This is a genomic window from Bacillus sp. SN32, from assembly GCF_002837495.1.
In the GTDB taxonomy this organism is placed as follows: Bacteria; Bacillota; Bacilli; order Bacillales; family Bacillaceae; genus Bacillus; species Bacillus subtilis.
In genome coordinates, this window is sequence record NZ_PJCT01000002.1 from 1 (window position 1) to 115,343 (window position 115,343).

Genomic DNA, 115,343 nt, shown 5'->3' on the forward strand with positions numbered 1-115,343 from the left:
TACCCACGTGTTACTCACCCGTCCGCCGCTAACATCAGGGAGCAAGCTCCCATCTGTCCGCTCGACTTGCATGTATTAGGCACGCCGCCAGCGTTCGTCCTGAGCCAGGATCAAACTCTCCGATAAATGGATCACAGGTTAAGTTCACCGCATCCTGCGGCGACACCTGTGTGACCTGCGTCATGCAGGCCCTAGTTTGACTGACTACGCACATCGCTGTGCGATTTATAAAAATGAATTAACAGGTACGTTTTGTCTTGTTTAGTTTTCAAAGATCATTTCGTTACTTCTCAATGAAGCAGCTTTACTAATATAACATTCAGCTTCTTTTTTGTCAATAACTTTTTCAAGTTGTTTTGAAGCATCTAGTTTGTGTCCGCTGTGCATCAGCGACGTTTAATAATATAACACCTGTATTTATTTATTGCAATAGTTTTTTTAAAAAAATCTATAAAACAAATAAACTATAATCCTCGCCATGATTTCTAAAGCGTGTGTATCATATAACTTTCTTAAAAGAACATATACATCAGTCATGTGATCTTGTTGTTTTTTTCGTTTTCTTGTATAGTAGAAACGAACTAAATACTGATGACCACAAGGGGAGCATTAAAGCTGAGAGTGAGCGGTTTCGTTCTGACCCTTTGAACCTGTTAGTTAACGCTGGCGTAGGGATGTGGCAAAGTCAAATGAATTGCAGATCGTAAAGCAGTGCGTGGAACTTTTCTCATCCTTCCGCGTGCTGCTTTTTTGTTGTCCTTTTGGTTGTCTGTCAATGGAAGGAGATAGATATGAATCAATCTAAGCAACTGGTTCGCCTTATTGAAATTGCCATTATGACAGCGGCAGCCGTTATTTTAGACATTGTCTCAGGAATGTTTCTTAGCATGCCTCAAGGAGGCTCGGTCTCCATCATGATGATTCCGATCTTTTTAATTTCGTTTCGCTGGGGGATCAAAGCAGGTCTTACTACAGGTTTGTTGACAGGTCTAGTACAAATAGCAATCGGAAACTTGTTTGCTCAACATCCTGTACAGCTATTGTTAGATTACATTGTCGCTTTCGCAGCAATCGGCATAAGCGGCTGTTTCGCTTCTTCAGTCCGTAAAGCCGCTGTATCAAAAACAAAAGGGAAATTGATTGTTTCAGTGGTAAGCGCAGTTTTTATCGGCAGTTTGCTGCGCTATGCCGCGCATGTCATTTCAGGAGCTGTGTTTTTCGGCAGCTTTGCTCCAAAAGGAACGCCGGTATGGATTTATTCTTTAACTTATAATGCGACTTACATGGTTCCTTCATTCATTATTTGTGCAATTGTCCTATGTTTATTATTTATGACAGCACCCCGTTTGCTTAAAAGTGACAAAGCGTAAAAATAACAATCCCCCAGCGAATTCCGCTGGGGGATTTTTCGTTATCTGTTAAGAAGTGTTTTTAAAGCTGAAAGATCCGGCCAGCCAAGACCTACTTCTTTCAGCCTTACTCCGGCAATTTCAAAGTTGTCCTCCGCTACTCTTTCAGGTGAATAGGCCTGATAAAATATAATCGAGGGATTCTGCTCAATAACCCAAACAAACATACTTGAAAAACCATGTTGAAGCAAAAACTCCGCTCCTTTTGCTAAGAGCGCCCTGCCTGCACCTTGCCGCTGGCGCTCTTCCAGAAGATAAATAGCGTATAACTCGCCGTCATAGCCTTCTTGTTCAGAGCGAATAGGTCCAAATGAAGCAAAGCCGAATACTGAACCCATTTCGTCCTGAGCAACAAATACTCCCTTTAACGAGCGACTTTTCCATTTGTCTTCAAATTCCTTATAGTTCAGGCTGTTTAAATAATCAATCGGGATAGTTTCGTGGTATGTTGTCCTCCAGCTGTCTACATGCACTTTTGCAATGCCCTTTATATCCTCTAACTTCGCTTCACGTACAGTTACCATACGGTTCTGTCCTTTCCTTACTCTGACTTTTGGACCGTTTTGGCTTCTTTGATTTCATTTGTTAATTCATTGATGCTTTGTTTTACGTTTCCTTTTCCTGAAAAGTTCTCAAGCATTTCTTTTACATCGATTCCCGAGGATGCTTTTAAACTTTCTTGCAGACTTGACATTAAGTTCGTCGCATAGCTGGTTACTTTGTTTGCTCCGCTTGATTCACCGCTTCCTCCTGTATCGACAACGGTGATTTTATCAATATTTGAAAGAGGTGCCGCTGCTTGTTTCGCGTATTCCGGAAGCATTTTGACAATCATATCGAAAATCGCCGCCTGCCCGTACTGTTCAAAGGCAGCCGCAATTTTCTCTTTTGCTTCCGCTTCTGCAAGACCTTTCAGGCGGATAACCTCTGCCTCTGTCTCTCCTTTCGCTTTGTCTGCTTCTGCTTTTGCTAGCCCGTCAATTCTTACTTTTTCCGCCTCAGCCTTTGCCATTGCTTCAATACTGTACTTCTTGGCATCGGCTTCCGCGAGCTGTTTGGCTTTCTCAGCTGCTGCGGACTGCTCAACAGAATAACGGTCTGCATCGGCTTTTTTCTTTACCTCTGAGTCGTATTGACGTTCACGGCGAAGAATTTCTTTTTCTTCTAGCTCTATTTGTTTTTGGCGTTCGATAATTTTAACCTGCATTTCCTGCTCTGTGACTTGCTGGCGCGCTCTGGCAGTCTCTAAATCATATGCTTGGTCGGCATTCGCTTTTGCCGTATCTTGTTCTCTGCGGAATTCAGCCATTTTGAGCTGATTGAGTTTTTCAGCTTCAGCGATTTCCGTCGCCCGTTCAAGTTCTGATTTTTTTGCGTCTTTATCGGCTTCTGCCCGCTTAATTCGGGTTTCTTTATCAGCCTCTGCTGTTGCGATATCAGCATCGCGTTTTACTTGGGCAATTCTCGGTTTCCCTAATGATTCAAGATAACCGTTTTTATCACGAACATCTTTAATGGTAAACGAGACGATTACAAGCCCCATTTTCGCGAGATCCTGTGAAGCGACACGCTGCACCTCTTGAGAGAATTTTTCTCTGTTTTTATAGATTTCTTCTACTGTCATTGAGCCGAGAATGGAACGAAGGTGGCCTTCTAAAACCTCCCGCGCTTCCTGCTCACGGTCGTCTTTTGATTTCCCTAAAAATTGTTCGGCCGCTGTAGCGATTTCTCCTATAGAACCGCCGATTTTAATAATCGCAGTTCCATCGGCCATTACCGGCACTCCTTGTTCTGTATAGACTTCAGGTGTCGAAACATCGAGTTTGCTTGATAATAAGCTTAGCGGCTCTGCCTGCTGGAAGACGGGAAGGACAAAGGTTCCTCCGCCGCGGACGATTTTAATACGGTTGCCGCCTTCATCGACATGAACATTTTTATTGCCCAGATAGCTCCCTGTTACAATTAACGCTTCATCAGGCCCTGCTGTACGATACTTCGTAATAAACACAGCTATTAGTGCAATTAATAAAAAGAATACAACTCCGATGATTATTATAATCGGCATTGTCATATCAAATTCCTCCTTTTATGTTAAATGGGTTCATGCGGAGTAACCGAAAGAACTCCGTTGTTAATATCTACGACTAACACCATTGTCCCGTAACTGATCTGCTGATTATCAAAACTGACCGCTGACTTTGAAATGGTGCCGCCTATCCCTTCTATGACCACTTCACCAAACCCGTCAACCGGAACAGCTGTAATCACTTTACCGAGTCTTCCTCTGAGATCATCTTCTCTATATGCCAATGATTCTTCTGCAGATGATAATGGTACCAGTACAAAGATGTGAAGCAATACCACCAGCATGATTGAAAGGATGCAAGATAAAAGCGCAATCAGCAAGCTCGACAGAGGCAATACGAGTTCACCTATATATCCGCCCGCTGAAAAACATGTGAAAAATGAGAGCACTAATGTCGGATTAAGAAACGGAATGCCTTCTGGCAGCCCTGCAAATACATCTCCGAAAAACAGGAATAACAGCGTAAGGCTGCCCGCAATAATAAGCGTATAAAGATACATTGTTTGTATAGGTACTCCAAATAACTCCAACTTCCTCATCCTTTCTTCATCAATGCATTGATGAACGGCTGCCGTTATCATTTATACGAGACACCACAGGAAAAGTTTCAAAATTTTAAGACAAATAACCCATTTGAAGTGCTTTATAAATGATAATTGCTTATATATATGGTAATGTCATTTTAGGAGGAGATATGATGAGTATCTTTAATGAAGCCAGATTAGAAACGTGGAACGAATTGAAAGGACTTTCTGACGAAAAGCTGAACCAAAAGCCTTCTGCTGAAGAATGGAGCATACGGGAAGTTCTTGACCATTTGAAAAAAATCGATATGACCGCACAAAAAATGTTGAAGGAACGTGTAAAGGACGCTCCGATTAAAGAAATTGAAGAAAAACCGCTTGAGGTAGCACAGGACAGAAATAATAAACGGAAAGCCCCGAGTCATCTTGAGCCTGCGCATGATTTTATTTCAGGCAGCCAAATGAAACGTGAGCTTGATGTGGTAAGAGAGCAGCTGACTGCTGCGATTGCCTCTCTGAAAGAAGAAGATTTTGAAAGAGTGCTTCCGCATCCTGTGTTTCAAGAGCTGACTGTCAGACAGTGGATCGATTTTATCGGCCATCATGAAAAACGGCACCTCAGCCAAATGAAAGAAATTAAAGAAAAGATAGAAAGGGCCTGATTTGATCAGACCCTTTCTGCTTTTCGTTTAACTTTTCGCTGATAGGAATGAACTTCTATTTCATCACCTGTGTAAACAGCACCAGGTCTCTCCACAATACAGACAATCCCTCTAATGCCCAGTGCGTGGCGGACGAAAGCCGGCGCCAGCTTCGGTTGGTCCGGATAATAAGACTGAATGACTTCTCCCGGCTGGATACACGGATCATTTTCGCCCTCACACAGCAGAGCCGCTCCGCTCGGAAAAATAATCCGGCTTCCTTCTTTTAATGAAGTAAGATCTGGCATACCGCTGACTGCCACATTCGCCCCGAGCCATTCCGGCAAAATCCTTGGCACTCCCATTTTTAAAGCGATTTCGTTGCATTCCTCTATTGAAACAATTGAAATTTGTCTGCGGTTGAAAATTTCAGTCCCTCTTGAAAACATTGGTTCTCTGGCTCCCGCTTTTTTGGTCAGGCCAAAATGCAAGTCGCCGGGGATGCCGCCATAATCAAAATCAAGCTTGTCCATTTGCTTTGTTACGAAGCTATCTGTATCTGCGATATATAAGCCTTCCGCTTTTGCAGTCATACGCTTCCACATCAGCTGGCACCTTCCTTCTTATCTAAAATTTCCACCTATGCTTCATTATCCCAAAAAATCCCGCTCTGTAAAGGAGCGGGATTTTGATTATACCGTTTTAGGCGTAAGGTTAAAGCAGCGCTTGTAGATCCAGTTGTATGCTTTTTCATTTAAATCTCTAGGGTTTCCGAAGGTTTGCGGATCTTTCATTGCTTCTTTAGACAAGCGTTCGATCATATCAGGTGATACTCCCTGCTCTTCTAAAGTCGGCACTTCTAAATCTTCGACCAGATCATACATCCAATTGACAGATGCTTTCGCAGCTTCTTCTGTTGTCATCTTGCTTGTATCAATACCGAACGCTTTCGCAATACGCGCAAACTTCTCAGGATAGCCCTTCCAGTTGTATTCCATGACAGGTCCCATCATCGCCGCAACACATTGGCCGTGAGCGACTGGGATAATACCGCCAAGCGTTTGGCTCATCGCATGAGCAGCGCCCGCTGATTCACTTCCGTAAGAAAGACCGGCAAGCATCGCAGCCTGCGCCATTCCGTACCTTGCTTCCAGATCCTCTCCATCAGCAAATGCCCTCTTGATGTAATGAGCGGCATACTCAATCGCCATTAAGGCAACCGCATCCGTGATTGGCTGTGCAAATTTCATTGTATAGCACTCAATGGCATGGGCGAGCGCATCAATTCCCGTCATAGCTGTTACATGCGGAGGCATTGAAACATGAAGCTCAGGATCAATGATGGTCAAGTGCGCTGCAATCAGCGGACCGCCCGTGTTGAATTTGAATTCTCTTTCTTCATCTGTGATAACCGCCCATTGGGTTACTTCTGATCCTGTTCCAGCTGTAGTGGGAATTGTCGTCAGCGGAGGAATGCGGTTTTCCAGCGGTTTTTTCCCATCTGCCGCTTCATAATCAAGCACGCTTCCTTCGTGAGTCGCTTCTACTCCGATTGCTTTTGCCGTATCCATGGAGCTTCCGCCTCCGACTGCCACCAAACCATTACAGTTCTCTTTTTTGTAAAGCTCAGATCCTTCATTCACCAGACGGACAGGCGGGTTTGGCTCAACTTTATTAAAGAGCACCACTTCAATGCCTGCTTCTTTAAGTGATTCGATTACGGGATCAGCAACACCGGCTTTATAAATCCCAGGGTCTGTGACAAGGAGCGCTTTTGAAACGCCCAGTGCAGCTACTTCCTCACCCGTATGCTTGATGGCTCCGATTCCATGCTTAATCACAGTCGGAATTTCAAATGTGTGGAATTTCTGCATGCTTTCTACCTTCATGTTTAATGTCATCATCAATCTCCCCCTCTTATGAATTGAACCAGTTAACCGCTGCCGGTTTTGTATTACGGTATACATGTTTGACTTCTGTGTATTCTTCAAGGCCTATTTTTCCAAGCTCGCGTCCGAACCCGGATTGCTTATATCCGCCCCATGGCGCTTGTGCAAAGTACGGATGAAAATCGTTGATCCAAACGGTTCCCATTCTCAAGCGGGCTGCTACCCGTTCGCACTTTTCAATATCTTTTGACCATACCGCTCCAGCCAAGCCATAGATGGTATCATTCGCAAGCTCGATTACCTCTTCTTCAGAGCTGAAGGTTTCGACTGTCAATACAGGACCGAAAACCTCTTCCTGAACGATTCTCATGTCAGAATTACAGTTTGAGAAAATAGTAGGCTCATAGAAAAAGCCGTTTTGAAGCGCAGGATCTTCCGGGCGTTTGCCTCCTGTCTCCAGCTTCGCGCCTTCCTCTATTCCGATCTCTACATATTTTTCTACCTTTGCCCTGTGCTCCGCCGAAATAAGCGGACCGCTTTCTGTCTCAGCATGAAAACCGTTTCCGAGTTTTATGCGTTTTGCCCGTTTGACCAGCTCCGCCAAAAATTGATCATGAATGGCGTCCTCAACAAGCAAGCGGGAACCTGCAGAGCATACTTGGCCGGCGTGGAAAAATACAGCGTTTAAGGCCTGATCAACCGCAACTTCTAAATCCGCATCCTTGAAAACAATATTTGGGTTTTTCCCGCCAAGTTCAAGGGCGATTTTTTTGACGTTTCCGCTTGCCGCCCGCATGATTTTTTTGCCTGTTTCAATTCCGCCCGTAAATGAAATCAAATCGACGTCTCTGTTTACTGCAAGCTCGTCGCCCACTGTGGCTCCCGGTCCAAGAACAAGATTTGCGACACCTTTTGGAACACCGGCTTCTTCCATCAGCTTAAAGACTTTGATTGTCGTCAGCGGCGTAATCTCACTCGGCTTCATGACGATTGTGTTTCCTGCAGCCAGTGCAGGGGCGATTTTCCAGCTCGCTTGAAGGAGCGGATAATTCCATGGAGTGATCTGGCCGCAAACCCCGATTGGCTCTCTAATAATTTTGCTTTCTGAATCAGGAATCGGAGATGAAATGATCTCTCCGCCATCTTTGTCTGCCAAGCCGGCGTAATATTGAAAAACATTGGCGATATCGTCCATATCAGCCTTGCTTTCTTCGAGTGTTTTTCCTGTATCAAGAGATTCAAGCTCAGCCAGCTCCTCAAGATCGCGTCTGATTAATTCCGCAATTTTCAGAACAATTTTTCCGCGTTCAAGCCCGGATAGCGAAGACCATTCTCCTTTGTCAAATGCTCTGCGCGCGGCTGCGATTGCTTTGATGGCATCCTCTCGCCCTCCCTCGCTTACAGTTGCAATTTCTTCTTGATTAAATGGATTGATAATACTGCGGATCTGTTCTTTTTCGGCACTGATCCATTCTCCGTCAATGAATAATGTTTGACTCATATAAGCCTCCTTGACGTAAATAAAGTTTGTTAAATAAAAATTTAATGTTTTTAACAACCTTAATCTAACATATGGTTTTTAAACTGTCAAAGTCCCATTTTGATTTTTCTTTTTGACTTTTTCTCATGTTTCGTTAAGATAAAGAACATAAAGAAATAACTTAACGAATTTAATTTTCTAAAGGAAAAGAGGGTCAGTATGGATGAAAATCCAGAATTTGCAGCTATAGAACAGGCTCGGGATCTTGTTATTGACTCCATTGCTGAAACGATGGATCTTTACGGAATTACCCGCAGTGTCGGGATTTTATATGGGACGATGTATATGAGGGATGAGATGACGCTTGACGAAATGCGTGAGGAGTTGCAAATGAGCAAACCAAGCATGAGCACAGGCGTCAAAAAGCTTCAAGACTTAAATGTAGTGAAAAAAACATTTCACCGGGGCATCCGTAAGCATACATTTGTGGCTGAGAAGGATTTCTTTAAATTTTTCACAAATTTCTTTCCACCTAAATGGGAGCGGGAGGTTCAAGTGAATGTAGCAGCGATCGAGGAAGCTCAAGCTGATTTACAAAAGGTTTTATGCAAGGAAGATCTCGATGAGGATATCAAAAATGAAGCACTGCAGTTATATGATCAGCTGGAAAGCTCTAAAGCTTACTATGACTGGCTGAAACGGCTTGCTGAATCGGTGCAGACCGGAGAAATTTTTAAATTTATACCGATCGAAACAAAGTAAAGCAGAAAACGCCTGGGAAAGCAGGCGTTTTTTTGATGTAACTACTACAAATTTGAAAAATACGGGAAAAACACCCCATTTACTTCCAAAATATTTGATGGTAATTTTATGTAGGTAAAATTTGTATTTGGCCTTTCAGAGGAGGTGAAAAGCGGGCAGGCCTGTTTAATTTATCATTTTTTAGGGGGAATTTTGTTATGAAACGCAAATTATTATCTTCTTTGGCAATTAGTGCATTAAGTCTCGGATTACTCGTTTCTGCACCTACAGCTTCTTTCGCGGCTGAATCTACATCACCTAAAGCTCATACTGAATCTACTATGAGAACACAGTCTACAGCTTCATTGTTCGCAACAATCACTGGCGCCAGCAAAACGGAATGGTCTTTCTCAGATATCGAATTGACTTACCGTCCAAACACGCTTCTCAGCCTTGGCGTTATGGAGTTTACATTGCCAAGCGGATTTACTGCAAACACGAAAGACACATTGAACGGAAATGCCTTGCGTACAACACAGATCCTCAATAACGGGAAAACAGTAAGAGTTCCTTTGGCACTTGATTTGTTAGGAGCTGGCGAATTCAAATTAAAACTGAATAACAAAACACTTCCTGCCGCTGGTACATATACTTTCCGTGCAGAGAATAAATCATTAAGCATCGGAAATAAATTTTACGCAGAAGCCAGCATTGACGTGGCTAAGCGCAGCACTCCTCCGACTCAGCCTTGCGGTTGCAACTAATGTAAAAGACCGGTTAACGCCGGTCTTTTTTGCGTTTTACCCTCCCCTTTTTCTCTAATCCCCGTTATCTTTTTTCTGGTTTAAAATTTAAATTGACAAACACTAGAAACAGGAGTAAATTCTTGAGTGTTCAATTTCATACAGTCTCTTTTACCGCTTAATCAAACACGAACGGGGGAACCAACGATTGGCTGTTTTATTAACAGCCTTGGGGTGAATCTTACTAAGTAAGAGGGGGTACTCTGAATCCCTAATCCGACAGCTAACCTCGTAGGCGTATACAGAGAGGAGGTCTATTATTTGGCCATTCTTTGCAATGGTCTTTTTTGCTTCAGAAACGTTAATTCACTAAGGGAGATATGAACATTGGGAAGAATTAAAAATAAGCAATTTGCCGTGATCGGTCTGGGCCGGTTTGGCGGCAGCATTTGTAAAGAACTTCATAGAATGGGGCATGAGGTCCTTGCGGTTGATATCAACGAAGAAAAGGTCAATGCATATGCTTCTTACGCCACTCATGCGGTAATTGCCAACGCCACCGAAGAAAACGAATTGCTTTCATTAGGAATACGCAATTTTGAATATGTGATTGTTGCCATCGGAGCAAATATTCAAGCGAGTACGCTGACCACCCTATTATTAAAGGAGCTTGATATTCCAAATATTTGGGTGAAGGCTCAAAACTATTATCATCACAAGGTGCTTGAAAAAATCGGCGCTGACCGGATTATTCATCCTGAAAAAGATATGGGAGTTAAAATCGCACAAAGCCTTTCAGACGAAAATGTTTTGAATTACATTGATCTATCTGATGAATACAGTATTGTCGAGCTGTTGGCTACGCGCAAGCTTGATTCAAAATCGATTATTGACCTGAATGTAAGAGCAAAGTACGGCTGCACGATCCTGGCCATCAAACATCATGGAGATATCTGTCTTTCCCCCGCGCCTGAAGACATCATTCACGAGCAAGATTGCCTGGTGATCATGGGCCACAAAAAGGATATTAAACGTTTTGAAAACGAAGGGATGTAGACAAAGGTGACACTTCAAAAGGATAAAGTGATCAAATGGGTTCGGTTTACACCGCCTCAAGTGCTTGCCATTGGTTTTTTCCTTACCATTATCATCGGGGCTGTCCTATTAATGCTTCCGATTTCCACTACGAAGCCATTGTCATGGATAGATGCCCTTTTTACTGCGGCTTCCGCTACAACTGTTACAGGGCTTGCTGTTGTCGATATCGGTACTCAATTTACGGTATTCGGGCAAACAGTTATTATGGGGCTGATTCAGATTGGCGGGCTTGGATTTATGACGTTTGCGGTCTTGATCGTCATGATATTAGGAAAAAAAATCGGATTAAAAGAACGAATGCTCGTCCAGGAAGCCTTAAACCAGCCGACAATCGGCGGTGTCATTGGCCTTGTCAAAGTCCTGTTTCTGTTTTCGATCAGTATTGAATTGATAGCAGCACTCATTTTATCCATCCGGCTTGTACCTCAATACGGCTGGTCATCCGGCTTGTTTGCAAGTTTGTTTCACGCAATATCTGCTTTTAACAATGCCGGGTTTTCGTTGTGGCCTGATAATTTGATGAGCTACGTTGGCGATCCTACAGTAAACCTCGTGATTACTTTCTTATTTATTACAGGAGGGATCGGATTTACGGTTCTGTTTGATGTGATGAAAAATCGGCGTTTTAAAGCTTTTTCTTTACATACAAAGCTCATGCTTACAGGAACGCTGATGTTGAATGCGATTGCTATGCTTACGGTCTTTATTTTAGAATACAGCAACCCTGGGACGCTCGGCCACCTGCATATAGTGGATAAACTGTGGGCGTCCTATTTTCAGGCAGTGACGCCGAGAACCGCAGGCTTCAATTCTCTAGATTTTGGAAGCATGAGAGAAGGAACAATTGTATTTACTTTATTATTGATGTTTATCGGAGCAGGAAGCGCATCAACGGCGAGCGGCATTAAGCTGACTACGTTCATCGTGATTTTAACATCTGTTATTGCTTACTTGAGAGGTAAAAAAGAAACGGTTATTTTCCGCCGTTCCATCAAATATCCGATTATCATTAAAGCTTTAGCTGTGAGCGTCACCAGTTTGTTCATCGTGTTTTTAGGGATTTTCGCCCTGACGATCACAGAACAAGCGCCATTTCTTCAAATTGTGTTTGAAACCTTTTCCGCATTCGGAACTGTCGGCCTTACGATGGGGCTTACTCCTGAACTGACAACAGCTGGCAAGTGTATCATTATTGTCATCATGTTTATCGGAAGAATTGGTCCTTTAACGTTCGTGTTTTCATTCGCAAAAACAGAGCAATCAAATATCCGTTACCCTGATGGCGAAGTGTTTACAGGGTGATATCAAAAAAATCCGGCGTGCAGTCGCCGGATTTTTTTATGATTCGATATGAGATTGATTTTGTCTTTTTTCCTGTTCCGCGATGATTTCATTATCCTCCGCGTTATCACGGGTTACTTTTTGTGTAAGAATCGCACCAACTGCTACAAGTATCATAACAGCGATGTAATAACCTTTTTCATTGAGTTCCAGGTTATCAGCATTATAGAGTCCGATACTAAACAAAAATACTCCCGCAAAAAAAGTAAAATAAGCTAATACTGTAAAGGCAACCGTGTTTCTGCGTCTATATTTCTGCACCTTTGTTCCCTCCCGAAAGCATAGTTAAAAAGTGATAACTTCCGTGGAATATTATACCTCAAATTCCCCGTAATGGAACAAAGAATTAAAAATACCAGTAAAAAGGGCTTAGGTTGCCTCCTTTATTTCAACAGCTGAATCATCAATCCAGCCGATAAGTTTATCATTGATTTGGAATTGGTACCATACAGACTGGCCTTTCTGTTTTCTAGACACAACCTTTATGTCTTTGCCGACATAAGATTGGGCAGAGGTAAGCCTTATGGACCGATCATCAGTAGAGGGCTTGGACCATACGTCTTGAACGGCACTGTCTTTAATAGAGGCGTTTAAATCCACAGATTTGAGGGATGGATTTACCTCATCGTACTCATCTAAATCGTATTTTTCCACAATAGCGCTGATTTTGTCAGCATAGTCAGGATCTGTAGCATATCCTGATGTTTGCAGGGCGGTTGCCGCTTCCTTATAATTCCCTGCCTCAAGCACCGGTTTATACTTCTTTTTATTCCACGATGTGCCACGGACGAACAATTGGGCGTGATCATCCATAGATTCAAAAAATGTGCTGTATTTTCGAAACTTCGCGCGAATGGTTTTTCTTTTCCCTTTTTCAACTTCGTCCGTTTCCATCGTGACATGATGGCCTTTATAATTCCCTTTTACGCCAAAAAGGTTGTTGGCCTTAGCAGCCAGTTCACTGTTCCCCCAGTCCGATTCGAGAATGGCCTGAGCAATTGTGATGCTGGGGAGAACATGGTATTTTTCATACAAAATTTGGGCATGTCCGGACAGACTGTCTATAAATACTTGCTGTTCATCGATTTCTTCAGTTTCTTTGGATGTTTCAATCGGTTTTGATAAAGTTGTCGCTAAAACAAACAGAGCTAGCGGAATCGATACAAGGAAAAATAGTGAAATCAAGAGTTTACGTTTTTTAAGTTTTTTACGGGCCATGAAAACCTTCCTTCGAATTAAAAGATTACGAATGTAAAAGAATCTACCTTTTAGAATTTTACTTGCACTTCTAATATTTTTCAATTCTTTAGGGATAAAGTTGGGAAAAGATTGCAAAATAAAAACCTTTTCGCTCAATGAAAAGGTTTTTACCATGTTTCTATTTTTGTAAATTTCTGAGTGCATTCCGATATTCCGTATCATTTATTACTTTATATGATTTGACAGTTGCCTTCGACAAACCTTCTGCTGAAACGGCCGGTTTTTCCGGAGCTGTTTTCGCTTTATCATGTGGTTTATGTGCCAGCTTGTGCCCCATTCCAGTGGCATTCATACAAAATGACAGGCAGACGAGCAGCACGCTAAGGATAAAAGAAATGAAGAAGAGATCATGATAAGCAGTCATCATAGAAGCCTGTACCGAACCGCTTTGTCTGGCAGCATCTTTTTTCGTGAAAAAGCCGATGAGAATAGGAACTCCCATATAGACAAACAATCTTAAAAACTGAACAGCTGTCATTCTCTTGACCAAATCAGGCAGCGGGCCTCCCATGGCAGCTCCCATCAGCCCTGCGGCGACTGTCAGGCCTGTTCCCGCTGCAAGCATGATAAACAGTGCCGCGAACATATAAAGAGATGATCGATCCTGCATATGCAGCCATTGAAAATTCACAAAGACGAGAATGAGTCCGCCGATAATACCGAGCATCCCTGGTCCGACTTTATCATAAAACAGAGCGCTCAAAATGGCCGCGATCGCCACTCCGATTAAAAGAGTCAAGTTTAAAAGAATGAGATGCTCCTGAGAAATATCATACATTTGACGGAGCAAGCCTTGAAAAGCAGACAGGCTGACAGCTACCGTTATCGTCCCTGCAGCTATGATCAATAAGCCAAGCACCGGTTTTGGCAGCAGCATCAGTTTAATAGATATGAATGGGTTTTTCACTTTATATTCCACAATCAATAGACCAATGAGCAAACATAACGTCACCCCGAAACCAATCCATACATAACCCGATGACAGCCCCCATTTTTGCAGAAAAATGAATGAAACCGCTGAGGCTGCGGCAAGGAAAACAGATAAAAGAATTCCCGCACGATCAAGCGGCTGTTCTTGATCTGCCGCTCCGTGATGTTCGTCATGGAGAAAGAAATAGCTCACCGCGACACCGATCAGGGACAAGGTGCCAAAGATGAAAAACAGCCATCTCCAATGCCCGCAGCTTGTTGCAATGGTTCCCAGGATTGTGCCGATGATAACAGAACCATAGAATCCCCCGATCAGCACAAGCAGTGCATAATTCCTACGTTCAATCGGGAATGACAGTACAAGCATTGGAATCATAATCATCAGCATGACACCTGTTGCCGCTCCCTGTAAAAAGCGTCCTGCCGCCATCCATGCAACATCGCTTGAACATGCGATGAGCAGTGAACCTAGTATAAAGACAGGTAATGAAGCCAGATAGACGGGACGAGCACCGAATTTTTTCCTCAGCAGCGGTCCTGCCGGAACTAATAAGGCAAAGGCCATATTGCCGATCAATATTGGATTTACTGATGTGAAGCCACTTGTTCCAACCGCTTTCTGAACAAGGCCTTGAACTGACGACAATGCCGTGTTAGACATCAATCCCGGCCCGACCGCTAAGACGGCGAGCAAAGAAATCACCCAATAGTGTTTTGTCTTCATGTTGTCATTCCTTCCTATATGAATACATGCGAAACACATCATTTTTTGAAAACAAAAGAAGCTAATAGATTTTGCATACCATTAGCTTTCAGTCTAATATTCTCCCTTTCAGGGGAAATGATATTATTTTATTATAATTATGTGAATGAATGAGCATATAATCAAATATTATTTCAAATCGATTGTGTTTTGTCAATGGAGTAAATTTCAAGCACAACATAAAAAGTCTGAAAGCTTTTCCCCGATATTGTGTCTAGAACTGCACTTATGAATCCCTGCTCGTTCCCTCAAGCGAATTAAATCAGGCCGTTTTAATCCTTTCAATCCACTATTCCAACTAATAAACTCGAATAAGTTGGTGATAAGACAACATTTTGGCCGCACATTTTTTTGTGTTCACTGGGCGTTTGCCGCCTCTAAATTGTATATGGGTAAATACCATGAATTAACCTATGAAATACCAATGTAAGGAAATTCTAAATATTCCGGGAGGCAAAAACGAATGGAACTGTATGAGTGTATCCAAGACATTTTTAGCGGCTTGAAAAATCCATCGGTTAAAGATTTAGCAACGTCTTTAAAACAAATTCCAAACGCAGCAAAATTGAGTCAACCGTATATTAAGGAACCAGACCAGTACGCTTACGGCCGAAATGCCATCTATCGAAATAATGAATTAGAAATTATCGTGATTAACATTCCGCCAAACAAGGAGACAACAGTACACGATCATGGTCAATCCATTGGTTGTGCAATGGTGTTAGAAGGAAAGCTTCTTAATTCTATTTATCGTTCAACCGGCGAACACGCAGAACTCTCCAATTCATACTTTGTCCACGAAGGAGAATGCCTTATTTCAACCAAAGGTTTAATTCACAAAATGTCCAATCCAACATCCGAACGAATGGTGTCTCTTCATGTCTACTCCCCTCCTTTGGAAGACATGACGGTCTTTGAGGAACAAAAGGAGGTATTGGAAAATTCATGATTGACAGATAAACTGCTCACATTGACTTCGCTCAACTGGAGGATTCAGAGAATGAACCTTTTCCTCAAAACAAAAAAACCCTTATAGAATAAGGGTTTAAAGGTATGGAGCCAAGGGGGCTCGAACCCCTGACCTCTACGCTGCCAGCGTAGCGCTCTCCCAGCTGAGCTATGGCCCCGTATGTAACGTCATGTTTATTATAGATGATTTTATTTTGAAAAACAAGCTGTTTCCTCTTGAATTGACAGAAAAAATAAGGCTCGTAAAAGAGCCTTATTTTTCGACTTACATCATGATCAAAAGTAAAATCACACCGAGAATAATTCGATAGATTGCAAATGGGACAAGTTTGATTTTGTTAATCAGCCTTAAGAAGAAACGGACGACAAACAGTGCGACCATAAAGGCACAGATAAAGCCGACGATGAAAAATGGCATCAGATCCGAGCTTAAGCTGTCCCAATGCTTCACGAGGCTTAGAAAGCTGGCTCCCATCATGATCGGCATCGCCATAATAAACGTAAAGTCGGCTGCAGCTCGGTGGTTTAATCCGAGAATAACACCGCCGGAAATGGTTGAACCAGAACGTGAGAAACCCGGCCAAAGGGCAAGACATTGGAATAAGCCGACTGCTATCGCCTGTTTATAGGAAATGCGGTCGAGTGTGTCTGTCGCTGTTTTCCGCTTATTGACCCAGTCAGCAAAAAGCATCAGGATTGCCCCGGCAATTAAACCGATGGCCACAGTTTTGACGGAAAATAAATATTCATCAATGTAATCTTCAAACAAAAAGCCGAGAACAGCTGCAGGCACGAGTCCGACGGCGATTTGGGCAATGCTTAATTTATGTCCCTGCTCCTGGTCGCTTGTAATATTTTTTTTCAAGCCGAGTAAATTTAAAATTCGGTCTTTAAACACGATAGCTACTGCTAAAATGGAGCCTAGCTGAATAACCACCTTGAATGAGTTAGCAGCTTCTTCTGACATCAGATTACTTGATTTAAGCCAGATGTCGTCTACTATGATCATATGTCCTGTCGAAGAAACCGGCGCGTACTCTGTTAATCCTTCTACGATTCCTAAAATGGCGGCTACAAACAATTCCCATAGAGTCATGATTTTGATTCTCCCCATTAGACATTTATTTTTTTACATAACGGGAGCTTTCCATAAATGGAAAGCCCGTCTTATATAACTATAAACGAAAATCACACTTTATGCCCCGGCGTATTTTCATTTTTTTCTTCATCGTATAAATGTGACCGCATTTTAAACCAGTCAAATAAATGTGTCGTAATGACTTTGGCAACAGCATAGCCCGGAATGGCAAGAATGATTCCAACAACGCCAAACAGCTTGCCAGCTGTTAATAGCAGAAAAATAATCGTGATCGGGTGGATGTGAAGGTTTTTTCCCATAATTTGCGGAGAGATCAGCTTCCCTTCAATCAGCTGAACAATGGTCCAAACGATCACCAATTTAAGCAGCATAAGCGGCGATGTCACTATGGCAATGATAATCGCAGGCGTAATGGCAATCGTTGGCCCTAAATATGGAACGATGCTAGTACAAGCCGCAATGACGGCTAGCAATGAAGCATAATCCAGCCCGATAATCAAATAACCGATAAACAGCAAAAACCCGATACAGAAGCTGACAATGATCTGGCCTCTGATATAAGAGCTTAACCGATGATTCATTTCGCTTAAGACTGTGTATGTCTGTTCTTTCAATTGCGTCGGAACAAACTTCAGTATGTAGACCGGCAATTTTTTTCCGTCCTTTAACAAATAGAAAAGGATAAACGGAACCGTAACGATTGAAATGATAATCTCAGTCAGGGCGCCGATAAAATTCCCAACGCCGGTAAAGGTACTGTTCACAATTGTCGCTGCCTGATCTGAAACCTTTGTTGCGAGATCAGATATATTGATGTTCGTCGTTTGCTGGGCCTGATTGACGAAGTTGCTGCCGATCAGCTGTTTCGTCTGATTTTCAACGATATCCACATATCTTGGGATGTTGTCGATTAAACTCATAATTTGTTCTTTTAAGAAGGGAATGATCGACACGATTGTGATCGTGATCAGCCCGATAATCAATAGATACAACAGTAAAATAGAATAGATTCTTCTTATTCTTCTTCTCTCAAGGAAATCGACGACCGGGTTTAACAGATAAAAAACAATGCCTGTCAAAATAATCGGAAGTGATATCGTTTTGAGCAAAACAATAATCGGGGTGAAAATAAATGATGTTTTTGTAAATACTAGAATATTTAAACCAATCAGCAGCAGCACAAGCAAAAATAAAACAAACTTATTGTCCAAGAAGAATCGCTTGAATCTGCCGCTCCATGTTTGCAACGTCTCCACTATCGTTCCTCCGTCATACATAGTTTAATTAAATTGTACACTATCGTCCCTATAATGAAAAATAAAAACCGTTAATTGCTGGAAAAGCTTTCACGGTTTTAACATTCTATTTATATCTATCATGTGATTTTGTTCTTTTTAAGCTATAATTTAGCTATATCATACAAAAGGAGCGATACGAGTGATACGTTTTGCAATAATAGGAACCAACTGGATTACAGACCGCTTTCTTGAGTCAGCAGCGGATATCGAAGATTTTCAGCTGACTGCTGTTTATTCAAGATCGGCTGAACGCGCTGGCGAGTTTGCTGCTAAACACAACGCTGCGCATGCCTTCTCAGACCTTCAGGAAATGGCGGCGAGCGATTGCTTTGATGCCGTATACATAGCGAGCCCGAACGCTCTTCACAAGGAACAAGCCGTTCTCTTTATGAACCATGGCAAGCATGTGCTTTGTGAGAAGCCGTTTGCTTCGAATACAAAAGAAACAGAAGAGATGATCTCAGCGGCTAAGGCAAACGGCGTTGTTCTCATGGAAGCAATGAAGACCACTTTCCTGCCGAATTTCAAAGAGCTGAAAAAACACCTGCATAAAATCGGCACTGTCCGCAGATTTACCGCAAGCTACTGCCAGTATTCCTCACGGTATGACGCGTTCAGAAGCGGAACTGTTTTGAATGCGTTTCAGCCTGAGCTTTCCAATGGGTCATTAATGGATATTGGCGTCTATTGTATTTATCCGGCTGTTGTGTTGTTTGGCGCGCCGAAGGATGTAAAAGCAAACGGATATGCTTTATCCTCCGGAGTGGATGGAGAAGGAACTGTCATTCTGTCTTACGACGGGTTCGAAGCTGTTCTGATGCATTCCAAAATCTCTACTTCCTATGCCCCGGCGGAAATCCAGGGTGAAGACGGGACGATTGTAATCGATACGATTCATCGGCCTGAACGTGTTGAAATCCGCTACCGGGACGGCCGCCTTGAAAACATTGCGATTCCTGATCCTAAACCGGCGATGTTCTATGAAGCAGAAGAATTTGTCACGCTCATAAAAGAGAATAAGCTGGAATCTGAAGAAAATACATTTGAACGGTCTTTGACCACCGCAAAAATTATGGAAGAAGCAAGAAAGCAAATGGGAATTATATACCCTGCTGATCAAGCTTAAAAAAATCCGCCCGCGTGCAAATGCCGCGGCGGATTTTTTATTAGGCAATCGGAGAAGATGCCCTCCTTTTTAAAAGCACCTGTTGTTCATATTCTTTGATGTCATGAAGCCATGCCTCTTTTACCGGAACGCCCATTTGCTCACAGTAGGAATCCCAGATGGCTCCGAAAGGATATGTTTTGAATTCCTCCATCAGGGCCAGCCTTTCTGTATAGCGGCCCTCTTCCTGCAATTGTTTTAAATATCCGTTCGGGAGAAGCAAGGCATACAATAAAGCTTTGATCATATTTCTCGTTCCAATGGTCCAGGCGGCTACACGGTTAATGCTGGCATCGAAAAAATCTAGACCGATGGCGACCTTCTCAAGAGCCTGATTTCGTACAATTTCAAGAGCGATTTCTCTCAATTCATCATCCAAAACCACTACATGGTCGCTATCCCAACGAACAGGCCGAGATACGTGCAAGGCAAGCTTGTCTGTGTACAGCAGCATGGACGAGATCTTGTTTGATACCGTCTCAGTCGGATGGAAATGGCCTGTATCAAGTAAACAAAGCTTATGATTCGTCAAAGCATAAGCTAAATAAAATTCATGAGATCCGACAACATATGATTCGGAGCCAAGCCCGAACAGCTTGCTCTCGATTGAATCAAGATTGTGTTGTTCACTGATCTCCTCTGCGAAGATCCGATCCAGTGATTCTTTTAGTCTTTTACGCGGTGTCAGCCTATCACTCGGGATATCCTTATAGCCGTCGGGAATCCAAATATTCGTCAAGCAAGGTGTTCCTAATTCTTTCCCGAAGTATTCCCCGATACGGCGGCAAGCGATGCAATGCCTGATCCAAAATTCTCTGATGTCCGGATCAGGGTGTGAAAGGGTGAGTCCGTCAGCCGCTTTCTCATGCGAAAACAAGGTTGGATTAAAGTCTAAACCGAGACCAAGGTTTTTTGCCCATTTCACCCAGTTTTCAAAATGCTGCGGCTTCAATTCGTCACGTTCTACCGCTTCCTTGTTTGTTTCTGCGTATATCGCATGCAGGTTTACGCGGTGCTTTCCAGGAATGAGAGAAAGAGCCTTCTCCAAATCTTTTCTTAATTCTTCAGGAGTTTGCGCTTTTCCGGGATAATTGCCGGTCACGTCAATTCCGCCTGAAAGCTCGCCCTGATTTACTTCAAAGCCTCCAATGTCGTCACCCTGCCAGCAGTGGATCGAAATGGGCACTTGCTCTAATTGCCGAAGCGCCTCTTCAACATCAATTCCCCATTTTTCATATGCCTGTTTTGCACTGTCATAATTGGCTTTTATGGTCATACGGCTCTCTCCCTTTATCAGTTTTTTAATCCAAATAAAAAACTTCCTTTAGATCTATCGAAACAGGACTGAAATCCGAATTTGTTTTCATTAATGGCGCCATCGATTTCCACCATCTTCGGCAAACTTCCGTGTCCGCCATCTTTCTCCATTTCTCTTCATCCTCTATTTCTAAATATGCAAAAAGCCTGCCTGTTTCCTCGTCTAGAAAAATGGAATAATGGTGTGCTCCATGAGCTTTGAGTGCTTCTGCCATCTCAGGCCAAATGTCATCATGCCGCTGTTTGTATTCTTCGTACTTGTCTTGATGGACAAACATGATACTGGCTTTTCTTTTCAAACCTTTTCACCTCTTCATCATTTAGATAGCGCTTTCAAAACAGTTTGCTGAAATGACTGAATGATCGTGCTTCTGTCAATGTCTTTAGGTGTAAACACTTTGATCGAAAAGGAATTTCTGACGACTTGCCGGGCTTCTTTTATGTCTTTGACTTCTTTGGCAGCAATCATTTGCATCAAAAGATTTCCGGTGGCAGTTGCCTCTATCGGCCCTGCATATACCGCTTTTCCACTCATGTCTGCCGTTAATTGATTTAAGAAATCATTCCGGGCTCCGCCGCCGATGATATGAAATTGCTCGATCGGTTTTTCTGTGATTGTTTCGAGCTCTTTGATGGCTATCGCATAGATGATGGCTAAATTGCTGTAGATGCAGCAGGCAAGTTCGCCTGCAGTACGGGGAATCTTTTGGCGGGTTTGTCTGCAATAATGTTGTATTTCCTTTATCATGTTTTCTGGATTCAGGAATCGTTTATCATTTAAGTTTATAAATTGCTGGAATGGTTCTGTTTTTTCGGCTTCTTCTGCAAGCTGCTGGAAAGAGTAATCTGCTTGTAACTGTTGTCTGACTTCTTGTATCACCCACATGCCGGTAATGTTTTTGAGAAAGCGAATGGTGTTGTTTGCGCCGCGTTCATTTGTATAGTTGTTTTCTAAAGCAAGATCAGTTATTATCGGTGTTTTGTTTTCAACCCCGATTAACGACCATGTTCCGCTGCTGATATACGCCCAGCCATCATTTACTCCTGGCGCTGCAATGACGGCCGAGGCCGTATCATGTGTTGCGACTGTCATCACCTTGCACGCCGGGAGATCATAATCCGGGAACCACTCATTTCTTAGCTTCCCGAGTTCACACCCCGGTTCAGTCAGCGGGGCAAATTGCTGTTCCTGAACGGACACGGCTTCAAGCAATTCAGGATCAAGATTTCCCGTTGAGGCGTTTAAAAGCTGTGTTGTGGACGCATTTGTGATTTCCGTTACAGCTTTTCCGGTTAAACAATAGCCTAAATAATCAGGAATCATCATAATTTTGTCTGTCTTTATCAGCAGCTCACGGTCTTCCTCATACAATTGATAGATCGTGTTGAAAGGCTGAAATTGTATTCCTGTTTTTTGATAAATTGCGGCTTTTGAGAGGGTATGTTCCAGTTTGTCTATTGTGTGATCTGTTCTTCTATCACGGTAGGAGATTGCTTCCCGCAACCGATCGCCTTTTTCGTCCAGTAAGACATAATCAACTGCCCATGTATCAATGCCTACGGTGCAGTGTTCATACCCAAGCGTCTTTACTTTTTGCAGTCCTTGCAGGATTTGTTTTAGCAAATGATCAATATCCCAAAAGCAATGCCCGTCTCTTTGACTGAAACCGTTAGCGAACCTGTGAATCTCTTGTATGTCAAGCTTCCCTTCATTCAGTTCACCTACCATGATTCTCCCGCTTGATGCGCCTATATCAATGGCAGTATAAATCATCCTTTCACCCTCTCTTCGAAAGAGGAACAGCTGTCACCTTCACCTTTTTGTCCTCAAGAGCTTTTACCGATGCCGGATCAAGTCCAGAATCCGTAATAAGGCGGCTGACATCTTGCAGCGAGGCAATATGTGAAAACTCGCGGTTCCCCCATTTGCTTGAATCGGCCATCAAAATGGTCTGGTCCGACCTTTCGATCATCCGTTTTTTGAGCAGCGCCTGCCACTCATTTGAATCACTCATCCCGTTGTGTACGTCAAATCCCTTACATGACAGAAAGGTTTTATTGACATGATAGGTCTCAAGTGAACGCTCTGCTAACGGGCCGGCAAACGATAATGATTTTTCCAGCAAAATGCCGCCTGTTGAAATGACTGATATGTTTTCTTTATTGCTGAGTTCAATAGCTGCTTTCATTGAGTTTGTAATCACGGTGAGCTCAATGTCAGGGAGTATTTTCGCCATGTACCAGGCAGTTGTGCTTGCATCGAGAATAATTCGGTCTCCGCTTTTTACATATTTGGCCGCTTCGTGAGCGATGGCTTTTTTTTCGATGACATTCGTGATTTCCCGTTCAGAAAAATGAATTTCTGATTCCTTCTGCTGAATACTGACCGCTCCTCCGTGGCTCCGGCTCAGTTTATGTTCTTTTTCAAGCTTTTCAAGATCACGCCGAATGGTTTCCTCTGTGACTGAAAATATGTCACTTAATTCGGAAACGCGGATGCTTGAACGCATATTTACTATTTCCACTATTTTTTGCTGCCGTTCTGCTACTAGCATCGGTAACGCCCTTCCTCATATCGTAGTTCGTCTTATATTTTTTATCATAGCATATTTCTAACGCGTAAAAGCAGCAGGGACGCCGCCGTCTACCGTGATCATGCAGCCCGTTGTTTTTTCGGCTTTGGAAGAAGTTAAGAATGCAATGGCTTCGGCAATATCCTCCGGATAAATATTGACGAGCAATGCTGTCCGTTTCCGGTAATGTTCCTCCAGCTGATCTGGTTCAATCCCGTACGCCGCGGCTCGTTCCTCCCGCCAGCTTGAACCCCAGATTGCCGATCCTTGAAGAACTGCATCAGGCAAAACGGAGTTGACCCTAATGCCGAATTCTCCACCTTCTGCTGCGATGCATCTTGCTAAATGGGTTTCAAGCGCCTTAACAGAGCTGTAGGCAGAGGCGTTTTTGCCCGCATAAACCGAATTTTTCGATCCGACAAATACCATGCTTCCGCCTCTATTTTGGTGTTTCATCTGTTTAAACGCTTCACGGGCTACAAGGAAATAGCCTGTTCCTAAAACATTCATATTAAGATTCCATTCTTTTAGACTTGTTTCGTCAAATGGGCTTGATGTGGCCAGCCCGGCATTATTGACGACGATATCAATGCCGCCGTAAGCAAGCGCCGCTCGTTCAAAAGCTGATTGTACGTCTTCCTCCTTTGTCACATCCATTTTGACAGCCATTGCCCGTCCTTCTCCGTATGCATCGTTTATTTCCCCGGCAATTTTCTGTGCGCCTTCTATATTCAGATCAGCTACGATCACGTGCCCTCCCTCAGCTGCAAATCGGCGGCAAGCTGCACTGCCGATTCCGCCGGCTCCTCCAGTTATCAACGCTACTTTTCGGGAAAATTCTGCTTCCGGCGGGGCCAGCGTGAGTTTATATAGTTCGAGCGGCCAATATTCGACATGGTAGGATTCATTTTCATGTAAAGAAACAAATTGCCCCAGAGCGGTTGCTCCTTTCATCACGGCGATGGCCCTCCGATATAAAGCCCCGCTTACTTTAGACATGGCATAACTTTTTCCTGTATTCACCATTCCGATTCCAGGAATCAATATCACCCGCGGGGCGGATTCAAAGATTTGATCCCCATCCTGCTGATTGCGTGTAAAGTAAGCCTGATACTCTGATGTAAAGGTCTCGACTCCTGACTTGATCAGATCTGCAAGCTTGTGCACATCTTGAGTTTCCGGATTCCAATCAATGTACAGCGGAACCCGTTTTGTGTGAACAAGGTGATCCGGGCATGCCGCACCGATTTGCGAAAGTGCTGGCGCTTGGACACTGTTTACAAATTCCAAGACATCGTCATGATCATCATAGGAAAGGATCATTTTCTTTTCTTCACTTACTGCTCCTCTGATCACAGGCATGATGCCTGCCAAGATTTGTTTTCTTTTATCCTCCGGCAGCGGCTGATACCTTTTGCCTCCGAATACCTCATGCTGATTGATACGATCGTTAACATACTGCTCGGCTTCTTGAATGATGGATATCGTTTTTTGATAACATGTTTCAGACGTCTCTCCCCAAGTGACTAAGCCGTGTTTCTCCATTAATACAAGCTCGGCGTGGGGATTGTTTGCTACGCCTTCAGCGATCATTTTAGACAAAGTAAATCCAGGACGGACGTATGGCACCCATACAAACCGGTTTCCGTAAATGTCTTCAGCGATTTGTTTTCCATTATCTGCACAGCATATGCTGATAATCGCATCTGGATGGGTATGGTCAACATGTTTGTATGGCAGAAAAGCGTGTAATAGCGTTTCAATTGAAGGGCGGGGATGTTTACTGTCTATCATACAATGAGACAGGTAGTCTACCATTTCTTCATCTGGCATTTGGTCCCTTTTAATCAGCGGGCGGATATCATCTAATTTCAAACCGGTAAAGTTATGCGTTTTCATTGTTGCCAAATCCGAACCGCTTCCTTTTACCCACATGACTTCTATTTCACGGCCTCTAAAATCCTTTTCCGTTGTTTTCATAGATGTATTCCCCCCGCCCCAGTTGCAGACAGTGCGGTCTGACCCGATCAGATTGGACCTGTACACCAATTCCTCTACACCTTTAGGCAGCTTTGCAGCTCGGTCTGAATCCCATATATGCTTCACCATATTTGATATTCCTCCATCCCCTTTTATTTGTATCCGTTTTCATTATATATGATTTCTGTTTGTTTTTGAATTGTTTTTGTTTATTTTTGTTTTCGACAAAAAAGAAAGCAGCAGATATGCCGCTTTCTTTTTTTATTAAGATTCAATTTTAAATTTTTTCGTAATGTCCTGAAGTTCTTCCGCCATGTTTGCCAACGTTTCCGCTGAAGAGCTGATTTCTTCCATAGACGCAAGCTGTTCTTCCGCCGAAGCTGCGATATCCTGAATGCCTGCTGAGCTTTCTTTCGCCACTGCAGAAATATCTTCAACAGCACTTGACACTTCCTGTGATCCGGCTGACAGTTGTTCAACCGTCGCGTTCAAGTTTTGCAATTCGCCGGAAATTTGGGTTGTCATCTCATAGATTTGTTTAAAGCTTTCCGCTGTTTGATCCGTAATCTGCAAGCCTTCTTTCACTTCATGATTCACGGATTGGAACATCGAAAGTGAGGTGCTGATTTCCCTGACAATCTCTTGAATTAATCCTTCAATTTCCTTGGCGGAGTCTGCTGATTGTACAGCAAGTTTTCTAACCTCTTCCGCAACTACTGAGAAACCTCTTCCGTATTCTCCCGCTCTTGCCGCCTCAATCGCAGCATTTAATGCAAGCAGGTTGGTTTGATCAGCAATGCCATTAATCACATTCAAGATGCTTGTGATGTCTTGCGATTTTGTTTCAAGACCCTTCACAACCGCTTCCGCTTTTTGAACGGATTGGTCAATTGTTTTCATCTGGCCGACTGTATGCTCCACCAGCTTTTCTCCGCTGCCCGCTGCCTCAGAGGACTGAATCGATGATTTCGTAATGGTTGAAGAGGCCTGAGCCACTTTTGAAATCCCCTCGTTCATTTGAGAAAGATGATTTGAGCTTGTTTCCAGTTTCTCGCTTTGCGCCTCGTTGCCATCTGAGAACTGTTCGATGGCAAGTGTAATATGCTCAGTTGCCTTGCTCGTTTGGGCTGCGCTTGCCGTCAGCTCCTCAGAAGATGAAGCAACGTTTTCTACAGACGTTTGAATAACGCCGATTACAGAACGCAATGATGCAGACATTTCATTAAAGCTTTCGCCAAGCTGGCCAAACTCGTTTTTCGAGTGAATGTCAATGACTTCTGTGAGATCTCCGCTGCTGATTTTTGCAGACGTTGAGACAAGTTTTCTTAACGGCTTGGTGATGGCACGAATAATATAGAGTATGAGTATGCCGCCGATTACAATTGACACGCTTAGAATGATAACCGCAGTGTTCAGCACCGGACTTGAAGCATCTTGCAATTCACTGACAAAATATGTGCCCGCGATTTTCCAGCCAGTCAGTTTATTTGTCGTAAAGGCCATTTTCTTTTCTTTGCCTTCGAATGTATATTCAAATGAGCCTTCTTTTTTGGAATATACTTGGTTTGTCCAATCGCCGGATCCGGTTGTCCCCGGCTTAATTGTCGGATGGGCGATATATTTTTTGTTGCCTGTCGTAATAAATGCAAAGCCTTCTTTACCGATTTTGATTCTCTGTGATGCAGTAAGCACTTCATCCAAGTTTAAATCAAGCGCTATAACCCCTGAACCGTCTTTTAATTGTTTTGAAATTGTGACAACGATATCTCCTGTTGCTTCATCAGTATACGGTTCTGAGAAAACAGCTTGTCCTTTTTCCGCAACCGCCTGTTTGTACCAGTCACGTCCTGTCGGATCGAAACCTTTCGGAACACCGCTATCCGGATATTTATAAAGCTTCTTATCTTCTGAAGCAGCATAGATTGCGCCTACATCGTCGTTAAGTGTCGTGTACTGCTTAAATTTCTCTTTCAGTAATGTTTTGTTTTTGCCTAGCAATATGTCTTTATCGACTGTCTCACTATAATAATCTATTGCTTTTACTTTATCTTCTAATTTATTTTGCAGCGTACTGTTTAGTTCTTCAACATTTCCCTTCGCACTGTTTATGAGCTCTCTGTCTAACGCGTTCCAAGCTGATTGATAACTGAAATATGCTAAAACCCCAACCGGCAAAATAAGCACTGCCAGAAACGCAGCGATTAGCGGTTTGCTGATCGATGGCTGTTTGATCCAATGTATGAATTTTCCCATTCTTGTTGACTCCTCCTTTAAGATAAATCTAATATCGTCAAACTAGGATAAAAGGTTTAATAAAAAAACTAAAAAAAACACCCAAGCGCAACAAGCTTGGGTGTTAAGGCTTATTATTCGATTTTGAATCGTTTGGTCATATCGCGAAGCTCTTCCGCCATAGACGAAAGGGTCTCTGCAGACGAGCTGATTTCTTCCATGGAAGCAAGCTGCTCTTCGGCTGACGCCGCGATATCTTGTATATGCGCTGAGCTTTCTTTTGAAATCGATGCAATGTGCTCAGACGCTCCCGAAACTTCTTCGGAGCTGGCAGAAAGCTGCTGAACCGTCGCACTCATATTTTGCAGTTCGCCGGCGATTTGGTTTGTCATTTCAGAAATGCGTTTGAAGCTCATTTCTGTTTTATCTGTGATGTCAAGGCCTGTCTGCACCTCTTGATTGACAGATTGGAACATGCCGAGAGATGTATTGATTTCCTTCACAATTTCGATGATTAATCCTTCAATCTCTTTTGCTGAATCTGCTGACTGTACTGCCAGTTTTCTTACTTCTTCCGCTACAACGGAGAAGCCGCGGCCGTACTCGCCTGCGCGCGCTGCTTCAATTGCTGCGTTTAAGGCAAGCAGGTTCGTCTGGTCTGCGATGCCGTTGATCACACGCAAAATGTTTGTAATGTCTTTCGATTTCGTTTCCAATCCGCGTACGACTTGCTCCGCTTCTTTAACGGACTTGTCAATGACATTCATTTGGCCGACGGTTTGATGAACAAGCTTGCCGCCTTCACTTGCAATTTCTGTCGATTGAACAGATGAATCAGTGATCACTTCAGAAGCTTGAGCCATATTCGTCAACCCGTCATTCATTTGATAAATGTGCTCTGCTGCCGTTTCAATGTTTTCGTTTTGTTTTTCATTGCCGTTAGAAAATTGTTCAATCGCCAATGTAATGTGTTCTGTTGCCTTGCTCGTTTGCGCAGCTGATGCAGTGAGCTCCTCAGAGGAAGCGGCAACATTATCTACCGAATCCTGGATGGCGTGTATGAGAGAACGAAGTGACGACGCCATATTGTTAAAGCTTTTGCCGAGCTCGCCCAATTCATCTTTTGAACGGATATCAATGGTTTCCGTCAAATCTCCCTCACTGATCCGCTTAGAGGAACCGACAAGCTGTTTCAGCGGTGTTGTAATCGACCGAATGATCAAAGTCATGACGATAATCCCTATGATAATAGCTGCGGCCAAGACAATTAAAGCAAGGTGAAGGACAGGCTGGGCTGCCTCATGGATTTCATCCAAATACATGGTGCCGCCGATCTTCCATCCCGTCAACTTGTTTGTGTCAAAGGCCATTTTTTTCTTATCGCCGTCCATGGTGTATTGAAAATCGCCTTTATCAGCGTTCAGCATCTTATCGAGCCAGTCGCCTTTTAATTCAGTTCCTGATTTTTCATTAGGATGAGCGACAACTTTTTTGTCCTTCGTCATGATAAATGCGTAGCCTTGTGTGCCGATGTTGACTTTTTTGGTTGTTTTCAACAGATTTTCAATGGTCATGTTGATTGCGATAACGCCTGAACCATCTTTTGTCTGCTGGGCGATTGTCACAACCATCGTATTTGTAGACGCAGTTTTATAAGGATCTGTCACAACGACTTTTCCTTTATTCGCAACCGCTTTTTTGTACCAGTCGCGTTCAACCGGATTGTAGCCGCTCGGCATCGGGAGATCCGGGTAACGGGTAAATCGCCCGTTTTCATCACTTGTATAAATGGACTCTACATCTTTATTAATACTGATATATTGTGAGAATTTCTCTGCTATGCTTGCATTGCTTTTTGCATTGTATTTCTCTTTTGTCAGCCATTCGCTGAAATAATCAGCACTGTTTTCTTTTTCGCCGATGCTGGTGTTGATGATTTCGTTTAATTGCTGTACATTTTCCAATGCGCTCCCCATCATCTGTCTGTCGAGTGAGCTGCTAGCCGATTGATACGCAAAGATCGCCAATATGACAACCGGTATGATGAGGATCGACAGAAAGGAAACGAGAAGCTTCCGTGTAATTGATCTTTGTTTTATGAGTTGGAGTATTTTTTTCATCATTCATTTCTCCTTTTTTATGCTACCCTTCATATCGGCTGGAAATGGGTAAATATATACAGCAAAAAAGAAGAAATTTAACAAAAGTAACTAATTTCCCATAAATAAATAGTATTTTAGACCTATTATTTATCTACTTTAAATTGTTTTGTCAGATCACGGAGTTCTTCAGACATTCTTTCAAGCGTCAGTGCAGATGAACTAATCTCCTCCATGGATGCCAGCTGTTCCTCAGCTGAAGCGGCGATATCTTGGATGCCATCCGAGCTTTCCTTAGAAATGGCTGTGATATCATTTGAAGCTGCGGAAATTTCTTGAGCTCCCGCTGACAGCTCCTCAACCGTCGCATTCATGTTTTGCAGCTCGGAAGCAATTTGATTGGTCATTTGAGATATATGTTTGAAGCTCTGTTTAGTTTCATCCGTCATGACAAGCCCTGTTTCAACTTCTTTGTTTACGGACTGAAGCACGTTCAGTGATGTGTGAATTTCCTTTACGATTTCACTGATCAGCGATTCAATTTCTTTTGCCGAGTCAGCCGACTGTACCGCGAGCTTTCTCACTTCCTCAGCGACGACTGAAAAGCCCCGGCCGTATTCACCCGCTCTGGCCGCTTCAATGGCGGCATTTAAAGCCAAAAGATTGGTTTGATCCGCAATACCGTTGATGACACGCAAAATATTTGTGATATCCTTTGATTTGATCTCCAGCCCTTTCACCACTTGTTCCGCTGCTTTTACGGAATGGTCAATTGTGTTCATTTGGCCGGCTGTTTTCTGGACAAGTGTCTCCCCTTTACTTGACACTTCTGTTGAATCTGCGGATGTTTCTGTAATCACTGCTGCTGCCCGCGCCAGCTCTGCCAATCCGTCATTCATTTCATTAATTTGTTCGGTTGTCGTTTCTATTTTCTCGCTTTGGCTTTCACTGCCGTTTGAAAATTGCTCGATAGCCATCGTAATGTGCTCAGTGGCTCTGCTTGTCTGGTCTGCCGATGCAGTCAGCTCTTCGGACGATGAGGCAACGTGTTCTACTGAGTCTTTGATCCCGTGAATGAGCGAGCGAAGCGAGTGTGCCATATGATTGAAGCTCTCGCTCAGAACGCCGAGTTCATCTTTTGAATTGATTTCAATCGTTTCGGTTAGATCACCTTCACTAATTTTTTCAGCGGATGCGACAATGCGTCTCAATGGCTTTGTGATGGATCGAATCACAAAATAAATCGCCGTCATTCCAGCTCCGATAGCAATCGCCAGAACGATTGAAGCCATGATCAGAACCCTGCTTGCAGCATCGTGAATCTCGTTTGCATACATTGTGCCGCTGATTTTCCAGCCTGTTGTTTCGCTTGTTGCAAATGCCATTTTTTTCTTTTTGCCTTTGTACGTATATTCAAAGTCCCCGCTTTTATCCTTGTAGAGCTTATCAACCCAGTCCCCTTTTAGCTCTGTTCCCGCTTTTTCTCCGGAGTAGGCGATGACTTTCTTGTTTTGGCTCAAGATAAAAGCATAGCCTTCTTTTCCGATATTGATTCCTTTCGCGGTAGTGACTAAGTCATCAATTTTCATATCAATGGCGACAACGCCTGATCCATCCACCGTTTGACGGGCGATGGTGACGACCATTTTTCCTGATGAAATCGATTCATAAGGCTCAGTGACAATTGTTTTGCCTTTATTGGCCATTGCTTCTTTGTACCAATCTCGTTCCAAAGCATTAAAGTCACTTGGCATGTCAGCGTACGGATAACGTGTGAAGTCCCCGTCTTTGCCGCTTGAAAATACCGCAGCGACATTATCATTCATTTGGATAAATTGTTTAAATTCCTGTTTCAGCTCTGTTTTCTTTTTATCCTGAAATTTTTCTGCTGTAGCCCAATCGCTGAAATACGCGAGGCTTTTTTCAGTCGTACTGATTTTATCATCAATGATGTGATCTAATATCTGAACATTTTCCTTTGCGCTTTGCGTCATCTGTACATCAAGTGAGGCAACTGCTGATTGATAAGCGCTAACCGAAAGGGCGGTTATCGGAACAATTAAGATCAGCAGGAAAGAAATAATAAGTCTCCTTGCAATTGATGATCTGCGAATAGTGGTGAGTGTTTTTTTCATTTCCTTTTGAACCTTCTTTCAATAATTTACAAATTATATCGGCGGATCTTCCTTTAAATTACATTGAAAATGAAGGTAAAAATGAAAAATAGTTCTAAATTCACCGGTTAAACTAGGACTTTATTATTGTTTACCATATAAAAAAACAGCGCTTTGATAGCGCTGTTTTTCGGTTTTTACTCGATTTTAAATTGTTTCGTCAGATCACGAAGCTCTTCTGCCATCTGCGCAAGAGTGGTCGCTGAGGAACTGATTTCTTCCATGGAAGCAAGCTGTTCTTCAGCTGATGCGGCAATGTCCTGGATGCTAGCCGAGCTTTCTTTCGACACGTCTGCAATGCCGCTGACTGCTGCTGAAACATGCTGTGAACGGTCTGACAGCTGCTCGACGGTGGAATTCATCGTCTGCAGCTTGCCCGCGATTTCGTTTGTCATGCTGAAAATGCTCTGGAAGCTTTCTTTTGTATTGTCTGTGACAACAAGTCCGGACTGTACTTCCTGATTGACCTCTTTAAACATGTGAAGAGAGGTGTCGATTTCTGCGACGATTTCTTGGATCAGCTTTTCGATTTCTTTTGCTGAATCGGCTGATTGGACAGCCAGCTTGCGCACTTCCTCCGCTACGACAGAGAAGCCGCGTCCTGACTCTCCGGCACGCGCCGCTTCAATGGCTGCGTTTAGTGCAAGCAGATTTGTTTGGTCAGCGATTCCGTTGATAACTCTCAAAATGCTTGTGATGTCTTTTGATTTTCCTTCTAAGCCTTTGACAACAGCTTCAGCCTGCTGAACAGATTGATTAATCGAGTTCATTTGTCCGACTGTCTTCTGCACAAACTTCTCACCCGTTCCGGCGATTTCCGTTGATTGGATAGATGCCTTTGTAATATCTGACGATGTTTGTGAGACTTGCTGGAGTCCTTCATTCATTAAGTTCAGCTGATGAGAGCTGGATTCAACCTTTTCGCTTTGCTCCTCGTTTCCGTTTGAGAACTGCTCAATCGCCATCGTAATATGCTCGGTGGCTTTACTCGTCTGCCCGGCAGATGCCGTAAGCTGTTCGGAAGATGCGGCCACATTGTTCACCGAGTCCTGAATAGCGCTGATCAGAGAGCGGAGAGATTGTCCCATTTCATTGAAGCTTTCCCCAAGCTCCCCAAGCTCATCCTTTGAATGGATTTCGATCGTTTCGGTCAGATCCCCCCTGCTGATCGTTTTCGATGATTGAACAAGACGTTTTAACGGTTTTGTAATCGAACGAACGATAAACAGAATTAAAATTCCGCCTGCCACAATGGAAGCAATCAGCACGATCATTCCTGTTGTCAGCACAGACTTTGAGGCATCCTTAATTTCATCCATATACATTGTGCCGGCTATTTTCCAACCAGTCAGTTCGTTTGTAGTATAGGTCATCTTTTTATCTTCGTTATTAAGAGTATACTGGAGTTCACCGCTGTCATTCGCATACATTTTGGCTACCCAGTCGCCTGAAAGCTTTTCTCCAGCCTTATGGTTCTTGTGGGCGACATAGGTTTTGTTTTTTGTTGCAATGAAAGCATAACCTTCTTTTCCGACCTTGATTTGTTTCATTTGTTCTAACAATTTATCAATGGTAATATCCATGGCGACAACGCCAGATCCGTCCTTCAGCTCCTGTGCAATGGTAATGACCATGCTTCCGTCACTCGCAGCCACGTAAGGATCTGTCACGACAATTTCACCGCCGGCCTTCATCGCATCCTGGTACCAAGGGCGTTGTCTCGGGTCGTATCCTTCCGGCAATTTCTCTTTTGGCGCTTGTACGTAAGTGCCGTTATCTGCGCCCCCATAAATTCTGGCTACTCCTTGATTAATAGATACATATTGTGAAAATTTAGCTTTGATCTCTTCTTGATTTGATTTCCCTTTGAATGCGGATCTTTTAAGAGATTCACTGAAAAAGGTGACTGCTTTCGCTTTTTCTCCCAGATTATTTGTAACAGTTGTATTAAATGTATCGACACTGTTTTTCGCATTTCCCATAATTTCCTGATCCAGCTTTCCGCTGGCGCTTCGGTAAGAGCTAAATTCTAATATAAGAATAGGGATAATGAGAATCGCAATAAATGAGACGATTAATTTCTTTGAAATAGACGGTTTCTTCAGCCAATTGATAAAAGTCTTCATGTCACTTGCTCCTTCAGGTTTGATACAGTATATATCGGCTGCTTAAAAAAGTTTTAAAATAAAAAATGGAAGAAGTTCTTTTTGGCTGTCTTCTGTCTTTTTAACTTTCATTGCCCAAGCCCTTTGCATATCTTATAAAAAACAAGGGGGGCTAAACATGATTATTGTATCAGGACAATTGCTCCGTCCCCAGGATATTGAAAATTGGCAGATTGATCAAAATCTGAATCCGCTGTTAAAAGAGATGATTGAGACACCTGTTCAGTTTGATTATCATTCAATTGCTGAACTGATGTTTGAGCTTAAACTGCGGATGAATATTGTAGCAGCGGCAAAGACGCTGCACAAAAGCGGGGCGAAGTTTGCCACTTTTTTAAAAACATACGGGAATACAACGTATTGGAGGGTTTCACCGGAGGGCGCCTTGGAGCTGAAATACAGAATGCCGCCTTCAAAAGCGATTCGGGACATTGCTGAGAACGGCCCGTTTTATGCGTTTGAATGCGCAACCGCAATCGTTATCATTTATTACTTGGCCTTAATCGATACAATCGGTGAAGATAAATTCAATGCCAGCTTTGACAGAATTATTTTATATGACTGGCATTATGAGAAATTGCCGATATATACGGAAACAGGACACCACTTTTTCCTTGGAGATTGTTTGTATTTTAAGAATCCTGAATTTGATCCGCAAAAAGCACAATGGAGAGGCGAAAATGTGATTTTACTGGGGGAAGATAAATATTTTGCCCATGGTCTTGGAATCTTAAACGGAAAGCAAATTATTGATAAGCTGAATTCTTTTAGGAAAAAAGGAGCCTTACAGTCAGCCTACCTTCTGTCACAGGCGACCAGACTGGATGTTCCGTCTCTTTTCCGCATCGTCCGCTAAAAAGCCCCATCGCCTATTTTCGGGACGATGGGGTTTCAAATGTCTTTCGTTTTCGATAGAAGGGGGCTGTGCCGAAATATTGGTTCGCAGCCCACTCCATTTTTTCAAGGTCATTTCTTGTCACGATTGGATCCAGGCTGCTCCATTTGATAAAGCGGACAAAATAGTAGCCTTTGATAGGAGCCATTGTAACTTTTGAGTGAGGCCAGCCTTCAAATACAAACTCAATTTTCCCTCTTTTTTTATAAGAATATTGAAGAATGTTCATATCTGTCACCTCAGTTTATCAAGTTACGTTCGGCAAAGCTCGGTACGTTTACATCCATTGATTGACTATCCCTCATGCAGGCTTTCCTGAAAACAAAGGGTGAGGCGCGTGTCTCTTTCCCTCGCTTTTTATTTCGCATATGGACGAATGCCAAGCGCGCCTTCATTCGATAAAGCGACAGCGTGGGCGGGTGTGACAAGCCCTCCGGCTATCGGCGTTTGTTCAGCGATCATGCTTTTGTCAAAAAAACAGCCTATTATCCCATCATTTTGATATAGCATGTCCGGGTGCGAGGGCCGTCAAATTCACAGAAATAAATGCCCTGCCACGTTCCAAGAATGAGCCGGCCGTTTTCCACAATGACATGCTGTGAAGCTCCGACCGTACTCGACTTCATGTGTGCAGCTGTATTGCCCTCCATATGGCGGTCCAGCTCATGTTCCCACGGATATACCTCATCAAACCTTCTGAGCATATCTTTTTTGACGTCCGGATCGGCATTTTCATTAATTGTAATGCCCGCAGTCGTATGCGGACAGTAAATCAGCGCTGCGCCGCTCATTATACCTGTTTCTTGAAGAAACGCTTCCACCTCCCGGGTGATATCAATCATTTCATCTCGTTTGGTTGTTTGGATTTGCAGTGTTTTCAGCATTTGTTTCTCCTTCCGTTTGTCCGCTCTCATCGCTTAATTCGTTCTGTGTTCTTTTTTTCCTGTTAAACCGCTCTCTTAAACCCTATAAAACAAAAAAACTCCAGTCTAAGGCTGGAGTTTAGCGCCATAGATATATTCTTGCTTCATACGGCTTTAAGAGTGCTGATGTCATATGCTTGTGCGGCTCTGCTTCAATATTTGACAAGACGAGTGCATCTGATGACAATGGCAAGCCAGAGTGCTTGAACAACGCCGGTGTTCCTGTCAGATTGGCCACAATCAGTGCAGTATGGCTCTCGTTTTTCCGAAGATATGCAAAGATTTGCTGATCTTCCGATAAAATGAGCTCGTATGTCCCGTTAATAAAAACATCATATGTTTGGCGCAGCTTGATCAAGCTTTTGTAAAAATGGTAAACGGATGTTTTATCATTTTTTTGCGCCTCGGCATTCAGCCATTTGTAATTCTCATTGATTCCGATCCACGGTTTGGCCTCAGAAAATCCGGCGTATGGACCTGCATTCCATTGCATCGGCGTTCTTGAATTGTCTCTTCCCTTTTTCCAGACAATCTTCATCACATCCTCGTGTGATGTGCCTTTCGCCGTTTTTGTTTCATACAGGCGTTTCATTGCGACATCATCATAGTCATCAATAGATGGAAAAGCCACGTTCGTCATCCCGAGTTCCTGTCCCTGATAAATAAACGGTGTGCCTTTCATGAGAAAATAAACAGCGGAAAGCGCTTTTGCACTTTCTTTCAGGTACACTCCGTCGTCTCCCCACACAGAAACTGAACGGGGCTGGTCGTGATTCTCCATAAACAAAGCATTCCAGCCGATCCCTTCCAGACTGTCCTGCCAGTCAGTTAAAATTCGTTTAAATGCAGCGATATCAATACTTTCATTGATCTCTACATCCCACAGGCCGAGATGCTCAAATTGAAAAATCATGCTGAATATGCCGTTTTTTTCTCCAGCCCAATCAGCTGCTTCTTTTGCAGCGACGCCGTTCGCTTCACCAACTGTCATAATCGGATAGCGGGAAAACGTGTTTTCCTTCAGTTCTGTTAACAAATCCATAATGCCGTCAGCATTCATATGATAAGGAAAGGAAGGGACATAGTCCAGTCCCTTTGGATTCGGCATGTCAGGAAACCCTTCTTTTTTCTTAATATGCGTAATGGCATCCACCCGAAATCCGTCAATTCCTTTATCAAGCCACCAATTGATCATGTCATAAACGGCATTCCTCACCTTTTCATTTTCCCAATTCAAATCAGGCTGTTTTTTATCAAAAAGGTGCAGATAATACTGGCTTGTCTTTTGATCATACTCCCAAGCCGGCCCGCCGAAAATGCTTTCCCAATTGTTGGGCGTTTTTCCGTTTTTGCCGTCTTTCCAAATATACCAGTCGCGCTTTTCCGAGTGTATGGATGAACGGGATTCTATGAACCATGGATGTTCGTCGCTTGTGTGGTTCACAACGAGATCCATAATCAGCTTCATATCCAGATCATGAATGTCACCAAGCAGCTCATCAAAATCTTCCATCGTGCCAAACTCGCTTAATATGTTTTGATAATCCCTGATATCATAGCCATTATCGGCATTCGGTGAATCATACAGCGGGCAAATCCATATGACGTCAGCGCCCAGCTCTTTTATGTAAGAAAGCTTGGATCTGATTCCTTGAATATCCCCGATTCCGTCGCCATTTGAATCTTTAAAACTGCGGGGGTAAATTTGGTAAACTACGGCTTCCTTCCACCAAGCCTTTTTCATACAGCCACTCCTTCCCAGTGTACCGTTCTTATATATCCTATGTAGAAAAAGGTCTTTACAGCATTGCTTTTTAAGAAATGACTTGATGACACAAAAAACAGCCGTTTGTTCCCCGGCTGTTTTTTATCAAAAATCAGTTTTTTTTATTTCTACAAAACGGATGTGATGATCTTCGGCGTCGAGGATTTTAAATTCACAGCCCTCCGCGTGTATCACATCCCCTGCTTTCAGCTCCATTTTTTGCGTTAGAAGCCAGCCTGCAATCGTATCAATTTCTTCATTTTCAATCGCAATGTCGAGAAGGTCATTCACTTCGTCTATTAGCGCTTTTCCATCCATCACATAATGGTGCTCGCCCTTTTTCAGGATGTGCGGTGTTTCATCCTGATCATACTCATCGCGGATTTCCCCGACGATTTCCTCGATAATATCCTCTACAGTGACAAGCCCCGCCGTTCCCCCGTATTCATCGACGAGAATCGCCATGTGAATCCGCTCCTTCTGCATGCGGATTAAAAGCTGCTGAACAGGAATGCTTTCAATGACCCTGATAACGGGCCTCATGATTTGCTCCAGCTTTATCGGCTGGCCGAGAAAATAAGCTTTAAACATATCTTTGCTGTTGATGATCCCTAAAATATGATCCTTGTCATCTTTGATGACAGGGTAGCGTGTATACCGTTCATTAATGATGTGATGAATTGCCTCTTCAAGCGACTGCTCCAGAGAGATAACCGCAATTTCTGTCCGCGGAATCATAATCTCTCTCGCTACCCGGTTGTCAAATTCAAAAATCTTATTTACATAACGGAATTCAGACTGATTGATTTCTCCCTTTTCATAGCTTTCTGAAAGGATCAGTCTTAGTTCCTCCTCGCTGATGACAACCTGATGCTCCTTTACTGAATGAAAGCCAAACAATTTCACAAGAAAACTTGCAGAGCCGTTTAATGCTTTAATAAACGGGTACGTGATTTTATAAAACCAGATCAGCGGCTTTGCAATCCATAAGCTTACAGCTTCAGCTTTTTGAATAGAAACCGTTTTCGGAGCAAGCTCCCCCATCACCACATGCAAAAAAGTGACGATGATAAATGCAACTACAAATGTGACAATGTGGTTAAACGGTTCCGGCATGCCTGTCATTGTAAATAAGGGATGAAGAAAACGTTCAAATGTAGGTTCACCAAGCCATCCAAGGCCGAGGGCAGTAATCGTAATCCCGAGCTGGCAGGCTGATAAATACTCGTCAAGATTGGAGATGATTTTATGTGCGGCTAGCGCTCGGCTGTCACCGCTTTCGATGAGCTGATTGATTTTTGAACCTCTGATTTTGACGATCGCAAATTCCGCTGCAACGAAAACAGCCGTAATGCCAATCAAAACAAAAATGGCGATCAATTGTAAAATAAGCAAAAAAAGCCCTTACCATAAATGGTAAGGGGCCACCTCCTTAACGTTAATTCTCATCACGACCGTTTAAGAAAATCATCACAAAACGAAGTAGTTCAAACAGGGAAACCAGGGCGGCGGCCACATACGTTAAGGCAGCAGCGCTCAGCACTTTATTTACCCCATTTTCTTCATTGTTTCGGATGAATCCTTCTGACACAATAATCTGCTTGGCGCGTGAACTTGCATTGAATTCGACAGGCAATGTAATCAGCTGGAAAAAGACTGCCGCTGAAAACAGTATGATGCCAAGCCCGATCAAATTCAGGCTGCCGAGAAGCATGCCTCCTAAGAAAAGCAAAGGAGCTACACCGGATGCAAAATTCACGACTGGGAAGATTTTATGTCTCAGCACAAGCGCACCATATGACTCCTGATGCTGCAAGGCATGTCCGACTTCATGGGAAGCTACGGATATGGCGGAAATTGAGCGGCCGTAATAGACCGGCTCAGATAAACGCACCACCCGTCTTGTCGGGTCGTAATGGTCTGTTAAAGTGCCTCTTACCGGTTCGACCGGCACGTCGTAAAGACCGTTTATATCTAAAATCCGTCTTGCCGTTTCTGCCCCTGTACGTCCGCTTGAGGCTTCCACTTTTGAATATTTTTCAAAGTTGCTCTTTACTTTAAATTGTGCCCAAAACGACAATCCCAATGCGGCTATTGTTAAAAATATAAACAGCATTTTTTCATCATCCTTTTTCCATGATCATTTCTCTATTACGATTATTTTAATGAGTTTTCTTTCCCGTGTACAGAAATGCGCTTTTTCTTCCGGCTTGGAGCACACAATCCAATCAGCAAAAAGAACAGGCCTGCTGAAAACAAATAAAAGGCGAAACTGCCGGCCAGTTCTTTCAGAAAATGAAGCCAGGAGAAGCTTCCGGAAAAGTGATTATATGAATTCAAATCGAAAATAAACAAAATCACCGCGGATGCCGCCAGCTGCGTACCGATTAAAACCACGATCGTTCTTTGAAAGATCGTCATCTTTTTCATCCTTTTTGTTTTAGTTTATGGAGAAATCCGGTTTTATATGTTTTGTACATTTTTTGAAAAACATCACCGGAAGTGGGACATACTGTTAGAAAAAAGCACGGGTGTGATGGAAGCTATGAAAGTGACGAGTGAGGAAAAGGAACAGCTGAGCACAGCAATCGACCGAATGAATGAAGGACTGGACGCGTTTATCCAGCTTTATAATGAATCGGAAATTGATGAACCGCTTATTCAGCTTGATGATGATACAGCCGATTTAATGAAGCAGGCCCGAAATATGTACGGCCAGGAAAAGCTAAATGAAAAATTAAATACAATTATTAAACAGATTTTATCCATCTCAGTATCTAAAGAAGGAGAAAAAGAATGAAATCAAATCGGATATTTATTTCATGGCTCAGGTGGCCGTTATTTATCCGAATCGGGGTTATTATTTTATGTCTGATTCTTTTGTTCGGCCAAATCATTTATATACTTGAGCCTAAGCAGTTCACTTCGGTATTCGAAGGCATTTGGTGGGCTGTCGTTACGGTTTCGACAGTCGGTTATGGAGACTATGTGCCGCACACGCCGCTGGGACAGGCAGCCGGAATACTGCTGATTTTGAGCGGAGCAAGCTTTGTCACAGCATATTTCGCTACGTTATCAGCGGCCGCATTCAGCAGACAGCATCGCTACATCGAAGGAAAAGTTGCTTACAAAGGCCGGGACCACATCATTCTGATCGGGTGGAATGAAAAAACAAATCGGCTTCTGAAGGACCTTCAGCTTGCCGCCCCTTCCAAAACGGTCGTACTAATCGATGAATCCTTAACAGAAGGCCCGCTTATTGAAAACGTTCATTTCATACGCGGGCACGCTGCCGATGATGGGACACTGAAACGGGCCAATATTACTGAAGCGGAATCAGTGATGATTACTGCCGATCAGTATAAAAGTGAAACTGATGCTGATATGCTGTCAGTGCTGACTCTTTTATCTGTTAAAGGGCTTAATCCCCTTGCTTACTGCATCGTCGAGATTTTGACTGACCGTTTTGTCACCAATGCGGAGCGGGCAGGCGCAAACCAAATCATCGGAACTTCAGAATTTATCAGCCGGGCGATGCTGCAGCATTACCAAGTCAAGTTACGGCCGTCTAAACAGCAGAACGGAATCAAGCTGACACTTGATCAGCATGTGGAGCTTCTTGCTGTTCCTGACGAACTAAAGGGAGCGGCTTACAAAACCTGTGTTCTCTATTTTCTTGATCACAACACAACAATTATAGGCGTACAAAAAGAGGAGGGGCCGATGATTTCCCCTCCTCTTACATACAAGGTGCTCGAAACAGACCAATTCCTTGCCATCTAGTGTAACAGAACATCCTCCAATTCTTTCACGAGAGAGGCGCCGATATCCAAAAATGCCGGATCAATTTCCGCGTCCCGCCTTTCCGGTTCGGAAAATTGATTAAACAGTGATTGGAAAGGCCCTCCCTCGGCGTGATCGTCAACATCCGCCTGAAACACCTGTCTCAGCATGAATGGCGTTCCGATCCGGACGGCCGCCCCTCGTTCATCGAGACTGCCCTGTACCGCATTGACGGGAATTCTTAAAAATAAATAGCCGTCTCTATCATCAATTTTATAATCAAAGTAGCCATGATCGTATTCCCAGCCGCCGTTTATCACATAACCGAGCGGCTTCATCACTTGTTCCAGTTCTTGAAGCAGAAAAGACTGCCCATCTATCGCGGAAGGTATTGGTATCATCAGAATGCCCCTTTTTTCACTTATCCTGTCCCGCCGAACAAGACTTCATTCAGAGGCGCACTACATGGAAATCGTTGTTTCTTTCGCGCGGCCAACAGAAAAGAAAGCGCATTCAATTAAGAAGTAAACAGCCATTGCCGCTGCAAGCCATGCAGCTGAATCCCAAGACACATAAACAACCGTTGCATAGAGTCCTAATTTAGTGAAAAGAGTATGGGTTCGTTTTAAATGCAAAATCCGATGTACCGCATCGGTAAAAAGGGCAAGCGGCAAACCAATGAGAAGAAAGGCGTGGATGAAAAAATGTGACAGCGTGCCGCCAAAGCTTGAAGAAAACTCTGTATACACGGCATCAAAGGAGATAAGGAAACTTAAAATAGCTGCAGAAAAACCGGCAATGATGAGATGTTTAACCAATTGTTTCATGAACATCAGCACCTTTCTGATTTTATAAAAAGCCGACCGGCAAATGCCAGTCAGCTTTCTCACATTAATCTTCCAGACGTTTTTCAAGCTCTGCTTTTTTCTCTTCAAAGCCAGGTTTGCCGAGTAACGCAAACATATTGACTTTATACGCTTCTACACCAGGCTGGTCAAACGGATTGACGCCAAGGAGGTAACCGCTCATCGCGCAGGCTTTTTCGAAGAAATATACAAGGTATCCAAAAGTATATGCATTCAGCTCAGGAATGTTAACGATTAAGTTCGGAACATTTCCGTCTGTATGGGCAAGCATCGTGCCTTGGAATGCTTTTTTGTTAACGAAATCAACAGTTTTACCGGCTAAATAGTTCAAGCCGTCAAGATCGTTATCCGCTTCCTCAATTGTCAGTTCATGTTTAGGCTTCTCTACATTCAGGACCGTTTCGAATAAATCTCTGCGGCCTTCTTGTACATACTGGCCTAAAGAATGAAGGTCTGTTGAATAGTTCGCTGAAGAAGGATAAATGCCCTTCTCATCTTTCCCTTCGCTTTCTCCGAACAGCTGCTTCCACCATTCCGCAAAGTATTGAAGCGCCGGTTCGTAGTTGATGAGCATTTCAATTGTTTTGCCCTTATTATAAAGGACATTGCGAACAACCGCATATTGGTATGCTGGGTTATCTTCCAGTTCAGATGTTGCAAAATCTTTGCTCGCATCCAGGGCGCCTTTCATCATGTCATCAATGTTGACGCCGCTGACAGCAATCGGCAAGAGACCTACAGCTGTTAAAACTGAATAACGGCCGCCGACATCGTCAGGAATAACAAATGATTCGAAGCCTTCTTCGTTAGAAAGCGTTTTTAATGCGCCGCGCTCTTTATCAGTTGTTGCATAAATCCGCGCTTTCGCTTCTTCTTTACCGTATTTCTCTTCAAGAAGCTTGCGGAAAATACGGAAAGCGATTGCAGGTTCAGTTGTCGTACCTGATTTAGAAATCACATTAATAGAGAAGTCAACATCTTCAAGAAGATCCATGACGTCTCTCATATAAGATGAACTGATGTTGTTCCCGATAAAAATGACTTGCGGATTGCCTCGTTTTGCTTTTGGCAAAGTGTTATAAAACGCGTGATTCAGCGCTTCAATCGCTGCCCGCGCTCCAAGATAAGAACCGCCAATGCCGACAACAAGCAAGACATCAGAGTCAGATTTGATTTTTTCCGCGCTTTTTTTGATGCGCGCGAATTCTTCTTTATCATAGTGTTCAGGGAGGTCCACCCAGCCTAGAAAATCGCTGCCCGCGCCTGTTTTTTCATGGATATTATGGTGTGCTGTTTTTACAAAGTCCCGCAGATATGTAAGTTCATGTTCGTTGAAGAAAGTCAACGCTTTTGAGTAGTCAAAGCGTACATGCGTCATTGCTTGTCCCTCCATAACGGTATAATGTTTTCATCTTTCACTTTATATGAACTTATCTGTGAAATCAAGTCAAGAAGAAAGGGCGGAATGACTGGATTCCGCCCTTTGAGTTTATAGAGACGCGCGAAGGATGGCAAGCACGTCATCTTTGTTCAGTTTTTGGAAGTTGCCGAAGCCGCCGTGTTCCATTTCCTTGGCTGCGATATCAGCAATCAGCTCAAGTTTTTCTTCTCCAATATTGTAATCAGCAAGACGAGAAGGCGCACCGAGGCTTGTCCAGAACGCAGATAGTTTATCGATTCCTTCAAGCGCAATTTCTTTATCTGTTTTGCCTTCAGTATCAATGTCAAACATGTTGAGCATAAGGTTTTTAAAACGGCCTACATTTGTATCAAGCGTGTATCTCATCCAGTTCGGGAACAGTATCGCCAAACCGCCCGCGTGCGGAATGTCATATACAGCTGAAACGGCGTGTTCCATTGTATGAGAAGCCCAGTCACCAAAGTAGCCCATTTGGAGCGTGCCGTTTAAAGCGATTGTACCAGCATACAAAATCGTTTCACGAAGCTCGTAGTTTTCCAGATCTTCAAGAAGCTTAGGAGCTGTTTCGATGACCGTCTGCAAAACAGCAAAGCACATTCTATCCTGAAGCGGCGTGTTTTCAACATTGTGGAAGTATTGTTCGAATACGTGGCTCATCATGTCAACCATGCCGTATACTGTTTGATTTTCCGGAACCGTGAACGTATTTTCAGGGTCTAAAATAGAGAAACGCGGATGAGTGACATTGCTGCCCCATACAAATTTCTCGTTTGTTTCCCAGTTTGTAATCACGGAATCAGGGTTCATTTCAGACCCTGTCGCAGCAAGCGTTAAAACAGTTCCAAACGGCAGCGCATCCTCCGCTGTTACTTTTTTGCTGAAAATATCCCAAGCGTCGCCATCGTATTTGACGCCAGCTGCGATTGCCTTTGTACAGTCAATCACACTGCCTCCGCCGACAGCAAGCAGAAAATCAATGTTATGCTCTCTGCAAAGGTCTATGCCTTTTTCCACTGTCGCAAGACGCGGGTTCGGCTCTACACCTGACAGCTCATGAACAACAGCGCCCTCTTCTTTTAAAATGCCTGTGACTTGATCATAAAGGCCGTTGCGTTTAATGCTGCCGCCCCCGTAAACAAGCAGTACATTCTTGCCGTATCGTTTGAATTCTTTTCTTAATTGTTCAAGCTGACCTTTTCCAAAAATCAGCTTTGTCGGATTATAATAAGTGAAATTTTCCATAGTAAAACCTCCAAATGATGCTGGTGAAAAACAGATTTTCCATTGTAACATAAGTTGACAAAAAGAAAAAGGGAAGCAGCCAAACGGCTATTTCCCCTTTTTTTATAGAGATGCTTTTAAAATTGACAGCACATCTTCTTTGTTGAGTGATTTAAATTGGCCGAATGTACCGTTAGCCATTGCCTTGTCAGCGATTGTGTCAAGCTGCTCATCATTAATATCATAATCAGCAAGACGGTTCGGAGCGCCAAGGCTTGTCCAGAATGCGGACAGCTTATCGATACCTTCAAGGGCAATTTCTTCATCCGTTTTACCTGCTTCTTCAACATCAAACACGCGAACTGCAAGCTGTTTCATGCGGGCAGGGTTTTCAGACAATGTGTGTCTCATCCAGTTCGGGAACAGAATCGCCAGTCCGCCGGCATGCGGAATATCATAAACGGCTGATACTGCATGTTCAATATTATGAGTAGCCCAATCCCCTCTTGCCCCCATAGAAAGCATGCCGTTTAATGCGATTGTTCCTGTGTACAGGATCGTCTCACGCAATTCGTAATTTTCGAGATCATTGATCAGCTTAGGCGCTGTTTCAATGACTGTACGCAGAAGTGATTCACACATGCGGTCCTGATACGGCGTGTTTGATACATGATGGAAGTATTGTTCGAATACGTGGCTCATCATGTCAACCATCCCGTAGATCGTGTGGTTTTTAGGTACTGTGAATGTATTCACCGGATCAAGAATCGAAAATTTAGGGAATACGAGCGGGCTGCCCCAGCCGTATTTTTCTTTTGTTTCCCAGTTTGTAATAACAGATCCTGAGTTCATTTCTGAACCAGTCGCAGCGAGAGTCAATACCGTTCCGAATGGCAAAGCATCTTTTGGCTGATGCTTTTTCGTAACGATATCCCACGCATCACCATCATACTTTGCTCCTGCGGCAATCGCTTTTGTACAGTCGATTACGCTTCCGCCTCCGACAGCCAGCAAGAAATCAATGTTTTGTTCTTTACAGATGGCAACACCTTTATTAACAGTCGACACACGAGGATTCGGTTCCACACCTGCTAATTCATGCACGGTCGCTCCGGCTTTATTCAGCTGATCAATCACTTGATCATACAGGCCGTTGCGTTTAATGCTGCCGCCTCCGTACACAAGCAATACGTTTTTTCCGTAAGGTTTGAGTTCCTCCGGAAGTCTTTCCACTTCGCCGCGCCCGAAAATTAATTTGGTCGGATTCCAGTATGTAAAGTTTTGCATGACATCTCCTCCTTAGATTTTTTATTATGCAGAATGTCCTCACCACATGTAAAGCAATCAGCTCTCACCAATCAGCATACCAGATGGTTTTATTTTGCAAGATGCTGGGAAAGAAGCTGATATAAGCGAGGGCAGGCCAGCTTCCCTCATATGGAGAATGCATGTATAGATTCTCCAATATGTCACAATCTATAACTGTTTTAATAATTCATGGAGGAGGTTGCAAAACATGAGTACCATTCAAAGAATTTGTCTTGTATTAACCATCATTGGCGCCATTAACTGGGGACTGATCGGATTTTTCCAATTTGACTTAGTAGCGGCTATCTTCGGCGGCCAAGGGTCAGCTCTTTCCCGAATCATTTACGGACTTGTCGGAATCGCCGGCTTAATCAACCTCGGTCTGCTATTTAAGCCAAACGAGGAAAGATCACGTGAAGAAGCACCAAATCCTGAAATGCGATAGGATATCAATCACGCTGAAATAGGATTTTGTATTAAATCAAAAGCACCGAACATTCCTGTCCGGTGCTTTTTTTCATGCTTATTTTTTGATAAGGTCTTTGCGGTTGGACATTTCGATCCACTCTTCAAGCTTATCTTTTAATGTGTTGAAACCTTGTGGTGTAGAAGCTTCTTCGCTTACTTGAGCAGCTTTAGGTTTTCTTGGTTTGCTTTCTTTTTTCTCAGGCGCAGCTTGTGTCGCACGAATTGAAAGGCTGATTTTGCCTTTTTCTTCATCAACAGCAAGTACTTTTACTTGTACTTCGTCGCCAACTGAAAGGTGCTCGTTGATATCTTTTACGAAACCGTGAGTCACTTCAGAAATGTGTACTAAACCTTGAGTTTCTTCATCTAATGCAACAAACGCACCATACGCTTGTAATCCTGTAACTTTACCAGTGTAAACACTGCCCACTTCAAATTTTGCTGCCATTCATAACAACTCCTAAGTTAAATTAAATATCTGTTTATACGCAATTTAAAATTATATCACACATGTCTTATTTCCGCAAAGAAAACTTTTTATAAAAAATCAGGTTTATGCACAGCAAAAAGGGGGTAAACTGAAAATACCAAAGGCTTTCTAGTATTCCCCCCTTTTATTGGATGCGAACAAAAGGTTCGTATCTTTTTTTATGTTGTTTTGTGCAGGAAGCGTTTCATTCTGACTAACGCTTCTTGAAGCTGTTCAATCGAGGTTGCGTATGAACAACGGATATATCCCTCACCGCTCGGACCAAACACACTTCCAGGAACAACTGCCACTTTTTCCTGCGTCAGAAGCTCCTCGGCAAACTGTTCTGAACTCATTCCCGTGCTTTTAATAGATGGAAAAGCATAGAAAGCGCCGCCCGGATGATGACAGCTGAGGCCGATTTCATTGAGCGATTCTACAAACAGATTCCGTCTTCTTCGATAGCTTTTTTTCATTTTTTCTACGTCTTCCATGCCGTTCTTCAGGCCTTCAAGGGCGGCAAACTGCGCCATTGCGGGCGCGCACATCATCGCATACTGATGAATTTTAAGCATGGCATCCCGAAGCAAGGATGGTGCCGCGGCAAAACCGAGCCTCCAGCCCGTCATTGCAAATGCTTTTGAAAAGCCTGAGATGACTACCGTCCGTTCCTTCATTCCCGGTAATGCCGCTATACTTGTAAATTCCTCATCATATGTCAGCTCCGCGTAGATCTCGTCGGCTAAAACGATGACATCATGTTTTTTGGCAAACTCAGCAATCTCATTCAGCTCTTCCTTCGAATAAACCGAACCTGTCGGATTCGATGGTGAGCAGATGAGAATGGCCTTTGTTTTTTCAGTGACTGCCGCTTCAAAATCAGCAGCCGTTGCTTTAAATCCTTTGTCTGCCGTTGTATGAACGTGAACCGGGATACCGCCTGCCAAAGAAACAAGCGCATCGTACGCCACAAAACACGGCTCAGGAATGATGACTTCCTCACCTGGATTCACAATGGCGCGGATCGCGATATCCAAAGCCTGACTTGCCCCCACTGTCACAATCAGCTCATTATCTGGCGAGTAGCTAAGGTCAAACCTGTTGCTCAAATAACGGCTGATTTCCTCCCGCAATGAGTATAAACCCGCATTTGCCGTGTATGACGTATATCCTTGTTCAAGAGAGAGAATGCTTGCTTCGCGGACATTCCACGCGGTGACAAAATCAGGCTCGCCGACGCCTAAAGAAATGACGCCTTCCATCGTTGCCGCCAAATCAAAGAATTTGCGGATGCCGGATGGTTTTATTTGTTGTACATAGTCTGATAAATACGAAGTCATTTACGGTGACACCACGATTCTTTTGTCGTCGTCTCCTGTTTCAAACACTTTGCCGTCATGCTTGTATTTTTTCAGGATAAAATGGGTTGTCGTAGATACAACTGAATCAAGCGTTGACAGTTTATCCGAAACAAAACGCGCTACGTCAGACATCGAATTGCCGCGAATCACGACAGACAAATCGTACACGCCTGACATCAGGTAAACTGATTCAACCTCTTGGAATCGGTAAATCCGTTCCGCCACTTCATCAAAACCGACGCCCCGTTTCGGCGTTACTTTGACGTCGATCATGGCCGTAACGCCCTCATGTCCGTCTACTTTTCGCCAATCAATCATAGCGGAATAATCGATAATAACCTTTTCTTTCTCCAGTTTGTCAATAATTGTTTTTACTTCATTTACAGGGATGCCCGCCATCTTTGCGATTGTTTCTAAATCGGCGCGGCTGTTTTCGTCTAAAATTTCTAATATTTCTGTTTCTTTTTCTGTCAATTTCATTTGATTCACACCTTTGCAATGTCAAGAAATCTCATGACATTATATCACGTTTTTTGACGAATGCTAAGAAAAAAACGAGGAGAAACTTCCGCTAGAATTGACAATTTCAGGGCATAATACAACCATCAAAAAAAGGGAGTGACACAGAATGGAGGCGGTTTCACCAATAAGGCGGTTTACGGTCGATGGAGTCAATGTATACTACGAACATTATCAAAATCCCGGCAGGCAAACGCTGGTTTGCGTACACGGTTTTTTATCATCTGCATTCAGCTTCAGAAAAGTAATCCCTCTCCTTCGGGACAAGTACGACATCATCGCGCTTGATTTGCCTCCTTTCGGCCAATCTGAAAAATCAAGAACGTTTATCTATACCTATCAAAACCTTGCTAAGCTTGTCATTGGGATTTTGGAGCACTTGCAAGTGAAACAGGCTGTGCTTGTCGGGCATTCTATGGGCGGACAGATATCGCTGTCTGCTGCTCTCCAAAAACCTGAGCTTTTTTCAAAGGTTGTGCTGCTTTGCAGTTCAGGGTATTTAAAACGTTCACACCCGTCGATCATTTTCGGGACCCATATCCCTTATTTTCATCTTTACATCAAACGCTGGCTCTCGAAAGAAGGCGTGATGAAAAATTTATTAAATGTGGTGCATGACAAATCGCTGATTGATGAGGAGATGATTGACGGCTATGGCAGACCGTTTCAGGACGAGCAGATTTTCAAAGCCATGACAAGGTTTATCCGCCACAGAGAAGGAGATTTAGAACCCGAGCAATTGAAGAAAATGAACAAGCCTGCTTTGTTGATTTGGGGCGAGGAGGATCGAATTGTCCCAATGGAGATCGGTAAACGGCTGCACGCAGATTTGCCTAATTCCGTGCTGTACTCACTTGGCCAGACCGGACATCTGGTGCCTGAAGAACGGCCTGAACTTGTTTCTGAACACATTGCTGATTTTATCAATTAAAAAAAAACCGGTGCTGAACCGGTTTTTTTAAGGCGTGCAGGAGCTGCTGTTTTTAATGAATAAAAGCTGGCCAGCCACTTCCCGGCAGCTGTCGATCGGCAGCGTTTGTTCAAAAGAAGTTTCAAATATATGCTGAATGCTTTTCGCCAGCACGTCGGGATCGTTTTCATCATAGACTGCCTGCACGACATCAACAGCCTCCGTTTCGTAAAACTCTTCTCCATATTTAAACGGGTCCCATTTGGCAATGATCTTAATCATTTCCCTGACCGCTTGACTTTCTTCCATATTCATCACCGCTTATAATAAAATTTGCAGTTCTATCTTATCATAGTGAAGCTTAGAAGAATAAACATACATGAGGGGGTAACAGAATGAACTTTGATAAACGAGAAGAACGCCTTGGCACCCAATCTGTCAAATGGGACAAAACAGGCGAATTATTTGGCGTGACAGACGCACTCCCGATGTGGGTGGCGGATATGGATTTTCGCGCGCCAGAAGCGATAACTGAAGCGTTAAAAGAGCGTCTTGACCACGGTATTTTTGGTTATACAACTCCAGATCAAAAAACGAGGGATGCTGTGTGCGGATGGATGCAAAACAGGCACGGCTGGAAGGTGAATCCGGAAAGCATCACATTCAGCCCCGGCGTTGTAACGGCTTTGAGCATGGCGGTACAAGCTTTTACGGAGCCGGGCGATCAAGTAGTTGTTCAGCCTCCAGTTTATACGCCTTTTTACCATATGGTGGAGAAAAACGGCCGGCACATTTTACATAATCCGCTGCTAGAAAAAGACGGCGCATATGCAATGGATTTTGAAGATTTGGAGACGAAGCTTAGTGACCCAAGCGTTACATTGTTTATTTTATGCAATCCTCATAACCCTTCTGGGCGTTCATGGGGCCGGGAAGATTTACTGAAGCTAGGCGAATTGTGCCTTGAGCATGGCGTCACAGTTGTATCGGATGAAATCCATTCCGATTTAATGCTGTACGGACATAAACACACGCCGTTCGCTTCGCTCTCTGACGATTTCGCTGATATTTCCGTGACATGTGCTGCTCCAAGCAAAACATTTAATATCGCCGGATTGCAGGCTTCAGCAATCATCATTCCGGATCGCCTGAAGCGCGCCAAGTTTTCCGCAAGCCTTCAGCGCAATGGTTTAGGCGGACTGAACGCGTTTGCTGTCACTGCAATCGAAGCCGCGTATTCAAAAGGCGGACCGTGGCTTGATGAATTGATCTCTTACATTGAGAAAAACATGAACGAAGCGGAAGCTTTTTTGAGCACCGAGCTGCCAAAGGTCAAAATGATGAAGCCGGATGCATCATACTTGATTTGGCTCGACTTCAGCGCTTACGGTTTGTCCGATGCAGAGCTTCAGCAAAGAATGCTAAAAAAAGGAAAAGTTATTTTAGAGCCCGGGACGAAATACGGGCCTGGCGGAGAAGGATTTATGCGCCTGAACGCGGGATGCTCTCTTGCAACCCTGCAGGACGGCCTGCGCCGCATCAAAGCCGCATTATCGTAAATATAGCTGTTAAACGCCTTTACGTCTTCATTTGTAAAGGCGTTCTTAATAAAGGAATTTTATATTTTACTTCTAATATTTAGTGTTATAATAGATTCATATTTTATACGAAAGGATTTCACACGAATGGAAATTCTAAAAGACTATCTTCTGCACATCTGCTTTATTTTGTTTCCTATTCTTCTTTACCAAGTGTTTTGGCTTGGAAAACCTGCGATTCTTGTGCCAAAAATAAACAGCGGTTTGGTCACGCTCTTCGCCTGCGGTGCCTCCGTTTTATGCATTATTTTCCCGATTCATGAAATGGACTACATACAATACGGCCTTCAGATGATTCCCGTTATCATTTGTTTATTTTACATTAGTACCGCTTCCGGACTTACAGTCGCCGCATCTGTCCTATGTTTTGAACTGCTTTTTTACGAACCTTCCGCAATGTTTGTTTTCACTTTGCTGCCTTTTCTTATCATTATCCCAATCTTATTTCAGAAAAAATGGCCATTCATGTCCAAAGCGAAAAAACTGCTGCTGTCTTTATTGATCAGCTGCGTGGAGATTTTCCTATTTTTCGCCTCAAGCTGGATTCTTTCCGCCTTGAATATTTTAAATTTTCAAAAATCAGGAATCTTCGTTTACGAGGCGGCAGTGTCAGGGCTTTTCCGCTCCAGTGTTCTTCTATTAAGCATCTATATTATCGAAAGCATCGCCGAAAATATCGCCCTGCGTTCACAGCTTATCCATTCTGAAAAAATGACGATTGTGAGTGAACTGGCAGCGAGCGTCGCTCATGAGGTCAGGAATCCGCTGACAGTTGTCCGCGGGTTTGTCCAGCTGCTTTTTAATGACGAAACCTTACAAAACAAGTCGAGTGCGGATTACAAAAAGCTTGTACTGTCAGAGCTTGACCGGGCGCAAGGCATTATTACAAACTATCTCGATATGGCCAAACAGCAATTATACGAAAAAGAGGTTTTTGACCTATCTGCCCTTATCAAAGAGACAAGCTCCCTTATGGTGTCGTACGCCAATTACAAGTCAGTAACCGTCGAGGCTGAAACAGAACCGGACCTTTTGATATACGGAGACGCAACAAAGCTGAAGCAGGCTGTCATCAACCTGATGAAAAACAGCATTGAAGCGGTTCCTCACGGTAAGGGGATGATCCACATATCAGCCAAAAGAAACGGCCATACGATCATGATCAACATCACAGACAATGGGGTCGGGATGACAGACCATCAAATGCAAAAACTCGGCGAACCTTATTATTCCTTAAAAACGAACGGAACGGGACTCGGCCTCACCGTAACCTTTTCCATTATTGAACATCATCACGGGACCATTTCATTTAACAGCAGCTTCCAAAAAGGCACTACGGTGACCATTAAGCTTCCCGCTGATCTTCCTCACTAGCAAATCGATTGGAACTTTAATAGAATAAATGCGAGGTGATGACAGATGAGCACGTTTGAGACAGGCTCTATTGTTAAAGGATTTTACAAAACAGGTGTATACATAGGAGCAATCACGGCTTGCAGGCCGCAGCACTATTTAGTGAAAGTGAAAGCGGTTCTTACCCATCCCGCTCAGGGAGACCTTCATCATCCAAAACAGGCGGATGTGCCATTTTTTCATGAGAGAAAAGCGCTTGCATATGGTGAACAGACCAATATCCCCCACCATATGGTGAAGCCTTATGATGGTGAAGTGCCGGATTATACAAAATCTCTGCGGGAGGCGACAGCACAGCTGAGAGCCAAATTGAATGAGGATGGTTCGGAGTGGGCAAAGCGCTCCCTTCATAATCTGGACATTTTAGAAAAAGAATATTTTAACCGGCCATAACCCAGTCTGACAAAAGATTGGGTTTTTTACGTCGCGCGCTTCAACAGTTCGGTTAAATCGATTCTCTCGCCGATTGTGGGCGGTTTTGGCTTTTCGAGATACTGCTTATCCTGCTCAACAAGCTTAAAAAGTTTATATGCTGTAAGAGCATCATCAAGCGCTTTATGATGGGTGCCGGTTCCGGAATCTCCATACTCTTCGGCAGCTTTCCATAAACCCGTCAATGTCCGGTCTCCAAAAAAGTTTTTGTATTCAAGCGATAAATCTCTCATTTCTCCCTTAAACGGGAAAGGGATATGGTTAAACATACAGTTTTGCTTCAGCACTTTCATATCCATGTTTCCCCACGTAATAATTGTGCTGTTTTTCTCAGGATCCAGCTCGTTTAGTTTACGGATGAAATCCTCGAATCTCATTCCTTCGTCTACCTGTTTTTGGGTTATTTTTAAAAATGATTTGCAGCGTTTCGTAAGCTTCGGGAACTTTTTCGGTCTAACATAGCTAGAAAACGTCTCAACCACTTCATCATCAATCGACTTTACAATTCCGGCTTCAATGATTTCCGGGAAGAAGTTTTGAGGACTGTACTTTCCATCAGGCATTGTAAATTCGAAATCAATAATGAGTAAGCTGTTTGTCGTCACCTTTTTACACCTGCCTTTCCTCCGATCAGAAAATGCTATCTTTATAGTATATCAATTCCCCTTCTCGACATTTCTTCATTTTCTAAAAATAATGAATTTTCCCAGCCGCTTCGTTTCTTTTAAATTGTGAATCGTTTCTTTATAATTAGTAAGGAACCCGAAATAATAAGAAGGTGATGTTATTTCTATCCGTAAGAAAAACTTTGTCATTGTGTGGCTGGCGAACTTTTTTGTCTCCGCTAGCACAACGATGATCGTTCCTTTTCTCTCCTTATACATTGAGACGCTCAGCTCTTTTTCAAACGGCTTTGTGCAAAGGTGGAGCGGCTATGTGTTCGGCATTACATTTCTCATGGCGTTTTTGGTATCCCCGTTTTGGGGACGGTTCGGAGACAAACGCGGATATAAGAAAATCCTTATGGCAACCGGAACAGGCATTGCCCTTAGCATTTTCTTCATGGGCTTTGTTACATCGGTGTACCAATTGTTTTTTCTGCGTATGGCAATGGGTCTTGTAACCGGATTCATCCCGACATCTCTTGCGATGATTTCGGCACAGACTCCGAAGAGCTCAGCCGGCAAAACACTTGGCACGCTGCAAATGGGGCAAGTGTCCGGAAGCTTGTTCGGCCCGCTTTTGGGAGGCATGCTTGCTGATCATTTCGGCTTTACGTATACCTTTTTTATCACATCCTTTGTGATTTTCTCGTCTGTTCTTCTCGTGTTATTTGGTGTCAAAGAAAAGCCTCTTGCAGAGAAAACAGCCAAACGTACGTCTTACTCGAGAAAAGAAGTGCTCTCCTATATTTTTCACCATCCGGCGCTGTGGGTCATGATGCTGTTAACCATGCTGATTCAAACAGGCAATTTCAGTATCCAGCCCCTGCTCGCTTTATATGTAAATGAGCTGCACGGACCTGTCAATCTTGCCTTTTTCTCCGGCATGGCATTTTCAGCAACGGGGCTCGGAAGTTTGCTGCTGGCTAGAAAATGGGGTGATCTGGGCGACCGCTACGGCCACCGCCGCATTTTAATCGGACTTTTGCTCGCCGCCTCTTTCTTTTTTATTCCGCAGGCGCTCGCGTCCTCACTCAGCGTGCTCCTTGTTTTCAGATTTTTATTCGGAATGGCGATGGGCGGTTTGCTGCCATGCATTACGGCAGCGATCCGCGTTCAGGCTCCCGGCAGTATTCAAGGTGAAGTTCTCGGCTACAATGTCAGCTTTCGCTTTTTAGGAAACGTGCTCGGGCCTCTGCTCGGCGGAATCATATCGAGCCATTTTACCATTTCGGCCACCTTTTACGTCACGGCGTTTCTCTTTTTCGCTGGCGCCTGCATGCTTTGGATCATGCAGAAACTTCGGAAAGATTCTTATGCCAAAGCAAGCTGATTCCGAGAAAAAACTGAGGAATCTTCTAAATTTAACCTTCTCGTAATCTCAAAAGAATGGTACGATATGGCTAGAATTTAGGAGAAAAGAGAGTGACCATGTTACGAAAAATAATCGGATGGATTTTGCTCCTTTGCATAATCCCATTGTTTGCATTTACAGTTATCGCTTCCGGAAAAGAAGTAAAACAAATGAAGTCCCTGGATCAGGTGCTTGATAAAAATATTAATCTGAAAGATATCAGCCTTGTTCAGAACAGCTACATGTATGACAGGGACGGCTCCCTTGTCTCGGAAATCGTCAGCGACCACGAAAACCGTGTGCTCGTTCCATTTAACAAGATTCCCGAGGAAGTCAAACAGATTTTCTTAACATCTGAGGACCGCCATTTTTACGAGCATAAAGGCTTTGACTTTATGGGAATGGTGCGGGCTACTGCTTCTAACGTAAAAGACAAGAAAATTGACCAGGGTGCCAGCACCATCACACAGCAGCTTTCAAGAAACTTGTATTTGAGCCACGAACGCTCCTTCAGCCGCAAGCTGACAGAGCTCGCGTATTCCTATCAGCTGGAGAAAAAATATACGAAAAATGAAATTCTTGAAGCTTACTTAAATACCATTTATTTTAACAATGGCGTTTATGGCGTCGGTTCAGCGGCTGAATTCTATTTCAGCAAACCGCTGAAATCTCTCACAGTGGGAGAAATGGCTTTTATCTGTGCTATACCTAATAACCCTACATTATATGATCCTCTCAAGCATTTTGACTACACGAAAAGCCGTCAAGAACGTTTGCTTAAAGGACTAAAAGATGCCGGGGTCATTACGGACAAAGAGCTGAAAAAAGCCGTAAAACAAAAAATCAAACTGGATGTTGAAAAAAGAGAAGACAAATATCCTGACTACGTTTCCTACGTCAATGATGAATTCACTCAGCTGGTGTCTGAATCAGAAGGCTTTGATAAACGCCTTCAAAAAGCATCAGGAAAACAAAAAGAAAAGATCGAGAACGAGCTGTCCGCAAGAGTCAGCACGCTGATGAAAGACGGCGTGAAAATTTATACTGCACTTGATCCGTACATGCAAAATCAAGTTGTAGCACAAATGAATTCCAAGCTCCCGTATGCGGACGTACAGGGCGGAGCGGCTGTGATTAATCACCAGACGCATCAAATCATCGCTCTATCCGGCGGGAAAAACTATCAAAAATATGACTTTAACCGCGCCTACCAGGCGTACAGGCAGCCGGGTTCATCCATTAAGCCGCTTCTTGATTACGGCCCTTATATTGAACAGACCGGCGCGACAGGAAGCAGCACCATTGATGCCAGCAAGTTTTGCAGCAAAGACTACTGTCCGCAAAACTACAATAACCGCACTTACGGCACAGTGACGCTTGATACGGCGTTTAAAAATTCATATAATACACCGGCTATTAGAATGCTCGACCGCGTCGGCATCCAAAAGGCATTCAGTTATATTGAGCCGTATCATTTTGCCAAACTTGTCGACAGTGACTATCTTCTTCCGGCGGCGCTTGGCGGATTTACAAACGGCATGACGCCTCTTGAGATGACAAAGGCTTATACGACATTCGGCAACAGCGGAAGCTATACGCCGAGCCATGCGATTACAAAGGTGACAGACCTTAAAGGAAAAACACTTTATAAATGGAATGATAAAGCGACTCAAATATTCAGCGTCCGCACGAACATGCAGCTGAAAAAACTGATGTCTTCCGTTGTGAAAAGCGGAACAGGGAAAAAAGCATATTTCAATGCGCCTTACATCGGCGGTAAAACCGGAACATCAAATGATTATCACGATATGTGGTTTGTCGGCCTGACTGATACGTATACAATGGGTGTCTGGGTCGGAAAGGACACACCGACCAGCGTTGAATATCTTCACAGCATCAGCCCTCAGCTTTCCATCTGGAAAGGAACGCTGCAAGCTGCTTATTAAAGGATCGGAGGGGATATGGGGTGACTTCAGAACAAATTCCAAATCGCGTTTTGCTGTTTGACGGTGTCTGCAATTTATGCAATGGCGCCGTGCAATTTATCATTAAACGTGATCCGGACGGATTGATTTCTTTCACATCGCTGCAGTCGGAAACAGGACAGAGCCTGCTGAAAAAAAGCGGGCTTCCGACTGATCGGTTTGACAGCTTTGTCTTTATTGAAGACCGCCAAGTGTACACAAAGTCAACTGCAGCCATTAAGGTTTTCAGGCATCTGCGAGGCCCATGGCGGCTCTTCGTCCTGTTTTTCGCAGTACCGAAGCCTGTCAGAGATATGGTCTATTCTTTCATTGCCAAAAACCGCTATAAGTGGTTTGGCAAAAAAAATGAATGTATGCTCCCCTCCCCTTCTATTAAAAAAAGATTTTTACCGTAAATAAAAAATGGCTAGGAAGCTAGCCATCACAGATTGTTGACAAAATCCTAAAACGGCTTCGTTTTAGGATTTTGTCATCTATTCAGCGTGATTGAAAACTTTTGAAGTTGTGAAACGGCGGAAACCTGAGAATCTAGCCACCGTTTTATTGCGTATAGAGCACGAAGCGCAAATCTGACCACCAAACGCTGAAATGGCTAGCTTACACAGGTAAGCTAGCCATTATGCTATTATAAAGCTTGATAAATATGAACAGAATACCGATAACAAAGGTAAACCAAAACAGCAGTTCCAATAGAATGAATCCAACTAATGACATGAGAGAAAGCGTCGAATAAATCCGGTATACGGTAAACACAAAGTAAGCGAGCGTGACGACCGCAAACCAGATCACAATCCAAATGACATTTTGCAAGAGCACAAAGGATAAAATCCCGCCGCCCAAATAAATCATGGAACCCATTCTGAGTTTTTTCAGGTTGTTCCCTTCCGGATCATTAGCAAAAAACAGCAATGACAGCTCGGTCACGGTATTTGCAATTAATTTCAGAGCGGACAGAACCATAAAATATAAAAGTGCAAAGGCAGCAAATAACGCAAGCCTGATTCCTTTCTCTGAAAAATAATCGAGCATTCCATCATACATTCCAAATGAAGACAGCATCTTCAACGCATAAAGTGAAGTTGAGATGGATAAGGACGAACTAAAAAGCAGGATCGCAATCAGCGGAAAATATCCTGTCAAATAAGTATTTTTCATATAAAAAAGTCCCTTTCTATAATCTACCTCATTTATTATGGAGGACTTAAAACACATTGACAAGATAAATTATTCCATTTTTTCTCCTTTTTACGAATTACAGTCCCAAATCTTCACAAAGCAGCATTTTGAGAGTAAAGTAGTACGCAGGAATCATAAAACGTAAGGAAGTTTTATATGAAAAAAACATTAAAACTGCAAACCAGACTCACCATATTTGTTTGTATCGTTGTATTAATCGCATTGCTCATTACGTTTTTTACAGTCGGTGCCCAAACCACCAAACGGATTAGAGATCAGGAAAAGGCCACTGCGCTGCAGACTGCTGAAATGGTAGCTGAGGCGCCGATGACAGCCGCTGCTTTAGAAAACGGGAAAAAACAAAAGGAACTGCAGAGCTACACAAAGCGGGTTCAGAAAATCACCGGCACGGAATTTGTTGTCGTCATGGATATGAGCGGTATCCGCAAAACCCATCCTGACCCGAGCAAAATCGGAAAAAAATTCAGAGGCGGTGATGAGTCCGAGGTATTAAAAGGGCATGTCCATATCAGCACAGCCTCTGGCACGCTCGGGAAATCGCAGAGAGCGTTCGTCCCTGTCTACGCGGAGAATGGAAAACAAGTCGGTGCAGTCGCGGTCGGCATCACCGTAAATGAAATTGATGAAGTGATCAGCCATAGCTTACGGCCGCTTTACTTTATTATTTGCGTCAGCATCTTCGTCGGTGTGATCGGAGCCGTTATCGTCGCCCGTACAGTGAAAAATATCATGTACGGACTTGAACCTTATGAAATTGCGACTCTGCTTGAAGAACGGAGCGCGATGCTGGAATCGACGAAGGAAGGAATACTCGCTGTCGATGAACATGGCAAAATTAAACTTGCCAACGCGGAAGCAAAACGCCTATTCGTCAAAATGGGCATCAACACAAATCCCATTGATCAGGATGTAGATGACATCTTGCCGAAAAGCCGCTTGAAAAAGGTCATTGAGACAAAAAAACCCCTTCAAGACAGAGACGTCCGCATTAACGGGCTGGAGCTTGTGTTTAATGAAGTTCCTATCCAGCTGAAAGGACAAACTGTCGGAGCGATTGCGACATTCCGAGACAAGACCGAGGTAAAACATTTAGCTGAACAGCTTTCCGGTGTTAAAATGTATGCAAACGCACTGAGAGCGCAGTCTCATGAATTTATGAACAAACTGCATGTGATATTAGGTCTCGTCCAGCTGAAAGAGTATGATGATCTTGGAGATTATATTAAAGATATAGCCATACAGCAAAAATCAGAAACAAGTGAAATTATAAATGATGTCAAAAGCTCCGTACTGGCCGGTTTTCTGCTCGGAAAGCAAAGCTTCATACGTGAGCAGGGCGCAAATCTTGATATTGAATGCAACGGCGTCATCCCGAACGCGGCAGACCCTTCTGTCATCCATGAACTTATTACAATCATCGGAAATCTCATCAACAATGGCTTAGACGCCGTTGCCGATATGCCGAAAAAACAAATCACCATGTCCATGCGCTTCCATAACAGCATACTTGATATTGAAATTACCGATACTGGAGCAGGCATGTCTGAAGAAGACCAAGCCAAAGTATTTGAACAAGGCTATTCAACAAAGGGCAAAAACCGGGGATTCGGCCTTTATTTCACACAGCAAAGCATCGAAAATTTAAAAGGCCAAATGATCCTCACAAGCGAAAAGAATGAAGGAACGACATTCAGTATTCGCATCCCGTACGAACCGAAGGAGGAAAATCATGATTAATGTACTAATAGTTGAAGATGACCCCATGGTGGGTGAATTAAATAAACGATACTTAAGCCAAATAGATGGCTTTCAGCTGAAAGGCATCGCTTCTTCCTTTCAAAGCGCTCTGCATATTTTAGGCGAGCACCATATCGACCTCATTTTGCTTGATATTTATATGCCGGGAAAAAACGGGCTGGAACTGCTGACGGAATTGAGAGCCCAAAATGAAGCGGTTGACGTGATTGTCATCTCAGCGGCCAGCGAGCTTGACGTGATCAAGAAAACACTTCGGTACGGAGCTGTTGATTATTTAATCAAACCGTTTGAATTTGAACGTTTCCAAACGGCTCTGTCTGATTACAGACGAAAACAAAAGGTGTATTCAACCCATCGCAACATGAGCCAAAAAGAACTGGACGCCGAGCTTTTTCAAAAGAAAGAAGCAACAGAAAAAGTGCAGCTTCCTAAAGGCCTGACAAAAAGCACGCTGAAGCTGATCTGGTCCAGTATCCAGTCATTTGAAAATGAATCTTTTACGACAGAAGACTTGGCAAAGCACACAGAAATCTCTCAAGTATCCATACGAAAATACTTAAAGTTTCTTGAAGATATACAGGTTCTGAATGTAGAAATGGCGTACGGAACGATCGGAAGACCTGTGTTTCAGTACAACGTCAACAACAGTAACCTTAACGGAATAAAGCAATATCTATAAGAAAACGCACTGCTTGCTTTGAGCAGTGCGTTTTTCTGTCATATCTCTTGCCAAGATGCTTGATTCTATTGTTGATAAGTTATACAAGAATAACAAAGGGCCTTTCACATTTTTAAGCAAATAATTCTAAAAATAGATACTTTTTAAAAAATTATGCGAAATTCTATTTATTTCTTATTAGTTAAATGATAAATTATGATTGGTTAGTTGATCCCGAAAAACTAAGTCATAAGTCTTACTTCAGAAAACGATGTCACGGTTTTCCGCCCGGAACGCCTTCCGCATCCTTCTCTTCCCCGCCTTTCGAAGGAAATACTCACACCACGCTTATTCAGGGAAGAATAGAACTGTCTCAGCGCATTCCATTTGTTATTATCAGAAAATTTTATCGTTTCTAAGAAATTGTTCAGGACAGCCCATCACATGACTGGCCGGATCAGCTTTGAACCAAATTTTTCTGGGGGGTTATATCTTGAATAAACGAAAAATCGGATTGGCGATGTCACTTGTGATCGCAGCAGGCACCATATTAGGAGCATGCGGAAACAGCGAAAAAAGCAGCGGCTCAGGCGAAGGCAAAAACAAATTCAGTGTGGCGATGGTTACTGACGTAGGCGGAGTGGATGACAAATCCTTCAACCAATCAGCCTGGGAAGGCATCCAAGCCTTTGGGAAAGAGAATGGGCTGAAAAAAGGCAAAAACGGTTACGACTATCTTCAATCCAAATCAGATGCAGACTATACAACGAACTTAAATAAATTGGCGCGTGAGAATTTTGACTTAATTTACGGCGTCGGCTACTTAATGGAGGATTCAATCAGCGAAATTGCTGACCAGCGCAAAAATACAAACTTTGCGATTATAGATGCTGTTGTCGATAAAGACAACGTCGCAAGTATTACGTTTAAAGAGCAGGAAGGCTCATTTCTCGTCGGAGTGGCCGCAGCCCTATCAAGCAAATCAGGAAAAATCGGCTTTGTAGGCGGCATGGAATCAGAGTTAATCAAAAAATTCGAGGTCGGCTTCCGTGCCGGCGTGCAAGCAGTTAACCCTAAAGCCGTTGTAGAAGTGAAATACGCAGGGGGTTTCGATAAAGCCGATGTCGGCAAAGCAACCGCCGAAAGCATGTATAAATCAGGCGTAGATGTTATTTATCACTCTGCGGGCGCCACTGGCACAGGCGTCTTTACTGAAGCGAAAAACCTGAAGAAAGAAGATCCAAAACGCGATGTCTGGGTCATCGGTGTCGATAAAGACCAATACGCAGAAGGCCAGGTAGAAGGAACAGATGATAACGTCACCCTCACTTCCATGGTGAAAAAAGTAGATACAGTCGTTGAAGATGTAACGAAAAAAGCGAGTGACGGAAAGTTCCCGGGCGGCGAAACACTTACCTACGGGCTTGATCAAGACGGAGTCGGCATTTCTCCATCTAAACAAAATCTATCGGATGATGTGATCAAAGCGGTCGATAAATGGAAGAAAAAAATCATCGACGGATTGGAAGTCCCGGCAACTGAGAAAGAGCTCAAAACCTTCAAAGCTGAATAAGAATCGCAGGGATAAGGAGGTCGAGCCCTTATCCCTTGTTTTTCTTTTATTTTGAAATAAAGGAGCGGTCAATCAATGGAATATGTCATTGAAATGCTCAATATCCGCAAGGAGTTTCCAGGTATCGTCGCCAATGACAATATCAATCTTCAAGTCAAAAAAGGCGAAATACACGCGTTGCTCGGTGAAAACGGAGCGGGGAAATCAACATTGATGAATGTCCTTTTCGGGCTGTATCAGCCGGAGCGGGGTGAAATTCGGGTGCGCGGCGAGAAGGTGCACATCAACAGCCCGAACAAAGCGAATGAACTTGGAATTGGAATGGTGCACCAGCACTTTATGCTTGTTGACACCTTTACAGTTGCTGAAAATATTATTCTCGGGAAGGAGCCAAGGAAGTTAGGCAGAATTGACCGGAAGCGTGCTGGCCAAGAGGTGCAGGACATTTCCGATCGATACGGCCTGCAGATCCATCCTGAAGCAAAAGCAGCTGACATATCAGTCGGTATGCAGCAGCGCGCAGAAATATTAAAAACCCTCTACCGCGGTGCCGACATTCTGATTTTTGATGAACCGACGGCTGTTTTGACGCCTCATGAAATTAAGGAACTGATGCAAATTATGAAGAACCTGGTCAAAGAAGGGAAGTCCATCATCTTAATCACCCATAAGCTGAAAGAGATTATGGAGATTTGTGACCGCGTTACGGTTATCCGTAAAGGAAAAGGCATCAAAACCCTTGATGTCCGTGATACAAACCAAGACGAACTCGCCAGTCTAATGGTCGGCCGCGAGGTATCGTTCAAAACCGAAAAGAGAGCTGCTCAGCCGGGAGCGGAAGTGCTTGCGATTGACGGCATAACTGTAAAGGATACCCGCGGAATAGAGACAGTCAGAGATTTGTCTCTTTCTGTCAAAGCGGGAGAAATAGTCGGCATAGCAGGCGTCGACGGAAACGGGCAATCAGAGCTGATCGAAGCGGTGACAGGACTCCGCAAAACAGATTCAGGAACAATCACCTTAAACGGAAAACAGATCCAAAACCTGCCGCCAAGAAAAATCACTGAATCCGGGATCGGGCATATTCCTCAGGATCGCCATAAACACGGTCTCGTCCTTGATTTTCCAATCGGAGAGAATATCCTGCTGCAAAGCTATTACAAAAAGCCGTATTCAGCATTGGGCGTTTTACATAAAGGCGAAATGTACAAAAAAGCACGCAGCCTGATCACTGAGTACGATGTCAGAACGCCGGATGAATATACACACGCTCGGGCATTGTCAGGCGGAAACCAGCAAAAAGCGATTATCGGGCGGGAAGTAGACAGAAATCCTGATTTATTAATTGCCGCCCAGCCGACTCGCGGCCTTGATGTCGGAGCGATTGAATTTGTCCATAAAAAGCTCATTGAGCAGCGTGATGCCGGGAAAGCCGTTCTTCTCCTCTCGTTTGAGCTTGAAGAAATTATGAATCTCAGTGACAGAATCGCCGTTATTTTTGAAGGACGCATTATCGCCAGCGTTAATCCGCAGGAAACCACTGAACAGGAGCTTGGTCTCTTGATGGCAGGAAGCACGCAAAAGGAAGCGGGGAAAGCAAATGGTTAAACGACTCTCTCATTTACTCGTGCCGCTCATCGCAATCATACTTGGTCTTGCGGCCGGCGCGTTGATTATGCTTGTGAGCGGCTACAGTGTGGCCAGCGGATATTCGGCTTTGTGGAATGGGATATTCGGAGAAATCTATTATGTCGGAGAAACAATCCGGCAAATTACGCCTTATATTTTATCCGGATTGGCTGTCGCCTTTGCATTCCGAACCGGACTCTTTAATATCGGCGTCGAGGGCCAGCTGCTCGTCGGCTGGACAGCAGCGGTTTGGGTCGGTACGGCGTTTGACGGACCGGCATATATTCACTTGCCGCTCGCATTGATTACAGCGGCAGCTGCAGGAGGATTATGGGGGTTTATTCCCGGCATTTTGAAAGCGCGATTTTACGTTCATGAAGTCATTGTCACCATTATGATGAATTATATCGCGCTGCACATGACCAATTACATCATTTCAAACGTCTTGACAGATCATCAGGACAAGACGGGGAAAATTCACGAATCCGCCTCCCTCCGCTCTCCTTTTCTTGAACAGATCACCGATTACTCACGGCTGCATTTGGGAATCATCGTTGCCCTTCTCGCAGCAGTTATCATGTGGTTTATCATCAACAAAACTACAAAAGGATTTGAGCTCCGGGCGGTCGGGTTTAACCAGCACGCTTCCCAGTATGCCGGCATGAGCGTGCGGAAGAATATCATGACCTCCATGCTTATCTCCGGCGCTTTTGCAGGCCTTGCCGGAGCCATGGAGGGGCTAGGAACATTCGAATACGCAGCAGTGAAAGGCGCATTTACCGGCGTAGGCTTTGACGGTATCGCTGTCGCTCTTCTCGGGGGAAACACAGCCATCGGGGTTATACTGGCAGCATGCCTGCTTGGCGGGCTGAAAATCGGCGCATTAAATATGCCGATTGAATCAGGCGTTCCATCAGAGGTCGTTGATATTGTGATTGCTATTATTATTCTGTTTGTGGCTTCAAGCTATGCGATTCGTTTCGTCATGGGCAAATTGAAGAAAAAGGGGGCGAACTAAGTGGACATTGTGCAGATTTTATCTATCATTGTCCCTGCAACACTCGTCTATGCGGCCCCGCTTATTTTAACTGCTCTCGGCGGCGTGTTTTCCGAGAGATCAGGTGTGGTGAATATCGGCCTAGAAGGCCTCATGATTATCGGGGCGTTCACCAGCGTGTTATTTAATTTATTTTTTGGTCCGGAATTAGGTGCCGCCGCACCTTGGCTTTCGCTCCTTGCCGCCATGGCAGCAGGCGCCCTGTTTTCACTGATTCACGCGGCAGCAGCGATTTCGTTTCGCGCCGACCAGACAGTCAGCGGTGTCGCCATTAACATGCTGGCGCTTGGGGCAACTTTATTTATCGTCAAACTGATCTACGGCAAAGCGCAGACAGACAAAATTCCAGAGCCTTTTTATAAGACGAAAATCCCCGGTTTGGGGGATATTCCCGTCTTGGGAAAGATCTTCTTTTCGGATGTCTATTATACGTCTATTCTTGCAATAGCACTTGCCTTTATTTCCTGGTTTATCTTGTTCAAAACGCCGTTCGGCCTTCGTATCCGTTCTGTCGGAGAGCATCCGATGGCGGCCGATACGATGGGAATCAACGTATATAAAATGCGCTACATCGGTGTGATGATCAGCGGATTGTTCGGCGGTCTCGGCGGCGGCGTATATGCCTCCACAATTGCGCTTGATTTCACGCACTCTACCATCTCCGGGCAAGGTTTTATCGCCCTGGCAGCGCTTGTATTCGGAAAATGGCATCCGATCGGAGCACTGGGGGCCGCCCTGTTTTTCGGATTCGCCCAAAGCTTAAGCATCATTGGATCGCTGCTCCCTCTTTTTAAAGACATACCAAATGTGTATATGCTGATGGCTCCTTATGTCTTAACGATTCTCGCTTTAACCGGCTTTATCGGGCGGGCAGATGCGCCAAAAGCCAATGGCGTGCCTTATATTAAAGGAAAAAGATAAACATTCTCCCCTGGGAAGACGATTCTCAGGGATTTTTTTCTAATCCAAAAGACCCCCTTAATTTAATTGTTTATTAGTTTTTTAACTTAAAAAAATATGAAGTGTTAACGCTTTCTTGTAGACTGTAACAAACAATACATGGGGGTGTATGACATGGGAGCAATTCCAAAAACGGGGACAATTTCACCTGAGCAAAAAGACTCACAGGGGAAAAACCTGTTTCAAAAAATCTGGTCTTGGGAAATCGGTGTGATTCCTCTGCCTTTATACACAGTATTAGCTGTTATTATTATTCTTGCAGCCTATTACAATGAGCTGCCGGCAAATATGCTTGGCGGGTTTGCCATCATTATGATTCTTGGTGTGTTTCTCGGAGACATAGGCCAACGCATACCGATATTGAAGGATATTGGCGGCCCTGCTATTTTATCTTTGTTTGTTCCTTCATTTTTAGTCTTTTACAATGTACTGAATTCAACATCTTTAGACGCTGTAACCAACTTGATGAAAACGTCTAACTTCCTTTATTTCTATATCGCTTGCCTTGTTGTGGGAAGTATCCTCGGTATGAACAGAATTGTTTTAATACAGGGGTTTATCAGAATGTTCGTTCCACTGGTTGCAGGAACGATCGCGGCCGTTGCAGCCGGCATCCTTGTCGGATTTATTTTTGGCTATAGTGCCTATGATTCCTTTTTCTTTGTTGTTGTCCCGATTATTGCCGGGGGAATAGGCGAAGGAATTTTGCCGCTTTCAATCGCCTACTCACAAATACTGGGCTCATCTGCTGATGTATTTGTGTCTCAGCTGGTTCCAGCCGCAATTATAGGAAACGTTTTTGCTATCATATGTGCAGCCTTAATGAAAAAGCTTGGCGATAAGCGTCCAGATCTAAATGGGAACGGACGTCTCGTAAAATCTAAAAAAGCAAATGAGATTTTCAATCAAAAAGAAGCCGAAGCAAAAATTGATTTCAAATTAATGGGAGCAGGAGTTCTGCTCGCGTGTACATTCTTTATTTTTGGCGGGTTATTGGAGAAATTCATCTTCATCCCGGGCGCGATCTTAATGATTATTTCAGCTGCGGCTGTCAAGTATGCAAATATTCTTCCGAAAAAAATGGAAGAAGGCGCTTACCAGCTTTATAAGTTTATTTCTTCAAGCTTTACATGGCCGCTGATGGTCGGTCTCGGCATCCTCTTTATTCCGTTGGATGACGTAGCGTCTGTGATTTCTATTCCGTTTGTCATCATTTGTATTTCAGTTGTTATCGCGATGATTGGTTCTGGATATTTTGTAGGCAAGCTGATGAACATGTATCCGGTTGAATCCGCAATCGTTACTTGCTGCCACAGCGGCCTCGGCGGAACGGGTGATGTTGCCATTTTATCAGCATCAGGAAGAATGGGCCTTATGCCGTTTGCCCAAATTTCAACCCGTCTCGGCGGTGCAGGCACAGTTATTTGCGCGACAGTGTTGCTTCGTTTTTTCACTTCATAAACAGAAAGAGTTCCGTTTTATGCGGAACTCTTTTTTTATTTATTCACAATCCGAATATACTCTCGGGGACCAAACGGCAGATCCTTTGATTCCGTCTCACTCATTCTGGCTGACAGGTGGTGCTCCAGTAAATACAGCTCCCACTCATCACTAGCCGCCACACCGCTGCGCCCGTCATATTGATTCAACATGAATGCCCCTGCAAATACTGAGCAGAATAAACCTGAGCACATCACGACTTTTCTTTTCACATGACCAGCTCCTTACCTTCAGCTTGATCAGGATTGATTTTAAATATACAAATAACCTCTTTTTTGTTAGACTTATTTTGAGGTCAAAAGAACTCATAAAAACCCATTATAGCAGTTCGAAGCGTGGCAGCTTGCAGAAAAGTGCGATATAATTTGGACTAGGTCGTTTGACCGTATATTTCATACATAGCGCATTTTTCAATTGAGAACGAGAAAAGGAGGTCTTATCTTTGCAGCTCTTACATCTTGCTATTTTATCGCCTTTTTTATTTGCTTTTATCATTCCCTTCTTGGCAAAATACGCAAAAAGAGTGCATACGGGCTGGTTTGTGTTGATCCTGCCCGTCTTGCTGTTTATATACTTTCTCCCAATGATCAGGATGACACAATCTGGAGAAACACTTCGATCGGTATTAGAGTGGATTCCGTCACTCGGCATTAACTTTACCGTTTATATAGACGGCCTCGGGTTATTATTCGCTTTACTGATCACAGGCATTGGCTCTTTGGTCACTCTTTACAGCATTTTTTATTTATCGAAAGAAAAAGAACAGCTTGGGCCCTTTTATGTCTACTTATTGATGTTCATGGGCGCCATGCTCGGCGTCGTTCTAGTAGACAATGTCATGGTTCTCTACATGTTCTGGGAGCTTACAAGCCTTTCATCCTTTTTGCTGATCGGCTATTGGTATAAGCGGGAAAAGTCGCGCTATGGCGCAGCCAAATCACTTTTGATTACGGTCAGCGGCGGGCTGTGCATGCTCGGCGGATTTATTCTCCTTTATTTGATAACGGATTCCTTCAGTATTCGAGAGATGGTTCACCAGGTTCAATTAATTGCCGGCCACGAATTGTTTATCCCGGCTATGATTCTCATTTTATTAGGGGCTTTTACGAAATCAGCGCAATTTCCTTTTTACATCTGGCTCCCTGACGCGATGGAAGCTCCGACGCCTGTCAGCGCTTATCTCCATTCAGCTACTATGGTAAAAGCCGGCATTTATGTGATTGCGAGATTCAGTCCTATTTTCGCCTTTTCAGCTCAGTGGTTTTGGATCGTGTCCCTCGTTGGCCTCTTTACGATGGTTTGGGGTTCATTCCATGCCGTGAAACAAACTGATTTAAAATCGATTTTGGCGTTTTCAACCGTCAGCCAGCTCGGCATGATCATCTCCATGCTCGGAGTCAGTGCTGCGGCCCTTCATTACGGACATACAGAATATTATACAGTTGCCGCTATGGCTGCCATTTTCCATTTGATCAACCACGCAACCTTTAAAGGAAGCTTGTTTATGGCAGTCGGGATTATCGATCACGAAACAGGCACACGGGATATCCGGAAGCTAGGCGGCCTGATGGCGATTATGCCGATTACTTTTACCATTTCCTTAATCGGGACATTTTCAATGGCCGGCCTACCGCCGTTTAACGGATTTTTGAGTAAAGAAATGTTTTTCACAAGCATGCTTCGCGTGACACATTTCGACCTGTTCAACGTGCAGACATGGGGCGTTCTGTTCCCTCTTTTCGCCTGGATCGGAAGTGTATTTACGTTTATCTACAGCATGAAATTGCTGTTTAAAACATTCAGAGGAATTTACCAGCCTGAACAGCTTGAAAAACAGGCTCACGAAGCGCCTGTCGGCATGCTCGTACCACCGGTCATTCTTGTCGCTTTGGCTGTCAGTCTCTTCTTTTTCCCGAATATATTGTCGTACAGCTTGATAGAGCCTGCGATGAACTCAATCTATCCGACATTGCTTGCCGGCCATGAGAAATTCCACGTTCACATTTCACAGTGGCATGGGGTTACAACGGAATTGCTCATGACTGCGGGTATTGTTGTGATCGGAACAATTGGTTATTTGTCGCTGAATAAGTGGAAGGGAATCTATAAACTGTTTCCTTCGAAACTCACACTCAACCGGTTATATGATAAGCTTTTGACTCTGATGGAGAAAGGCTCTTACCGGGTCACAAAACAATATATGACCGGGTTTTTAAGAGATTATTTGCTGTATATCTTCGCTGGTTTCATCATTCTGATAGGCGGAGCTTTTGCCATTAAAGGCGGATTTTCATTTAAAACGGAAGGCATGGCTAAAATCGGTGTATACGAAATCATTTTGACGCTTGTCATGATCAGCGCCACAGTGGCGACTGTTTTTGCTAGGTCAAGACTGACGGCGATCATTGCACTCGGTGTTGTCGGTTATACGCTTGCATTGTTTTTTGTCATTTTCAGAGCGCCGGACTTGGCATTGACTCAGCTCGTCATTGAAACGATTTCTGTGGCACTGTTTCTGCTTTGCTTCTACCATTTGCCGAAACTGAGGCTGAAAACAAAAACGAGAACGTTCCGGATGACGAATTTTATCATTTCTTTAGGCGTCGGTGTTATCGTTACTCTGCTCGGCATCGCATCCTCAAGCCAGCGGACAAAAGACAGCATTGCGTCCTTCTTTGTCAAACACAGCCACGATCTCGGCGGAGGGGATAATGTCGTCAATGTCATTCTCGTTGATTTCAGGGGATTTGATACAATGTTTGAGATTACGGTATTAACGATAGCCGCTCTCGGCATTTACAGCATGATTAAAACAAAAGTAAAAGAGGAGGGGAAAAGCGGTGAATGAACAAAAAACAAATGACTTGATTCTTCAAACCGCGACAAAGCTTGTATCCTTTATCATTTTGCTTTTCTCTTTCTATTTATTTTTATCAGGGCATAACGCGCCCGGAGGAGGCTTTGTCGGCGGACTGATCACGTCCTCTTCCATCGTTCTCTTGCTCTTGGCATATGATTTAAAAACCGTGCGTTCCCTTTTGCCGGTCAATTTCATTTATGTCGCGGGAGCCGGCCTTCTGCTCGCTGTATTAACAGGCGTTGGCTCCTTTGTCTTCGGGGCTCCTTTTTTAACCCACACATTCGGATACTTTCAGCTGCCGATCCTTGGGAAAACGGAGCTCGCCACAGCGACGATATTTGATTTAGGCGTTTATCTTGTTGTCGTAGGCATAACGATGACCATTATTCAAACGATTGGAGAGGAAGAATAATGGAAATCTTAATGGCTGTATTAGCCGGTATTATTTTTATGGCTGCTACGTATTTGCTGCTGTCTAAAAGCCTGCTTCGCGTCATTATCGGAACAGCACTGTTAAGCCATGGCGTTCATTTAATGCTTTTGACTATGGGAGGATTAAAGAAAGGCGCCGCTCCGATTTTGAGCGAGCATGCCAAATCATTTGTCGATCCGCTTCCGCAAGCCCTGATTTTGACCGCAATTGTCATTTCTTTTGGCGTTACGTCATTCATCCTCGTCATGGCCTTTCGCGCTTATCAGGAATTGAAATCGGACGATATGGATCAAATGAGGGGAAATGATCAACATGAATAATTTTGTTATTTTGCCAATCCTGATCCCGCTTTTGTCGGCTATTCTTCTGATTTTCATGACGAAGAATCTTATGCTCATGAGAATCTTCAGCACGGCGGCATCGGCCATCGGGATTGTGATTAGCGGCATACTTGTACAGACTGTCTTCACAAAAGGTATCCAGACACTCAGCCTAGGCGGATGGAAAGCGCCGTACGGCATTGTGCTTGCCGCAGACCAATTCGCCAGCCTTCTCGTTCTCACAACAGCGATCATCGGTTTATTGGTTGGGCTTTATTCCTTCCGTTCTATCGGTGAAAAACGGGAGCGCTCCTTTTACTACTCCGGCATTCAGTTCTTGCTTGCCGGCGTCAGCGGAGCGTTTTTAACAGGCGATTTATTTAATATGTACGTATTTTTTGAGCTTCTGCTTATTGCTTCCTATATGCTGATTGTATTAGGCGGCACAAAAATTCAGCTGCGGGAATCCCTTAAATATATTGTGTTTAATATCGTATCGTCTGCCCTGTTTGTCATAGGGGTCGGCTTTTTATACGCTGTAACCGGTACGTTAAACATGGCGGATCTTAGCGTGAAAATCAGCGAATCAGGACAAACCGGGCTGATCACTGTGATTGGTGTCCTGCTGCTTTTGGTATTTGGCATGAAGGGCGGAATCTTCCCCCTCTACTTTTGGCTTCCAGGCTCTTATTACGCGCCACCGGCAGCAATCTCCGCGTTGTTCGGCGCTTTGCTGACAAAAGTCGGGTTATATGCGATTGCGAGGGTTTTCACATTGATTTTTATTCACGATACAGCCTTTACCCATCAGCTGATGATTTGGCTGGCGGCGCTGACTGTGATTTTTGGTGTCATCGGTTCACTCGCTTATTCGAATGTCATGAAAATTGTGATCTATAACATTATTACCGCTGTCGGCGTGATTTTGTTCGGTGTGGCAGTACACACCCCCGCATCCATTCAGGGCGCGATCTACTATCTGATTCACGATATGCTGATTAAGGGCGCTTTGTTTATGCTGGCGGGTACGCTGATCGCATTGACTGGAACTGCGAGTCTGCATAAAATGGGCGGGCTGATCAAACGCTATCCTGTTCTTGGATGGATGTTTTTCATTTCCGCTATTTCTCTTGCAGGCATTCCGCCACTGAGCGGATTTGTCGGCAAATTTAAAATTGCGGAGGGCGGCTTCGCAGAAGGTGAATTTACGATATCCATGCTGATTCTGCTTTCAAGTCTGCTCGTACTGTACTCTGTGCTGAGGATCTTTATACATGCGTTTTGGGGCGAAGAAAAAGAAACGCCAAAACCAAATCATCGAACAGCTAAAGGACTTCTTTATCCGGCAGCTATTTTTCTCTTGCTGTCTCTTCTCTTCGGGGTGGGTACAGAATGGGTGTCGCCTTACGTTGATCAAGCGGCCGAGACGCTGCTGAATCCGGAAAAATATATCGAAGCTGTTCTGAAGGAGTAGATCGCATGGCATTTCAAATTTTATTAAATGTGTTTCTCGCTTTTTGCTGGATGTTCTTAAGCAACAGTCCAAGCGCCGCAGGATTCATTACAGGCTATATTCTGGGAATGCTCTCTCTCTTTTTCTTCCGGCGCTTTTTCACTCGCCAGTTTTATCTATGGAAATTGATTTCTATCATCAAGCTCTGTTTCATTTTTATAAAGGAACTGTACCTTGCCAATGTCAGTGTGATGAAATCAGTCTTATCTCCAAAACTGAATATCAGACCGGGTATTTTTGCTTTTAAAACTGAACTGACGAAGGACTGGGAAATCACCCTGCTTTCTCTGCTCATTACATTAACGCCGGGAACCTTGGTGATGGATATTTCAGATGACAGAACAATACTTTATATTCATGCAATGGATATCGAGGATGCGGAAAAAGCGATTTTTGACATTCGGGAGTCATTTGAAAAAGCCATACAGGAGGTGAGCCGGTGATGTTTACGCTGATCCTGCAAATCGCGCTCGGCATTATGGCAGTGTCTACCTTTTTGTATGTCATTCGTGTCATTAAAGGGCCGACTGTGCCTGACCGGGTCGTGGCTCTGGATGCAATCGGCATCAATCTGATCGCAATCACGGCGCTTGTCTCCATTTTGCTGAAAACAAGTGCGTTTTTGGATATTATTTTGCTGCTGGGGATTTTATCGTTTATTGGAACGATCGCATTTTCCAAGTTCCTGGAGAAAGGAGAGATTATCGAAAATGATCGAAACCGCTAAGGTCGTTGTGGCTGTATTCATTTTGCTGGGTGCTCTAATATGCCTCATTGCTTCATTTGGCGTACTTCGCCTTCCCGATGTGTTTACACGCGCTCATGCTGCTTCTAAAGGCTCAACATTGGGTGTCAATATGATTCTGCTCGGTGTCTTCTTCTATTTGTGGTTTGTGACGGGGGAACTCTCCGCTAAAATCCTGCTTGGGATTCTCTTTATCTTTATTACGTCGCCTATCGGCGGGCACTTGATCTGCCGTGCTGCGTATAACTCCGGCGTCAAGCTTGATGAGAGAAGCGTACAGGATGACTATAACGGAATCAGAAACTTTGTGATTAAACGAAAAGAGGATTCTTATTTATAAAAATAAGCAGCCGGACAGGCAGAGTTCCGGCTGTTTTTTTATTTCTTGATGACAGCCAGCGTGCATCTGGATATACAGATCAGCCTCTCTTGCTCGTCATATATGTGAATGTGATAGACAATCGTCGTTCTGCCGATATGAACGGGCTCGGCTACCGCCTTTACCGTTCCTTCCTTTACAGATTTTAAATGGTTGGCGTTAATCTCCAAACCGACACAAGCCTGTGTTGAATGATCAATCAGGTTCTGTGCACCTGCGCTCGCCGCTGTTTCCGCCAGGGCCACTGAAGCGCCCCCATGCAAATATCCGAACGGCTGCACCGTCCGATGATCCACCGGCATGACCGCAACGCATCGTTCCGCTGTGTTTTCAACAATCTCTATACCAAGCGCTTCAAGCAATGTGTGTTTCGTATCCATCATCTACACCCCCAACATTTAAAGTACACCGTCTGATTTCGCAATCAAAACCGCTTCCGTCCGTGAACCGACATTCAGCTTATTGAAAATCGATGTCAAGCTGTATTCAATGGACCGCTTGCTTAAATGAAGGGCATCTGCGATTTCTTGGTTTGTAAATCCCTTTTCAACTTCTTGAAGAATCAGGCATTCTCTAGGTGTGAGCACATCTTGTTCTTTTTGAGAGGAAGGAGCCGGCTTTGTTTTTTGCTGAGTCATCAGCTGTTTAAAGTAAGCAAAATCGACTAAAATTTCTCCGTTGAGTACGTGGTATATGTATTGGGTGATCTTTTCTTTAGATTCCGTTTTGCTGATGGCACCGTGCAGACCCGCACGAATCGCTTCCTCGAAATAATCCTCGACCTCATAACCGGTATACACGATAATTTTACAATGAGGATTCTCTTGTAAAATCTGTTTAGAAAGCTCCATCCCATTGACCTCGCCGCCTAGATTCAGATCCATTAAAATGAGATCATATGACGAGAAATCATGCTGCTTGATAAACTGTTCGCTCGGTTCAGGACTGAGACAATCAACAGACAAATTCGAATCCGTTTCCAAAATTGTCTTGGTGCCTTCCATGACAGCCGGATGGTCATCAATCACTAGTATCTTTTTCATGTTTTCCTCCCTTTTACTCACTCTTTTCCATTTTATAAAAAAGACTTGGCCTGTGCCAAGTCGTTTCCGTTATAAATCCATTACAATTCGATTTCAATATCAGCCTTAAAGCCCTTTCCTTCACTTGTTTCAATCCGAAGGCGCCCATCTAAAGCCCTGACTCTCTCCTTAATGCCAGAAAGCCCCATGCTCATGGAATGCTCAGTATTCTTTTCCTGATCAAACCCAACGCCATCGTCCTCATAATGAAGAACGATTTTGTTTTGAATACTGATGAGCATAATCAGCACATCCGTCGCCTGAGAGTGCTTGACCGCATTAGACAGAAACTCTTGAATGATCCGGTACAAATTCAGCTGCGAATCCAGATCAAGGGAAGCCGTAAATCTCCCGGTATTTAAACGAATATGAAACGGAACCCGCTCCTGCTGCTGCGCCACCAACTTCGACAGCGCCTTGACCAGCCCAAGATCATACAGAAGCTGCGGTCGCAGCTCATGACACGTCTCCCTCGTCATCGAAATCACATCAGACATCTGCTCATTCATCTGTACAAGCTTGTCCTGCACCTCTTCACGGCACGGATTATCACCCTTCTTAAAATCACCCAAAAACAGCTCACACTGGCGTTTTAAGGAAATCAAATCCTGAAGAACCGAATCGTGGAGATCGCGGGCGAGATCCGAGCGTTGTTTTTCTTCGATCGTGTACATGAGTTTTTTGAGCCATACGGGGTTGGATTCTTGTTGTTTTAAATCCTCAAGATGCACCATCAATTCTTCGATTTTCATAACGTTTTCCAATGAGACATTTGTATAAAACGCTAATGTTTGAAGCCATGCAATTTCATCCCTTGTTAATTTAAAAGTATTATAACTTGAGAAACAGAGTACTAAAAATGATCTGTCTCCTCGTTCACCTATTTTAATAATAAAACCTTGTTTAAACTCTTTAATTTTACCGATATCACCAGAAAAATTTTTCACATATTGCTCATGATTTTTATAAGTCAAATCTTTAAAGTTGTTCTTACTAAGAAGGGTGATTTCCCCTTTAGAATTATCATACACGCAAGCATTATCTATGTTTAATACTTCTAGGATTGTATTTTTAAAGTGATTAAGTACTTGATCTACTGATGATGCTTGCTTAATCAACTGAGTAAATTTAAAAATCCCATCTTGATAATTAAATTTCTCTGTAAATCTTTTCAACTTGAAACGAAAATCAATGATTTCTTTAAAGTAAAAGACAGCAAACATAAGCAAATATATTACAACTGTTAGTTTAACGGAGTAAAAGTTATCTTCTGGTTTTTGAATGTAATTAAATATGGTGACCACAATAACAGTAGGTGTAATGGCTAAAAATCCATAGTATTTAAGCCGTCCTACAACAAAGTCAATATTATAAAGTCTATTTGTCATAAATTGATACACTAAAGAAAAAGGTATAACAAGTGTAAAAGCTGCCAAACTAAAGGGTGAAAGATACTTATCAAACAACACATAGGGAATAACAAAAAAGATAATAAAAGGACTAAAAGACAGGATATTTATATAAGCAAGGATTTTCAAAATTGACTTTTGCTCATTTTGTTTGATTTTTCTAATCCCTTGATGGATAAGAATAGATACAGTAAGGACTAGGACAAAAAAGGAAATCAAGTTCAAGTTTGACAAAAAAGCCGAAGAATTTAATCTATTACTCAAAACAGCTTCTAGTAACAGGTTTACGAGTGGAAGTATATACATAATGATTAAAATCTTCTTTTTGAATAACTTTGTACCCAATTCCGCAAAGTATTTATATATGAAATGTATATATAAAATTGGACAACTTACTAAAGTAAGGACAAGTAGATAAGTGCTAACCTCTTCACCTCTTCTTGCCCCGCAGGCACTTACATATGCTACTGATACAAATAACAAAAATAAGATTAAAACAAAAGCAGAAGGTGATTTTCTTACTTTATTTATTCTGTAAACAAAAAATATACAAAATAAACAGATTGAATAAGATATGAGCGGAATGAGATACATAAATAAATTTTCTTCACTTATTAGGCTTACATTTTGTAAATGAAATGATTTATTATCTCTTTCAACAGTTAAGCTTTCTACATTGACCAATCTTCCGCTCTCTAACTGGATTTCGCTTCCTTTTTGCCCATTCACTTCAAGAATGATGTCACCTTTTTTTACACCTGAATAATATTCATAATCCACAACTTTGGTAACCTCTAACTTACCCTGTTCATTAATCTTCACATCCGCACCTACAAAGATATTAAAAACAGAAATATAAGAGAGGTAGATCACATAAACAAAGCTTAAAATGATAAAAGCTAGAGACAAATATTTATAGACATTATTATTTATGTGCATCTCATCATCCCATAATTAAATTAAACTTTTTCTTTTATCATCCTCAAAAAAATTACTGATAGCTTCTATTGGGGGCCAATTGCTTGTTCTTGGTGCCTCTCCTTCTTCAAACGCATATAATATTGCTTTCTTTTCTTTTTCATTTATATTTAGCAAGGTTAAGTTCCCATTCTTAAATTGATCAAAAGCTTCCGGGTTGTTTGCTAGATGGCTTATAATTTTATCAATATGTTTCAATTTAAATTCCCCCTTAATAATTGAACAAATAGTTTATTCTTTCTTTGTTCATCTAATTTCAGTTTTTTGAATGATTCTTTAAAGTTTTCCAATGCTATATTTTTAATAACATTCAAATATTGTATTACACCTGATTCTCGTAGCTTCTTTTTCAATTCTTCCATATTATTTATCTGATTATTTTCTTGCGCATAAAAATTTAATAAGTCAATCGATGATTGGTTATATTTATTTTTTAGATAGTAGAAGGCAAGATTGTGTCTAGTTTTTATGTCATTATTGTCAGGATAATATAGCCCATGGTGATCATTCGCAATTTGCTCGACTATACCCAAATAAAGTGAATACTCCTCGACTGTTTCATTAATTTCTCCAGTTGCCAAATATACACCAAGAACACTAGGCAATGTTACAAGAGAACCTGACTTAAGTTTAATCATTTCAATATACTCTGATTCTGAAGAGATTTTTACATTTAAATCTGCATGTTGCCCTTGTAAAGATTGAAGTGAATATTGTAAAGTCAGACTTAGAAGTTGCGGATTGTTTGAAACTAAACTTATCACTTGCAAACTTAATGTAAAAAGTGTAGTAGCTGCGTTAATCACTATCGAAGGATCTATTTTCATCCAAGAAGCCTGAAGATTGTCCTTATCCTCAATATCGTCAAAAATGTCAGCAGATAAAATTAAAAGTTCTATACCAGAAGCCAACAACTCAATTGCTGTAACATCTTTTCCGTCAAATGCTATGTAATGGTGATAAGCTAATTCTGCAAATGAAAATTGTTTTTTTTCTTCAATAAAAGAAATAAGTTTTGTTTTTAAGTCTTCATTTGAAATATTTTCATCTACAATCTCCTTCATTTTCTCCTTGATCCGGCCAGAATCTAAACATATCTGCTCAATAACGACTTCCCCCCTCCCATTCCATTTTACTAAATGGGACATTTAAAGGACAGCAGGTTTTTCGTTTTTTAACAATCATATAATACTTTATCCATTTATTGTATCGGTAGAACGAAAAAAAAGACTTGTTTCCAAGTCTTTTTCACGAAATTTTCATTGCATAATTGTATTTATCGAGTTGATCAATGCTTTTGTTAATGTTTCGTAATGAATCTGTCGTTTCTTTAATATCAAGTTCGAGTCGGAATAACAATTGTTTTACTTCTTCAAGTTTCTTTTCCATCGTTTCCACACTCCTTTTTTTGAAAGATCAATGAATTGTGTATGGTGAACGAGTCCTAGGTATTTGATCTGTTACTAATAGTGTATCTGCTTTCGGCTCATTTTTCACCGAAAAGTATGCAAAAAAGTCCTGCGTGACACCGCAAATCTCAATAGGTCCTTATACTCAAAGGGATCACAACAAGAACGGGACTATCTTTCTATGCGAAAGAGCGTTTATATGTGCTCAAATTGAGAAAGATTCTTAATTCCCTTGATTTTAACGTGTTTCGCATTTTTACTAAGTAAGACTATAGTCCTTCATACCGTATTTTCAAAATTGAATATGCGATTCTTGGCGTTTCCTGACCGACAAACACCGAAAAAGACCGCAACGCTAAAGTTGTGGCCTTTTCGCTTTGTCATATTCGGCAATTAGGGATCTATACATATAGAAACATCCTTTTTTTTTGTGAGGTGCTCCCATGAGATATCGTTATCCCTGGTTTTACGTGTATCCGTATGAGGTACGCCGTCCGCCCGCTCCTGCCAACAATATTGATACCTTTATCCGTTCAGCGAAGCAGGCCGCAGGGATATTTGCGGATGCCCAGCTCGTTCTCGGCCGCATTGCGGGCTCGCGGGAGCTCTCGCGCCGCATTCTGACCGCAGCCGAACAGTCCGATAAACAAACCATCAAGCGCCTGATCAAACAATTGGGCGTCCGGCATGAAGTGGATACGGTCTTTAATCCCGACGGCATCTATATCAGCCTTATCGGAACGCAAAGCCGAATGATTCTTGCTTTGCGGTGGTCAGAGGACCGCAATCATTTTGCGTCCATAAGATTATGACACCATTCCAGAGCCTCAAGATAACATTCATACGCTTCTTCTTTGTCGAGTTGATTGCCTAATTCCGAGCAAGTGTCCCAGTTGTTGCTTTCAATTAATTTCACAAGCTCAAGCATTTGGTAGTAGTCGTTTTGATGGCCTAATAATGCTTGCCCGACTTCATCTTTTAAAGGCAATTCTTGAACAATTTCCTCTATTTCTCTATGCAGGAGGGTGTCTATGAGAGAAAACATTCCGATCAACATATAAGAAGCAGGCTGCGGACGGGATGTCTTTCTCGCCAGCAGTTCGCAAAGCTTTGCTCTTATCAAAGAAATCTTAATGATTTCGTGCTTGCTGGAATGCCCTTTCCTGCTTAAATCCTTAAAGGAAAGAATATATATCCACCGTTTGATTTCATTAAATCCCAGCAGCATAATGGCCTGTTGAATGCTTTCAATTTTCTGGCTCAAACGGCTGTGGGATGAGTTTAAAAATTTTAAAATCTGATAGGACAGTGATAAATCCCGCTCTATGTACTCTGTCACACGCTTTATGTTAGGCTGCTCTTTGCTCAGTTCGTTAAGCAGTTCATAGTAAGAATAGAAATGAGTCGATAGGTCATGCCCGCTGATGATGCGCGGCTCGCTGAAAAAGTAGCCTTGGAATAATTGAAAGCCGTCTTGGACCGCCTGTTTATATTCTTTTCGGGTCTCTACTTTTTCCGCTAAAAAAATCAGGCCGCGGCAGCCGTAGGTTTGCAAAATTTTTCTGCGTTCCATTCGTGTTGTTTTGAGAAAATCAATTTTCAATATGTCAATATAGCTCATGAGTTTTTCCAGTAAGTCCTCATCTTGCGGGTTTATTGCATAAAAATCATCAAGCGCCAGCATATACCCCATTTTTTTCAATTCTTTGCATCTAGAAATGAGGGCCGGCGTGATCGGTATATCTTCAAGGATTTCAATGACAAGCTGTTTCGGATTGAAGGAGGTGGGAAGATTCGAAAACATCAGGCTTTCCGTAAAATTAACAAAACAGCGTTTCCCTTCCGTCAGCTTCTCAATTCCGATGTTTAAAAAGCTGTTGATCACCAAATCAGTTGTTGCCTGATCGCCGTCTTTAGCGCTATACACGTTCTCTTCGCTTTCTCTATACAGCAGTTCATAAGCAACAACCTGTTCTTTTCTATTAAAAATAGGCTGTCTTGCAACAAACACCCTCATTGATTTATCCCCCTTACAATACGCGCGGCTTTCATCCCTAAGTATATCAAATAATTTGACGAAAATTGTCTAAACATGAAAAATAATATATACATAAAGAAAACTGGCCCTTCGCGAACGAAAGGCCAGTTTTTCTTTATTCTTCCTCAAGCTCTTCTTCAATTCTGCTTTTCACTTCGTGGATCCGCTGCATTTTATTGCTCCAGCAGTCCTCGCTTAAATCAACCGGGTATTCCTCCGGCTTGCTGATTCTCTTATATTCCTCCCAAAGCAGGCTGAGGTTATCCTGCACATACTGCTGTATGTCTGAAATCTCAGGGTTTTGGTAGCAAAGAATACCCTTCTCAAAAATCAGCTCATGAAGATCCTTCGCATAAAAATTCGTGACAAATTTGCTGATGAATGTATGAACCGGGTGGAACATTCTGAGCCGCTTCTGATCATTCACCTGCTCATCATAAAGCGCAATATAGTCGCCTTCAGAATGATGGTTGGACTGATTAATAATGCGGTAGACTTTCTTTCTGCCCGGTGTCGTCACTTTTTCAGGATTGGACGAAATTTTGATCGTGTCGACCATTTTCCCGTCTTCTTCAATGGCAACGAGTTTATAAACTGCGCCGAGAGCCGGCTGGTCATAGGCAGTGATCAGCTTCGTACCGACACCCCAGACATCAATGCGCGCTCCCTGAGCCTTTAAATTCATAATGGTGTGCTCATCCAAATCGCTTGAAGCAATCACCTTCGCATCTGTAAATCCTGCTTCATCAAGCATTTTCCGGGCTTTTTTTGACAGGTACGCCAAATCGCCGCTGTCCAGACGGATGCCAATGAAATTAATGCGGTCGCCGAATTCCTTGGCAACCCTAATCGCGTTCGGCATGCCTGAACGAAGCGTGTCATACGTGTCAACTAAGAAGACGCAATCCTTATGTGTTTCCGCGTATTTTTTGAAAGCTGTATATTCATCGCGGTAAGCCTGCACAAGCGCATGCGCATGTGTGCCGGAAACCGGGATATTAAAGCGCTTTCCGGCTCTTACATTGCTTGTCGCGCTAAAGCCGCCGATTAAGGCTGCTCTCGCTCCCCACATGGCCGCATCCATTTCGTGCGCCCGTCTTGTTCCGAATTCAAGCGCAACTTCATCACCGATGACGCCTTTAATCCGGGCAGCCTTTGTTGCGATTAATGTTTGATAGTTCACAATGTTGAGCAAAGCTGTTTCAATCAGCTGCGCTTCTACCAGGGGTGCCTCCACCCTCATAATCGGCTCATTGTTAAAAACGAGTTCTCCTTCTTTCATGGAGTAAAGTGAACCTGTAAAAGATAAGCCGCGCAAATATTCAATAAAATCTTCATGATACCCGAGTTCATCCTGTAAATAACTCAAATCGCTATCCGTAAACTTGAAATTTTCCAAGTATTCAATGGCTTTTTCCAAGCCCGCAAATACGGCATAGCCATTTTCAAACGGAAGCCTTCTGAAAAACAGCTCAAAAATCGCTTTCTTTTCATGAATGCCGTCTCTCCAGTACGTTTCCGCCATATTGATCTGATAAAGGTCTGTATGTAATGACAGGCTGTCATCTTTAAATCCGTACTCTAACACTGTTTTTCCCCTTCCTTACTCTGCCACTTGCGCTCCGATGCTGTTTGCAAAATGGGAAAGAGCCCATGCGTGCCCCTCCTGATTAAAGCTGGCAACAGCTTGTTTATGCACAACAATCCGAAAACCTTTGTTGTATGCGTCAACAGCTGTATGCAACACACAAATATCTGTGCAGACACCGGCAAGATGCAGTTCGCCAATCTGCCGCTCTCTGAGTTTGAGCTCTAAATCAGTTCCCGCAAAAGCAGAATATCTCGTTTTTTCCATGTAGTAAACATTAGGTTCATGTTCATGTTTCTGATATAGAGGCAAAAGCTTTCCGTACAGATCTTTTCCTTCCGTGCCTTTTATATTATGCGGAGGAAAAAGACGGGTTTCAGGGTGATATTGATCCCCTTCATCATGAGAATCTACTGCTAATACGACGTAATCACCGTTTGTGATGAATTCTTCAGTTAAATTGACGATCGCCTCTTCAATCATTCTGCCGGGCTCCCCGCAGGTCAATTTTCCGTCACTCGCCACAAAATCATTCGTATAATCAATACAAATAAGTGCTTTTTTCATAGCCGGCCTCCCCGCCATCAGTATGAGAACATTATATCTTATCTCCAGTTGTAAGTGAATTGCCATGAATAAAAAGACAAACGGTCCGTTTGTCTCTTAAGATTTCAGCACTGACCGATTATAAATGTCGTCCTGAATATATATCAATTCACGATTCACAGCGATGTCAGCCGCAATGACGAGGCCTAAAGGCGTATGAAACTGAAGATCAGATACAATCTTGAAGGGCACTCCGTATCGATTCGCCATTTGGATATAAGGAGAATAAGACTGGTACTGAAGCTCTCCATTAATCAAAAGGGTGACGTTATGGCTGTTTTTCAGCTCTTGTTCCGCCTCTTTATACGGTTTGCTTCTAAGCACTTGTCCTTTCGTCAATGCCAAAACGACTCTTTCTCTTAAAGAGCCTAAAAACAAATGGCGCTCGTCAGGTTTTGTCTCCAAAGGCCCATACATTCCTTGCTGCAAATAGAGATCCATTTTATCTTCACTCAAAAGCCTGTCCTCCCGTCTTGTTTGTCTTCATTATCACCTGATCAGGCAGGAGCTAAACTTTCAAGCGCCGCTTACATTTCTGTTACCCAATGAATGATTTTTTTGGCCAGCTCACCAGCAGGGATTTCCTCTGTATGCCGGCGCAACGACGCTTCCAGCCGTTCAGGCAGAGTTGCTTTATCTTCTTCATAGGAAATGATCGTGCTCCACTCCAGCTGCGGTACCGCTACAAGCGTGCGCAGTTCTTTTCTGTTTTCATGCAGATACACGTCCGTGATCATTCCGGTTTGCGTATTGATATTTGCTTTTCTGATTTTCATAACATGACCTCTCTATTCAAAGACTACCCATATTATACAATAAAAAAGCAACAGCCTCTTGTGAAAAGGCTGTTACCCGTTAAACGAAACTGTTTCATCAGTGATATCGGCATCTTTGAAGAGAGTTTTACTCGTTTGGTTGTTAATCTTCACAAAATCACCAAGCTGAAATGCGCCTGACCCCGCCCCTGAATGAGCGACGCTTTTGGGCGAAATCGCAAATACGTCTCCAAAGCTTGCCGCGGCATTACCCGTAACTGACATGATATAAATCGGCCCCACAATTGCAGGCATTTCCCCACCTCCGCATTGATTTACAGCATCATATGCAAAGAGCCGCTAATGGTGCCCGCCTATTCAGCTGGCTTTGCGTTTTCCTCGAGTCGTGACCGCTGGCGCAGCTTGATCAAGCGGACAATATTCAGGAAGAACGCCTTCACTACCGCATAAACCGGCACCGCTAAAATCATGCCGAGAATTCCACCGAAGCTTCCCGCTCCGATTAACAGCAAAATAATCGTAAGCGGATGGGTATTCAGACGCTTTCCGATCACAAGAGGAGACAGCAGGTTTCCGTCCAGCTGCTGAACGATGACGACCACAATAATCGCAAACAGCGCTTTGGCCGGCGAGTCCATAAAACCGACAATGACAGCCGGCGCGGCACCGAGAAAAGGCCCGACATAGGGAATGATATTGGTAATCGCCATGACAATCCCAAGAATCAGGGCATACGGCAGTCCGGCAATTAAATAGCCGATAAAACACGCTGTTCCGACAAAAAGACAGATTAGCAGCTGCCCCTGGAAATATGCCGCTAGCGTATCGGATAAATCTTTAAAAATCTTTAAGCCTTCTGTCCGATAAGAAGCCGGTAGAATTTTTACTGCCAAATGCGGAAAGCGGTGTCCGTCTTTCAGCATGTAAAAAAGGATAAATGGAACAGTAATAATAACAAGCGTGATGTTTGTCACGACGCCAAACACCGCAGATAAACTGGACGTGATATTTTGCGGCAGGTTTTGGAGAAAACTTGTCAATGACTGTTCAATTTTTGATATCGATACATAATCCTGGTTCATCATCCAGGTAAACCATTGAGAATGGGACAAATCCTTTGTCAGCGCCTGAATCTGTTTTATATAATCAGGAAGGTTGTTAAACAGCCCTGTCACCTGTGAGGTGATGATAGGTCCGACTGACGCTGAAATAAAGGCAAGCAAACCGATAAACAGTAAATAGATCAATAGAATGGATAATGTCCGCGGAATTTTTTTCTCAAGCAGGCGGACGACCGGATTAAATATGAAATACAAAATTCCCGCAATCAGCATCGGGAAAAACAATGTCGAGATAAAAACAATAAACGGCTGAAATACAAATGAAACTTTTGTTGCTACATAAATAATCAGCAAAACAAATAAAATCTGCAATGTCCAAAAATGGACTTTTGATTTCAACAAGCTTTGTTCCTCCTAGTTTTTCTTTGTCTGTCAGATAAAAGAACTTATACCCCATCATTGTAACAAAAAAGAACTCATATCAGAACTCTTAATATAATGAAAGGAGTGTTGGTGATGAAGGCCGTGACATACGATACAGATTCAGAACTGGCTTATATCTATGTTCTTCCTCCGGAAAAGAACAGGAATGTACGGACTGAGGAGCTCAGAGTCAATGATTGTCTCCTGCTGGATATCAGCCAAGACGGCAAAATCGCCGGATTCGAATGTTTTGGTGAGGCAGCACACCTCTGTGCCCCATTTGCCGGGAAATCCCGGCTATATGTAAAAGATTCAGACGGTTATCATTTTCGGGTCTGCCAGCATGCTTCAGTCCGTTCCTGCTATACGGTGTACGGTGTCACTTTCTGTTTTTCAGATGGTGACTATCAGGAATTTGCCGGCTTTGACCTTGACGGAACAATGTATCATAGTGCGTTTTTACAGCGCTTAACTGAAAAATAGGACGTCCCGGTGTACGCCTATTTTTCATGCGCAAGCACTGTTAGACCCGCTCACTGTAATCTGGGGTGACGGAAATCATGTGCTGGATTCTGATCAAACAAACAGAATTTCGGGCTCCTTCAATTGTGATATGGTCAGGTTTTACATCGATCAGTCTGCCTCTGACCGTATCTCGTACTGTCTGTATAACGAACCTTGAGCCGATGAGCTTTTTAATGGTCTGATAGACATAAGGATCGACTAAAGAGACCAGTTGCGGACTACCTTGGTTGACCATACTTTTATCCCCTTTGTGTGTTTTATCTCAGCTTATGCCGCGCTTATGGATAATGACACAGGCTTACCTGATAAAACAAAGGGGTGCGGAGATTTTAGGAGAATACGTTTGGAAGCGGGTGTAAAGGAAGTATCGATGAAGCGGAGACAGCGAAGAAAGCTGGCGCTGTTCCGTACTTATACAGGCTTTATCACGGATGCCTGGGCTTGGTCGATTAATTGGTCCAGCTTTTCTATTTTTTTTCGTGCGGTTGAAGGATCAATTTGGCGGTAATGATGGTGGCCGCCCGGCTCTTCATCCAGTTCGTCCGCTTTTTTGACAATCTGCTGCAGCGTGTTTTTATCTAATTCGCCTTCAGGCAAATAGGAATCTGTATGAAGCAAAATGGCTAGTGCAATCTCTTTTGCCGCTTTCGGTTCCTCGCCAAGCCGAATCAGAAGCTTATGCGCCCGTTCCGCCCCTTTAATGGCATGAATGTCATTTCTTTTGTATTTCTCATAATCCCACTTTCCGTCTGTATACCATTCATAATGGCCGATGTCATGAAGCAGTGCCGCTTTTGCTGCTAAATCAGGATTAATGTCAGCCTTCACAGACAGCCTGTATGCATGATAAGCGCAGGCAATCGCATGTGCCACGCCGGAACGCTGAAGATATTTTTGTGCAATTGGATGGGTGAAAACATCCATTAATGTAACCTTTCTCATGGAAACCCCTCCTTTAGATATTTTTAGAATCCTAACATAATTTGCAGAGAAACTCAATTCTTATGTCACATCATTTTGATCTTCTTATCATCATTGTTATACCCTAAAAGCAGCGTTTCAGTCAGTATATGTGGCTGTTCAATAAAATGCGATGGCTGTAGCCTTTTGTATAAAAAAAAGAGCAGAAAATATCTGCTCTACAAAAACTCTTTAATATCATAAATGCGGCCGTTTTCCGTCCCTTTTTCTAGTAAAGAAAGCAGCGTGCCGGCAATAAAGTCCGGACTGCGAAGGCTTCCTGTTTCATTTAATTTCCGGAATCGTTCAATGTGGTGGAAATCCTTTTTCGATGAAGAACGGATGACGGCCTGCATCTCAGTGTCCATCACTCCAGGTGAGAACGAAATCATGTTCACCGGCAGCTCTTCATCCTCCTGTTCAAATCCGAATGTCCTCGTAAACATGTCGAGCCCGGCTTTTGAACTGCAATACGCGCTCCATCCCTTATATGGATTTTTGGCGGCTCCTGAAGTAATGTTAACAACCGTCTTTTTGCCACTGTATGAAGCAAACCGTTTTGTAAACAGCTGACTCAAAAGCACGGGCGCAGTCAGGTTCAGCTGATAATGGCGCTGAAGCTCGTCAAGAGACGCTTCGCCGGCACGTTTGATCGGCGTTACCATTCCGGCGTTATTGATAAGGGTAATACCAGAATAACGATCTGGATCGATGGATGAGAGCAATGTTTCAAATTGCTGTTCAGCTTGTTCAAGATTGATGAGGTCTATTTGATGCTGCGTTAGTTTTTTGTGAGAGACATCTGTTTTCGTTCTGGATAAGGTATGGACTTCATGCCCCTTTTCTAAAGCCTGTAATGCAACGGCTTGACCCAGCCCTTTTGACGCTCCGGTGATGATATAAAGTTCCATTGGAAACCTCCTTTTCCATTATTATTGTACGGCACTGCTTTTACACAACACAAGCACGCGGCCTACGCCTTCTTGTTTTCCTGCGCTGTGACTTTTGGGATGAGGAACACGATGCCTGCAATTCCGAGCAGGATCAGTACGACATAGATCATCGGCAGCAGCAATGATGATGTTTCTTGTTCATCTTCTGTTTCCGTTGATGATGTCTTTGTTATTGGTTTTTCAGCAAATGTAATTCCAAGCTGTTTCGACTGGGCCGCAATCGTGTTGGAATCCTCGGCATTTGTTGATGTAAACAAATCTTTTATCAGCTCGGCGTCCTTGTCCTTCGGTTTATCAAAAGTAATATCCTTCTGTTCCTCAGGCAGTTCTGTTTTTTCTTCATAGTAGGTATCTTCATGCAAATAATTCGTATCGATTTCGATGTCTTTTTTCTCATACTGGTTTGGCGCGACATCTGTATTTTCTTCAGTTTGGGCAGCCGCGGCAGAGGGTATGAAAAGGGAAAAGGAGAGCATACAAATCATGATCCCCTTTTCCATGCTGCGATTACGCTTCATACGTTTCATCGCTTTCTGCTGTGTGTTCAGCCATCAGCCGGATAATCAGCGGCAGAGCCGCGGCAATCACCGTAATGATCAGCAGAACTGTTATTCCCATTGTAAACAAGTGCCCAGTACCGTACTGGATGTCGATATATACTTTCGAAACCGGATCTTCAAATGTAAAGTTCGGCATGATCAAATCAATAAGCGGTGCGACATAGAATAGAATCATAGCTGCTGAAGCAACCCATCCAGGGATTGATCCGAATCTGAATGCCGTCCGGATGAAGGCAGAGCTTGCGACCAGCAATAGAATCGTGAACACCGACCACTTAATCGTCTGATCGTCCGGCAGTGAATAAATATTCAAACCGAACAAGCTGATCATAAGTCCGACAAGGATATTCAGAATTCCGAATAACGCTCCTTTGACGAGAAGCGGTGCGTTTTGGTAATACGAGCTGAAATAGCCGATTAACAGACTGCTGATCAACACAATGACAAGGATGACAACCGGCGGTACCGTCTGAATTTTTTCTTCCGGAACCTCTCCGCTGATTTTAAGCGGATTCGCTAAGTAATCATATACATAGCCATTGTTTTGCCCGTCTACTAATGTGTTTCCGAGTATGCCGTATACGTCATTGCGCACGAGTTTCGTGGAGGCGACATTTTTCCCCCAGTTGTTGTTTAAGGTGTCGGCTTTCGCTTGAACATCATTGACGCTTTGCTGCATGTTGGTTGTGTAATCAATGATGCCTGACTGGCGATCAGACAATGAACCCATCATTTCTGACATTTGCAGCACTTCCTGGCCGACCGTATCTTGGACACTCAGTGCCATGGTGCCAGACAGCCCGTCGTTGCTGAACGTCGCAGATTCCTGTGTTGCGCCTGTTACCAGCTGTTCTGTCGCTTTTGCGGCACTTTCAGAGATTTTCGTCAGTTCGTCGAGAACACCTGCTTGAGAGTCACGGATAAAGCCGCTGTAGTCGTCCGCAAACTTGGTCATTCCGTCGATGAAGCTGTTAATATCTTCATCAGTTTGCATCGTGTTGTTTTTGAGAGCTTCCCAGCTGGCTGATTCTTCCGGTGTGAGAGCCAGGATGGATTTGACTTTGCCCTGCTGGCCTTCAATGGCATTGGTTTTCGCAGCGCTGTCTATCGTGCCGGATAATACAGAGTCATAAACAGATAGATATTTATAGTATCTCATTAAAGCGGAGATGCTTTCTGTATTGATTTCTCCTGAAAATTGAAGCTGATCTTTATTTTCAAGCTCGCGAATCGCACTGTATATCCCTTCAAACTCCCGCTTCCGTTTCGCTTCGAGTCTTTTGAGATTATCATCGAGTGTTTTCACTTGGTCTTTGAGATCATCTATTTCATCATTAAGGCCGTCCATTTGCTCTTTCAATTCTTGAAGCTTCTTCTTCAGTGCTTCATTATGTGTATTTTCTTTTTCCTTCAGCTCTTCTTCAATTTGCTTGATTCGCTCGGACGCTTTGCTGAGCTGTTCTTTTGCTTTGGCGATATCAGAAATGTCATCGTTTCCTGGTTGATCTTGGTCCCCAGGCTCCGTCGTATCTTCGCCGCTACCGGTATCTCCTGAATCTCCGGTTCCGCCTTCATTTGCCAGCTTGATAAATTGAAGGGCTGAATCAGAAGATGCAGTCTGTTCGGCAGATGTGCCCGTTTCGGATTGTCCGCTGTCGGACGCACCATCAGAGGCATCGCCGTTCTGCTCCTGACCGTCTGTTCCCTTCTGCTGGTCTTGATCCTGAGTACTGCCGTCCGTTTGTCCGTCATTACCAGTATCACTGCTGTTATTGTCGTTCCCTGTGTCACCCTGTGTATCATCGGGCTTTGTACTGCCCCCGTCATCAGGTTTTTCTGGATTATCAGTGGACGGATCGTCTGGTTCAGTACCCGGGTCCTCCGGTGTTGGGTCCTCTTTTTCAGGCTCCTTCAGATTGTCTGAAATATCCTGAATATCAGCAGCGATATTTTTCAGTTCTTCACGCTGTTTTTCAAGATCAATTTTGAGTTCTTCAGGATCTTCTTCTTTAGGGTCTTTATCTTTATCATTGTTGTCAGAACCATCGTCTATGACTGGGTCGTCCCCTTTCGCAACTGTCAATGCCTGACGTGCCGGGACAAGCAATTCATACACCTGATTTAGTGCAGCCTGTCTTGATGCGGCCTGATATTGTTCGATTAAATTACTTTGGATTTTTGCCATGCCAAGTTCCTGCTGGGACACTTGCCCTTCCCTAATTTGCTGGGCGTTTGCCAGCACATTACTGGTTTGTCCGAGCTGTGTCTTCGCTTGGCTGATCCCAGTTGCCAATCCGCTCATGCGTTCGCTGAACTGATTCGCCTTTTGCTGTGCCTGGATGGCATCCAGACCTGTCCGGATTTGCTGCTGTGTTGAATCCTGGGCTGCCAAAAGCAGCTTTTTCTGATTTTCTTGATATTCCTTGTATCTTTCAACTGTTTCAATGAATTCTTTCAACGTGTTTTTAGCTTCCTCCGCTGTAGAAGCTTTTTCTTTTGTCGTGCCTTGCGCTTCATTCATTGATTTCTTCAGCTCATCGATTAAGTCTTTTTGCTGTTTGATTTCACCTGCTAAATCATTAGAGCTTGGTTTGTAAAAGTTGTACATGACATTCTGGAATTCAGATTCTTTATTGACGATCTTGTCAAATTCTCCTCTGACGTTGTCCACTTTTTGTGAAACAAAATTCCAGTATAAGGCCGACATTTTTTTGTTCATTGTCTTTTGGGCATCCTCAAGCTCCCGCTGAACTTTTTCTTTGTTAACCGCATTCAGGTTATCTTGAATGCTGAATTCGAGCGTTGCTTTTTGAGGATGGTCTTTGTCATAGCTCAAAATGTTTTTTGAGAAATCTGAGGGAATGTAGACGATCGCATCGTATTTCTTTGAAGCGAGACCGGTCTCGGCCGCGCTTCGGTTTACGACCGTCCACGAATAATCAGGACGTTCACCCAGAACGGCCGCTACTTCCTTGCCGAACTGGGCGGATTTGTCCTCTTCATCAGACTTTACCTCATCACTCAATACGCCTGTGTCTTCATTCACCACCGCGATTTGCCGGGTGGAATTGACTGCTTTTTTCGTCGGGTCGTCTCCGATAAATCGGAAAAACAACACCGGAAGCAGCAAAATGATGATGACGGCGGATATTAACTTGATCAAGCTTTTTCGTTGTTCTGTCATCTAGCACTCTCCCTTTCAGCAGAACATAAAGGAATTTGAACTTTTTGCTCCTTCCCGTTTTCCACAACATATCCGAAGCCCGGCTGAATCTCAGGCTCCTGTCTTTGGTACGGGAGAGGAATGACATTTTGCTCAGATTTTTTCATCAGCAGAATCGCGTGGCGGATTTGCTTCATCTCAGTCGTCAAGGAGTCATAGCCTTTTGAGAATTCGCTGTGATTTCCGCCCGGGATAAAGCTGAACCCAAGATGAGCGTATGATTTCATGAAGTTAGCGAGACGATCTTGTATTCTCGTATCAATCGTCTGCTGGAATCTCGTTATCCCGTCAATCATCAGCACCACTTGTGAGAATCGCAGATTTTGCGCGTCTCCTTGGCGGACGGCTTCCACATACATGGCCTCTCTAGTTTTGAAAATGTCTTCTGCTGTTTCAATCCACTGCTCAATATCTTCTTTCGTTTCCAAATATGAAACATCTGATTCCTTCGCATAATGAGATAAGCCGCGGTCAATCGAGTCAAACAGGCCGATCATTTCAGTTTCATCATCAATCAGATGTTCGAGCATTACTTTTAAGACGTTTGTTTTCCCGCGCTGAGTCTGGCCTAAAATCAGGCAGTGCTTATGCTTGCCTAAATCAAAATAGACTGGGCTGACTGTTTCTTCATGAAGCCCGATCGGTACAGATAAAGGCTTGCGTTCCAGCTTGAAGCGGAGAGAAAATTCTCTCGTAGACAAGCTCTCAGGCAGCATCGGAATCGGTGCCGGCTGCTCCATTGAAGCAAATCGCCCTTGAAGTTTCTGTACGTCTGATTTCAGCTCGTTGAACATGCCGATATCATCATCGGCGTCAACAGGCAGGAACATTTGCGCGAAATAAAGCTCTTCCTTTTGAATGATGACGCGTCCCGGAATCGGCTCAAGATTGAATTTCGGACGGCCGTAAATGGAATATCCTTCTGATTGATCCATGAGATAATGGACAACCTTTGTTTTCAAGTTATTTAACAATGACTGGCGGACAGCATTCACCCGCGTTGCTGTCAGCATAAAGTAGATACCCAAGCTTTGTCCGTCTCTGGAAAGCTGGACAAATTCCGATTCAAGCTCATGCATCTCATCCTTGACAATGTCAAAGTTGTCAATGGTGATAAAGATGAACGGAAGCTCTTCTTCGCTCAGCGCATTGTACATTTTGATGTGGCTGATTTCTTTTTCCCGGAACAAACGTTTACGGCGGTCAATTTCTTCTTTGATGCGAATCATGAACTTTTCAATTTTCCTTGACTGGTCCATCAGGAAGTAATCCGCGGTATGCGGGAGCTTCGCTAATGGCAGCAGCGTTCCGTTTCCGAAATCAAAGATATAGACATGAAGCTCTTCAGGTGTGTATACGTCCGCAAAGCTCATCAGGAACGTTGCGGCTGTAATTGATTTTCCGTAGCCCGAAGAGCCGAAGATGCCGATATTTCCGTCTTCCATCATCTTATAAGCAATTGGCGCCTGTCTTTGCAGATCAGGTTCATCGACATACGCAAAGTGGAAATGGTCTTTTTCGTCTGAAGGGAAAAGAGTGCGCGGAATACGTTCCGCAAGCGGCGGCAGCCAAGGGCTTGGCAGCTTCTCAATTCCCATTTCATCTTGGATGCGTTCAATTTCGTCAACTACAGCTTCGATTTCGGTTTGAACGTCTTTTTTCGCGATATCTTCGGTATCAACCTCAGAAAGCGGGATCAGACCCGTATCTGTAACGATCGCGATTTCATCCTCGGTACCGTAGACTTCCTCTAAGTAAGGCGCCCCGCTCCATGCAGATTGGAACAGCTCATACACTTCATTGTTTCCGACCTGCAAATAGCCGCGGCCTGTTACGGTAATGTTTGCGGCATCGCTGTTTTTCAAAATTTCTTTACTGTCGGTGGCATCCTGGACCTTGAGCGCTACTTTAAAGCGCGAGTTACTCCAGATCTGGTCGTCGATGATGCCGCCTGGCTTCTGTGTCGCCAAAATCAAATGAACGCCGAGGCTTCGTCCGATACGCGCGGCGCTGACAAGCTCCCTGATAAAATCAGGCTCCTCGCTTTTCAGCTCGGCAAACTCATCAGAAATTAAGAACAAGTGAGGCATCGCCACTTCTGCTTTCCCTTGCTTGTATAGCTTTGTATAGTCATTGATGTGATTGACTTGATACTGGTCAAACAGGCGCTGCCTTTTTTTCAGCTCGCTTTTAATGGAAGCAAGCGCACGCATACTGAAGTTTTTGCTTCCTTCAATATTTGTGATCGTGCCGAGGAGGTGGGGAATGTTGCGGAACGGCTGTGCCATTCCTCCGCCCTTATAGTCAATTAATAAGAAAGCCGCTTCGTGCGGATGAAAATGCACTGCAAGTGACAAGATGTAGGTCTGGAGAAATTCACTTTTCCCTGACCCCGTTGTCCCCGCAAGCAAGCCGTGCGGACCGTGTGCTTTTTCGTGAAGGTTCAGATACACAATGTCATCTTTTCCTTTATAGCCGATCGGCACTGACAGCGACTTCGACGATTCACTTGTCAGCCATCTTTGCTGAATGCCGATTTCTTTTACTTCCTTCGCATGAAAAAGCTCCATGAACGATACCGTTTCCGGAATGGAATTCGTAATGCCGACCTGGTGGTTCAGCGTCCGCAGTGTGCGTGAGAACCGTTCGTTGTCCTCACGCTGATGATGATCGAGACGGAACGGAATTCTTACCGCTTTTTTCTTTTGTATTAAAATGTCGCCTTCATGCTCATTAATGTAGCGGACAAGAGTTGTAATGTTTTCCGACAAGCTTTCCTTTGTTTCCGCAGCGACAATTGTCGAGATGCCCAGATGCTCATGCTGTCCTTCTAAATATTCGAGAATGACATGCTCGGAGATCAGCTGCTGATTCGTGATGACAAATACAAAATGCGGTTTGAACTGCAGTTTTTCTTTGTCATCTTCGAGATCACGCTCTCTGATCAATTCGTAAAGTGAAGACAGGAGCTGATCTCGCGTTTGCTCATTATAAATAAACCCTTTTGCATAAATATGGGGCATTTGAAATTGCGGAAGCCACTTCATCCACTCCCAGTCTTTATACTCTTCTTCATGAAAAATAAATACGAAACGCAAATCGTGATAGCTGTTAAAGAACGACAGCTGTCCGATCAGCTGGTGAATCTCATTTTTCACAATTTGCGATTTACCGACAAGCCCCATCGGACCTTCTGCCAAATCAACCGTCACCGGCGCATTGCGGATGTCCTTATAGACGCGCTGCATGTGCTGCGACTTCTCCATGAGGTCATCGATATCACGATTCGCCAAGTCTCCGCCGCTCATATTGATTTCATAGCTTGAAGGGACTGTTCCCGTCCCAAGCCGCAGCTGGAGATAATCCTTGCTTTCAAGTGATTTTTCCCAGATCCGGTCACTGATTTCACTTGTTAAGTATTTCATTTGTTCAAATGAAGGAAAGTGAAATTCAAGAACCTGCTTTTGCTTTTCAGCAAGTGCCTGAAGCTCTTTCCGCTTATTGTCTAAGTAAAGCTTATATACACGCTCCCGTTTTTCCTCGCGTTTTTTCCGCTGGTTTTTATCCCGGAAATATTGCACAGTCGAGGTAATGAGAGTCATCATAAACATCGCCAAAGAAACGAGTATAAATATGCCGCGCGGCTGGATGATGGCAACTACGCCCATCACGATCAGCATCACAAGCGGAGGCAGGATGACGAGCCACAGCCCTCTGTTGGTTTGATCGCTCTCCTGAGAGGGAAAACTGAAAGAAACGCGGTCATCCGGCAGATCGTATACCATCCGCGGCGTTCTTCTGTACTGCGGATATTTTTTCTGCATCTCTGTACTCGGTTTGACCGTTTCTGTTAACGCTGTTTCAAACTGGGCATAATGAACAATTTCTAAAAGGTCTTGTTCCGTCACCCTCATTTGCGTGAAGTTCCAGAATATTTCGTCCCCCGGATTAAGCGGCGTATTGTCGTTGATTTTCTCTCCGTTCAAGAAGATAGACCCGTTTTCAGGGCGGACCGACCAGCTGCCGCCTGAACGAAGCAAAGAAAACGTGCTTTGTTCTGCAAATGCAAAGTCTTGCGGATTCAGATAAATATCTGCATTCGTTTTTTCTGAGGAACATACAATTTCATCCCGATTTCCCGTAAAATAAACGGATTTCTCAGGTTCACTGCCCGTCAATATCAAGCGTATATCCTGCTGATCCGTTTGGAGAGTAAATGATGTATCCGTCTCAATCGTGCCGAGACAATCATTTCCCAGGAAAACTTCGTATTGGCCGCCGGATTCCTTTCTTTTAAGAGAAATCACTCCGCTATTAAATGGAATGGAGCTGATCGTAACAGAATCCTTCACATCAGGCCCTATGGTCACCGGATGAGACGACGGGAGGTTAGACAGATTTAATTTTTGAACGTTATTTTGGTAAAAAACCCATAATAGACTCAAATGGCGAACCCCCTTACGGCCGAATGGCAGCATGCGATGACCTGTGCTTCATGTCTCACGTTATTTGTCATCTTTTTTCTCATCTTTCTTTTCTGTTTCTTTTTTCTCGTCTTCTTTTTTCTTCTGTTCTTCTTTTTTCGCTTTTTCCTCGGCTGCGGCTTTTTCTTCTGCCGCTTTCTCTTCTGCTTGTTTTTCTTCGTCTGTTTGTGTCTGTTCTTCGCTTGTATCGACTAACGATGTTTCAGAATTAGACTGTTTATTTTCTTGACGTTCTTTTTGGGCTTTTTCAAGCTCACTATTTACTGAGTCAAGTTCTTTTTGTATGTCTTCATCATTTGTATCCTCAGATAAAAGCTGCTGTTTATATTTAGCTAGGGCAAAGTAAATATAATCATTGTATTCAAGCTTACGGCCGATACTGATCGCTTCTTTGTATTCTCCTCGACCATAATCAATCCAATACAAGAAATGCTGAGGGTCTGATTGAAGGGTGACTAAGTTATTTTCTATATTTTTGGTTTTTGCACTCCCCAGGTTTTCGACCTCAACATAGGACGTCGCCAGCTGATACTGCACCGATTCAGGCAGGCTTTCCGCATCGTACTTGGACAGTGTGCTGATGACTTCACTGTACTGCTTGTTTAAGAACGCACGGTTGCTGTCCACTATCGCCTGGTGCTTTGGCTGCGCGAAAAATAAGGCGTACATCGAATAAATAAGTGCCGGTACAAGCAAAACAATGAGCCCCAGGCCGATATATCGCTGGATGTTCCACTTCTTTCTCGGGATATGTATGTATGTTTTTGCTTTGGCTTCGAGCTCATCAATATGGGTTTGAATCAGCTCGAGCAAATCATCATAGGATTCAGCATCTAATATCGCCTTTGCCTCTGCGGAGAACGTCAGCGTTTCATTGAATTTCAGGTAGTCTTCAAACGCAAAAGCGCCGTCAACTGCCAAAGCCGCTGCCGCTTTCAGCTCCTGCCATACTCTTTCCTCATCACGCTCGTAAGGAGGAATACTTTCTTTTACTCCATAATGGAGAAAATAAGGCGTAAGCCCTTTATCGAATACAATGTTTTCAGGAGCGACAATCAAATTCAGCCTCGACAGATTGTGCTGCTGTACGGCTTGAACAAGCTGATAGGCAAACTGCCATTTACTTTTTTTATCCTTAGCTTTCATGAAGCGGAATGCTTTATAGGAGGAGGGAGGTTGGATTGTGATGATTACTTCATCATCCGTCACATCGATTTCTTTATGAAAAAATGGATTTATATCTTTGATCACGTTAGCTTCAAGACCGTCGAGAAGCTTTATTTTTTCCCGTTGAAAGGTAAATGTATAGCCGGCATCTGTTTTCTCGGCAACAGCTTCTAATTGGTTTTCTAAATATGATTTTTGTTTACCTGACATTCAACCAGATCCTTTCATAATATTTCAAGCCGGTCTCCGTTTGTAATGCCGCAATCAGACAGCTTGCATTCTCCGGAAAACACCTTATCCTTGTTCACCACTCTGATCCAGTGCCCTTCGCGCGGAGGCATAGATACGCTTTGGGCCTGCCAAGCAATATCAATTACTTTTTTCACCGGGTGGTAATCTGACAATCTGAGATCAAAGACACTGCCGTTATAATGTTTCAAATCTATTGTAATATCAATATACATTTAGGATCACCCTTACATAGAAAGAGCGCCGTCTTCTTTTGAATCAGGCGCTCCTTCCCTTTCATACTGTTATCCGCGGATTTGATTTGCGATGTCTTGGTCAGTAGACTCAAGTGTATTTGCTGTTTGATCAAGCTGCTGATTCACATCTTGAAGCAAATCTGACATTTTGATAAATGAAGGTTTGAGCTGCTCGTATTGATCTGCGAACGCTTCGCTTGAAGCACCTTCCCACATGCTTTTCAAATCAGAGATCATTCGGTTTAAACGATCAACCTGATTTAATACTTCTTGGCTTTCAACGCCGTATTGCTTCGCCATCGCTCTTAGCTCTTCGGGTGTGACACGAATTAATCCTGCCATATTCCTCATTACCTCCTGTGCCATCAGCCTAAATATGGGCTAATTCACTTATTTTTAGAACGTCATTATTATAAAAACAGTTTTTCGGCATAGTCAAACAAATATGTTTTAATTTTACAAAATGAGTCCAATGGTTTACCCCGAATCACTTAAAAATGACATATACTGTAAAGTAAATAGGTTTATTTTCTTAATCTTCTCTTCATTCTCCGAATAATCCAAAAGACCCAAATAACTCCCCAACTCCCAAAAAAAACCTTTCAGAAAATTTGATGCTACAGCACCATTTCTGAAAGGTTCAGTTTTTTCTTTCCTTAATTAGTCTCGCCTCCGATGACTTTCTTAGAAGATTAATAGGATAAGCTGTCGTATTATATGAGGCATACAACTGTCCTGCAAAAAGGCGATTACACCGCCAAATGTATATAGAACGTTTCTCTCATGAAATTGTTTTTTTGCTTCTGTTCTTTGTTGTTGATTTTCACAAACAACAACAATCATAATAAAAGGAAGGGGATGAGATGTCAAAGAGAAATCAAGCACGAAAAGTAGGGAGATTTATGACCATGCCGAATGATCCGTTTAAATATAGTTTTGACAGACTTGAAGATGTGGCTGATCATATCAGCGACGTTCTGCGGTGCCCGATCACCATAGAGGATGTTAACCACAAGCTGCTTGCCTACAGTACACACAGCGACTGCACAGACCCTGCCCGGACGTCTACCATTATTGGCAGAAGGGTACCGGAAAAGGTGATTAACAAGTTGTGGAAAGATGGGACAATTCCAGCTCTCTTAAAAACGGACCAGCCGATCAGAGTCAAGCAAATTGATGAAGTCGGGCTGAGCAATCGCGTCGCTATTTCGATTTGGAAAAACAAGCAAGTACTTGGCTTCATATGGGCGCTTGAGATCCAAAAAACATTGTCCGATGAAGATCTGCTGACATTGCAAATGGCAGCAAAAGCAGTGAAAAACAAGCTTCTCAAACTTCAAATCAGAAAAACGAAAAATGAAGAACGCAGCCAAGAGTTTTTCTGGAAAATGCTGACCGGACACATCCATCAGGAGGATGATATGGCGGATGGGTTCCATAAGCTTGGAATGGCTGCTCCTTCAGAGTTTTCCGTTATGATCATCCGCATAAATGGCGAGCTGACTGAAAAAATCGAACAGCAGCTGCAATATTTACAGGAAACGACCCAGCAGGTTTACGTGCTGCTGGCGACCGTAGATTCCAATGAACTTATTATATTAACCTCACCCAAAACAGATCATCCTTTTCAAGATTTAAAACAGTTTGCTTTAAGTACGCAAAAACAGCTGAAGGAGCGGTATAAAATAGAAGACGTTTCTATCGCTTTTGGCGGAATATACAACTCTATTTCTTTTGTCTCCCGCTCCTATCAGGAAGCATTGTCCGTCTTAAAAACGAAAGAACGGTTCGCTGAAGAGACCAAACATCTTTTCAGCTTTTCTGAGTTAGGCATTTATCAATACTTAGATGTCTTATATGAAAAACGGAAACAGGCGGGCCATTATAATTACTCGCTTTCCAAACTTGAACAATATGACCGGGATCACCAGTCAAATATGGTAGAGACGCTAGAGCGCTTTATTGAAGCGGACAGCAACGTGAATACGGCTTCCAAGCTGTTAAATATACACGTTAATACGCTGAATTACCGTCTCAAACGAATCAGCCAGATCGCTGAAATTGATTTGAAAAATGTGAATCAAAAATTCACCATCTATTTAGATATCAAACTTCGGCACATGGATTTGTGAAATTTCACAAATCCATGTTTTTTTATTTTCTTAATCAAACAAAGAATTTTCCAAAATATCAAGCTACACTAAAAATATCACAGATACAGGAGGAGACAGATATGATCATAGGGGTTCCTAAAGAGATAAAAAACAATGAAAACCGTGTCGCATTAACACCCGGGGGAGTTTCTCAGCTCATTTCAAACGGTCACCGGGTGCTGGTTGAAACAGGCGCGGGCCTTGGAAGCGGATTTGAAAATGAAGCCTATGAGTCAGCAGGAGCGGAAATCATTGCTGATCCGAAACAGGTCTGGGACGCCGAAATGGTCATGAAGGTAAAAGAACCGCTGCCGGAAGAATATGTTTATTTCCGCAAAGGACTTGTGCTGTTTACGTACCTTCATTTAGCAGCTGAGCCTGAGCTTGCACAGGCCTTGAAGGATAAAGGAGTAACTGCCATCGCATATGAAACGGTCAGTGAAGGCCGGACATTGCCTCTTCTCACGCCAATGTCTGAGGTTGCGGGCAGAATGGCGGCGCAAATCGGCGCTCAATTCTTAGAAAAGCCTAAAGGCGGAAAAGGCATTCTGCTTGCCGGGGTGCCGGGCGTTTCTCGCGGAAAAGTAACGATTATCGGAGGAGGCGTTGTCGGGACAAACGCGGCGAAAATGGCTGTCGGCCTCGGTGCAGATGTGACGATCATTGACTTAAACGCAGACCGCTTGCGCCAGCTTGATGACATCTTCGGCCATCAGATTAAAACGTTAATTTCTAATCCGGTCAATATTGCTGATGCTGTGGCGGAAGCGGATCTCCTCATTTGCGCGGTATTAATTCCGGGTGCTAAAGCTCCGACTCTTGTCACTGAGGAAATGGTAAAACAAATGAAACCTGGTTCAGTCATTGTCGATGTAGCGATCGACCAAGGCGGCATCGTCGAAACTGTCGACCATATCACAACACATGATCAGCCAACATATGAAAAACACGGGGTTGTGCATTATGCTGTAGCGAACATGCCGGGCGCAGTCCCTCGTACGTCAACAATCGCCCTGACTAACGTTACTGTTCCATACGCGCTGCAAATCGCGAACAAAGGGGCAGTAAAAGCGCTCGCAGACAATGCGGCACTGAGAGCGGGTTTAAACACCGCAAACGGACACGTGACCTATGAAGCTGTAGCAAGAGATCTAGGCTATGAGTATGTTCCTGCCGAGAAAGCTTTACAGGATGAATCATCTGTGGCGGGTGCTTAATTCACAATGAGCTTGCAGAAAGATTTCTGCAGGCTTTTTTATTTTTTAAAAGGAAAAAAGAGACCATTTCACGAATTATGACTATGAAGTTGATCATAAAGGAGGATTCATATGGCTGTTCAGCAATATGGCGTGTTAAAAGGCATAGTCTTAGACATGAAGCGGGAAACAGATGATGACAGTCCTCATTTCCAAGTCAAAATGCTCGGTGAAGAGAATACGTATTACAGGTGCGCCATCAATGTGATGTCCAGTTCTGAGGAATCTGAAGTATTGTATTTGGCTGACGATCAGTTTGATTCGGGCTCAATTACCATCCTTCCGAACATGCCGTATGGATATACAAGGATCAATGAAGCAAACCGTGAAGTGGCACTGGATTATGTGCGGGGCAATTTGTTTGACCCTCGGGAAATGAAGCCTTTGCCGCATGAAATCACGGGACCTGATAATGATTTAAATGATTTTATTGAAACCTATATGAAGAAAGCACAAGATGAGAAAGCGCCGGTTTATATATTTGGTTCAAAATTCGGACCTGAACAGGCTGCAGATAAAATATTCGGCTTTACCCCGACCAACGGAATGCACAATATCCATATGAATCAAGGGAATGCAATGGATACCCGCTGGAAAAAAGACAACGGCTCTTGGCATGACGGGGGTATTCTGATTCAGTTTGCAGATCAGTGGGCCGCTGTGTTTTTAGCGTTTTTATCCCAATCTTGGTGTACCGATGAAAACGGAAACCCGGTCAGGGATTGTGATCATACCCAAACGTCTGCGTAAGATAGAAAAAGAGACTGCGGCGAGCAGTCTCTTTTTGATCAGATTACACATTTTCAACAGTCTTTAGGCTGTTTGGCCTCATATCGCTCCAATGCGATTGGATATAGTCCAAACAAGCTTCACGCCCTTTTTGCTCATGAACGACTGTCCAGCCGCTCGGCACATCTATAAAACCGGGCCATAGGGAATATTGGCCTTCTTCATTGATCAGCACCAAATATGTGCCATCCGCATTTTCAAAAGGATTTGCCATTCTATTTCTCCTCCCTTATTTATTCAACTCTTCCAATTTGACAGCGAGAACCTTGCCGATTTGAGCCAGAGGTTCCGGCTGACATAAATCTTTATGACGGCAGTCGATGTCGATTTGTTCAATCTGTCCGTTAATATAAGGCTTCCACGAGTCAGGTTCAATCGGGTCAAACCATTCAGGAATGATTGTTGATCTGAAAAACAAAACATTTCCACGGAAGGTTTTCGGCTTATAGGAACCTAAAATGCCGACAGAATTGACATACGTATTCTTCAAATTTAAAATGACCGTTTCATCCAGGCTCGCAAGCGCACTGCCGTCACGGCGAAGAATCTCAATCGCCGCTTCAAAATCTAGCGGTTTTTCCCCTAAGCTGTCTGGATCGTACCCGCCTAATGCCAGAAGGGCAATAAGCGCTTCCTCATCATCCGGTGCCTCTTTTATAGGAAGGAAGTGGTTCGGATAGGCGTCCAGCATCACCAACAGGGATACTACTTCTCCTTGATTTTGCAGCTGGGTAGCCATCGCTTGAACGACATTCCCGCCCAGGGACCAGCCCAGCAGATGGTACGGGCCTTTTGGCTGGACCGTTCGGATTTGTTTAATGTAATCGGTAGCCATGTCATCAAGTGTTTTCGGAAGCTCCTCGCGCTGCCCGATTCCCCGTGCCTGCAAGCCGTAGATCGGATAATCTGTTCCTATATTGGTCATCAAACCGGCATAACACCAGCTGAGCCCCCCTGCCGGATGAACACAGAATAAAGGAGGCTTGTCTCCACTTGTTCGGAGCGGCAGCAGAACGTCAAGAGCGCTTTGGCTTGATCCCATTTCAAGTCTTTCAGCGAGCCCGGCTACAGTAGGTGCTTCGAACAAGTTGCCGATGCTGAGTTCAACGCCGAGCGCTTCACGAATGCGGCTCATGAGCTGTACAGCAAGCAAGGAATGTCCGCCTAAATCAAAGAAACGGTCATCAATGCCGACACGCGGCAAGTGAAGCACCTCCATAAAGAGGTCACAGAGAATTTCTTCCTGCGGCGTTCTCGGTCCTCGTCCTGTCACTGCCGCTGCGAAATCCGGAGCGGGCAGTGCTTTACGATCAAGCTTTCCATTCGGTGTCAGCGGCAATTCTTTCATCGTCACAAAGGCAGCAGGCACCATGTAATCCGGCAGTCTCTCAGCAGCATATTTGCGCAGTTCCGCCGTATCAAATGTTTCTTCCGAAGGGATGACATAAGCTGCCAACCGTTTATCTCCCGGCTGATCCTCACGAACGATCACTGCCGCATCTTCAAGCTGCGGATGCTGAACAAGCGCTGCTTCAATTTCTCCCAATTCAATCCGGAATCCCCGAATTTTCACTTGATGGTCTGCACGGCCGACATAGTCGAGAGAACCGTCAGCGCGGAGGCGGGCCACATCCCCAGTGCGGTACATCCGGGTGCCTGGAGGACCGAACGGATCAGCTATGAAGCGTTCAGATGTTAAACCAGGCCGGCCTAGATAACCTCGTGCTAACCCCGCTCCTGATACATACAGCTCTCCGGCAACACCCAGCGGGACCGGCTGCAGGCGTTCATCCAGCACGTATACACCAAGATCGGGAATGCCGCAGCCGATCAAGCTGTTTGCCCGTAAAGCTGCCATGCTTCGGTCTAATTCGATATAGCTCACATGCACCGTCGTTTCTGTAATACCATACATATTGATAAGCTGCGGTCTATTTTCAGGGTGGCGGTTATACCAATCCTCTAAACGGCTGAGTTCAAGCGCTTCTCCGCCAAAAATGACATAGCGCAGACTGAGTGCCTGTCCGAGATCCGGCTGTTCGCGTTCCGCCTGCATAAACTGATAGAAAGCAGACGGTGTCTGGTTCAGAACGGTCACACCCTCTTTGACAAGCAGGCGCAGAAACGCTTCTGGCGATCTGCTGACGTGGTGAGGCACGATCACAAGACGTCCGCCATGCAGCAGAGGACCCCAGATCTCCCACACCGAAAAATCAAACGCATAGGAATGGAACATGGTCCAGATATCGTCTGAGCTGAAACGGAACCAGTGCTCGGTCGCTGCAAATAAACGTGTTACATTTTGGTGAGGAATCATCACACCTTTTGGAACACCTGTTGAGCCGGATGTATAAATGACATACGCCGTATTCAAAGGCGAAAGCGGCTGAGTCCTATCCTTATTTTTTGGATTCTCTGCAGGGTACGTGTTTAGTTTCTCTGCCAGCTCGGGATCATCCAGCACGATTTTCGGCACGTTTTCAACTGGCGGAATGTGATTTGCAGCTTTAGTGTTCGTCATGATAAACGCAGGCTGTGCATCTTTTAGCATAAAAGCAATTCGATCAGCCGGATAATCCGGATCAAGAGGGAGATAAGCTGCCCCGGCTTTTAGCACCGCCAATAGGCCGACAGCCATTTCCAACGATCGGGGCAGTGCCAATGCCACAAATTGCTCCGGCCCGACACCTTCACTAATTAGGAATCGGGCAAGCCGATTTGCTCTTTCATTCAGCTCTGCATAGCTCAGTGCCTGATCTTCATATACAACGGCAATAGCATCAGGACGTAAAGCAGCCTGCTTCTCAAACTGCTCTGGCAAACTTGCGTGCGGAATCTTTTCAGATACACTTTGCCAATCTGTCACCATGCTGCTGCGTTCCTCTGGCGCAAGAATATCCAGATTTCCGATTTGCTCGTCAGGATCAGACTCGGCAGCCTCCAGCAGCCGCATCAAACGGTCAGCAAGAGCCTGAGCAGTTTCCCGCTTGAAAAGATCAGTGCTGTATTCAAGCAGTCCTTCCATTCCGTTTGGTGTCCCGTCAGCAAGGCGATCTTCACTGATTTCCAGCGTCAAATCAAACTTGGCAGAACCGACACTGTTGATTCGCAGGCTGCTCTCCATATCAGGAAGATGCAGTTCAGCGTCCGGTGTGTTTTGGAACGCAAGCATGATTTGGAATAAAGGATGCGTCGCACGCGAACGAGCCGGATTGAGCACCTCTACAAGTCTCTCAAACGGCAGATCCTGATTGTCATAGGCGGCCAGATTCACTTCCCGTACTCTGTCTAGAAGCTCACGAAAGCTTGGGTCACCGGACGTATCAGTTCTGAGCACCAATGTATTAATGAACAGCCCTACAAGATCGCCCAGCGCATCATCATTCCGTCCCGCGATCGGACTGCCGATCGGAATGTCGGTACCCGCCCCGAGCCTTGTCAATAAAGCGGCGAGACCGGATTGAAGCACCATAAACATGCTCACCCTATTTGCGCGAGCCAGCTCCTGCAATCGCTTGTGAAGCTCGGGCTCAATACGAAAATGAATCGTATCTCCATCATGACTCGGCTCAGCCGGACGTGAATAATCGGTTGGCAGCTCAAGCTGATCAGGAAGGTTTTTCAAGGTTTCTTTCCAGAAAGCAAGCTGTCCGGCAATCAAGCTATTTGGATCATCCTCGTTTCCAAGCAGTTCTTGCTGCCAAAGCGCATAGTCTGCATACTGCACAGCAAGAGGCGTCCATTCTGGAGATCGTCCGTGGCAGCGAGCCGCATAAGCTGTCCCAAGGTCTCTGGTCAGCGGTGTTAAGGACCAGCCGTCCCCGACAATATGATGGACGAGAAGAAGCAGCACGTACTCGTCAGGACCGATCACAAAAAGCTCGGCACGAAAAGCAGGTTCAGCTGCAAGATCAAAGCTGTAGCGTACAGCTTCGGCAAGCCGATCAGAAAGCTCCTTCTCAGCAATTTCAGTAACATGTAACTCGGGACAGGCTTGATCGGCATCTAAAATATGCTGATAGGATGTCCCCTGTGATTCAGGGAAGATCGTCCGAAGACTTTCATGACGGCAGACGAGGTCATAAAGTGCCGCTTTCAGCAATCCTTGATCCAACTCACCTGACAAACGGACAGCAACCGGAATATTATAAGTAGGACTCGGTCCTTCCAGACAATGCAGGAACCATAGCCGGCGCTGGGCAAATGATAGCGGGATCTTTTCAGGCCGCTCAGCTCTCTGCAAAGCGGGACGTGCACTCTGCGCCAAATCAAGATGGGCAGCGAGTCCGGCTACTGTCGGTTCGTCAAAGAGCTTGGCGATACCAAGTTCGGCTCCCATTACCTCGCGAACGCGGCCCATCAGACGGGCTGCAAGAAGAGAATGGCCCCCAAGCTCGAAGAAACTGTCATCGATACCGACGCGTGCCAAACCGAGAACCTCTGCAAACAAGTCACACAATATCTCTTCCTGAGGAGTCCGCGGGGCCCGATCACTGACAGATGTGCTGAAGTCTGGTGCCGGCAGTGCTTTCCGGTCAAGCTTGCCATTAGGTGTTAACGGCAGCTCGTCCATCTCCACAAACGCCGCCGGTACCATATAATCAGGAAGACTAGCCCCCATATAACGACGAAGCTCTGCAGTATCAATAGCAGCATCAGCGACTACATAAGCCGCCAATCGTTTGTCTCCCGGCTGATCTTCCCGTACAACAACCGCGGCCTGTTCAATGTGCGGATGATTGGCAAGCACGGCATCAATTTCTCCAAGTTCAATTCGGAATCCGCGAATTTTGATTTGATGATCCGCCCGCCCGATATAATCCAAAGACCCATCGGCGCGCCAGCGGGCCTGGTCTCCGGTCCGATACATCCGAGTTCCCGGCGGTCCGTATGGATCTGCAACGAAGCGCTCCGCCGTTAAATCAGGGCGATGGAAATAACCTCTGGCCAAGCCGGTGCCTGCAATATAAAGCTCTCCGACAACGCCCGGCGGCACCGGCTGCAATCCATTATCAAGCACATACACCTGCGTGTTCCAAATCGGTTTCCCAATCGGAGGAACGCCCTTCAGCCCTTCTTCAAGAAAAGCTGCGGCAGACCAAATCGTTGTTTCAGTGGGACCGTATAAGTTCGTGACTGAACAATGAAGGTCTTGAAGCGCCTGCAAAAGACCGCTCGGCAGCGCCTCGCCTCCTACAAGCACTCTAAGCCCCCGAAGTTTCTCAGGTTCACTCGTTACCAAAGCGTGCCACAGTGTCGGTGTCGCCTGCATGATGTTAATATCGAAATTTTCAATCATTTGGGCTAATGCCTGCGGCTCACGGATCGTTTCTTTCTTTGCGATCACAATTTGCGCTCCGCTAATCAGCGGAAGATATAACTCCAATGCTGAAATATCAAAAGCGACAGTCGTCACAGCCAACAGCCTGTCTTCTTCTCCTAGAGAAAATGCCTCCTGCATGGACAGCAGAAAATTGCTTAAGCTTTTCTGTGTCACAACGACACCCTTCGGTCTTCCTGTTGATCCTGAGGTATAGATGATATACGCAGGATGGTCAAGAGAAACCGGTACATCCGAATTTTCCGGCGAATAGCGTTTTATAATCTCCTGTGTAACAGCCTGATCAAGCACAAGCTCCGGTACAGCCAGGTTATCAGGCAGACTGGCTGCTATTTCCTCAGTCGTTATGATGCATGAAGGTTTCGCATCCTCCAGCATGTAAGAAATGCGGTCGGCTGGAAACTCCGGATCAAGGGGGAGATACGCCGCACCAGTCTTGAGCACACCAAGCATTGAGGCCACCATCTCAGGGGAACGCGGCAGCGCCAAAGCGACAAATTGCTCCGGACCAATCCCTTTTTCGATCAACAGACGCGCGAGGCGGTTTGCCTCTTCATTGAGCTTTCGATAGTTGACTTGAATGTCATCACACATGAGAGCGATACGTTCTGGCGTAAGAACTGCCTGCTTTTCGAACATGTCCTGAAGGCTGACCAGCTTCTCGGATATTGCCGTCTCAATCCATTTAGAAATGACTTTTTCTTTCTCCTCTGGCAACAGAAGCTCCATTTGCCCAATCAGCATGTCCTCTCCGGCAGAAGCCGTTTGCAGCAGCTGCAAAATACGCCGCTGATGAAGCTTAATATCAGACTCACTGTATACCTCAGGATTCGCATCAACATCAATTCGCAGCCCGCTGCCGTCTGTTCTGTCATATACATTGATTGATAGATCATCAACAGGACCGGCTGAAAGATTATGCGTTGTGCCCCGGGCGTCGGCAAAGTCGAGTCCGTAATCAAACGGCATAAGATTGATTTGAGGGCCAAATAATCTATGATTTTCTCCTATCAATTTCAGATCGCGCCGAAGCTCTTCATGGCGATACTTATGATGTCGCCGAATACTGCGGATTTCCCGGGAAATTTGCTGAATCAGTTCAGAAAAGCTCATCGAAGAGCTTACCGTCAGCCGGAGCGGGAGAAGGTTCATCACCATAGCCGGTACATTCAGTGACGCGGACCCTATCCGACCCATCATGGGCAGGCCGAGCACAACATCCTCAGAGCCGGTCATACGGTGCATATAAACAGCTGACACCGCAATCATGACTTCATGCCAGCTTCCTGAGAAATAGCGCGCTGCTTCTTTTAACGCGTTTACATCAGACGGAGGCAGATATGCCGTATGACGAAGAAAACTGTTAGATGTTCTTGGCGCCCGATCAGCCAAGCTCACAACTTCAGGTGCATCTGCAAAACGGTCCAGCCAGAATTGACGATCCTTCTCATACTGCTCTGATCCGCGATAATCTGTATCCTCCTCCAAAATGGCCTGGAGAGACCCAAAGGAACGGCTTTTAGCTGTTTGTCCTTTTATAAGCGCAGTATATGTACTTGCCACGCGCTGGGCTATCAGGGAAAAACCGAAGCCGTCGATCGCTATATGGTGAATGCGCTGATACCAAAAGAAACGATCAGGCCCGGCAATAAACAGAGCTTCATTGAACAAAGGGTCATACCCTAAATCAACCGGCTTTGCTAAATCAGCTTTCATCCAGTTTAATGCTGTTTTTTCCGGATCAGGCTCAGAGCTGACGTCAATGACGTGCAGCTGTACATCCGGAGACGGGTTTATCATCTGCCAAGGCCCGTCCATATTTTCACCGAAGCGGACATGCAGCGATTCCGCTTCCTTGATCACGTGCCGCAAAGCTTCTTCAAAAAGAGCAATATTGATTGGGCCATTGATTTCTATATATTCCGCTGTATTGTAGATTGGATTGTCCGGATCAAGCTGCTGAGCAAACCATATGCCAGTTTGCGCCCCGGTCAAAGAATATTGAAGATCTTTTGTATCAGGCATCCGTTTGTTTACCCTCCTTTTATAAATAATCCGCGTTTGGCAGCACTTGCTGGCTGCGGGTTGTGAGCAATTTCTGCCATTCTTCGATCGTTGGGCGTTCAGCCAATTCCACGAAAGTCACCTCTGCCCCTTCACGGCGCCATTGTTCCACCAATGTCATGATCCTTACCGAATCAAGACCACGATCGAGCAAATCCTCTTGATCTGTGATGTCTTCCGGTGTTTCTTGTAGAAGCTCAGCAATTTGTTTACGGATATTCTCACATGTAAACACGTTCTTTTTGCCAGGGTTTGCTGACGTTTTTTGAACGTCTGCCGGCGCATTCTGCAGCTGATCAAGAAGACTGTCAGTCATCACGGTAAACGCACAGCGTCCAGCCGCATAGTCCAGCGCCATTTGATGTTTTTCTAATGAAAAATCAGCAACTGCATCTCCCACAAAAAAGGCTTTAATATCTTCCATAAATGCTTCGCATGCTGTAACAAGACAGCCGATATGGGCGTAAATTCCTGTAATGATCAGCTGATCGCGTCCCTCTTTGCGCATCATTTCAAGCAGATTCGTTCTCTTAAACGCGCTGTATCTCCATTTTGTCAGCACAAGATCATCATCCTCCGGTGCCAGCTCGGTTATAATTTTCTCCTCATAAGGACCGCTGTTTAATCCCGGGCCCCAAAAGTCTGTCAGCAGCGCACGGTCATCCGGATTTTGGCTTCCCGGCTGTGCGGTATAGACAACAGGAATCCCAAGCTGAACACATTGATTCTTCAGCTTTCGTATATTCGCTGAAAGCTCTATTACCGGAGATGCTTCCGCTGTGAAAGCATCGACAAAATAGTTTTGCATATCGTGTATTAATAGGACCGCCCGATTTGGATCAGGCACCCATGAGACTTTGTTTTGCGGCATATCAGATGCTGTCGGCATTTGATACGGCTGAATGGCAGGTATAGCCATATGAACACTTCCTCTCAAATTGTTGATTTATTTTTTTGACCCTGCAAGAAGTTTCTCGGAAATAGCTTCACGAAGAGCCTTTTTGCTTACCTTTCCTACCCCTGTCTGCGGAAAGGATTCGACAAATTCAACTCGATCAGGGATTTTATATGCCGCCAGTCCGCGCTCTCTCAAAAATGCTTTAAGCTCTGCGGCTTTTGGGGCTTCATCCCGGGGAATAATGAACACACAAGATCTTTCGCCAAGAAATTGATCAGGCATGGAGACCATTGCCGCATCATGGACAGCCGGATGCGCCAGCAGATGATTTTCTACCTCTTCAGCCGCAACCTTTTCTCCTCCACGGTTAATTTGATCCTTCGCCCGGCCTTCAACGACAATATAGCCGTCTCGTGTCAGCCTGACGATATCACCCGTACGGTAAAAACCGTCCTCAGTAAATGAAGCGGCGTTATGCTCTTCTGCCTTATAGTAACCGCGAATTGTATACGGTCCCCGCGTCAGCAGATGGCCTGTTTCACCAGGTTTTACGTCGCGATCCTGATCATCCCAAACACGCACTTCATCATATGGGGACATCGGTTTTCCTTGGGTGTTGACAATGATCTCCTCAGGATCATCCAATCTCGTATAATTGACGAGACCCTCTGCCATTCCGAACACCTGCTGCAGCGTGCAGCCGAAAACAGCTTTTACCCTGCGCGCGGCTTCAGCACTAAACTTGGCACCGCCGACCTGCAGCACTTGGAGGCTGGATAAATCATCACGGCGTGAGGATGCCGCATCCATCCATACCATCGCAAGAGGTGGAACAAGAGCAGTTATCGTGACCTTTTCCCGTTCAATCAAAGGAAATGCGTCATCTGGACTTGGAGAAGGAGATAATACCACTCTTCCTCCAGCGTATAATACGCCGAGAACCCCGGGTGAGCTCAGCGGATAATTGTGTGCCATCGGCAGCGCGGCCAAGTACACCGTGCTGTGGTCGAGCCAGCAGACCTCCACACTCCGCTTCAGGCTGTATATGTAGTCATCGTGGGTCCTCGGAATCAGTTTCGATAGCCCGGTGCTCCCGCCAGAAAGCTGGAGGAACGCCACATCCGATGATTTGACTTCAGGCAGTTTTACAGGTTCTGCATGCAAATCCTCCAGCGGCAAAAATTCCTCTGCCTCACCTGCGACAATGATGTTTTTCAAAGTCGGCAGCTTGCTTTGAACCTGTCTGGCAAGCGAACGGTAGTCAAAACCGGAATAAGCGTCGGGAATGATATATGCAGCCGCTTCAGCAAACTCGCAAAAATATGTAATTTCACTGCTTCGATGAGAAGGCAGTGCGAAGACTGGAAGCGCCCCCAGACGGAAAAGCGCGAAAATGACTTCAAAAAACTCTTTGATATTTGGCAACTGCACCACAACACGATCCATCTGTTGAATGCCGAGCTTTTGAAATCCGGCAGCCAGGCGATCAGCCCTTGTGTCAAGCTCTCGATAGCTCCAATGGGTGTTTCCGCATGTAATGGCAATGCGATCACCATATTTGGCTGCCCGGTCCCTTAACAAATCTCCAAACGTCTCACCGGCCCAGCAGCCGTTCTTTCGATAGGTCTCAGCTAACTCATCAGGCCAAGGCGTAAATCCTTTCAGCATGTTGTATCCCTCCAGCAATTCATTCTGTTCATATGTGATCCACGCCCATTGCCCGCAGCATTGTCCGAAACTTTGCGGACGTCTCCTGAAGCTCGTCCTCAGGCTTTGAACCGGCCACAACACCAGCTCCAGCATACAGGCGGAGTGAGCGTTCTTCTGCTTCTGCACAACGGATGGTCACGATCCATTCTCCGTCACCGGCATCGTCACACCATCCGACCATGCCGGTAAAGAAACCGCGGTCAAATGGTTCAATGCTGAGAATCGCTTCTCTTGCAAGATCAGTCGGTGTTCCGCAGACGGCTGGCGTCGGGTGGAGCGCCGCCGCCAATTCAAGTGCGGTTACAGACGGATCGGAAAGCTCTCCCTTAATCACGCTGGACAGGTGCCACATCGTTTCCGTTTTGATCAGTGAAGGCTTCTCCGGAACCTCCAGCGTCCGGCAGAAAGGTCTCAGCGCTGCCGCAACCGCGTCAGCGACAACCGCGTGCTCATGAAGATCCTTTGCGGAAGAAAGCAATTCAGCTGCCCGGCGCTGGTCTTCAACAGGATCATTACTGCGCGGCCTTGAGCCGGCTAATGGGTTGGAAACGACCTGTGTTCCCATCCTTGAAACGAGAAGCTCCGGACTTGCTCCGAGCAATGTTCGGCGGGGAGACGTTTCCTCCTGACTGGACACGTCTGCGGCAAACGTGTAGCCATGCGTGTTATGCTGAGCCAGATGGCGAAGCAATTCATCCGTCTGAATCGGTTCAGGCGATGTCAAATGCAGTGATCTGGACAGGACGATTTTGCTGAGTGTTCCATCGGCAATGCGCGCCAGCCCTTGTTCAACACCATTTTTATAATCCTCAGGTTCAGGAACAGGCTTTATGTGGTATGTATGCCCAGCCTGCTGTTCCTTTTCCTCATGATCAAATTGAAGCGGTCCTGACCAGCGCACTTCTTCAGGTACAACGAGCCGCGCTGGTTTTACTTGATCAAAAGGAACGGCCCCGACAACAAGCGGCCGGCTTTGCCCTGATTGTTTTGCCTGACGCAGCGTCTCTGCAATTCGGCCAGAAAGGGTTTCCATTTGGTTTTGCCCGTCTGCCTCCGGTACGATTTCACATATGCCTTTCGCTAACAGTACACGATGAGGAGACGCTAAGAAAAAGGCGCCCGGCTGATATTCATGAAGCAAATGCTCCGCTTTTGTTTCTGTTATAACGTTTTGATCCAACATTCTCATGAACCTCCTTTAAATTCAGTTACACGCCTAAGGTCGCGCCGCCATCTACGCATAAATTATGCATCGTAATATGCCCTGCCTGGCCAGAAACCAAAAAGAGCACCGCATCCGCAATATCCGAAGGCTTGGCTAGTTTTTTGAGCGGGATCCCTGTTTTAAATGTCTCAAGTGATCCTTTTATGACTTGCTCCGCTCCATTCTCGTCGGCCCATAATGACCACTGCATGTCAGTTTCCGTTGATCCGGGAGATACAATGTTGCAGCGAATATTGTATTCTGCAAGCTCAAGGCCAAGGCATTTCGTAAACATCACAGCCGCAGCCTTTGAAGACGCATATGCCGCCATAGATGTTCTTGGTACACCGGCAGCATTCGATCCGACTGTTACAATCGAACCTGATCTTCGGTCCATCATATATTTGCTGACTGAACGCGAGGCGTTAAATACGCCAGTCGAATTCACTGAGAACGTCGCCTCCCATTCCTCATCGCTAAGCGAATGGATCAGTCCCGGGCGAAGGACACCCGCTACATTCACTAAAATATCAATCGGCCCCATTTCACGTTCGATGCGCGCCGTGATCTCGTCAATCGCCGCGCTGTCTCTCACATCCGCAGGAAAAGCTTCTGCATGGCGGCCTTCTGCTTTGAGGCTGCTCACAACCTTTTCCAGCTTTTCAGGATTATAATCAACTGCCGCAATATGTGCGCCTTGACTGGCAAGCGTCCGCGCAACAGCTTCGCCTATTCCTTGGGCAGCCCCTGTTATAAAAGCAATTTTTCCCTCTATACCCTTTGCATTCATATCATCAATTCCTTTCTTCGCTCTAAATGCCAAACAGACATCCAGCGAAAAAGACTGCTGCGCCTTGAAAAACGCAATCTATTGATAATGATTATCATTATCAATTATAAAAATAATCATATCCAAATGTCATGTGACAGTCAAATATAATTTCAGTGACAAATATTTTTTTAAAGGCAAGGCTGAGTATGTCTCAGCCCATTGATAGATGCGGTCCGTCAGGGTGAAGCGCAAAACGCAGCGCCCTGCTGACCAAAACAGGAAGAACTGAAATATGTCCTTCTCCTGAAAACTCGCAAAATTCTGCCCGTATGCCTTGTTCAGATAAAACGGCCAGCCGCTCATAAAGCTCCCTTGCATTATCATTCATCCGGCTTTTATGATGCTGCTCTAATTCTCCTGCGGCAAGCAGGATATTGATAGGCTGATTGTTTTTCTTGGTGAGAGAGACGAAATGGTCCGTTTTCTCGAGAATAAACGGTTTATTCCAATGAATGGACGGACTTCCTGCGATATACGTTTGAAACGCATCGGGCTTTGTTAGCAGCACCTGCAGCACGAAAAGCCCTCCGAGCGAATGGCCAAAGATTGTTTGTCTATTTTTATCAATCTGGTAATCTCGTTCTATCTCCGGTTTTAAATCCTCTTCAATAAATCTGAAAAAGCCCTCCGCTCCGCCATGCTCCGGCCACTCTCTGCCGTCGGGCCTTTCCGGCAGCTTCGATTGGGCTGTTGGCATTGTAAAATCCCGGTGGCGTGCTGAGGAGAACGGCTCCGCTGTCTCATAGCCAATGCCGACGATCACTGCAGGGATCACCCCGGTTTTTTCGGGTCGGCGTCCCTGTATTCGAACGGCTTCCGTCATCGTTCCGAAGACAGAATTGGCATCCAGCAGATAAATCACAGGATAACCAGCGGGTGGCGGCGGCGTACTAGGTTTCGAGATAAAAATGTGATAGGTACGGTTTTCATTGCGTGAAGACATCATACGCACTTCCGTACCAGGAATCGTGAATGCGTTTGATGTCCCGCCATTTGTCCGGTCTGTTGTTTGCTCTTTCATGCAGTACGACATTCCTCTCCTTAAACTAAACCGCAATGTGTGATAATGATTTTCACTATCAACTAGACACCTCAAATAATAGGTTTTCTTCCAAAGAAAGTCAACTTTTTCCCGAATAAAAAAGGCACCTTGATCAAATAAGGTACCTGCAGACTAACAATATGGAAATAAAAACCTAATAAAGATGCGGATTGTCCTATTTGAAATAGAACCTTAATCCCATGTAAATCTTTGATTTTGCCAAGGATCGCCTCTCATGTGATAACCATTCCGCTCCCAAAAGCCAGGGTGATTTTCTTTCGTAAATTGGATACCGCGCAGCCACTTGGCGCTTTTCCAAAAATACAGATGCGGAAATACACCCCGCAGCGGAAAGCCGTGTTCAGGGGTTAAAGGTTCGCCATTATGCGCATAAGCCAGAAGGGAAGTTTCCGCTAA

General features: G+C 44.2%; 107 protein-coding genes, 1 tRNA gene, 1 rRNA gene, 2 pseudogenes and 2 riboswitches (1 of these 113 running past the window's edge). Of the genes and pseudogenes, 39 read left to right on the plus strand and 72 right to left on the minus strand.

The window, feature by feature from the left end; genetic code table 11:
- A 16S ribosomal RNA gene (locus CW370_RS08420) occupies nucleotides 1–126 on the minus strand; the annotation flags it as partial.
- 464 nt (nucleotides 127–590) lie between these two features.
- Nucleotides 591–692: riboswitch (TPP riboswitch) on the plus strand.
- A gap of 99 nt (nucleotides 693–791) precedes the next feature.
- Here CW370_RS08420 and thiT point away from each other — a divergent pair.
- Nucleotides 792–1,370 carry an energy-coupled thiamine transporter ThiT gene (gene thiT, locus CW370_RS08425; RefSeq protein ID WP_024572947.1) on the plus strand — a complete coding sequence of 193 codons (579 nt, stop codon included), beginning with the start codon at nucleotides 792–794 and terminating at the stop codon, nucleotides 1,368–1,370.
- A gap of 41 nt (nucleotides 1,371–1,411) precedes the next feature.
- On the opposite strand, the gene CW370_RS08430 is transcribed toward thiT, so the two are convergent.
- From CW370_RS08430 to CW370_RS08440, 3 genes are read right to left on the minus strand one after another with little or no spacing between them, the layout of a single operon-like run.
- Complete coding sequence (locus tag CW370_RS08430; RefSeq protein WP_015714591.1) at nucleotides 1,412–1,933, minus strand: GNAT family N-acetyltransferase; 522 nt, start codon at nucleotides 1,931–1,933, stop codon at nucleotides 1,412–1,414.
- 17 nt (nucleotides 1,934–1,950) lie between these two features.
- Entirely contained in the window at nucleotides 1,951–3,480 is a 1,530-nt protein-coding gene (gene floT, locus CW370_RS08435) for a flotillin lipid rafts scaffold protein FloT (RefSeq protein WP_024572948.1), read from the minus strand.
- A 20-nt stretch (nucleotides 3,481–3,500) separates the two neighbouring features.
- Entirely contained in the window at nucleotides 3,501–4,025 is a 525-nt protein-coding gene (locus tag CW370_RS08440; RefSeq protein ID WP_024572949.1) for an NfeD family protein, read from the minus strand.
- Nucleotides 4,026–4,192: 167 nt separating this feature from the next.
- On the opposite strand from CW370_RS08440, the gene CW370_RS08445 reads away from it, so the two are divergent.
- Nucleotides 4,193–4,681 carry a DinB family protein gene (locus CW370_RS08445; protein ID WP_003242867.1) on the plus strand — a complete coding sequence of 163 codons (489 nt, stop codon included), beginning with the start codon at nucleotides 4,193–4,195 and terminating at the stop codon, nucleotides 4,679–4,681.
- Nucleotides 4,682–4,686: 5 nt separating this feature from the next.
- Here CW370_RS08445 and CW370_RS08450 read toward each other — a convergent pair whose 3' ends face one another.
- From CW370_RS08450 to betB, 3 genes are all read right to left on the minus strand, one after another.
- On the minus strand, nucleotides 4,687–5,265 hold the full coding sequence (locus CW370_RS08450; protein ID WP_029946184.1) for an MOSC domain-containing protein: 579 nt from the start codon (nucleotides 5,263–5,265) through the stop codon (nucleotides 4,687–4,689).
- Between the two features lie 87 nt (nucleotides 5,266–5,352).
- Nucleotides 5,353–6,561 (minus strand): choline dehydrogenase, encoded by a 1,209-nt coding sequence (gbsB, locus tag CW370_RS08455; protein ID WP_003243227.1) that lies wholly within the window; start codon nucleotides 6,559–6,561, stop codon nucleotides 5,353–5,355.
- 16 nt (nucleotides 6,562–6,577) lie between these two features.
- Nucleotides 6,578–8,050: a betaine-aldehyde dehydrogenase gene (gene betB, locus CW370_RS08460; RefSeq protein ID WP_024571874.1), complete on the minus strand. Its 1,473-nt coding sequence runs from the start codon at nucleotides 8,048–8,050 to the stop codon at nucleotides 6,578–6,580.
- Between the two features lie 198 nt (nucleotides 8,051–8,248).
- On the opposite strand from betB, the gene gbsR reads away from it, so the two are divergent.
- The 4 genes from gbsR to ktrB all read left to right on the plus strand — a co-directional run bounded on the left by gbsR (nucleotide 8,249) and on the right by ktrB (nucleotide 11,913).
- On the plus strand, nucleotides 8,249–8,791 hold the full coding sequence (gbsR, locus tag CW370_RS08465) for a transcriptional regulator GbsR (RefSeq protein ID WP_014480661.1): 543 nt from the start codon (nucleotides 8,249–8,251) through the stop codon (nucleotides 8,789–8,791).
- A 197-nt stretch (nucleotides 8,792–8,988) separates the two neighbouring features.
- Nucleotides 8,989–9,534: a biofilm surface layer hydrophobin BslA gene (bslA, locus tag CW370_RS08470; RefSeq protein WP_024571875.1), complete on the plus strand. Its 546-nt coding sequence runs from the start codon at nucleotides 8,989–8,991 to the stop codon at nucleotides 9,532–9,534.
- A gap of 144 nt (nucleotides 9,535–9,678) precedes the next feature.
- Nucleotides 9,679–9,827: riboswitch (cyclic di-AMP (ydaO/yuaA leader) on the plus strand.
- Between the two features lie 73 nt (nucleotides 9,828–9,900).
- A complete protein-coding gene (gene ktrA / locus CW370_RS08475; RefSeq protein WP_003228942.1) occupies nucleotides 9,901–10,569 on the plus strand; it encodes a potassium uptake protein KtrA in 669 nt (222 codons plus the stop codon).
- A gap of 6 nt (nucleotides 10,570–10,575) precedes the next feature.
- Nucleotides 10,576–11,913, plus strand: coding sequence for a Ktr system potassium transporter KtrB (gene ktrB / locus CW370_RS08480; protein WP_024571876.1), 1,338 nt, complete (start codon nucleotides 10,576–10,578; stop codon nucleotides 11,911–11,913).
- 36 nt (nucleotides 11,914–11,949) lie between these two features.
- On the opposite strand, the gene CW370_RS08485 is transcribed toward ktrB, so the two are convergent.
- The 3 genes from CW370_RS08485 to CW370_RS08495 all read right to left on the minus strand — a co-directional run bounded on the left by CW370_RS08485 (nucleotide 11,950) and on the right by CW370_RS08495 (nucleotide 14,866).
- Complete coding sequence (locus tag CW370_RS08485) at nucleotides 11,950–12,213, minus strand: YiaA/YiaB family inner membrane protein (RefSeq protein ID WP_003222348.1); 264 nt, start codon at nucleotides 12,211–12,213, stop codon at nucleotides 11,950–11,952.
- A 108-nt stretch (nucleotides 12,214–12,321) separates the two neighbouring features.
- Complete coding sequence (gene lytG, locus CW370_RS08490; RefSeq protein WP_024571877.1) at nucleotides 12,322–13,170, minus strand: exo-glucosaminidase LytG; 849 nt, start codon at nucleotides 13,168–13,170, stop codon at nucleotides 12,322–12,324.
- 160 nt (nucleotides 13,171–13,330) lie between these two features.
- Nucleotides 13,331–14,866 carry an MFS transporter gene (locus CW370_RS08495; RefSeq protein WP_024571878.1) on the minus strand — a complete coding sequence of 512 codons (1,536 nt, stop codon included), beginning with the start codon at nucleotides 14,864–14,866 and terminating at the stop codon, nucleotides 13,331–13,333.
- A 502-nt stretch (nucleotides 14,867–15,368) separates the two neighbouring features.
- Here CW370_RS08495 and cdoA point away from each other — a divergent pair.
- A complete protein-coding gene (gene cdoA / locus CW370_RS08500; RefSeq protein WP_024571879.1) occupies nucleotides 15,369–15,854 on the plus strand; it encodes a cysteine dioxygenase in 486 nt (161 codons plus the stop codon).
- 105 nt (nucleotides 15,855–15,959) lie between these two features.
- Here the strand turns inward: cdoA and CW370_RS08505 are convergent.
- The 3 genes from CW370_RS08505 to CW370_RS08515 all read right to left on the minus strand — a co-directional run bounded on the left by CW370_RS08505 (nucleotide 15,960) and on the right by CW370_RS08515 (nucleotide 18,229).
- Nucleotides 15,960–16,032: transfer RNA gene (locus CW370_RS08505), tRNA-Ala, on the minus strand.
- A gap of 107 nt (nucleotides 16,033–16,139) precedes the next feature.
- The gene (locus tag CW370_RS08510; RefSeq protein ID WP_029946186.1) at nucleotides 16,140–16,970 is read right to left on the minus strand and encodes an undecaprenyl-diphosphate phosphatase; all 831 of its coding nucleotides are present in this window, start codon (nucleotides 16,968–16,970) and stop codon (nucleotides 16,140–16,142) included.
- Nucleotides 16,971–17,062: 92 nt separating this feature from the next.
- Nucleotides 17,063–18,229 (minus strand): AI-2E family transporter, encoded by a 1,167-nt coding sequence (locus CW370_RS08515; RefSeq protein WP_024571881.1) that lies wholly within the window; start codon nucleotides 18,227–18,229, stop codon nucleotides 17,063–17,065.
- A 181-nt stretch (nucleotides 18,230–18,410) separates the two neighbouring features.
- Between CW370_RS08515 and iolU the strand changes: the two genes are divergently transcribed.
- Nucleotides 18,411–19,397 carry a scyllo-inositol 2-dehydrogenase gene (gene iolU / locus CW370_RS08520; RefSeq protein ID WP_029946187.1) on the plus strand — a complete coding sequence of 329 codons (987 nt, stop codon included), beginning with the start codon at nucleotides 18,411–18,413 and terminating at the stop codon, nucleotides 19,395–19,397.
- Nucleotides 19,398–19,437: 40 nt separating this feature from the next.
- Here iolU and rhaA read toward each other — a convergent pair whose 3' ends face one another.
- The 9 genes from rhaA to mcpB form a co-directional block, all read right to left on the minus strand.
- Nucleotides 19,438–20,712, minus strand: coding sequence for an L-rhamnose isomerase (rhaA, locus tag CW370_RS08525; protein ID WP_024571883.1), 1,275 nt, complete (start codon nucleotides 20,710–20,712; stop codon nucleotides 19,438–19,440).
- 25 nt (nucleotides 20,713–20,737) lie between these two features.
- Nucleotides 20,738–21,052 carry an L-rhamnose mutarotase gene (gene rhaM / locus CW370_RS08530; protein ID WP_014480666.1) on the minus strand — a complete coding sequence of 105 codons (315 nt, stop codon included), beginning with the start codon at nucleotides 21,050–21,052 and terminating at the stop codon, nucleotides 20,738–20,740.
- A 17-nt stretch (nucleotides 21,053–21,069) separates the two neighbouring features.
- On the minus strand, nucleotides 21,070–22,527 hold the full coding sequence (gene rhaB, locus CW370_RS08535) for a rhamnulokinase (protein WP_024571884.1): 1,458 nt from the start codon (nucleotides 22,525–22,527) through the stop codon (nucleotides 21,070–21,072).
- 4 nt (nucleotides 22,528–22,531) lie between these two features.
- A complete protein-coding gene (rhaR, locus tag CW370_RS08540; protein ID WP_009968057.1) occupies nucleotides 22,532–23,308 on the minus strand; it encodes a rhamnose catabolism operon transcriptional regulator RhaR in 777 nt (258 codons plus the stop codon).
- 57 nt (nucleotides 23,309–23,365) lie between these two features.
- Nucleotides 23,366–25,435, minus strand: coding sequence for a bifunctional rhamnulose-1-phosphate aldolase/short-chain dehydrogenase (locus tag CW370_RS08545; RefSeq protein WP_029946188.1), 2,070 nt, complete (start codon nucleotides 25,433–25,435; stop codon nucleotides 23,366–23,368).
- A gap of 135 nt (nucleotides 25,436–25,570) precedes the next feature.
- On the minus strand, nucleotides 25,571–27,559 hold the full coding sequence (tlpB, locus tag CW370_RS08555; RefSeq protein ID WP_024573472.1) for a methyl-accepting chemotaxis protein TlpB: 1,989 nt from the start codon (nucleotides 27,557–27,559) through the stop codon (nucleotides 25,571–25,573).
- Between the two features lie 113 nt (nucleotides 27,560–27,672).
- Complete coding sequence (gene mcpA / locus CW370_RS08560) at nucleotides 27,673–29,661, minus strand: methyl-accepting chemotaxis protein (protein WP_442778189.1); 1,989 nt, start codon at nucleotides 29,659–29,661, stop codon at nucleotides 27,673–27,675.
- Nucleotides 29,662–29,783: 122 nt separating this feature from the next.
- The gene (gene tlpA / locus CW370_RS08565; RefSeq protein ID WP_024571630.1) at nucleotides 29,784–31,772 is read right to left on the minus strand and encodes a methyl-accepting chemotaxis protein TlpA; all 1,989 of its coding nucleotides are present in this window, start codon (nucleotides 31,770–31,772) and stop codon (nucleotides 29,784–29,786) included.
- A 176-nt stretch (nucleotides 31,773–31,948) separates the two neighbouring features.
- Nucleotides 31,949–33,937, minus strand: a complete 1,989-nt coding sequence (mcpB, locus tag CW370_RS08570) for a methyl-accepting chemotaxis protein McpB (RefSeq protein WP_101169582.1) — start codon at nucleotides 33,935–33,937, stop codon at nucleotides 31,949–31,951.
- 157 nt (nucleotides 33,938–34,094) lie between these two features.
- Between mcpB and CW370_RS08575 the strand changes: the two genes are divergently transcribed.
- Nucleotides 34,095–34,832 (plus strand): protein-glutamine gamma-glutamyltransferase, encoded by a 738-nt coding sequence (locus CW370_RS08575; RefSeq protein ID WP_003228904.1) that lies wholly within the window; start codon nucleotides 34,095–34,097, stop codon nucleotides 34,830–34,832.
- A gap of 13 nt (nucleotides 34,833–34,845) precedes the next feature.
- Here CW370_RS08575 and CW370_RS08580 read toward each other — a convergent pair whose 3' ends face one another.
- The 7 genes and pseudogenes from CW370_RS08580 to CW370_RS08605 form a co-directional block, all read right to left on the minus strand.
- Nucleotides 34,846–35,100 (minus strand): hypothetical protein, encoded by a 255-nt coding sequence (locus CW370_RS08580; RefSeq protein ID WP_024571855.1) that lies wholly within the window; start codon nucleotides 35,098–35,100, stop codon nucleotides 34,846–34,848.
- A gap of 256 nt (nucleotides 35,101–35,356) precedes the next feature.
- Nucleotides 35,357–35,755 carry a secondary thiamine-phosphate synthase enzyme YjbQ gene (locus tag CW370_RS08585; RefSeq protein WP_024571856.1) on the minus strand — a complete coding sequence of 133 codons (399 nt, stop codon included), beginning with the start codon at nucleotides 35,753–35,755 and terminating at the stop codon, nucleotides 35,357–35,359.
- Nucleotides 35,715–35,848: pseudogene (locus CW370_RS21240) on the minus strand (hypothetical protein). Before CW370_RS21240 ends, CW370_RS08585 begins: the two are co-directional and overlap by 41 nt.
- 25 nt (nucleotides 35,849–35,873) lie before the next feature.
- Nucleotides 35,874–37,538: a glycoside hydrolase family 13 protein gene (locus CW370_RS08590; RefSeq protein WP_101169583.1), complete on the minus strand. Its 1,665-nt coding sequence runs from the start codon at nucleotides 37,536–37,538 to the stop codon at nucleotides 35,874–35,876.
- A gap of 126 nt (nucleotides 37,539–37,664) precedes the next feature.
- Nucleotides 37,665–38,954, minus strand: coding sequence for a hemolysin family protein (locus CW370_RS08595; protein ID WP_024571512.1), 1,290 nt, complete (start codon nucleotides 38,952–38,954; stop codon nucleotides 37,665–37,667).
- 43 nt (nucleotides 38,955–38,997) lie between these two features.
- Nucleotides 38,998–39,675, minus strand: coding sequence for a zinc metallopeptidase (locus CW370_RS08600; RefSeq protein WP_003228889.1), 678 nt, complete (start codon nucleotides 39,673–39,675; stop codon nucleotides 38,998–39,000).
- Between the two features lie 41 nt (nucleotides 39,676–39,716).
- A complete protein-coding gene (locus tag CW370_RS08605) occupies nucleotides 39,717–39,980 on the minus strand; it encodes a membrane protein (protein WP_015483620.1) in 264 nt (87 codons plus the stop codon).
- Nucleotides 39,981–40,026: 46 nt separating this feature from the next.
- On the opposite strand from CW370_RS08605, the gene mstX reads away from it, so the two are divergent.
- A complete protein-coding gene (gene mstX / locus CW370_RS08610) occupies nucleotides 40,027–40,359 on the plus strand; it encodes a biofilm formation protein MstX (RefSeq protein ID WP_024571513.1) in 333 nt (110 codons plus the stop codon).
- Nucleotides 40,356–41,342 (plus strand): potassium channel protein KbfO, encoded by a 987-nt coding sequence (gene kbfO, locus CW370_RS08615; protein WP_015384493.1) that lies wholly within the window; start codon nucleotides 40,356–40,358, stop codon nucleotides 41,340–41,342. The genes mstX and kbfO overlap by 4 nt, the downstream gene beginning before the upstream one ends.
- Here the strand turns inward: kbfO and CW370_RS08620 are convergent.
- The 5 genes from CW370_RS08620 to CW370_RS08640 form a co-directional block, all read right to left on the minus strand.
- A complete protein-coding gene (locus CW370_RS08620; RefSeq protein WP_003228878.1) occupies nucleotides 41,339–41,743 on the minus strand; it encodes a YugN-like family protein in 405 nt (134 codons plus the stop codon). The genes kbfO and CW370_RS08620 overlap by 4 nt on opposite strands.
- 60 nt (nucleotides 41,744–41,803) lie before the next feature.
- Nucleotides 41,804–42,175, minus strand: a complete 372-nt coding sequence (locus tag CW370_RS08625; RefSeq protein WP_080010569.1) for a hypothetical protein — start codon at nucleotides 42,173–42,175, stop codon at nucleotides 41,804–41,806.
- A gap of 58 nt (nucleotides 42,176–42,233) precedes the next feature.
- Nucleotides 42,234–43,586: a glucose-6-phosphate isomerase gene (locus CW370_RS08630; protein ID WP_003243401.1), complete on the minus strand. Its 1,353-nt coding sequence runs from the start codon at nucleotides 43,584–43,586 to the stop codon at nucleotides 42,234–42,236.
- A 111-nt stretch (nucleotides 43,587–43,697) separates the two neighbouring features.
- Nucleotides 43,698–44,870, minus strand: coding sequence for an iron-containing alcohol dehydrogenase (locus CW370_RS08635; protein WP_024571515.1), 1,173 nt, complete (start codon nucleotides 44,868–44,870; stop codon nucleotides 43,698–43,700).
- Nucleotides 44,871–44,972: 102 nt separating this feature from the next.
- Nucleotides 44,973–46,136, minus strand: coding sequence for an iron-containing alcohol dehydrogenase (locus tag CW370_RS08640; protein WP_024571516.1), 1,164 nt, complete (start codon nucleotides 46,134–46,136; stop codon nucleotides 44,973–44,975).
- Nucleotides 46,137–46,365: 229 nt separating this feature from the next.
- On the opposite strand from CW370_RS08640, the gene CW370_RS08645 reads away from it, so the two are divergent.
- Nucleotides 46,366–46,602 carry a DUF378 domain-containing protein gene (locus tag CW370_RS08645; RefSeq protein WP_024571517.1) on the plus strand — a complete coding sequence of 79 codons (237 nt, stop codon included), beginning with the start codon at nucleotides 46,366–46,368 and terminating at the stop codon, nucleotides 46,600–46,602.
- Nucleotides 46,603–46,680: 78 nt separating this feature from the next.
- Here the strand turns inward: CW370_RS08645 and yugI are convergent, their stop codons facing one another.
- From yugI to CW370_RS08660, 3 genes are all read right to left on the minus strand, one after another.
- On the minus strand, nucleotides 46,681–47,073 hold the full coding sequence (gene yugI, locus CW370_RS08650) for a S1 domain-containing post-transcriptional regulator GSP13 (protein ID WP_003228864.1): 393 nt from the start codon (nucleotides 47,071–47,073) through the stop codon (nucleotides 46,681–46,683).
- A 200-nt stretch (nucleotides 47,074–47,273) separates the two neighbouring features.
- Complete coding sequence (locus CW370_RS08655; RefSeq protein WP_003228862.1) at nucleotides 47,274–48,434, minus strand: aminotransferase; 1,161 nt, start codon at nucleotides 48,432–48,434, stop codon at nucleotides 47,274–47,276.
- On the minus strand, nucleotides 48,435–48,935 hold the full coding sequence (locus tag CW370_RS08660) for an Lrp/AsnC family transcriptional regulator (RefSeq protein ID WP_009968070.1): 501 nt from the start codon (nucleotides 48,933–48,935) through the stop codon (nucleotides 48,435–48,437).
- A 148-nt stretch (nucleotides 48,936–49,083) separates the two neighbouring features.
- Here CW370_RS08660 and CW370_RS08665 point away from each other — a divergent pair, with 148 nt between their 5' ends.
- Nucleotides 49,084–49,905, plus strand: a complete 822-nt coding sequence (locus tag CW370_RS08665) for an alpha/beta fold hydrolase (RefSeq protein ID WP_024571518.1) — start codon at nucleotides 49,084–49,086, stop codon at nucleotides 49,903–49,905.
- A 27-nt stretch (nucleotides 49,906–49,932) separates the two neighbouring features.
- Here the strand turns inward: CW370_RS08665 and CW370_RS08670 are convergent, their stop codons facing one another.
- The gene (locus CW370_RS08670) at nucleotides 49,933–50,193 is read right to left on the minus strand and encodes a YugE family protein (RefSeq protein WP_024571519.1); all 261 of its coding nucleotides are present in this window, start codon (nucleotides 50,191–50,193) and stop codon (nucleotides 49,933–49,935) included.
- Nucleotides 50,194–50,279: 86 nt separating this feature from the next.
- Between CW370_RS08670 and patB the strand changes: the two genes are divergently transcribed.
- From patB to kapB, 3 genes are all read left to right on the plus strand, one after another.
- Complete coding sequence (gene patB, locus CW370_RS08675; protein WP_024571520.1) at nucleotides 50,280–51,443, plus strand: cystathionine beta-lyase PatB; 1,164 nt, start codon at nucleotides 50,280–50,282, stop codon at nucleotides 51,441–51,443.
- Between the two features lie 126 nt (nucleotides 51,444–51,569).
- Nucleotides 51,570–52,856: a sporulation sensor histidine kinase KinB gene (gene kinB, locus CW370_RS08680; protein WP_003228853.1), complete on the plus strand. Its 1,287-nt coding sequence runs from the start codon at nucleotides 51,570–51,572 to the stop codon at nucleotides 52,854–52,856.
- 45 nt (nucleotides 52,857–52,901) lie between these two features.
- Nucleotides 52,902–53,288 (plus strand): kinase-associated lipoprotein KapB, encoded by a 387-nt coding sequence (kapB, locus tag CW370_RS08685; protein ID WP_024571521.1) that lies wholly within the window; start codon nucleotides 52,902–52,904, stop codon nucleotides 53,286–53,288.
- A gap of 26 nt (nucleotides 53,289–53,314) precedes the next feature.
- Here the strand turns inward: kapB and kapD are convergent, their stop codons facing one another.
- Nucleotides 53,315–53,932: a 3'-5' exonuclease KapD gene (gene kapD, locus CW370_RS08690; protein ID WP_003228846.1), complete on the minus strand. Its 618-nt coding sequence runs from the start codon at nucleotides 53,930–53,932 to the stop codon at nucleotides 53,315–53,317.
- Nucleotides 53,933–54,007: 75 nt separating this feature from the next.
- A complete protein-coding gene (locus CW370_RS21525) occupies nucleotides 54,008–54,211 on the minus strand; it encodes a hypothetical protein (protein ID WP_003243502.1) in 204 nt (67 codons plus the stop codon).
- On the opposite strand from CW370_RS21525, the gene CW370_RS08700 reads away from it, so the two are divergent.
- The 3 genes from CW370_RS08700 to CW370_RS08710 all read left to right on the plus strand — a co-directional run bounded on the left by CW370_RS08700 (nucleotide 54,114) and on the right by CW370_RS08710 (nucleotide 57,723).
- Nucleotides 54,114–55,322: a multidrug efflux MFS transporter gene (locus CW370_RS08700; RefSeq protein ID WP_220396896.1), complete on the plus strand. Its 1,209-nt coding sequence runs from the start codon at nucleotides 54,114–54,116 to the stop codon at nucleotides 55,320–55,322. The two genes, CW370_RS21525 and CW370_RS08700, sit on opposite strands and share 98 nt — an antisense overlap.
- Nucleotides 55,323–55,414: 92 nt before the next feature.
- On the plus strand, nucleotides 55,415–57,289 hold the full coding sequence (locus CW370_RS08705) for a transglycosylase domain-containing protein (protein ID WP_080262700.1): 1,875 nt from the start codon (nucleotides 55,415–55,417) through the stop codon (nucleotides 57,287–57,289).
- A 20-nt stretch (nucleotides 57,290–57,309) separates the two neighbouring features.
- On the plus strand, nucleotides 57,310–57,723 hold the full coding sequence (locus CW370_RS08710; RefSeq protein WP_101169584.1) for a thiol-disulfide oxidoreductase DCC family protein: 414 nt from the start codon (nucleotides 57,310–57,312) through the stop codon (nucleotides 57,721–57,723).
- A 202-nt stretch (nucleotides 57,724–57,925) separates the two neighbouring features.
- On the opposite strand, the gene CW370_RS08715 is transcribed toward CW370_RS08710, so the two are convergent.
- Nucleotides 57,926–58,483, minus strand: coding sequence for a YufK family protein (locus CW370_RS08715; protein ID WP_003228837.1), 558 nt, complete (start codon nucleotides 58,481–58,483; stop codon nucleotides 57,926–57,928).
- Between the two features lie 177 nt (nucleotides 58,484–58,660).
- Here CW370_RS08715 and maeL point away from each other — a divergent pair, with 177 nt between their 5' ends.
- From maeL to maeN, 7 genes are all read left to right on the plus strand, one after another.
- Entirely contained in the window at nucleotides 58,661–60,262 is a 1,602-nt protein-coding gene (maeL, locus tag CW370_RS08720) for a two-component system sensor histidine kinase MaeL (protein ID WP_024573643.1), read from the plus strand.
- Nucleotides 60,255–60,962, plus strand: coding sequence for a two-component system response regulator MaeM (gene maeM / locus CW370_RS08725; RefSeq protein WP_014477821.1), 708 nt, complete (start codon nucleotides 60,255–60,257; stop codon nucleotides 60,960–60,962). The genes maeL and maeM overlap by 8 nt, the downstream gene beginning before the upstream one ends.
- A gap of 472 nt (nucleotides 60,963–61,434) precedes the next feature.
- Nucleotides 61,435–62,514 (plus strand): guanosine ABC transporter substrate-binding protein NupN, encoded by a 1,080-nt coding sequence (nupN, locus tag CW370_RS08730; protein ID WP_015384509.1) that lies wholly within the window; start codon nucleotides 61,435–61,437, stop codon nucleotides 62,512–62,514.
- A gap of 75 nt (nucleotides 62,515–62,589) precedes the next feature.
- A complete protein-coding gene (gene nupO / locus CW370_RS08735) occupies nucleotides 62,590–64,122 on the plus strand; it encodes a guanosine ABC transporter ATP-binding protein NupO (protein ID WP_024573642.1) in 1,533 nt (510 codons plus the stop codon).
- The gene (gene nupP, locus CW370_RS08740; protein ID WP_014480696.1) at nucleotides 64,115–65,161 is read left to right on the plus strand and encodes a guanosine ABC transporter permease NupP; all 1,047 of its coding nucleotides are present in this window, start codon (nucleotides 64,115–64,117) and stop codon (nucleotides 65,159–65,161) included. Before nupO ends, nupP begins: the two co-directional genes overlap by 8 nt.
- Entirely contained in the window at nucleotides 65,162–66,121 is a 960-nt protein-coding gene (gene nupQ, locus CW370_RS08745) for a guanosine ABC transporter permease NupQ (protein WP_014480697.1), read from the plus strand.
- A 153-nt stretch (nucleotides 66,122–66,274) separates the two neighbouring features.
- The gene (gene maeN, locus CW370_RS08750) at nucleotides 66,275–67,621 is read left to right on the plus strand and encodes a sodium/malate symporter MaeN (protein WP_021480493.1); all 1,347 of its coding nucleotides are present in this window, start codon (nucleotides 66,275–66,277) and stop codon (nucleotides 67,619–67,621) included.
- A 35-nt stretch (nucleotides 67,622–67,656) separates the two neighbouring features.
- Here the strand turns inward: maeN and CW370_RS08755 are convergent, their stop codons facing one another.
- A complete protein-coding gene (locus tag CW370_RS08755) occupies nucleotides 67,657–67,872 on the minus strand; it encodes a hypothetical protein (protein ID WP_015483630.1) in 216 nt (71 codons plus the stop codon).
- Between the two features lie 230 nt (nucleotides 67,873–68,102).
- Between CW370_RS08755 and CW370_RS08760 the strand changes: the two genes are divergently transcribed.
- From CW370_RS08760 to mnhG, 7 genes are read left to right on the plus strand one after another with little or no spacing between them, the layout of a single operon-like run.
- Complete coding sequence (locus CW370_RS08760) at nucleotides 68,103–70,508, plus strand: Na+/H+ antiporter subunit A (RefSeq protein ID WP_024571738.1); 2,406 nt, start codon at nucleotides 68,103–68,105, stop codon at nucleotides 70,506–70,508.
- The gene (locus CW370_RS08765) at nucleotides 70,501–70,932 is read left to right on the plus strand and encodes a Na(+)/H(+) antiporter subunit B (protein ID WP_003228819.1); all 432 of its coding nucleotides are present in this window, start codon (nucleotides 70,501–70,503) and stop codon (nucleotides 70,930–70,932) included. Before CW370_RS08760 ends, CW370_RS08765 begins: the two co-directional genes overlap by 8 nt.
- Nucleotides 70,932–71,273: a Na(+)/H(+) antiporter subunit C gene (locus CW370_RS08770; RefSeq protein WP_003220730.1), complete on the plus strand. Its 342-nt coding sequence runs from the start codon at nucleotides 70,932–70,934 to the stop codon at nucleotides 71,271–71,273. Before CW370_RS08765 ends, CW370_RS08770 begins: the two co-directional genes overlap by 1 nt.
- Nucleotides 71,266–72,747 (plus strand): Na+/H+ antiporter subunit D, encoded by a 1,482-nt coding sequence (locus CW370_RS08775; protein ID WP_024571737.1) that lies wholly within the window; start codon nucleotides 71,266–71,268, stop codon nucleotides 72,745–72,747. The genes CW370_RS08770 and CW370_RS08775 overlap by 8 nt, the downstream gene beginning before the upstream one ends.
- 5 nt (nucleotides 72,748–72,752) lie before the next feature.
- A complete protein-coding gene (locus CW370_RS08780; RefSeq protein WP_003228815.1) occupies nucleotides 72,753–73,229 on the plus strand; it encodes a Na+/H+ antiporter subunit E in 477 nt (158 codons plus the stop codon).
- Nucleotides 73,229–73,513, plus strand: coding sequence for a Na(+)/H(+) antiporter subunit F1 (locus CW370_RS08785; RefSeq protein ID WP_003228814.1), 285 nt, complete (start codon nucleotides 73,229–73,231; stop codon nucleotides 73,511–73,513). The genes CW370_RS08780 and CW370_RS08785 overlap by 1 nt, the downstream gene beginning before the upstream one ends.
- Nucleotides 73,497–73,871 (plus strand): monovalent cation/H(+) antiporter subunit G, encoded by a 375-nt coding sequence (gene mnhG / locus CW370_RS08790; RefSeq protein WP_003244302.1) that lies wholly within the window; start codon nucleotides 73,497–73,499, stop codon nucleotides 73,869–73,871. Before CW370_RS08785 ends, mnhG begins: the two co-directional genes overlap by 17 nt.
- Before the next feature lie 38 nt (nucleotides 73,872–73,909).
- On the opposite strand, the gene CW370_RS08795 is transcribed toward mnhG, so the two are convergent.
- From CW370_RS08795 to degQ, 6 genes are all read right to left on the minus strand, one after another.
- On the minus strand, nucleotides 73,910–74,290 hold the full coding sequence (locus tag CW370_RS08795) for a hotdog fold thioesterase (RefSeq protein WP_014477831.1): 381 nt from the start codon (nucleotides 74,288–74,290) through the stop codon (nucleotides 73,910–73,912).
- 18 nt (nucleotides 74,291–74,308) lie between these two features.
- Nucleotides 74,309–74,953, minus strand: coding sequence for a two-component system response regulator ComA (comA, locus tag CW370_RS08800; protein WP_003220716.1), 645 nt, complete (start codon nucleotides 74,951–74,953; stop codon nucleotides 74,309–74,311).
- 80 nt (nucleotides 74,954–75,033) lie between these two features.
- Complete coding sequence (locus CW370_RS08805; RefSeq protein ID WP_101169585.1) at nucleotides 75,034–77,340, minus strand: sensor histidine kinase; 2,307 nt, start codon at nucleotides 77,338–77,340, stop codon at nucleotides 75,034–75,036.
- A 15-nt stretch (nucleotides 77,341–77,355) separates the two neighbouring features.
- Nucleotides 77,356–77,577, minus strand: a complete 222-nt coding sequence (comX, locus tag CW370_RS08810) for a competence pheromone ComX (RefSeq protein ID WP_024572550.1) — start codon at nucleotides 77,575–77,577, stop codon at nucleotides 77,356–77,358.
- The gene (locus CW370_RS08815; protein WP_024572551.1) at nucleotides 77,574–78,443 is read right to left on the minus strand and encodes a polyprenyl synthetase family protein; all 870 of its coding nucleotides are present in this window, start codon (nucleotides 78,441–78,443) and stop codon (nucleotides 77,574–77,576) included. The genes comX and CW370_RS08815 overlap by 4 nt, the downstream gene beginning before the upstream one ends.
- A 184-nt stretch (nucleotides 78,444–78,627) precedes the next feature.
- Nucleotides 78,628–78,768: a degradation enzyme regulation protein DegQ gene (gene degQ, locus CW370_RS08820; RefSeq protein WP_003220708.1), complete on the minus strand. Its 141-nt coding sequence runs from the start codon at nucleotides 78,766–78,768 to the stop codon at nucleotides 78,628–78,630.
- 221 nt (nucleotides 78,769–78,989) lie between these two features.
- On the opposite strand from degQ, the pseudogene CW370_RS21530 reads away from it, so the two are divergent.
- Nucleotides 78,990–79,052 (plus strand): annotated as a pseudogene (locus tag CW370_RS21530) (hypothetical protein); the annotation flags it as partial.
- 179 nt (nucleotides 79,053–79,231) lie between these two features.
- Nucleotides 79,232–79,600 (plus strand): hypothetical protein, encoded by a 369-nt coding sequence (locus tag CW370_RS08825; RefSeq protein ID WP_024572552.1) that lies wholly within the window; start codon nucleotides 79,232–79,234, stop codon nucleotides 79,598–79,600.
- Here the strand turns inward: CW370_RS08825 and pdeH are convergent.
- From pdeH to CW370_RS08860, 7 genes are all read right to left on the minus strand, one after another.
- Nucleotides 79,576–80,805, minus strand: coding sequence for a cyclic di-GMP phosphodiesterase (pdeH, locus tag CW370_RS08830; RefSeq protein ID WP_024572553.1), 1,230 nt, complete (start codon nucleotides 80,803–80,805; stop codon nucleotides 79,576–79,578). The two genes, CW370_RS08825 and pdeH, sit on opposite strands and share 25 nt — an antisense overlap.
- Before the next feature lie 136 nt (nucleotides 80,806–80,941).
- A complete protein-coding gene (locus tag CW370_RS08835) occupies nucleotides 80,942–82,414 on the minus strand; it encodes a nicotinate phosphoribosyltransferase (RefSeq protein WP_003228788.1) in 1,473 nt (490 codons plus the stop codon).
- Between the two features lie 15 nt (nucleotides 82,415–82,429).
- Complete coding sequence (locus CW370_RS08840; protein WP_014477836.1) at nucleotides 82,430–82,981, minus strand: cysteine hydrolase family protein; 552 nt, start codon at nucleotides 82,979–82,981, stop codon at nucleotides 82,430–82,432.
- 96 nt (nucleotides 82,982–83,077) lie between these two features.
- On the minus strand, nucleotides 83,078–83,476 hold the full coding sequence (locus CW370_RS08845) for a YueI family protein (protein ID WP_024572554.1): 399 nt from the start codon (nucleotides 83,474–83,476) through the stop codon (nucleotides 83,078–83,080).
- A gap of 71 nt (nucleotides 83,477–83,547) precedes the next feature.
- Nucleotides 83,548–83,796 carry a YueH family protein gene (locus CW370_RS08850; protein WP_021480501.1) on the minus strand — a complete coding sequence of 83 codons (249 nt, stop codon included), beginning with the start codon at nucleotides 83,794–83,796 and terminating at the stop codon, nucleotides 83,548–83,550.
- A 72-nt stretch (nucleotides 83,797–83,868) separates the two neighbouring features.
- Entirely contained in the window at nucleotides 83,869–84,090 is a 222-nt protein-coding gene (locus CW370_RS08855) for a spore germination protein (RefSeq protein WP_015384524.1), read from the minus strand.
- A 59-nt stretch (nucleotides 84,091–84,149) separates the two neighbouring features.
- Nucleotides 84,150–85,259, minus strand: coding sequence for an AI-2E family transporter (locus tag CW370_RS08860; RefSeq protein WP_015483636.1), 1,110 nt, complete (start codon nucleotides 85,257–85,259; stop codon nucleotides 84,150–84,152).
- A 114-nt stretch (nucleotides 85,260–85,373) separates the two neighbouring features.
- Between CW370_RS08860 and CW370_RS08865 the strand changes: the two genes are divergently transcribed.
- Nucleotides 85,374–85,763 (plus strand): DUF2283 domain-containing protein, encoded by a 390-nt coding sequence (locus tag CW370_RS08865; RefSeq protein WP_024572555.1) that lies wholly within the window; start codon nucleotides 85,374–85,376, stop codon nucleotides 85,761–85,763.
- Between the two features lie 40 nt (nucleotides 85,764–85,803).
- Here CW370_RS08865 and CW370_RS08870 read toward each other — a convergent pair whose 3' ends face one another.
- The 9 genes from CW370_RS08870 to CW370_RS08910 form a co-directional block, all read right to left on the minus strand.
- Nucleotides 85,804–86,040 (minus strand): YuzF family protein, encoded by a 237-nt coding sequence (locus CW370_RS08870; RefSeq protein ID WP_003220677.1) that lies wholly within the window; start codon nucleotides 86,038–86,040, stop codon nucleotides 85,804–85,806.
- Nucleotides 86,041–86,216: 176 nt separating this feature from the next.
- Nucleotides 86,217–86,747 carry an HD domain-containing protein gene (locus CW370_RS08875; protein ID WP_003244444.1) on the minus strand — a complete coding sequence of 177 codons (531 nt, stop codon included), beginning with the start codon at nucleotides 86,745–86,747 and terminating at the stop codon, nucleotides 86,217–86,219.
- A 197-nt stretch (nucleotides 86,748–86,944) separates the two neighbouring features.
- Complete coding sequence (locus CW370_RS08880; protein ID WP_101169586.1) at nucleotides 86,945–87,676, minus strand: (S)-benzoin forming benzil reductase; 732 nt, start codon at nucleotides 87,674–87,676, stop codon at nucleotides 86,945–86,947.
- A 62-nt stretch (nucleotides 87,677–87,738) separates the two neighbouring features.
- Nucleotides 87,739–88,194 (minus strand): type VII secretion protein EssA, encoded by a 456-nt coding sequence (essA, locus tag CW370_RS08885; RefSeq protein ID WP_015251327.1) that lies wholly within the window; start codon nucleotides 88,192–88,194, stop codon nucleotides 87,739–87,741.
- Between the two features lie 31 nt (nucleotides 88,195–88,225).
- Nucleotides 88,226–91,462: a type VII secretion protein EsaA gene (esaA, locus tag CW370_RS08890; protein WP_024572887.1), complete on the minus strand. Its 3,237-nt coding sequence runs from the start codon at nucleotides 91,460–91,462 to the stop codon at nucleotides 88,226–88,228.
- Complete coding sequence (gene essC, locus CW370_RS08895; protein WP_029946140.1) at nucleotides 91,459–95,946, minus strand: type VII secretion protein EssC; 4,488 nt, start codon at nucleotides 95,944–95,946, stop codon at nucleotides 91,459–91,461. The genes esaA and essC overlap by 4 nt, the downstream gene beginning before the upstream one ends.
- Nucleotides 95,947–96,006: 60 nt before the next feature.
- Nucleotides 96,007–97,362 carry a type VII secretion protein EssB gene (essB, locus tag CW370_RS08900; RefSeq protein WP_024573120.1) on the minus strand — a complete coding sequence of 452 codons (1,356 nt, stop codon included), beginning with the start codon at nucleotides 97,360–97,362 and terminating at the stop codon, nucleotides 96,007–96,009.
- Between the two features lie 14 nt (nucleotides 97,363–97,376).
- Nucleotides 97,377–97,616 (minus strand): ESX secretion system protein YukD, encoded by a 240-nt coding sequence (gene yukD, locus CW370_RS08905; protein WP_003228763.1) that lies wholly within the window; start codon nucleotides 97,614–97,616, stop codon nucleotides 97,377–97,379.
- Nucleotides 97,617–97,685: 69 nt separating this feature from the next.
- A complete protein-coding gene (locus tag CW370_RS08910) occupies nucleotides 97,686–97,979 on the minus strand; it encodes a WXG100 family type VII secretion target (RefSeq protein ID WP_003220661.1) in 294 nt (97 codons plus the stop codon).
- Nucleotides 97,980–98,500: 521 nt separating this feature from the next.
- Here CW370_RS08910 and adeR point away from each other — a divergent pair.
- The 3 genes from adeR (at nucleotide 98,501) to CW370_RS08930 (ending at nucleotide 101,796) form a co-directional block, all read left to right on the plus strand.
- On the plus strand, nucleotides 98,501–99,769 hold the full coding sequence (gene adeR, locus CW370_RS08920; protein ID WP_080263037.1) for a sporulation transcriptional activator AdeR: 1,269 nt from the start codon (nucleotides 98,501–98,503) through the stop codon (nucleotides 99,767–99,769).
- Nucleotides 99,770–99,870: 101 nt separating this feature from the next.
- Nucleotides 99,871–101,007: an alanine dehydrogenase gene (gene ald / locus CW370_RS08925; protein ID WP_014480718.1), complete on the plus strand. Its 1,137-nt coding sequence runs from the start codon at nucleotides 99,871–99,873 to the stop codon at nucleotides 101,005–101,007.
- Between the two features lie 111 nt (nucleotides 101,008–101,118).
- The gene (locus tag CW370_RS08930) at nucleotides 101,119–101,796 is read left to right on the plus strand and encodes a YukJ family protein (protein ID WP_003228755.1); all 678 of its coding nucleotides are present in this window, start codon (nucleotides 101,119–101,121) and stop codon (nucleotides 101,794–101,796) included.
- 43 nt (nucleotides 101,797–101,839) lie between these two features.
- Here the strand turns inward: CW370_RS08930 and CW370_RS08935 are convergent, their stop codons facing one another.
- From CW370_RS08935 to CW370_RS08970, 8 genes are all read right to left on the minus strand, one after another.
- Nucleotides 101,840–102,049, minus strand: a complete 210-nt coding sequence (locus tag CW370_RS08935) for an MbtH family protein (RefSeq protein WP_003228753.1) — start codon at nucleotides 102,047–102,049, stop codon at nucleotides 101,840–101,842.
- Between the two features lie 15 nt (nucleotides 102,050–102,064).
- Nucleotides 102,065–109,201: a non-ribosomal peptide synthetase DhbF gene (gene dhbF / locus CW370_RS08940; RefSeq protein WP_101169587.1), complete on the minus strand. Its 7,137-nt coding sequence runs from the start codon at nucleotides 109,199–109,201 to the stop codon at nucleotides 102,065–102,067.
- 19 nt (nucleotides 109,202–109,220) lie between these two features.
- The gene (locus CW370_RS08945) at nucleotides 109,221–110,159 is read right to left on the minus strand and encodes an isochorismatase (protein WP_024572944.1); all 939 of its coding nucleotides are present in this window, start codon (nucleotides 110,157–110,159) and stop codon (nucleotides 109,221–109,223) included.
- A 27-nt stretch (nucleotides 110,160–110,186) separates the two neighbouring features.
- A complete protein-coding gene (locus CW370_RS08950) occupies nucleotides 110,187–111,806 on the minus strand; it encodes a (2,3-dihydroxybenzoyl)adenylate synthase (RefSeq protein ID WP_029946202.1) in 1,620 nt (539 codons plus the stop codon).
- 28 nt (nucleotides 111,807–111,834) lie between these two features.
- Complete coding sequence (gene dhbC, locus CW370_RS08955) at nucleotides 111,835–113,031, minus strand: isochorismate synthase DhbC (RefSeq protein ID WP_038429554.1); 1,197 nt, start codon at nucleotides 113,029–113,031, stop codon at nucleotides 111,835–111,837.
- Between the two features lie 25 nt (nucleotides 113,032–113,056).
- A complete protein-coding gene (locus tag CW370_RS08960; protein WP_003244476.1) occupies nucleotides 113,057–113,842 on the minus strand; it encodes a 2,3-dihydro-2,3-dihydroxybenzoate dehydrogenase in 786 nt (261 codons plus the stop codon).
- Nucleotides 113,843–114,035: 193 nt separating this feature from the next.
- On the minus strand, nucleotides 114,036–114,905 hold the full coding sequence (gene besA / locus CW370_RS08965; RefSeq protein ID WP_024572558.1) for a ferri-bacillibactin esterase BesA: 870 nt from the start codon (nucleotides 114,903–114,905) through the stop codon (nucleotides 114,036–114,038).
- Between the two features lie 213 nt (nucleotides 114,906–115,118).
- A protein-coding gene (locus CW370_RS08970) for a sulfite oxidase-like oxidoreductase (RefSeq protein WP_003228739.1) crosses the window boundary here: on the minus strand, nucleotides 115,119–115,343 show its 3' end. It continues 372 nt past the right edge of the window; 225 of the gene's 597 nt are visible here — the last part of the coding sequence; the start codon falls outside the window, past its right edge — the gene reads right to left on this strand; its stop codon occupies nucleotides 115,119–115,121.

What these genes read in the sequence shown, in the direction of transcription:
- CW370_RS08635 (WP_024571515.1), bottom strand. Translation starts at nt 44,870, where the DNA reads ATGGAAAATTTCACTTATTATAATCCGACAAAGCTGATTTTTGGAAAA.
- CW370_RS08850 (WP_021480501.1), bottom strand. Translation starts at nt 83,796, where the DNA reads ATGAAAATCAGAAAAGCAAATATCAATACGCAAACCGGAATGATCACG.
- CW370_RS08880 (WP_101169586.1), bottom strand. Translation starts at nt 87,676, where the DNA reads ATGGAACTTTATATCATCACCGGAGCGTCAAAAGGGCTGGGTCAAGCC.
- CW370_RS08600 (WP_003228889.1), bottom strand. Translation starts at nt 39,675, where the DNA reads ATGCTGTTTATATTTTTAACAATAGCCGCATTGGGATTGTCGTTTTGG.
- CW370_RS08945 (WP_024572944.1), bottom strand. Translation starts at nt 110,159, where the DNA reads ATGGCTATACCTGCCATTCAGCCGTATCAAATGCCGACAGCATCTGAT.
- CW370_RS08450 (WP_029946184.1), bottom strand. Translation starts at nt 5,265, where the DNA reads ATGTGGAAGCGTATGACTGCAAAAGCGGAAGGCTTATATATCGCAGAT.
- pdeH (WP_024572553.1), bottom strand. Translation starts at nt 80,805, where the DNA reads ATGAGGGTGTTTGTTGCAAGACAGCCTATTTTTAATAGAAAAGAACAG.
- cdoA (WP_024571879.1), top strand. Translation starts at nt 15,369, where the DNA reads ATGGAACTGTATGAGTGTATCCAAGACATTTTTAGCGGCTTGAAAAAT.
- CW370_RS08620 (WP_003228878.1), bottom strand. Translation starts at nt 41,743, where the DNA reads ATGATACCAATACCTTCCGCGATAGATGGGCAGTCTTTTCTGCTTCAA.
- CW370_RS08815 (WP_024572551.1), bottom strand. Translation starts at nt 78,443, where the DNA reads ATGAAGGAGATTGTAGATGAAAATATTTCAAATGAAGACTTAAAAACA.
- rhaR (WP_009968057.1), bottom strand. Translation starts at nt 23,308, where the DNA reads ATGCTAGTAGCAGAACGGCAGCAAAAAATAGTGGAAATAGTAAATATG.
- betB (WP_024571874.1), bottom strand. Translation starts at nt 8,050, where the DNA reads ATGAGTCAAACATTATTCATTGACGGAGAATGGATCAGTGCCGAAAAA.
- mcpA (WP_442778189.1), bottom strand. Translation starts at nt 29,661, where the DNA reads ATGATGAAAAAAATACTCCAACTCATAAAACAAAGATCAATTACACGG.
- maeN (WP_021480493.1), top strand. Translation starts at nt 66,275, where the DNA reads ATGGGAGCAATTCCAAAAACGGGGACAATTTCACCTGAGCAAAAAGAC.
- CW370_RS21525 (WP_003243502.1), bottom strand. Translation starts at nt 54,211, where the DNA reads ATGTATAAGGAGAGAAAAGGAACGATCATCGTTGTGCTAGCGGAGACA.
- CW370_RS08575 (WP_003228904.1), top strand. Translation starts at nt 34,095, where the DNA reads ATGATTATTGTATCAGGACAATTGCTCCGTCCCCAGGATATTGAAAAT.
- CW370_RS08855 (WP_015384524.1), bottom strand. Translation starts at nt 84,090, where the DNA reads ATGCCTGCAATTGTGGGGCCGATTTATATCATGTCAGTTACGGGTAAT.
- dhbC (WP_038429554.1), bottom strand. Translation starts at nt 113,031, where the DNA reads ATGTTGGATCAAAACGTTATAACAGAAACAAAAGCGGAGCATTTGCTT.
- CW370_RS08605 (WP_015483620.1), bottom strand. Translation starts at nt 39,980, where the DNA reads ATGACGATCTTTCAAAGAACGATCGTGGTTTTAATCGGTACGCAGCTG.
- yukD (WP_003228763.1), bottom strand. Translation starts at nt 97,616, where the DNA reads ATGTATATTGATATTACAATAGATTTGAAACATTATAACGGCAGTGTC.
- CW370_RS08630 (WP_003243401.1), bottom strand. Translation starts at nt 43,586, where the DNA reads ATGACGCATGTACGCTTTGACTACTCAAAAGCGTTGACTTTCTTCAAC.
- mnhG (WP_003244302.1), top strand. Translation starts at nt 73,497, where the DNA reads ATGATCGAAACCGCTAAGGTCGTTGTGGCTGTATTCATTTTGCTGGGT.
- esaA (WP_024572887.1), bottom strand. Translation starts at nt 91,462, where the DNA reads ATGACAGAACAACGAAAAAGCTTGATCAAGTTAATATCCGCCGTCATC.
- kapB (WP_024571521.1), top strand. Translation starts at nt 52,902, where the DNA reads ATGAGCACGTTTGAGACAGGCTCTATTGTTAAAGGATTTTACAAAACA.
- essA (WP_015251327.1), bottom strand. Translation starts at nt 88,194, where the DNA reads ATGCTCTCCTTTTCCCTTTTCATACCCTCTGCCGCGGCTGCCCAAACT.
- CW370_RS08715 (WP_003228837.1), bottom strand. Translation starts at nt 58,483, where the DNA reads ATGAAAAATACTTATTTGACAGGATATTTTCCGCTGATTGCGATCCTG.
- CW370_RS08785 (WP_003228814.1), top strand. Translation starts at nt 73,229, where the DNA reads ATGTTTACGCTGATCCTGCAAATCGCGCTCGGCATTATGGCAGTGTCT.
- adeR (WP_080263037.1), top strand. Translation starts at nt 98,501, where the DNA reads ATGTCAAAGAGAAATCAAGCACGAAAAGTAGGGAGATTTATGACCATG.
- CW370_RS08875 (WP_003244444.1), bottom strand. Translation starts at nt 86,747, where the DNA reads ATGAGAAAGGTTACATTAATGGATGTTTTCACCCATCCAATTGCACAA.
- mcpB (WP_101169582.1), bottom strand. Translation starts at nt 33,937, where the DNA reads ATGAAGACTTTTATCAATTGGCTGAAGAAACCGTCTATTTCAAAGAAA.
- maeM (WP_014477821.1), top strand. Translation starts at nt 60,255, where the DNA reads ATGATTAATGTACTAATAGTTGAAGATGACCCCATGGTGGGTGAATTA.
- CW370_RS08545 (WP_029946188.1), bottom strand. Translation starts at nt 25,435, where the DNA reads ATGGTGAAGCATATATGGGATTCAGACCGAGCTGCAAAGCTGCCTAAA.
- gbsB (WP_003243227.1), bottom strand. Translation starts at nt 6,561, where the DNA reads ATGACATTAAACATGAAGGTAGAAAGCATGCAGAAATTCCACACATTT.
- CW370_RS08870 (WP_003220677.1), bottom strand. Translation starts at nt 86,040, where the DNA reads ATGGTCAACCAAGGTAGTCCGCAACTGGTCTCTTTAGTCGATCCTTAT.
- patB (WP_024571520.1), top strand. Translation starts at nt 50,280, where the DNA reads ATGAACTTTGATAAACGAGAAGAACGCCTTGGCACCCAATCTGTCAAA.
- kinB (WP_003228853.1), top strand. Translation starts at nt 51,570, where the DNA reads ATGGAAATTCTAAAAGACTATCTTCTGCACATCTGCTTTATTTTGTTT.
- comA (WP_003220716.1), bottom strand. Translation starts at nt 74,953, where the DNA reads ATGAAAAAGATACTAGTGATTGATGACCATCCGGCTGTCATGGAAGGC.
- CW370_RS08780 (WP_003228815.1), top strand. Translation starts at nt 72,753, where the DNA reads ATGGCATTTCAAATTTTATTAAATGTGTTTCTCGCTTTTTGCTGGATG.
- CW370_RS08670 (WP_024571519.1), bottom strand. Translation starts at nt 50,193, where the DNA reads ATGGAAGAAAGTCAAGCGGTCAGGGAAATGATTAAGATCATTGCCAAA.
- CW370_RS08795 (WP_014477831.1), bottom strand. Translation starts at nt 74,290, where the DNA reads ATGGATACGAAACACACATTGCTTGAAGCGCTTGGTATAGAGATTGTT.
- CW370_RS08590 (WP_101169583.1), bottom strand. Translation starts at nt 37,538, where the DNA reads ATGAAAAAGGCTTGGTGGAAGGAAGCCGTAGTTTACCAAATTTACCCC.
- CW370_RS08960 (WP_003244476.1), bottom strand. Translation starts at nt 113,842, where the DNA reads ATGAATGCAAAGGGTATAGAGGGAAAAATTGCTTTTATAACAGGGGCT.
- CW370_RS08660 (WP_009968070.1), bottom strand. Translation starts at nt 48,935, where the DNA reads ATGAAATTGACAGAAAAAGAAACAGAAATATTAGAAATTTTAGACGAA.
- CW370_RS08910 (WP_003220661.1), bottom strand. Translation starts at nt 97,979, where the DNA reads ATGGCAGGATTAATTCGTGTCACACCCGAAGAGCTAAGAGCGATGGCG.
- degQ (WP_003220708.1), bottom strand. Translation starts at nt 78,768, where the DNA reads ATGGAAAAGAAACTTGAAGAAGTAAAACAATTGTTATTCCGACTCGAA.
- essB (WP_024573120.1), bottom strand. Translation starts at nt 97,362, where the DNA reads ATGTCAGGTAAACAAAAATCATATTTAGAAAACCAATTAGAAGCTGTT.
- thiT (WP_024572947.1), top strand. Translation starts at nt 792, where the DNA reads ATGAATCAATCTAAGCAACTGGTTCGCCTTATTGAAATTGCCATTATG.
- tlpB (WP_024573472.1), bottom strand. Translation starts at nt 27,559, where the DNA reads ATGGGAAAATTCATACATTGGATCAAACAGCCATCGATCAGCAAACCG.
- gbsR (WP_014480661.1), top strand. Translation starts at nt 8,249, where the DNA reads ATGGATGAAAATCCAGAATTTGCAGCTATAGAACAGGCTCGGGATCTT.
- CW370_RS08655 (WP_003228862.1), bottom strand. Translation starts at nt 48,434, where the DNA reads ATGACTTCGTATTTATCAGACTATGTACAACAAATAAAACCATCCGGC.
- tlpA (WP_024571630.1), bottom strand. Translation starts at nt 31,772, where the DNA reads ATGAAAAAAACACTCACCACTATTCGCAGATCATCAATTGCAAGGAGA.
- CW370_RS08445 (WP_003242867.1), top strand. Translation starts at nt 4,193, where the DNA reads ATGAGTATCTTTAATGAAGCCAGATTAGAAACGTGGAACGAATTGAAA.
- CW370_RS08495 (WP_024571878.1), bottom strand. Translation starts at nt 14,866, where the DNA reads ATGAAGACAAAACACTATTGGGTGATTTCTTTGCTCGCCGTCTTAGCG.
- CW370_RS08580 (WP_024571855.1), bottom strand. Translation starts at nt 35,100, where the DNA reads ATGAACATTCTTCAATATTCTTATAAAAAAAGAGGGAAAATTGAGTTT.
- CW370_RS08865 (WP_024572555.1), top strand. Translation starts at nt 85,374, where the DNA reads ATGAAGGCCGTGACATACGATACAGATTCAGAACTGGCTTATATCTAT.
- dhbF (WP_101169587.1), bottom strand. Translation starts at nt 109,201, where the DNA reads ATGCCTGATACAAAAGATCTTCAATATTCTTTGACCGGGGCGCAAACT.
- CW370_RS08805 (WP_101169585.1), bottom strand. Translation starts at nt 77,340, where the DNA reads ATGCACATAAATAATAATGTCTATAAATATTTGTCTCTAGCTTTTATC.
- floT (WP_024572948.1), bottom strand. Translation starts at nt 3,480, where the DNA reads ATGACAATGCCGATTATAATAATCATCGGAGTTGTATTCTTTTTATTA.
- mstX (WP_024571513.1), top strand. Translation starts at nt 40,027, where the DNA reads ATGTTTTGTACATTTTTTGAAAAACATCACCGGAAGTGGGACATACTG.
- nupP (WP_014480696.1), top strand. Translation starts at nt 64,115, where the DNA reads ATGGTTAAACGACTCTCTCATTTACTCGTGCCGCTCATCGCAATCATA.
- CW370_RS08935 (WP_003228753.1), bottom strand. Translation starts at nt 102,049, where the DNA reads ATGGCAAATCCTTTTGAAAATGCGGATGGCACATATTTGGTGCTGATC.
- besA (WP_024572558.1), bottom strand. Translation starts at nt 114,905, where the DNA reads ATGAAAGAGCAAACAACAGACCGGACAAATGGCGGGACATCAAACGCA.
- CW370_RS08930 (WP_003228755.1), top strand. Translation starts at nt 101,119, where the DNA reads ATGGCTGTTCAGCAATATGGCGTGTTAAAAGGCATAGTCTTAGACATG.
- maeL (WP_024573643.1), top strand. Translation starts at nt 58,661, where the DNA reads ATGAAAAAAACATTAAAACTGCAAACCAGACTCACCATATTTGTTTGT.
- CW370_RS08950 (WP_029946202.1), bottom strand. Translation starts at nt 111,806, where the DNA reads ATGCTGAAAGGATTTACGCCTTGGCCTGATGAGTTAGCTGAGACCTAT.
- CW370_RS08770 (WP_003220730.1), top strand. Translation starts at nt 70,932, where the DNA reads ATGGAAATCTTAATGGCTGTATTAGCCGGTATTATTTTTATGGCTGCT.
- ald (WP_014480718.1), top strand. Translation starts at nt 99,871, where the DNA reads ATGATCATAGGGGTTCCTAAAGAGATAAAAAACAATGAAAACCGTGTC.
- bslA (WP_024571875.1), top strand. Translation starts at nt 8,989, where the DNA reads ATGAAACGCAAATTATTATCTTCTTTGGCAATTAGTGCATTAAGTCTC.
- lytG (WP_024571877.1), bottom strand. Translation starts at nt 13,170, where the DNA reads ATGGCCCGTAAAAAACTTAAAAAACGTAAACTCTTGATTTCACTATTT.
- CW370_RS08430 (WP_015714591.1), bottom strand. Translation starts at nt 1,933, where the DNA reads ATGGTAACTGTACGTGAAGCGAAGTTAGAGGATATAAAGGGCATTGCA.
- rhaA (WP_024571883.1), bottom strand. Translation starts at nt 20,712, where the DNA reads ATGACCATAAAAGCCAATTATGACAGTGCAAAACAGGCATATGAAAAA.
- rhaB (WP_024571884.1), bottom strand. Translation starts at nt 22,527, where the DNA reads ATGATTTATACTGCCATTGATATAGGCGCATCAAGCGGGAGAATCATG.
- CW370_RS08665 (WP_024571518.1), top strand. Translation starts at nt 49,084, where the DNA reads ATGGAGGCGGTTTCACCAATAAGGCGGTTTACGGTCGATGGAGTCAAT.
- CW370_RS08775 (WP_024571737.1), top strand. Translation starts at nt 71,266, where the DNA reads ATGAATAATTTTGTTATTTTGCCAATCCTGATCCCGCTTTTGTCGGCT.
- CW370_RS08645 (WP_024571517.1), top strand. Translation starts at nt 46,366, where the DNA reads ATGAGTACCATTCAAAGAATTTGTCTTGTATTAACCATCATTGGCGCC.
- CW370_RS08840 (WP_014477836.1), bottom strand. Translation starts at nt 82,981, where the DNA reads ATGAAAAAAGCACTTATTTGTATTGATTATACGAATGATTTTGTGGCG.
- nupO (WP_024573642.1), top strand. Translation starts at nt 62,590, where the DNA reads ATGGAATATGTCATTGAAATGCTCAATATCCGCAAGGAGTTTCCAGGT.
- kbfO (WP_015384493.1), top strand. Translation starts at nt 40,356, where the DNA reads ATGAAATCAAATCGGATATTTATTTCATGGCTCAGGTGGCCGTTATTT.
- CW370_RS08510 (WP_029946186.1), bottom strand. Translation starts at nt 16,970, where the DNA reads ATGACTCTATGGGAATTGTTTGTAGCCGCCATTTTAGGAATCGTAGAA.
- CW370_RS08625 (WP_080010569.1), bottom strand. Translation starts at nt 42,175, where the DNA reads ATGTTCATGAAACAATTGGTTAAACATCTCATCATTGCCGGTTTTTCT.
- CW370_RS08585 (WP_024571856.1), bottom strand. Translation starts at nt 35,755, where the DNA reads ATGCTGAAAACACTGCAAATCCAAACAACCAAACGAGATGAAATGATT.
- CW370_RS08640 (WP_024571516.1), bottom strand. Translation starts at nt 46,136, where the DNA reads ATGCAAAACTTTACATACTGGAATCCGACCAAATTAATTTTCGGGCGC.
- yugI (WP_003228864.1), bottom strand. Translation starts at nt 47,073, where the DNA reads ATGGCAGCAAAATTTGAAGTGGGCAGTGTTTACACTGGTAAAGTTACA.
- CW370_RS08825 (WP_024572552.1), top strand. Translation starts at nt 79,232, where the DNA reads ATGAGATATCGTTATCCCTGGTTTTACGTGTATCCGTATGAGGTACGC.